The sequence below is a fragment of the Flavobacterium panacis genome, from assembly GCF_024649945.1.
GTDB lineage: Bacteria > Bacteroidota > Bacteroidia > Flavobacteriales > Flavobacteriaceae > Flavobacterium > Flavobacterium panacis.
Map to the genome: position 1 here is coordinate 461,040 of NZ_JANKMS010000002.1, position 115,343 is coordinate 576,382.

Annotated in this window: 83 protein-coding genes and 1 tRNA gene (2 of these 84 cut by a window edge); 35 read left to right on the top strand and 49 right to left on the bottom strand. The window is 33.5% G+C overall.

Going from position 1 to position 115,343, the window contains the following annotated elements; translation table 11 throughout:
* Nucleotides 1-977, bottom strand: the 5' portion of a protein-coding gene (tilS, locus tag NQQ59_RS07035; RefSeq protein WP_144214946.1) for a tRNA lysidine(34) synthetase TilS. 334 nt of this gene lie to the left of the window's left edge; 977 of the gene's 1,311 nt are visible here — the first part of the coding sequence; the start codon lies at nucleotides 975-977; the stop codon falls past the left edge of the window.
* A gap of 286 nt (nucleotides 978-1,263) precedes the next feature.
* A complete protein-coding gene (locus tag NQQ59_RS07040) occupies nucleotides 1,264-2,550 on the bottom strand; it encodes an anthranilate synthase component I family protein (RefSeq protein ID WP_144214947.1) in 1,287 nt (428 codons plus the stop codon).
* Between the two features lie 299 nt (nucleotides 2,551-2,849).
* On the opposite strand from NQQ59_RS07040, the gene NQQ59_RS07045 reads away from it, so the two are divergent.
* On the top strand, nucleotides 2,850-3,224 hold the full coding sequence (locus NQQ59_RS07045; RefSeq protein WP_144214948.1) for a DoxX family membrane protein: 375 nt from the start codon (nucleotides 2,850-2,852) through the stop codon (nucleotides 3,222-3,224).
* 54 nt (nucleotides 3,225-3,278) lie between these two features.
* Here the strand turns inward: NQQ59_RS07045 and NQQ59_RS07050 are convergent, their stop codons facing one another.
* The 6 genes from NQQ59_RS07050 to NQQ59_RS07070 form a co-directional block, all read right to left on the bottom strand.
* On the bottom strand, nucleotides 3,279-3,821 hold the full coding sequence (locus NQQ59_RS07050; RefSeq protein ID WP_144214949.1) for a lipocalin family protein: 543 nt from the start codon (nucleotides 3,819-3,821) through the stop codon (nucleotides 3,279-3,281).
* Between the two features lie 153 nt (nucleotides 3,822-3,974).
* On the bottom strand, nucleotides 3,975-5,378 hold the full coding sequence (gene lpdA, locus NQQ59_RS07055) for a dihydrolipoyl dehydrogenase (RefSeq protein ID WP_144214950.1): 1,404 nt from the start codon (nucleotides 5,376-5,378) through the stop codon (nucleotides 3,975-3,977).
* Nucleotides 5,379-5,685: 307 nt separating this feature from the next.
* Nucleotides 5,686-6,018, bottom strand: a complete 333-nt coding sequence (locus NQQ59_RS07060; RefSeq protein WP_222104878.1) for a hypothetical protein — start codon at nucleotides 6,016-6,018, stop codon at nucleotides 5,686-5,688.
* A gap of 109 nt (nucleotides 6,019-6,127) precedes the next feature.
* Nucleotides 6,128-6,322: a hypothetical protein gene (locus tag NQQ59_RS25325; RefSeq protein ID WP_353955879.1), complete on the bottom strand. Its 195-nt coding sequence runs from the start codon at nucleotides 6,320-6,322 to the stop codon at nucleotides 6,128-6,130.
* Between the two features lie 84 nt (nucleotides 6,323-6,406).
* Nucleotides 6,407-6,652, bottom strand: a complete 246-nt coding sequence (locus NQQ59_RS07065) for a hypothetical protein (RefSeq protein ID WP_144214951.1) — start codon at nucleotides 6,650-6,652, stop codon at nucleotides 6,407-6,409.
* Nucleotides 6,653-6,910: 258 nt separating this feature from the next.
* A complete protein-coding gene (locus NQQ59_RS07070) occupies nucleotides 6,911-7,369 on the bottom strand; it encodes an Lrp/AsnC family transcriptional regulator (RefSeq protein WP_144214952.1) in 459 nt (152 codons plus the stop codon).
* Between the two features lie 363 nt (nucleotides 7,370-7,732).
* Here NQQ59_RS07070 and NQQ59_RS07075 point away from each other — a divergent pair, with 363 nt between their 5' ends.
* On the top strand, nucleotides 7,733-8,935 hold the full coding sequence (locus NQQ59_RS07075; protein ID WP_144214953.1) for an aminotransferase class I/II-fold pyridoxal phosphate-dependent enzyme: 1,203 nt from the start codon (nucleotides 7,733-7,735) through the stop codon (nucleotides 8,933-8,935).
* 127 nt (nucleotides 8,936-9,062) lie between these two features.
* Here NQQ59_RS07075 and NQQ59_RS07080 read toward each other — a convergent pair whose 3' ends face one another.
* Together NQQ59_RS07080 and NQQ59_RS07085 are read right to left on the bottom strand one after the other, a co-directional pair.
* Nucleotides 9,063-10,157: a DUF695 domain-containing protein gene (locus tag NQQ59_RS07080; RefSeq protein WP_144214954.1), complete on the bottom strand. Its 1,095-nt coding sequence runs from the start codon at nucleotides 10,155-10,157 to the stop codon at nucleotides 9,063-9,065.
* Between the two features lie 249 nt (nucleotides 10,158-10,406).
* On the bottom strand, nucleotides 10,407-12,341 hold the full coding sequence (locus NQQ59_RS07085) for an amino acid permease (RefSeq protein ID WP_144214955.1): 1,935 nt from the start codon (nucleotides 12,339-12,341) through the stop codon (nucleotides 10,407-10,409).
* Between the two features lie 387 nt (nucleotides 12,342-12,728).
* Here NQQ59_RS07085 and NQQ59_RS07090 point away from each other — a divergent pair, with 387 nt between their 5' ends.
* A complete protein-coding gene (locus tag NQQ59_RS07090; protein ID WP_144214956.1) occupies nucleotides 12,729-14,888 on the top strand; it encodes a S9 family peptidase in 2,160 nt (719 codons plus the stop codon).
* Nucleotides 14,889-14,974: 86 nt separating this feature from the next.
* On the opposite strand, the gene NQQ59_RS07095 is transcribed toward NQQ59_RS07090, so the two are convergent.
* The 7 genes from NQQ59_RS07095 to NQQ59_RS07125 form a co-directional block, all read right to left on the bottom strand.
* On the bottom strand, nucleotides 14,975-15,928 hold the full coding sequence (locus tag NQQ59_RS07095; RefSeq protein WP_144214957.1) for a M949_RS01915 family surface polysaccharide biosynthesis protein: 954 nt from the start codon (nucleotides 15,926-15,928) through the stop codon (nucleotides 14,975-14,977).
* 42 nt (nucleotides 15,929-15,970) lie between these two features.
* The gene (locus NQQ59_RS07100) at nucleotides 15,971-18,874 is read right to left on the bottom strand and encodes an FAD-binding and (Fe-S)-binding domain-containing protein (protein ID WP_307777129.1); all 2,904 of its coding nucleotides are present in this window, start codon (nucleotides 18,872-18,874) and stop codon (nucleotides 15,971-15,973) included.
* A 364-nt stretch (nucleotides 18,875-19,238) separates the two neighbouring features.
* Entirely contained in the window at nucleotides 19,239-20,543 is a 1,305-nt protein-coding gene (locus tag NQQ59_RS07105; protein WP_144214959.1) for a serine hydrolase domain-containing protein, read from the bottom strand.
* A gap of 36 nt (nucleotides 20,544-20,579) precedes the next feature.
* Complete coding sequence (locus NQQ59_RS07110; protein ID WP_144214960.1) at nucleotides 20,580-22,061, bottom strand: glycoside hydrolase family 10 protein; 1,482 nt, start codon at nucleotides 22,059-22,061, stop codon at nucleotides 20,580-20,582.
* Between the two features lie 354 nt (nucleotides 22,062-22,415).
* Complete coding sequence (locus tag NQQ59_RS07115) at nucleotides 22,416-24,251, bottom strand: outer membrane protein assembly factor BamB family protein (protein ID WP_144214961.1); 1,836 nt, start codon at nucleotides 24,249-24,251, stop codon at nucleotides 22,416-22,418.
* A 152-nt stretch (nucleotides 24,252-24,403) separates the two neighbouring features.
* The gene (locus tag NQQ59_RS07120; RefSeq protein WP_144214962.1) at nucleotides 24,404-25,315 is read right to left on the bottom strand and encodes an alpha/beta hydrolase; all 912 of its coding nucleotides are present in this window, start codon (nucleotides 25,313-25,315) and stop codon (nucleotides 24,404-24,406) included.
* Nucleotides 25,316-25,441: 126 nt separating this feature from the next.
* A complete protein-coding gene (locus NQQ59_RS07125; RefSeq protein WP_144214963.1) occupies nucleotides 25,442-26,191 on the bottom strand; it encodes a DeoR/GlpR family DNA-binding transcription regulator in 750 nt (249 codons plus the stop codon).
* A 249-nt stretch (nucleotides 26,192-26,440) separates the two neighbouring features.
* Between NQQ59_RS07125 and NQQ59_RS07130 the strand changes: the two genes are divergently transcribed.
* From NQQ59_RS07130 to NQQ59_RS07240, 23 genes are all read left to right on the top strand, one after another.
* On the top strand, nucleotides 26,441-29,725 hold the full coding sequence (locus NQQ59_RS07130) for a SusC/RagA family TonB-linked outer membrane protein (RefSeq protein WP_144214964.1): 3,285 nt from the start codon (nucleotides 26,441-26,443) through the stop codon (nucleotides 29,723-29,725).
* A gap of 31 nt (nucleotides 29,726-29,756) precedes the next feature.
* The gene (locus NQQ59_RS07135; RefSeq protein ID WP_144214965.1) at nucleotides 29,757-31,493 is read left to right on the top strand and encodes a RagB/SusD family nutrient uptake outer membrane protein; all 1,737 of its coding nucleotides are present in this window, start codon (nucleotides 29,757-29,759) and stop codon (nucleotides 31,491-31,493) included.
* 249 nt (nucleotides 31,494-31,742) lie between these two features.
* Nucleotides 31,743-32,942 carry an exo-beta-N-acetylmuramidase NamZ family protein gene (locus NQQ59_RS07140; RefSeq protein ID WP_144214966.1) on the top strand — a complete coding sequence of 400 codons (1,200 nt, stop codon included), beginning with the start codon at nucleotides 31,743-31,745 and terminating at the stop codon, nucleotides 32,940-32,942.
* Nucleotides 32,943-33,074: 132 nt separating this feature from the next.
* On the top strand, nucleotides 33,075-33,896 hold the full coding sequence (murQ, locus tag NQQ59_RS07145) for an N-acetylmuramic acid 6-phosphate etherase (RefSeq protein WP_144214967.1): 822 nt from the start codon (nucleotides 33,075-33,077) through the stop codon (nucleotides 33,894-33,896).
* A 24-nt stretch (nucleotides 33,897-33,920) separates the two neighbouring features.
* The gene (locus tag NQQ59_RS07150; protein WP_144214968.1) at nucleotides 33,921-35,426 is read left to right on the top strand and encodes a sodium:solute symporter; all 1,506 of its coding nucleotides are present in this window, start codon (nucleotides 33,921-33,923) and stop codon (nucleotides 35,424-35,426) included.
* Between the two features lie 17 nt (nucleotides 35,427-35,443).
* The gene (locus tag NQQ59_RS07155) at nucleotides 35,444-38,443 is read left to right on the top strand and encodes a glycoside hydrolase family 3 N-terminal domain-containing protein (RefSeq protein WP_144214969.1); all 3,000 of its coding nucleotides are present in this window, start codon (nucleotides 35,444-35,446) and stop codon (nucleotides 38,441-38,443) included.
* Nucleotides 38,444-38,756: 313 nt separating this feature from the next.
* Nucleotides 38,757-39,962, top strand: a complete 1,206-nt coding sequence (locus NQQ59_RS07160) for an anhydro-N-acetylmuramic acid kinase (protein ID WP_144214970.1) — start codon at nucleotides 38,757-38,759, stop codon at nucleotides 39,960-39,962.
* Nucleotides 39,963-39,996: 34 nt separating this feature from the next.
* Nucleotides 39,997-41,268, top strand: a complete 1,272-nt coding sequence (locus NQQ59_RS07165) for an acyltransferase family protein (RefSeq protein ID WP_144214971.1) — start codon at nucleotides 39,997-39,999, stop codon at nucleotides 41,266-41,268.
* A gap of 94 nt (nucleotides 41,269-41,362) precedes the next feature.
* Nucleotides 41,363-42,931 carry a glycoside hydrolase family 10 protein gene (locus NQQ59_RS07170; RefSeq protein WP_144214972.1) on the top strand — a complete coding sequence of 523 codons (1,569 nt, stop codon included), beginning with the start codon at nucleotides 41,363-41,365 and terminating at the stop codon, nucleotides 42,929-42,931.
* The gene (locus NQQ59_RS07175) at nucleotides 42,918-44,180 is read left to right on the top strand and encodes an MFS transporter (RefSeq protein ID WP_144214973.1); all 1,263 of its coding nucleotides are present in this window, start codon (nucleotides 42,918-42,920) and stop codon (nucleotides 44,178-44,180) included. The genes NQQ59_RS07170 and NQQ59_RS07175 overlap by 14 nt, the downstream gene beginning before the upstream one ends.
* Nucleotides 44,181-44,211: 31 nt before the next feature.
* Nucleotides 44,212-44,553, top strand: a complete 342-nt coding sequence (locus NQQ59_RS07180) for a tetratricopeptide repeat protein (RefSeq protein WP_144214974.1) — start codon at nucleotides 44,212-44,214, stop codon at nucleotides 44,551-44,553.
* A gap of 133 nt (nucleotides 44,554-44,686) precedes the next feature.
* Nucleotides 44,687-46,300: a glycoside hydrolase family 3 protein gene (locus NQQ59_RS07185; protein ID WP_144214975.1), complete on the top strand. Its 1,614-nt coding sequence runs from the start codon at nucleotides 44,687-44,689 to the stop codon at nucleotides 46,298-46,300.
* Nucleotides 46,301-46,425: 125 nt separating this feature from the next.
* Nucleotides 46,426-47,064, top strand: a complete 639-nt coding sequence (locus tag NQQ59_RS07190) for a peroxiredoxin (RefSeq protein ID WP_012024184.1) — start codon at nucleotides 46,426-46,428, stop codon at nucleotides 47,062-47,064.
* 223 nt (nucleotides 47,065-47,287) lie between these two features.
* Nucleotides 47,288-47,596, top strand: a complete 309-nt coding sequence (locus NQQ59_RS07195) for a thioredoxin family protein (RefSeq protein ID WP_007805605.1) — start codon at nucleotides 47,288-47,290, stop codon at nucleotides 47,594-47,596.
* 17 nt (nucleotides 47,597-47,613) lie between these two features.
* On the top strand, nucleotides 47,614-47,871 hold the full coding sequence (locus NQQ59_RS07200) for a DUF6952 family protein (protein WP_008462029.1): 258 nt from the start codon (nucleotides 47,614-47,616) through the stop codon (nucleotides 47,869-47,871).
* Between the two features lie 763 nt (nucleotides 47,872-48,634).
* Nucleotides 48,635-49,132: a thiol peroxidase gene (gene tpx, locus NQQ59_RS07205; protein ID WP_144214976.1), complete on the top strand. Its 498-nt coding sequence runs from the start codon at nucleotides 48,635-48,637 to the stop codon at nucleotides 49,130-49,132.
* 13 nt (nucleotides 49,133-49,145) lie between these two features.
* Entirely contained in the window at nucleotides 49,146-49,520 is a 375-nt protein-coding gene (locus NQQ59_RS07210) for a diacylglycerol kinase (RefSeq protein ID WP_144214977.1), read from the top strand.
* Between the two features lie 18 nt (nucleotides 49,521-49,538).
* Nucleotides 49,539-51,989 (top strand): DNA translocase FtsK, encoded by a 2,451-nt coding sequence (locus tag NQQ59_RS07215; RefSeq protein WP_144214978.1) that lies wholly within the window; start codon nucleotides 49,539-49,541, stop codon nucleotides 51,987-51,989.
* Nucleotides 51,990-51,996: 7 nt separating this feature from the next.
* Complete coding sequence (locus NQQ59_RS07220; protein WP_144214979.1) at nucleotides 51,997-52,689, top strand: LolA family protein; 693 nt, start codon at nucleotides 51,997-51,999, stop codon at nucleotides 52,687-52,689.
* Nucleotides 52,690-52,697: 8 nt separating this feature from the next.
* Nucleotides 52,698-54,152 carry an LptF/LptG family permease gene (locus NQQ59_RS07225; RefSeq protein ID WP_144214980.1) on the top strand — a complete coding sequence of 485 codons (1,455 nt, stop codon included), beginning with the start codon at nucleotides 52,698-52,700 and terminating at the stop codon, nucleotides 54,150-54,152.
* A 2-nt stretch (nucleotides 54,153-54,154) separates the two neighbouring features.
* Nucleotides 54,155-55,288: a 3,4-dihydroxy-2-butanone-4-phosphate synthase gene (gene ribB, locus NQQ59_RS07230; protein WP_186296577.1), complete on the top strand. Its 1,134-nt coding sequence runs from the start codon at nucleotides 54,155-54,157 to the stop codon at nucleotides 55,286-55,288.
* A 1-nt stretch (nucleotide 55,289) separates the two neighbouring features.
* Nucleotides 55,290-55,688, top strand: a complete 399-nt coding sequence (locus NQQ59_RS07235; RefSeq protein WP_125721663.1) for an acyl-CoA thioesterase — start codon at nucleotides 55,290-55,292, stop codon at nucleotides 55,686-55,688.
* Nucleotides 55,689-55,839: 151 nt separating this feature from the next.
* Nucleotides 55,840-55,924: transfer RNA gene (locus NQQ59_RS07240), tRNA-Ser, on the top strand.
* Nucleotides 55,925-56,114: 190 nt separating this feature from the next.
* Here NQQ59_RS07240 and NQQ59_RS07245 read toward each other — a convergent pair.
* Both NQQ59_RS07245 and NQQ59_RS07250 read right to left on the bottom strand, forming a co-directional pair.
* Nucleotides 56,115-56,279, bottom strand: coding sequence for a PTS sugar transporter subunit IIBC (locus NQQ59_RS07245; RefSeq protein ID WP_144214982.1), 165 nt, complete (start codon nucleotides 56,277-56,279; stop codon nucleotides 56,115-56,117).
* On the bottom strand, nucleotides 56,276-57,754 hold the full coding sequence (locus NQQ59_RS07250; RefSeq protein ID WP_144214983.1) for a recombinase family protein: 1,479 nt from the start codon (nucleotides 57,752-57,754) through the stop codon (nucleotides 56,276-56,278). Before NQQ59_RS07250 ends, NQQ59_RS07245 begins: the two co-directional genes overlap by 4 nt.
* A gap of 745 nt (nucleotides 57,755-58,499) precedes the next feature.
* On the opposite strand from NQQ59_RS07250, the gene NQQ59_RS07255 reads away from it, so the two are divergent.
* The gene (locus NQQ59_RS07255; RefSeq protein WP_144214984.1) at nucleotides 58,500-60,095 is read left to right on the top strand and encodes a coiled-coil domain-containing protein; all 1,596 of its coding nucleotides are present in this window, start codon (nucleotides 58,500-58,502) and stop codon (nucleotides 60,093-60,095) included.
* A gap of 286 nt (nucleotides 60,096-60,381) precedes the next feature.
* Here the strand turns inward: NQQ59_RS07255 and NQQ59_RS07260 are convergent, their stop codons facing one another.
* The 4 genes from NQQ59_RS07260 to NQQ59_RS07275 are packed head-to-tail and all read right to left on the bottom strand — an operon-like array spanning nucleotide 60,382 to nucleotide 62,977.
* Nucleotides 60,382-61,125 (bottom strand): restriction endonuclease, encoded by a 744-nt coding sequence (locus NQQ59_RS07260; protein ID WP_144214985.1) that lies wholly within the window; start codon nucleotides 61,123-61,125, stop codon nucleotides 60,382-60,384.
* 59 nt (nucleotides 61,126-61,184) lie between these two features.
* Nucleotides 61,185-61,994: an ImmA/IrrE family metallo-endopeptidase gene (locus tag NQQ59_RS07265; RefSeq protein WP_144214986.1), complete on the bottom strand. Its 810-nt coding sequence runs from the start codon at nucleotides 61,992-61,994 to the stop codon at nucleotides 61,185-61,187.
* Nucleotides 61,981-62,385: a hypothetical protein gene (locus NQQ59_RS07270; protein WP_144214987.1), complete on the bottom strand. Its 405-nt coding sequence runs from the start codon at nucleotides 62,383-62,385 to the stop codon at nucleotides 61,981-61,983. The genes NQQ59_RS07265 and NQQ59_RS07270 overlap by 14 nt, the downstream gene beginning before the upstream one ends.
* Entirely contained in the window at nucleotides 62,375-62,977 is a 603-nt protein-coding gene (locus NQQ59_RS07275) for a hypothetical protein (protein WP_144214988.1), read from the bottom strand. Before NQQ59_RS07275 ends, NQQ59_RS07270 begins: the two co-directional genes overlap by 11 nt.
* A 107-nt stretch (nucleotides 62,978-63,084) precedes the next feature.
* Between NQQ59_RS07275 and NQQ59_RS07280 the strand changes: the two genes are divergently transcribed.
* The 7 genes from NQQ59_RS07280 (at nucleotide 63,085) to NQQ59_RS07310 (ending at nucleotide 69,513) form a co-directional block, all read left to right on the top strand.
* Nucleotides 63,085-63,399, top strand: a complete 315-nt coding sequence (locus tag NQQ59_RS07280; RefSeq protein WP_186296578.1) for a DUF3892 domain-containing protein — start codon at nucleotides 63,085-63,087, stop codon at nucleotides 63,397-63,399.
* Between the two features lie 7 nt (nucleotides 63,400-63,406).
* Complete coding sequence (locus NQQ59_RS07285) at nucleotides 63,407-64,387, top strand: nucleotidyltransferase family protein (RefSeq protein ID WP_144214990.1); 981 nt, start codon at nucleotides 63,407-63,409, stop codon at nucleotides 64,385-64,387.
* A 2-nt stretch (nucleotides 64,388-64,389) separates the two neighbouring features.
* Nucleotides 64,390-66,051 carry a ThiF family adenylyltransferase gene (locus NQQ59_RS07290; RefSeq protein ID WP_186296579.1) on the top strand — a complete coding sequence of 554 codons (1,662 nt, stop codon included), beginning with the start codon at nucleotides 64,390-64,392 and terminating at the stop codon, nucleotides 66,049-66,051.
* A complete protein-coding gene (locus NQQ59_RS07295; RefSeq protein ID WP_144214992.1) occupies nucleotides 66,051-66,512 on the top strand; it encodes a Mov34/MPN/PAD-1 family protein in 462 nt (153 codons plus the stop codon). The genes NQQ59_RS07290 and NQQ59_RS07295 overlap by 1 nt, the downstream gene beginning before the upstream one ends.
* The gene (locus NQQ59_RS07300) at nucleotides 66,505-67,335 is read left to right on the top strand and encodes a DUF6602 domain-containing protein (protein WP_144214993.1); all 831 of its coding nucleotides are present in this window, start codon (nucleotides 66,505-66,507) and stop codon (nucleotides 67,333-67,335) included. The genes NQQ59_RS07295 and NQQ59_RS07300 overlap by 8 nt, the downstream gene beginning before the upstream one ends.
* Before the next feature lie 406 nt (nucleotides 67,336-67,741).
* Entirely contained in the window at nucleotides 67,742-68,902 is a 1,161-nt protein-coding gene (locus NQQ59_RS07305) for an IS3 family transposase (protein WP_144214994.1), read from the top strand.
* 20 nt (nucleotides 68,903-68,922) lie between these two features.
* Nucleotides 68,923-69,513 (top strand): IS3 family transposase, encoded by a 591-nt coding sequence (locus NQQ59_RS07310; protein WP_144214995.1) that lies wholly within the window; start codon nucleotides 68,923-68,925, stop codon nucleotides 69,511-69,513.
* Nucleotides 69,514-70,034: 521 nt separating this feature from the next.
* On the opposite strand, the gene NQQ59_RS07315 is transcribed toward NQQ59_RS07310, so the two are convergent.
* The 17 genes from NQQ59_RS07315 to NQQ59_RS07395 form a co-directional block, all read right to left on the bottom strand.
* Nucleotides 70,035-72,317: a heparinase II/III domain-containing protein gene (locus tag NQQ59_RS07315; protein WP_144214996.1), complete on the bottom strand. Its 2,283-nt coding sequence runs from the start codon at nucleotides 72,315-72,317 to the stop codon at nucleotides 70,035-70,037.
* Nucleotides 72,318-72,397: 80 nt separating this feature from the next.
* Nucleotides 72,398-73,180 (bottom strand): gluconate 5-dehydrogenase, encoded by a 783-nt coding sequence (locus NQQ59_RS07320; protein WP_186296667.1) that lies wholly within the window; start codon nucleotides 73,178-73,180, stop codon nucleotides 72,398-72,400.
* Nucleotides 73,181-73,203: 23 nt separating this feature from the next.
* Nucleotides 73,204-74,541 (bottom strand): sugar porter family MFS transporter, encoded by a 1,338-nt coding sequence (locus NQQ59_RS07325; RefSeq protein ID WP_144214998.1) that lies wholly within the window; start codon nucleotides 74,539-74,541, stop codon nucleotides 73,204-73,206.
* Nucleotides 74,542-74,575: 34 nt separating this feature from the next.
* Entirely contained in the window at nucleotides 74,576-75,817 is a 1,242-nt protein-coding gene (locus NQQ59_RS07330) for a glycoside hydrolase family 88 protein (protein WP_144214999.1), read from the bottom strand.
* Between the two features lie 20 nt (nucleotides 75,818-75,837).
* On the bottom strand, nucleotides 75,838-77,775 hold the full coding sequence (locus NQQ59_RS07335; protein ID WP_144215000.1) for a glycoside hydrolase family 127 protein: 1,938 nt from the start codon (nucleotides 77,773-77,775) through the stop codon (nucleotides 75,838-75,840).
* A gap of 526 nt (nucleotides 77,776-78,301) precedes the next feature.
* Nucleotides 78,302-80,227 carry a glycoside hydrolase family 97 protein gene (locus NQQ59_RS07340; RefSeq protein WP_257698158.1) on the bottom strand — a complete coding sequence of 642 codons (1,926 nt, stop codon included), beginning with the start codon at nucleotides 80,225-80,227 and terminating at the stop codon, nucleotides 78,302-78,304.
* Nucleotides 80,228-80,276: 49 nt separating this feature from the next.
* The gene (locus NQQ59_RS07345) at nucleotides 80,277-81,866 is read right to left on the bottom strand and encodes a hypothetical protein (RefSeq protein WP_144215002.1); all 1,590 of its coding nucleotides are present in this window, start codon (nucleotides 81,864-81,866) and stop codon (nucleotides 80,277-80,279) included.
* 43 nt (nucleotides 81,867-81,909) lie between these two features.
* Complete coding sequence (locus tag NQQ59_RS07350) at nucleotides 81,910-83,328, bottom strand: hypothetical protein (RefSeq protein ID WP_144215003.1); 1,419 nt, start codon at nucleotides 83,326-83,328, stop codon at nucleotides 81,910-81,912.
* Between the two features lie 57 nt (nucleotides 83,329-83,385).
* Nucleotides 83,386-84,981: a glycoside hydrolase family 43 protein gene (locus tag NQQ59_RS07355; RefSeq protein ID WP_257698159.1), complete on the bottom strand. Its 1,596-nt coding sequence runs from the start codon at nucleotides 84,979-84,981 to the stop codon at nucleotides 83,386-83,388.
* Between the two features lie 78 nt (nucleotides 84,982-85,059).
* Nucleotides 85,060-86,256: a DUF4861 family protein gene (locus NQQ59_RS07360; RefSeq protein ID WP_144215005.1), complete on the bottom strand. Its 1,197-nt coding sequence runs from the start codon at nucleotides 86,254-86,256 to the stop codon at nucleotides 85,060-85,062.
* A gap of 24 nt (nucleotides 86,257-86,280) precedes the next feature.
* Nucleotides 86,281-87,720, bottom strand: coding sequence for a glycosyl hydrolase family 28 protein (locus NQQ59_RS07365; protein ID WP_257698160.1), 1,440 nt, complete (start codon nucleotides 87,718-87,720; stop codon nucleotides 86,281-86,283).
* Nucleotides 87,721-87,901: 181 nt separating this feature from the next.
* The gene (locus NQQ59_RS07370; RefSeq protein WP_144215006.1) at nucleotides 87,902-89,029 is read right to left on the bottom strand and encodes a serine hydrolase domain-containing protein; all 1,128 of its coding nucleotides are present in this window, start codon (nucleotides 89,027-89,029) and stop codon (nucleotides 87,902-87,904) included.
* A gap of 108 nt (nucleotides 89,030-89,137) precedes the next feature.
* The gene (locus NQQ59_RS07375; RefSeq protein WP_144215007.1) at nucleotides 89,138-90,424 is read right to left on the bottom strand and encodes an alginate lyase family protein; all 1,287 of its coding nucleotides are present in this window, start codon (nucleotides 90,422-90,424) and stop codon (nucleotides 89,138-89,140) included.
* Between the two features lie 149 nt (nucleotides 90,425-90,573).
* Complete coding sequence (locus NQQ59_RS07380; RefSeq protein ID WP_144215008.1) at nucleotides 90,574-91,743, bottom strand: IPT/TIG domain-containing protein; 1,170 nt, start codon at nucleotides 91,741-91,743, stop codon at nucleotides 90,574-90,576.
* Between the two features lie 25 nt (nucleotides 91,744-91,768).
* On the bottom strand, nucleotides 91,769-93,547 hold the full coding sequence (locus NQQ59_RS07385) for a RagB/SusD family nutrient uptake outer membrane protein (protein WP_144215009.1): 1,779 nt from the start codon (nucleotides 93,545-93,547) through the stop codon (nucleotides 91,769-91,771).
* 17 nt (nucleotides 93,548-93,564) lie between these two features.
* On the bottom strand, nucleotides 93,565-96,756 hold the full coding sequence (locus NQQ59_RS07390; protein WP_257698161.1) for a SusC/RagA family TonB-linked outer membrane protein: 3,192 nt from the start codon (nucleotides 96,754-96,756) through the stop codon (nucleotides 93,565-93,567).
* A gap of 447 nt (nucleotides 96,757-97,203) precedes the next feature.
* Nucleotides 97,204-101,382 carry a hybrid sensor histidine kinase/response regulator transcription factor gene (locus tag NQQ59_RS07395; RefSeq protein WP_257698162.1) on the bottom strand — a complete coding sequence of 1,393 codons (4,179 nt, stop codon included), beginning with the start codon at nucleotides 101,380-101,382 and terminating at the stop codon, nucleotides 97,204-97,206.
* Between the two features lie 504 nt (nucleotides 101,383-101,886).
* On the opposite strand from NQQ59_RS07395, the gene NQQ59_RS07400 reads away from it, so the two are divergent.
* Nucleotides 101,887-102,405 carry a hypothetical protein gene (locus NQQ59_RS07400; protein WP_144215012.1) on the top strand — a complete coding sequence of 173 codons (519 nt, stop codon included), beginning with the start codon at nucleotides 101,887-101,889 and terminating at the stop codon, nucleotides 102,403-102,405.
* An 84-nt stretch (nucleotides 102,406-102,489) separates the two neighbouring features.
* On the opposite strand, the gene NQQ59_RS07405 is transcribed toward NQQ59_RS07400, so the two are convergent.
* From NQQ59_RS07405 to NQQ59_RS07445, 9 genes are all read right to left on the bottom strand, one after another.
* Complete coding sequence (locus NQQ59_RS07405; RefSeq protein WP_144215013.1) at nucleotides 102,490-103,620, bottom strand: serine hydrolase; 1,131 nt, start codon at nucleotides 103,618-103,620, stop codon at nucleotides 102,490-102,492.
* A gap of 225 nt (nucleotides 103,621-103,845) precedes the next feature.
* On the bottom strand, nucleotides 103,846-105,108 hold the full coding sequence (locus NQQ59_RS07410) for an MFS transporter (protein WP_144215014.1): 1,263 nt from the start codon (nucleotides 105,106-105,108) through the stop codon (nucleotides 103,846-103,848).
* A gap of 41 nt (nucleotides 105,109-105,149) precedes the next feature.
* On the bottom strand, nucleotides 105,150-106,535 hold the full coding sequence (locus tag NQQ59_RS07415; RefSeq protein WP_144215015.1) for a sugar porter family MFS transporter: 1,386 nt from the start codon (nucleotides 106,533-106,535) through the stop codon (nucleotides 105,150-105,152).
* A gap of 30 nt (nucleotides 106,536-106,565) precedes the next feature.
* Nucleotides 106,566-107,666, bottom strand: coding sequence for a DUF4434 domain-containing protein (locus tag NQQ59_RS07420; protein WP_144215016.1), 1,101 nt, complete (start codon nucleotides 107,664-107,666; stop codon nucleotides 106,566-106,568).
* 45 nt (nucleotides 107,667-107,711) lie between these two features.
* Entirely contained in the window at nucleotides 107,712-108,587 is an 876-nt protein-coding gene (locus NQQ59_RS07425) for a hypothetical protein (RefSeq protein WP_144215017.1), read from the bottom strand.
* Nucleotides 108,588-108,602: 15 nt separating this feature from the next.
* Nucleotides 108,603-110,924, bottom strand: coding sequence for a glycoside hydrolase family 20 protein (locus tag NQQ59_RS07430; protein ID WP_144215018.1), 2,322 nt, complete (start codon nucleotides 110,922-110,924; stop codon nucleotides 108,603-108,605).
* 331 nt (nucleotides 110,925-111,255) lie between these two features.
* Nucleotides 111,256-113,496 carry a GH92 family glycosyl hydrolase gene (locus NQQ59_RS07435; RefSeq protein WP_144215019.1) on the bottom strand — a complete coding sequence of 747 codons (2,241 nt, stop codon included), beginning with the start codon at nucleotides 113,494-113,496 and terminating at the stop codon, nucleotides 111,256-111,258.
* A 92-nt stretch (nucleotides 113,497-113,588) separates the two neighbouring features.
* Nucleotides 113,589-114,491 carry a hypothetical protein gene (locus NQQ59_RS07440; RefSeq protein ID WP_144215020.1) on the bottom strand — a complete coding sequence of 301 codons (903 nt, stop codon included), beginning with the start codon at nucleotides 114,489-114,491 and terminating at the stop codon, nucleotides 113,589-113,591.
* Nucleotides 114,492-114,497: 6 nt separating this feature from the next.
* Nucleotides 114,498-115,343 carry the 3' portion of a glycoside hydrolase family 10 protein gene (locus NQQ59_RS07445; RefSeq protein WP_144215021.1) on the bottom strand. It continues 285 nt past the right edge of the window, so the window shows 846 of its 1,131 coding nt (coding positions 286-1,131); its start codon lies beyond the right edge, outside the window; its stop codon occupies nucleotides 114,498-114,500.

Here is a 115,343-nt window from a genome sequence, read left to right on the forward strand (position 1 = left end):
TCTGTATCGCTTTCATTAATTTCGTATTCCTCTTCTTCTGATGTTTCAGAAAACGGGCTTAAAATCAGGGTTTCTCTATTTTTAAGTAATCTGAATTCTTCTGAAAAAACTTGTTTTCCTGACTGTCCTTCTACTAAATCATAAATATCATTCCATGCAGAAAAACCAAATTCATTGAGCCATTGGTACAAATAAGATTTATAATTTGGCAGCTTTTTCAATTGATTCAAATCAAAATGAATATCTTCTTCAACTTCTTTAGCAACCTGCTGATAAATCATAATCGAAGCATCTTCCACCATTTCTTTTGATTCCTGAAGAAAAGATTGTGTTTTTTGAAAAGCATCTAAAAAATTTGGATTGATTTCCTTTAAAATCGGAACCAAATTATGACGAATTTTATTTCTAAGATATTTTGTTGAAGCATTGCTGCTGTCTTCACGCCACTCTATTTTATTTTCTTCAGCATATTTCAAAATTTCTTCTCTTGAAAAAGGCAAAAGCGGACGTATAATTCTATCATTTTGCTCTGGAATCCCTGTCAAACCTTCTAAACCTGTTCCGCGTGTTAAGTTGATTATGAAAGTTTCCAGATTATCATCGGCATGATGAGCAGTCAAAATATAATCGAAGTTTTTTTCTTCTAATAATTCATAAAACCAACTGTAACGAAGTTCTCTCGCCGCAACTTGTGTTGATAATTTATAATCTTTAGCGAAAGCTTCTGTATCAAAATGTGTAGAAAAAATTGGGATGTTATTTTGATCACAATAGTTTTGAATAAATTCCTGATCGCCAAAACTTTCTAACCCACGAAGTTGAAAATTGCAATGCAAAACTGCAATCTCATACGGAAGTTTATGCAACAAGTGCAATAAAACCATACTATCTAATCCGCCACTAACAGCCAGAAAAAGTTTTTTTTCTGCTAAAAAGGGAAATTTCGAAACGATATGATTTTGGAATTTTGAAAACATTTGATAAAATTAAAAAATTAAATTCGATCTATTTTTAAATGAAATGTTAAGCGTTGGATTTATTTTTTTTGCCACGAATTACTTCGTCTATTCGCTATCGCTCGGGTCACGAATTATTTTTTATGCTGCAGGTGTATAATTTTGCCACAAATTACACAAATTTTCACGAATTATTTTTTTGCCACAGATTAAAAAGATTCTCACAGATTTTAATCCTTTTAATCTGCGGCTATTTAGTTAGAGAAAATAATTTGTGAAAATTTGTGTAATTTGTGGCTAAAAAAAACTACTGCAAAACTTCATGCATTGCTTTGGCTTTCAATAAGCATTCTTCGTATTCTTTTTCTGGAATGGACAAGGACGTAATAGCGCTTCCAACTGAAAATGAAACATACTTATTTTCCTGATTGTATAAAATACTTCTGATTACGACATTAAAATCAAAATCTCCTTCAGGCGTAAAATAACCAATTGCTCCACTGTACAATCCTCTTTTGGTTTCTTCTAGATTCTCTACAATTTCCATTACAGAAATTTTTGGCGCACCTGTCATACTTCCCATTGGAAAAGTTGTTTTCAAAACATCTACAGCTGAATACTGCGAATCTAGCTTGGAAGTTACCGTAGAAATCATCTGATGCACTTGAAGAAAAGAATAAATTCCGCAAAGTTCCTCGACCACAACAGAACCCTTTTGAGCAGTATGTGATAAATCATTCCGAACCAAATCGGTTATCATGATATTTTCTGCGCGTTCTTTTGCATCTGAAACTAAAGTATCTTTTGATTTTTCATCTTCAACTGGATCCGAAAAACGTTTGGAAGTTCCCTTTATTGGTTGCGAAATAATCTTATCTCCAACTTTGGTCAAATAACGTTCTGGTGATGCTGAGAGTAAATATTGTTTGTGATTTTTAAAGAAAACAGCAAATGGTGCCTGCGAGATCTCATTCAGTTTCTCAAACTTTTCTAATGGATTTATAATTGCATTTTCAGCATAAAATTCCATGCAAAAATTCGCCTCGTACATATCACCAATATGAATATGTTCCAGCATTTTATTCACCTTTTCAACATACAAATCCTTCGAAATACGTTGCTTGATTTCAAGTTTATTTTCGCTCTCAAAAATACTCTTTTCTTCCTTACTGATCTCATTAAAATCCTCTTCTACCTCATCATCACAAAGCATTAAATACTGAATTTCAAGTTCTTTCCCTTTTAAAATAAAAATCTTTTTGGGTTGAAAGAAAAACAAATCGGGAAAATTTAAACCATCAAAATTATTGGATTGAAGATTTTCAGTATCATTCTTTAAATCATAAGAAAGATAGCCAAAAAGCCAGTCTTTTGTATTTTGCTGATATTGTTTTAAATCTTCAAAAGCATTGTAGTAATCTGTTTTTAAAGAAGTAAAAGCATCAACTGCCAATATACAATCGAAATTAGAATATTGCTGTGGATAAGAATTGCTGTCTAAAAAAATGACTTCGCGAAATTGCTGCGCCCAACTTAAAAGCTGTTCTTTAAACAGTTTCGGATTGGCAATATTTTTATGAATGGAAACTCTCAAAAAAGGTAATTTTAAAGTTCAAAATTACGACAAAATTCTGTGATTACTGAAAACCAAAAAAAATAACCACAGGATTCGAATTATATTATAAAACTGTTAAAAAGACCTCTATTTAATAAGAAAAAAATCGTTATATTTGATATACAATTAGATTAATCCCAAAAGAGCTTTATTTTAATTGTAAAATCCTTAGAAAAGAACCCCAAAATAAATAATTTGTGATTCTAATTTGAGCTTTAGATTGCATCTTTTCCAATAACTTAATTATATTTTTTAACCCTTAAAAAATCCTAAGTATTATGAAAATTGCCACAATTATTGTCCGTGTTTTAATTGGTCTTTTGCTACTTTTTGCCTCTATCAGTTACTTTTTCCATTTAATGCCTGAACCTGAAACCACAGGAAATTTCAAAGCTTTTAATGTAGGTTTAATGGCTTCAACGTATTTAATACCGTTGGCTAAATCAATTGAGTTGCTTTCCGGAATTGCATTTGTAACTGGGCGTTATGTCACTTTAGCCAATATCTTGATCTTACCTATTACGGTAAATATTTTGTTTATCAATTACTTTCTTACTCCAGAAGGTCTGCCCCTTGCGGCACTTCTATTCCTAGGAAATTTATTTCTGATTTACAGATATTGGGATAATTACAAAAGTGTTTTTACCGCATAATTCATTTTCAATTTAAAAATAAAACCCGACAGCAAAAAACTGTCGGGTTTCTTATTAATTTACTTTATCATGCTTTACCCATACCAAATCGGTTACTTTATAACCAATTTCTTGAGCTTTGATGAGAAAATCTGCTTTTACACTTTCTGGAATTGTTTGTTCTCTGGAAAGTATCCACATGTATTTTAAACTTTCTCCAGCCACTAGTGCGTATTTATAATCTGAATCGATTGCTACGACATTGTAACCAGAATAAAAAGGACCAAAAAATGAGACTTTCAGCATACCAATATTGTCTTTTTTGACAAATCTAGCTTTCCCGACACTTTGTTCCCATTTGTCTTTTTTGACATTATAGCCCTTATTATCGACTTTTATAGTATTATCTTCGTTTAAAGAATATTCGGCCGTTACATTGTTCAAATCTCTTTCCCATTTGTAATCTAATCTGGCAATTTCGTACCATTTTCCGAGATATTTTTTGCTGTCAAAGTTGGTAACAGCTTGCGCGTTTTTAGGAATTCCTCCACCGCAAGAGTACAATGCGATTCCAATTCCTGCTCCAATTAAAACCGGAACAATATATTTAGTTCTCATAATGCTATCTTTTTAATTATCATAAAGATACCACCAGAACTACACATCTAATTTACAAAATTATTTTTGATTATTATATTATATAAAGCTTAAAAATAACGCATAAAAAAACCGTCAGAATATCTGACGGTTTGAAATATCTTAAAACGTAAATTATACGTGTAAAGCTCTATTTTCTGTAGCTGCCAATGCTGCTTCTTTTACCGCTTCCGCGAATGTTGGGTGCGCGTGGCTCATTCTTGAAATATCTTCAGCAGACGCTTTGAATTCCATTGCAGTAACCGCTTCAGCAATTAAATCTGCAGTTCGAGCACCAATCATGTGAACTCCTAAAACCTCATCTGTTTTCTCATCAGCAAGGATTTTTACAAATCCGTCTAAGTCAGCACTTGCTCTTGCACGTCCTAAAGCTTTGAATGGGAAACTTCCAGATTTGTATTTTACTCCAGCCGCTTTTAATTGCTCTTCCGTTTGCCCAACTGCAGCAACTTCTGGCCAAGTGTACACTACACCAGGAATTAAGTTGTAATCGATATGCGGCTTTTGACCTGCTAAGATTTCAGCAACCATTACTCCTTCTTCTTCCGCTTTGTGCGCTAACATTGCTCCACGAACAACATCACCAATTGCGTAGATATTTGGAGTACTAGTTTGTAAATGATCGTTTACTTCAACTTGACCTCTGTCTGAAATTTTAACTCCAGCTTTGTCAGCGTTTAATCCGTCTGTGTAAGGACGACGACCAACAGAAACTAATGAATAATCTCCTTCAAGAGTGATCGTTTCTCCTTTTGCGTTTTCAGCTTGAACTGTAACAGCATCACCGTTTCTTTCAACTGATTTTACTTTGTGAGAAACGTAGAATTTCATTCCTTGTTTTTTCAACACTTTAGTCAATTCTTTAGAAAGTGCTCCGTCCATTCCTGGAATAATTCTATCCATGAATTCAACTACAGAAACCTGAGCTCCTAAACGAAGGTAAACTTGTCCAAGCTCGATTCCGATAACACCTCCACCGATAATAACCAAGTGTTTTGGAACTTCTTTTAAAGCCAAAGCTTCAGTAGAAGTGATGATTCTTTCTTTATCAATTTTGATGAATGGTAAAGAAGATGGTTTTGATCCTGTAGCAATTACAGTATATTTTGCTTCGATAGTTTCTGAAGTTCCGTCAGCTTTTGCAACAGCGATGTGAGTTGCGTCTACGAATGAACCTAAACCATTGAAAACAGTAATTTTATTTTTATCCATTAAGTAGTTGATTCCACCTACGGTTTGATCTACAACGGCTTGTTTGCGCGCAATCATTTTCTCTAAATTGATTTTTACATCACCCGAAACTTCGATTCCGTGATCAGCAAAATGTGCAATTTCAGCATAATGATGAGAAGATGATAATAATGCTTTTGAAGGAATACAACCTACGTTAAGGCAAGTTCCGCCTAATGAATTATATTTTTCTACAATAGCAGTTTTGAAACCTAATTGTGCGCAACGAATTGCTGATACATATCCGCCAGGACCTGAACCTATAATGACTACGTCAAATGAACTCATAGTTTTGTCTTTTTTATTTTAAGCGTCACAAATTTAAGGAATAAAGTTTTGTTTGGAGTTTAATTTTCAATGTTTTTTGTGTGAAATTTTGGGCTTGGTGTTGCCACGAAGACGCTAGGGCACAAAGTTTTTTTTTGCGTTATGAGTTTAACCGCAAAGGGTGGTATGTTTTTACGCAAAGTTCGCTAAGGTTCATCTTTTAGCTGAGATTTGCTCGCAAAGTCGCTAAGACGCAAAGTATTTTTGAATTGCCTTAAGCTTTAGCTTGACGAAATTCATTTTAGAACTTTAAACCACTCAAACAATTTTAGTCTTTAACTTTTTTAATTAATTCAAACAATCTTTTAATAGGCCATATAAGTTCATCCTGATCACAACTGTATTCTTCAATTTCACCAAAAACTGTGTAATCACAAATATTAAAACCTTCTTCTATATCATTGTACCAAATTATCTTACTACCACAAATAGCAACAACCCAAAAACCACCACCCATTTCACCGTATTCCTTTTCCTGCCATTTAATCGGGATTATTTTAATCAAGTTCCAAAAATCCTTCTCCTTTTCTGTTAAATCATTTTCACTCTTTCTAATTTCTCCATAAAGCTCATTCAGCGTTATTGGTTGCCAATTTTCCATAGTTAATTCTACTTCGTTTTTTTAAACTTAAATTTAATTTTTTCTTTGCGAATTAACGCCTTTGCGAGATTAAAAATTAGAATATCAAAATCTTAGCATCTTAAAAAAATCAAGGCTTATTTTCAGGATTTCTTGAAGTGTGAAATACAGAATAAATAATTATTTCGGTTCCGATGATCTCGTAAATAATAACAAAGGGAAATTTAACCAAAGTATTTCTCGATAACCTGGTTTCTTTTTTATTTCGAATAATTCGGGATTTGTTTTTAGAACTTTGAGATAAGATCTCAAATAACTTAGAAATTGCTTTCCTAAACCTTTACTTCTACTTTCATAGAATTCGATAGATTCATCAATTTCTTTTTCTGCTAATGGCAGAATTTTGATTTTAAAAACCATATTTCGCATTCAATCGTTGCTCTGCTTCTTCCCAAGAACTTGCCTGTATTTCTCCAGACAAATATTTTTCTCTTTCTTCAGCAACTAAATTGTAATGCGAATTAGGAACAATTGACTCTTTTTCATCATGATTAATAGCATCAAAAAAACTTTCCAAAATCTCTAATTTCGAATCGTCATTTATGAATTTTCCAAAATCATTTATAAGCTTGCGTCTTAATTCCTTCGTTTCCATTTTGATTTTATTTAAACTCAAATTTAAGTTTTTTACTAATTGAAATGTGTTAAGGGTTTCTAATTTTTAACCGCAAAAACACTAAGGTTTATGCAATGCTCGCTAAGGTTGTTTTTTAATCTCGCAAAGACGCTAAGTCGCAAAGTATTTTTTCAAAGTATGTCATTTCGACGAAGGAGAAATGACAAAAACTGCGTTTAGTAATTCAGACAAAGAAAAGAAAACTTAGAATCTTAGTATCTCAGAACCTTAGCAACTTTAAAAAGAAATCACCGTCGAATTCTTCACTTCACTAATCATAAACATACTTTGTGTACTTCCAATATGTTGGAGCGAAGTCAGTTTAGTTACTAAGAATTCCCTATACGCTTCCATATCTTTTACTAGAACTTTAAGAATATAATCGTAATCACCGCTTACGTGATGGCATTCCAAAACCTCGTTTAATTTAATGACTTCGCTTTCGAATTTGGTTAAAAATTCTTTGGTATGTTGAATGAGTTTTAAATGGCAGAAAACCACAAATCCTTTTTCGATTTTGGATTTATCGACTAAAGCTACGTAGTTTTTTACGATACCTTCTCGCTCAAGTTTTTTGATTCGTTCATAAACTGCTGTTACGGATAGATTGAGTTTTAAAGACAATTCTTTATTGGTCTTTTTGCTGTCTGTTTGGAGTAGAACAAGGAGTTTTTTATCTATTTCGTCAAGAATCATGTTGCTTGTGGTTTGTTGTTGATAGTTTATTGGTTTGGTGAAATGAAAGAAAATCTACCAAATCATAATTTCTTAGTCAAATTTAGAATAAAAATCACAATTAAATCATATTTATAGTTTTAAAATCTAAACAAGCGACACATCATTGATTAATTATCTAATTCATCCTTTCTTTGATTGGATTTTCTTCTGAAAGCGAGTGCCCTAGCCCTGATGGGAACGGCATCCTTTTATGGTGGGGTTCACCATAAAAGATATAGTGGACAGCAGGAAACAGCTCCTAATAATTTTGTTTCAGGTTTCAATTTTCAGGTTGTTGGAACTTGAAACCTGAAACTTGAAACAAAACAAAAAACTAACTATATGAAAGATTTTAAACCAGCAGACAAAATTCAGGATTTGCAATACTTTGGGGAATTTGGCGGGGTAAATCCGTCTATTTCTGATTCTTCGACTTATACTTTTTTATCGGCAAAAACGATGTTCGATACTTTTGAAGGTAATATGGAAGGTTGTTACTTGTATTCGCGCCATTCTTCGCCGAGTAATTTGTATCTGGATCAAGCTTTGGCGGCAATGGAAGGAACAGAAACGGCTAATGTTTCGGCTTCGGGAATGGGCGCTATTACGCCTACTCTTTTGCAATTGTGTGGCGCAGGCGACCATATCGTTTCAAGCCGAACGATTTATGGTGGCACTTATGCTTTTTTAAAGAATTTTACACCTCGTTTTGGAATCGAAACCACTTTTGTAGACATTACTAAACTAGACGTTGTAGAAGCGGCAATAACTTCTAAAACGAAAGTTTTATACTGCGAAACAGTAAGTAATCCGTTATTGGAAGTGGCTGACATCGCTGGATTGGCAAAAATCGCTAAAAAACACAATTTGAAATTGGTTGTAGACAATACATTTTCACCATTATCAGTTTCTCCTGCAAAATTGGGTGCTGATATTGTCATTCATAGTTTGACGAAATATATCAACGGAAGTAGTGATACAGTTGGCGGTGTGACTTGTGCTTCGAAGGAATTTATTAATTCGCTGAAGAATGTAAACACGGGAGCAAGCATGCTTTTGGGACCAACAATGGATAGTTTGCGTTCGGCAAGCGTAATGAAAAACCTTAGAACACTTCATATCCGAATTAAACAACACAGTCATAATGCGCTTTTTCTGGCTGCTCAATTTGAAAAAGACGGTTTGAAAACAGTTTATCCAGGATTGAAAAGCCATCCGAGTCATGAATTATACAAAACGATGATTAATCCAGAATATGGTTTTGGAGGAATGTTGACGATTGATGTTGGTTCTTTGGCAAAAGCCAATGAATTAATGGAATTAATGCAGGATCGAAATTTAGGTTATCTGGCGGTAAGTCTAGGTTTTTATAAGACATTATTTAGTGCGCCTGGAACTTCAACTTCGAGTGAGATTCCGCTAGAAGAACAAAAAGAAATGGGATTGACAGATGGTTTGATTCGTTTTTCTATTGGTTTGGATAATGATATTCAGCGTACTTATGAAATGATGAAGGCTTGTATGGTTGAGCTTGGTGTGTTGTAGTTTTTTTATTGCTGCAAAGGCACTAAGTTTTTGTTTCACGCAGATTTGGCAGATAGATTAGATTTTAATTTAAACAAAATCTGCTTTATCTGCTTAAATCTTTAAAAATCTGCGTGAAACAAAAAAATTATCTTGGCTCGTAAGCGCTAAACGTACGCCAATATTTGTCTTTGTAGATTTCGTAACTTATATCAAAAGTTCCGTTGTATCTTTTTATGATTTCATCTGCCACTTTGGTTGGCTTTCTGAAGTCTTTACAGGTAAAAAAGATTTCTCTTTTATTCGTTGATGTTTCTCTTCCGATGTTTAAATAACCTTCCAGATCTTTAAGATGTGGTGTTATTTCATCTTCGATCTCGTTTAATAATTGATAAGTTTCTTTATCGGGCATTCCATTATTGTTACTTCCATCAAAAGGAATTGTAACAATGAATACCCACGGATGAGATGCTTTTTTGTCCCATTTTAAAATATCGCTATTTATTAATGCAATAACGAATCCGCCATTTTTTGTAGTTGCTTCAAAACTTGAATAATTATCATTCTCTGTATTGTGTCGCGTACCTTCATATTTCTCCACAAATTCCTTTTCTCTCCAAATTAAATAATCTTTTAATTTTTCAATCGGAATTAATTCTTCAGAAACAGCATTCGGACCTTCAATTCTCATATTATCAATCAAAGTAACTGAATGTAATTCACCTAAATAATTATCCAAAAAGATATAAACTCCATTGGTTATCATTGCTCTTTTTTCTTCTACAAAATCATCGTAAATAACTGTTAGATCAATTTCATCAGGATATTCTTTATGAATGTTTGGATAAAATTTCAGGTTCTCTTTATTGAATTTAAATCCCTCGTAATCAACTCCAATATTTTGAATATCTGAGGAAGGTTTTAAAGCTGTAATTTTCCATCCGTTCATTTGAGGAGTAGCATTTACTAATTCTTCAATGGCATAAATATTTCTGATTGCTCCGTCTGGTGTTAAAATCAATTCGACTGTATTATCATCAAACATTCCAGTTACAAAATATATTCCGCTATGGATTTCGTCAAGTTTTGGCCCTAGTTTATCAAAAAAACCGTGATGAATGTTTTGTTTGCTTTTAACGATTTCGAAAAACTCTTTTTCGTGTTTTAAAAACCAGTTCCAGAAATCATTGTTAGATTGTATTGGAGCCTCTTTTTTGCCCAATAATTTATCAAGAAAACCCATGTATTAAAAATTAAATTTGAAATTTGACGCAAGCAAACTTAAGGAAAAACTATTTTTTAAAACATAAGAATATTTCTATAAAAACAGAAATATTTTAAAGTATATTGATAGTAAAGAAGTTAAGTCGAAAAGTTTTATTTCACACAGATTTAAAAAGATTGAAGCAGATATCCGCAGATAATTCATAATTGAAAAAGCCGTTCTGAGTAAAATCTCAAAACGGCTTTTATATATCTTATAATTCTAAGCTTACAACTTCTCTACAAAGTTAAGTTTACTATTTTTTCTACTGTAGGTAAAATAAATCACTAATCCGATTATTAACCAGATTGTAAAATAAATCCAGTTCCAAACGCTTAATTCGGCCATCATATAAAGGCAGCAAATTAATCCTAAAAGTGGAATTAAAGACAGATTTTTTCTGAAAGCCCAAACTGCTAGCCCAACTAAAACGAATAAGAATATCCACATCGGAATTTTGTGTTTAAACAAACTTAAACCTGATTCGTATTTTGCTGAATCGGCAATTGGCAATCCTTTTACAACTTCGGCATATTTTGTTTCATTATCCTGATATTGTCCTAACAAATGCTCTAAATCTGAAGTTTCAGCTGTTTTGTTGTTTGCTTCGATACTTTCCAAATATTTAAAAACCTTTTCCGATTCTGATTTATCTAAAGAAGTTACGATCGAAGTTGCATCATAAATCTGTGGTTCATTATTGATAAATGCCATTGTTGCTTTATTATTAAAAGCGAAAGCATAGTACAATCCAACAATAATTAAGACTGGTAAAATATATTTTGAATTGATATAAGGTGTTTTGAATTTCCCTCTTGGAATTTCAGGTTTGTTCTGCAACACTAAAACTCCTGCACAAACTAACACAAAGGCGAATAAAGTTCCGATACTACACAAATCGGTTACCATTGTCAAATTCAAAAACAAAGCTGGAATTGCCACTACAAATCCTGTTACAATTGTAGCAAAAGATGGTGTTTTGAACTTTGGATGAACTGTAGAAAATTTCTTTGGTAACAATCCGTCACGGCTCATGCTCATCCAGATACGAGGTTGTCCCATTTGAAAAACCAATAAAACACTTGCCATAGCTACAACCGCACTTACAGCAATAATTCCTGACATCCATTTTAAGTCTAATTTATCGAAAACAAATGCTAGAGGATCTCCAACATTTAATTCGTGATATTGCACCATTCCAGTTAAAACCAAAGCAATCGCAATATATAAAAGTGTACAGATAATGATTGCCCACATCATTCCACGTGGTAAATCACGCTGTGGATTTTTACATTCTTCTGCCGTTGTCGAAATCGCATCAAAACCAATGTAAGCAAAGAAAACGGCTGACACTCCTTTTAAAACGCCTCCTACTCCATTTGGAGCAAACGGATCCCAGTTTGCTGTATCTACATAAAATACTCCAACAGCAATTACTAAAAGAACTACGCAGAGTTTCACCACAACCATTAAGTTACTCGCATTACGAGATTCTTTCATTCCTCTATAAACTAAAGCTGTAATCAGAATAATGATGAATAATGCTGGTAAATCGGTTACGAAATGAAAAGAACCAATTGTTGGTGCTGTCATCCATGCAGTATGTGCATCTTGTAAAGCAGTACTTAAATTTCCGAATGATTTTCCGCCTCGCATCAAAGCCTCTGCATCTTTAAATCCGTTTGAAGCAGTTAAATAATCCATCTGAATCCATTGAGGTAAATGAATTCCGCCACTCTTGAGCAATCCTGTAAAGTAATCACTCCACGATATGGCAACGGTTATATTTCCGACGGCATATTCCATGATCAATGCCCAACCAATTATCCAAGCTATTAATTCTCCAAAAGCAACATACGAATAGGTATAAGCACTTCCTGAAACCGGAACCATTGAAGCAAATTCAGCGTAAGCAAAAGCAGCAAAACTACAAGCTAAAGCAGTAAACAAGAACAAAAATATTACCGCTGGACCTCCATCTGCACTGGCTTTTCCAATTGTACTAAAAATTCCTGCTCCAACAATAGCCGCTATTCCGAAAGCCGTTAAATCTCTTGTAGTCAAATGTTTTCCTAGAGCATTATGACCGTCGGTTTCGTTCTGAGCAACTTGCTTCAGAATATCCTGTACTGTTTTTTTTCGGAATAAACTTGAAAATGCCATATATGTTTTGCTGTTATAAATTAATTTAATTCAGTCGTATTTGTTTTATTTTGCAAATAATGCAAATTTTATCGTTAAATCAAATTTATAAAACGATTTTGTTTCTTTCATACATTTTGAATAATAAAACAGAAATTAAGTGAGTCAGAATCTACAGCGTAATTCTCCTTTAAATTCTTCAAAAATTAAGGAACAAAAAATCTATTGACACTAAAAAAAGATAATATAGTTTTACTTCGTGCTAATATAATACAACTGTCTATCTGAAACTCAGCACTATTTTTATAATTAAAATCTTTAGCTCTCAAACAGAATCAAAAAACACAGATAATTCTTAATTTTACATTCTAACCACAATGTTTTTATTACCGTTATAACCTTTACATTATGAAGAAACTCTTTTTACTCTTTTTATTAATCTCGTCTTGTGTTTTTGCACAGGAAAGCATTGACATTACACAATTAAATTGGTTACCCGATTCGCATTTATTCTGGGTTAACGAGCAAAATAATATCGTAGTTTATAATGCTGACAAACTCACTCAGAAAAACACTATTCTAACAGCAGATCAATTAAAAAATTCAGGTTTTACTGGAGAAATAGAACAATTGGTTTGGAATGTAGATCAAACAAAAGTTTTGATTTACACTAATTCTAAACGAGTTTGGAGAGCTAATACCAAAGGAGATTATTGGTTTTTTGATTTAAAAACAGGAAAAGGAAAACAACTTGGAAAAAGCCTGGAAGTATCTTCTTTAATGTTTGCTAAATTTTCGAATGACAATCAAAATGTGGCTTATGTTTCTAAACATAATATTTATTTGGAAAATCTAAATTCTGGAAAAATAACACCTCTAACAACAGACGGAACCGACAAAATCATAAACGGAACTTTTGACTGGGTTTACGAAGAAGAACTTGCCGCACGTGACGGATTTAGATGGAGTCCTGATGGAAAAAGCATTTCATTCTGGCGTGTAGATGCATCTAATACAAAATTTCATTTAATGATCAATAATACCGATGCACTTTATCCTTTTACTATTCCTGTTGAATATCCTAAAGCGGGAGAAAAACCTTCATCTGTAAAAATCGGAATAATTGATATCGCTTCTTTGCAAACCAATTGGCTAAATATTCCAGGAGAACCAGACAATAATTATTTGGTTAGAATGAAATGGATCGACAATCAAAATGTTGCAGTTATTCAATTGAACCGAAATCAAAATCAGGTTTCTTTTTATAAATGTGATGCTAAATCTGGAAAAGCTGACTTATTGTATCAGGAAAAATCAGATGCCTGGATTGATGTATTCGATATCTCTGCTTGGGATTATGATGCTTTTCCTTGCCAGTTTGTAGATAACGGAAAAGCATTCTTATGGAGTTCTGATGCCGATGGCTGGATGCATATTTACAAAATTAGCAGTGACGGAAAAAAGAAAGAATTAATTACCACTGAAAATTTTGATGCTTATTATAAGTCTTACAATCCGGAAACAAAATCTATTTATTTCATAGCAAGTCCAAAAGATGCTACACAACGTTATTTGTATGAAACCAATCTCAACACAAAGAAAACGAAACGTGTCACTCCAAATGAGTTTGAAGGAACAAATGAATACAGTTTTTCTCCAGACGGAAAATATGCCAGACATACCAATTCTAACATCAATCGTGATTATAATGATCGTTTAGTAGCTCTTTCTGGTCACAAAAAAATATTCCCTGCTGGCCCAGATTCTTTTACAACTCCTCAACGTAACTATTCGTTGGAGAAATTTAAAGTTAAAACGGTTGATGGAATAGAAATTGACGGAATCATGGCGAAACCCCTAAATTTTGACGCTTCAAAAAAATATCCTGTCTTTTTTTATGTTTATGGAGAACCTGTTTCATCTGTTGCAAATGATGTACCGAATTTCCATCCTTTGATTACTTCTTTGGTTCCAGAGGGATATATCGGAATCGCAATGGATAATCGCGGAGCTCCTGTAATGAAAGGCACAAAATGGAGAAAATCAATTTATAAAAATATCGGAATTATCAATACACGCGATCAGGCTATGGCCGCTAAAGAAGTTTTAAAATGGAACTTTATAGATCCTGAGAGAGTGGCCGTTCATGGCTGGAGCGGCGGAGGTGCAGTAACCTTAAATTTAATGTTTCAGTTTCCTGAAATTTACAAAATAGGTATAGCCGTTGCTGCTGTTACAGACCAGCATTTTTACGACAATATCTACACCGAAAGATATATGGGATTACCAAGCGAAAATGAAGCAACTTATGCTAAAGCTTCTCCTGTAACCCATGCTAAAAACCTAAAAGGAAATTTATTATACATTCACGGAACGGGAGACGACAATGTACATTATAAAAATGCCGAAGTTTTAATTAATGAATTAGTTAAATATGATAAAATGTTTGATCTGATGATTTATCCAAATCGTTCTCACAGTATTTCTGAAGGAGAAGGAACAAGAAAACATCTTTTGGACACCTTTATTAAATACATAAAAGAAAAATCTCCTCCTGGAGCCAAATAAAACATAAAATAATAAAGCCTAATTATTCTGAAAATAATTAGGCTTTTTTTATTTCTATCACCTTAAAAGGTTTTATTTCTAAGTGACTATTCAGCGATGAAAGTCATTTTTTTTGCCATCTTTTTTTGCCATCCGTAAGGCAAAATCGAATGATTGTTTTCGACCATCAAAGTCATTTGTTCTACAATTTTATCTTGTATTTTCTTTGGTAAGGCATAAAAATTAGCATCTACGGTAAAATTCCTTTCATCGTCCAAAATTCCGTTCTGAATTCGGATTCCTATTTTTTTCCCTTTATAATATAGTAGAATTTTAATTCTTCCATCATCATATAAATTAGGTCCGCTGGTGCCATAAATTATAATTGGATCTATAATCCCGTCCTGATCAAAATCTTCAACATAAATATATTTAGACCAAAACCATATACTGTCTTCATGGCTTTCTTTAAAATCATTGGTTTCAAAAGTTTTAATCCAGCGGTTATTTTCAATTTTAAAATTAAATGCCTTCAATGCATTGTTAAAATTGTTGCCATTAACTGTTTCCTTATATTTATCTTCTGTCAAAACTAAATAATAGCTTCCTGTTTTGTCTTTGTAATCATAAACCTTCCAAATAACAAAATCAATTCCAAGCTCTTTTCTTTTCTCTTTTGTGAAAATCTGATTCACTTTTTCCTCCGATAAAGTTTTATACTTGCTATTCTTTTCATTGATTAAGTATTCTGACAACTCACTAATTCTTTGACCAATGATGGCAATATTTCTAAGTTCTGTATCAGAAAAAACAATACTTTTATTATCCTTTACAGGTTTATACCAATTGTATTTTTTAAAAATATTTGCGTATTCTGCATTTGAAAACACATATCCTTTTCTGGCATAAATCTCATTTTTCAATAATTTTAAAGAAGATACATCTTCATTTCTCAATTTAGCTTCATCAATAAGTTCAGAAGAACATTTGGAACAATCTAATTTATTTTGTGCAGTAATAGAAAAAGCGGCAAAAAAGATTACATAAAAATAAAACTTCATTTTTAATTTGATTAAGTGATTTGAAATATACCCTAAAGAAAATTATAATAAACAACTTCTCAAAATACTAACCGGGTGCTGCGCTTCACGTTTTGTTCCATCATAAATTTGATGACGACAGCTTGTTCCTGCTGCTGCAATTTTTACGTTTTCGGCAGTGTTTCTTACTTTTGGAAATAAAGTATCCTCTCCCATTTGCATACTTACCTGATAATGTTCTTTTTCATAACCAAAAGAACCTGCCATTCCGCAACAACCTGAACTGTAAATAGTAACGGTATTGTTTTTAGGAAGATTTAGCATAGCAAAAGTCGCTTCAACAGAACTTAATGATTTTTGATGGCAATGTCCGTGAATTTTAATCTCTTTGGTTTCTTCAGAAAATGAATCTTGTTTTATTTTCCCGTCAATAATTTCTTTTTTGAAGAATTCTTCGATTGTAAATGCATTTTGAGCTAATTTTTCAGCAGCTTCTTTATCATCAGCCAAACGAAGATATTCATCTCTAAAAGTCAAAATCGCCGAAGGTTCAATTCCAACCAAAGGAGCATTTGATAAAACCAGATCTTTAAAAACATTCACGTTGTGATTGGCGATTTTCTTCGCTTCTTCCAAAAATCCCTTTGAGAGATACGTTCTACCACTTTCTTCATGATCCACAACCAAAACCTGATAGCCTAATTTTGTCAACAATTCGACAGCATCAATTCCGATATTAACATCATAATAATTCGTGAATTCATCTACAAACAAATACAATCTTCCATTTGGAAAATCTGTTGTTGCTGGTTTAAAGTTTTGATACCATTTTCTAAACGTCTTTTTTGCCAAAAGGGGAACTTGTCTTTCAGGAGCAATTCCCATTGATTTTTTCACCAATGACTGATTCGAAATAAAATTCGTAATGGAAGGAAATAAACTTCCCATTTTATTCAATTTTGCGTTGTTGGCGAAGATTTTACTTCTAGTCGAGAATCCGTTTGCTTTTTGGTATTGGTATAAAAATTCCGCTTTTAGAGTTGCAACGTCTACATTACTTGGACATTCGCTCGCACAAGCTTTACAGCTTACACATAACTCAAAAACTTCGTACAATTCTTTCTGATCAAATTTGTTTTCTTTTTCAGAATACGTTAAATATTCTCTCAATGCGTTAGCTCTCGCACGAGTCGTTTCTTTTTCGTTTCTGGTTGCACGGTAACTCGGACACATTGCTCCTCCTGCTGATGGCAGTTTTCTACAATCGCCAGAACCGTTACATTTTTCTGCTGCACGTAAAATCCCTAAACTGTCTGAGAAATCCTGAAATGTTTTAATATCCGGTTCTACTCTTCCTGAAATTACACGATGGTTTTCGTCCATTTTCAAGGCATTTACAATCTTCCCGATATTCAAAACCGAATTGGGATCGAATGCCAGTTTGATTCTTTTCAGCAATTCGTAATTTTTGTCTCCGATCATAAACGGGATAAATTCTCCGCGGACAATTCCGTCACCATGTTCACCACTTAACGAACCTCGATATTTTTTAACCAAATGCGCCACATCGGTCGCGATGGTTCTAAACAATTTTAAATCTGATGTTTTCTTTAAATTTAAAACTGGACGAAGGTGTAGTTCTCCTGCACCAGCATGTGCGTAATAAATCGCCTCTTGTCCGTGACTTAACATCATTGCCGAAAACTCAGCAATATAAGCTGGTAAATCACTTAATTCAACTGCTGTATCTTCAATAGAATCGGCTGCTTTATCGTCGCCTACAATACTTCCCAAAAGTCCCAGACCTGCTTTTCTCAGTTCATTGGCTTTGTCAATATCTGGACCGTAGATTTTTACACTGGCATAACCAAAATTGTGTTTTTCCAAATCAGCAATTAAAGCATCGGCTTGTTTTTCGGCATCTTCTAATGAATTCGAAGCCACTTCAAACAACATAATTGCTTTTGGTTCTCCAACTAAAAAGAAACGGTTTTTAATGTGTTCACGATTGGTTTTGGTACAATCTAAAATCGTATCGTCGATCATTTCGCAAGTATACAAATGATGTTTCATTGCGATTACAACAGATTCTAATGACTCTTGAATCGTATGATAATGTGCTACCACCATAATATTGTGTACAGGTGGTAAATCGTCAACTTTTAATGTAATTTCGGTTGTAAAAGCTAAAGTTCCTTCACTTCCACAAAGTAGTTTTCCTATGTTGATTGTAGGTTCTGTTCCGCCAAACAATTCTGATTTTAATAAAATATCAACGGCGTAACCTGTATTTCTTCTATGAATTTCTGGTTTCGGAAACTCTTTTATAATTTCATCTTGATGCTCTTTTACCGAAAGTTCGTCGTAAACGCTTTTATAAATTTTATTTTCTAAAGAATCTCCTTTTGTTTTTTCAATAAATTCTGCAGAAGTCAATTCACCAAAAGCAACTTCAGTTCCATCGCTTAAAATCGTTTTTAGCTCAACAATTTTGTCACGTGTTACACCATAACGAATTGATGTTGTTCCTGATGAATTGTTTCCCACCATTCCGCCAATCATAGCTCGATTGGAAGTCGAAGTAACAGGAGAAAAGAAAACGCCATGAGGTTTCAAGAATAAATTTAACTCATCGCGAATTACACCTGGTTGAACGGTTACTGTCCTTTTTTCAGCATCATAACCCAATATTTTTGTAAAATGTTTGGACACATCAATTACTAATCCATCTCCTACTGCCTGTCCTGCCAATGAAGTTCCAGCAGTTCTTGGCGTAACTGAAATATTATGCTTCGCTGCAAAGCGAATTAATTTACTGATATCTGCTGTAGTTTTAGGCAGAGCCACAGCATTCGGTCGAATCCTGTATACCGAAGCATCGGTCGAATAAAGTGTTTTATGAAGATCATCATATAGAAGTGTTCCTTCTAATGATTCTGATAATTGCTGTAACTCTTGGTTTGACATTATATTCTAATTTATTGTCTAAAACTGTTTTTTATTTCTTTTTGATGAGATTACAAAATTACTGTAATTTCAATAGTTATATTCTAATATGTTTAACTCTTTTCAAAGTTTCTTTGCCACGAATTTCACAAATTAGCACGAATTAATTGCTAAATCTGAGAGAGAAAAAATGACCACAGATTAAAGGATTAAAATGATTTTTTCGCCACGAATTTCATTAATTACACTAATTTTTAAATGTTACTGAAAATATTTTTTAGCCATTAACTCTATTAATCAATTCGTGTAAATTTGTGTAAATTTGTGTAATTAGTGACAAACCAAAAAAGAAATCTGTGGAAATCTTTTAATCTGTGGCTAAAAACTATTTATTAATCTGTCTCCAGATTTTTGTACTAAAATCATCTTTGTACATTAATCGATTTGTTCTTGTTGGATTTACTCTATTGGTTAGAATAATTAAAAATCTATTCGTATTAGGATTTATAAAGAAGAAGGTTCCTGTAAAACCAGTGTGTCCAAAATCATCTTTTGTAAAAAACTCGTCTGGTTTTCTTTTATCGAAACCTAAACCGCGATAAATACCTTGTTTTGCAAGAGGCGATTCTGTAAACTGTTTTACGATTTTGGCTTTTAGAATTTGTTTCCCTTTATAATTTCCATTATTTATTAGCATTTTGCAGATTTCAGCGATTGATTCGGCATTCGCAAATAATCCTGCATTTCCTGAAACTCCTCCAAAAATGGCAGCTGCTTCGTCGTGAACATAACCTCTAATCGTATCTTTTCTGAAAAAATTATCCAATTCTGTCGGCATAACATTGTCTATTGAAGTCCATTTTAGCGGATTATAGCCAATTTTTGAAATTCCTAATTCCGTATAAATTTCGTTTGCTAATTCATCTAATTTCTTTCCTGTTTTGGTTTCAATCATTTGCTTGACCAAAAGCAAGTTTAAATCGCTGTAGACATATTTACCACGAATATTTGTATTGGCAGCAGCAATTTGTTCGTAAACAATTTTATAAAACTCTGGATTCAACCACATATTTTTATAGATCTGAATCCAATTTTCCTTTGGAATAAAAGAAAGATAATAGGCATCATAAACAATATTTTTGTTTATATACATTGTATCAAACAATTCCGTATAAACATCTGATTTTTTATCACTTAACAAAGGCGAACCATCTGGAGTAGAAAGCATACTTTGATAAAAAGTGATACTTGCCTTTAATCCAGAAGTATGCGTCAGCAATTCAAAAAGAGTTAAATCTGCAATTGGGGTATTTTTGTACAGAGATACAACGTCTCCTAATTTGTCTGTTACTTTTATTTTATCGTCTCCAGCCAAACGCATCGTTACCAATGTTGCACCCAAAACCTTAGACATTGAAGCCAAATCGAAAACATCTTCTGTTTTTACAACCTGTTTTTTATAGTAATCTTGAAAGCCATAATTTTTGGATATAAAAACAGCATCTTTGCTTCCTACTAAAATTTGAGCTCCTGGAAAAAATCCTTTTTCAAGCGCGTTGGTCATCATCGAATCGATGTAAACTTCATTTCGTTTTACATCAAAAGACTTAGAAGAATTTTTCTGAGAATATCCATTTATTCCTAAAAAAATCAAGAAGACAACAACAAACTTGTTTACTATATTTTTCATATCGTTATGGATTAATTTTTAATCTTGAACTGTATTTTATTTGGCTATAAATTCTATCGGACTGCTTTCTGTCTGGGTCTGACTCAAAGCGGTGACTGCATAAACGTAGTTTTCCAAATCAGCATTTGGTACTTCTAGTTTTAGCGCTGTTGTCACATAATAAATGTTTTCAGAATTGGAAAAATCGGTTATTTTTCCTTTTGGAAATCTGTAAATCACATATTTTTTATCGTTAAATGCTGCTTTCCAAGTTAAAACTGCGTTATCACCTTTTTTAGCAATCACAGCGTTTGTAGGTGGTTCAGGTTTTAATCTTGTAATTCTGTTAGCTTCTGGAGTCAAAGCGATGTATTTATATACTTTTTGAGTTAAAGGTTTTCTCAAAGTGTCGCCTTTTTTAAGAAAATTAGAAGCTGTAAAATGCATTGATCCATCAATTTGAGGCAATTTTCGAATCATTTCAATCTGTTTTACGATTTGATCTGGACTTCTCCATTCTGGTTCTTTTGCTGTGGTTGAAATCTTGTACTCGCCATGTCCTACGTAAACATTTGCTCCGTATTTATGTTCTGCCCACCATTTTGCTAAGACTTCAAAATTTGCTTTATCAAAACCAATATGCCAATAAATTTGAGGCGTTACATAATCGATCCAGTTTTCTTTTTGCCATTTTAAAATATTCGCATACAAATCATCATAGTTTGTTGCTCCAGCGTTAGTTTTAGAACCTTGAGAATCTTTGGCAATATTCCTCCAAACACCAAAAGGCGAAATTCCGAATTCAACTTCTGGTTTATTGGCTATAATGGTATCTCTAATTTGTTTGATGATTAAATCGACATTGTCTCTTCGCCAATCGTCTTTGTCTTTAAACTGACGTGGTTCTTTAGCGAAAGCTTTTTCATCTGGAAATTCTTGTCCGGCAATTTTATACGGATAAAAATAATCGTCCATATGAACCGCTTGAATATCATACTTACGAACAATTTCACCTACTACAGAAGAAACGAAATTTCTTGTTTCTTGCAATCCCGGATTAAAATATCTCGTTTTTCCATACGTCAGAAAAAGGTCTGGTCTTTTAAAATATAAATGATTTTTTGAAAGCACGTCTCTTACCGTATCTTTTTGCACGCGATATGGATTCAGCCAAACGTGTACGTTCATACCACGTTTTCCTGCTTCATCAATCATCATCTGTAACGGATCAAAACCAGGGGCAACACCTTGCTTTCCAGTTATCCAATGTGAAGCGGGTTCTTTTGTCGATTTGTAAAAAGCATCGGCAGTTGGACGAATTTGAAAAATTACCGTGTTCAGATTATAAGAACGTAGATTATCCAATAGAGTAATCATTTCCGCTTTCATTTCTTTGTCCGACAAACCCGGTTTAGACGGCCAGTCGATATTTTCTACTGTCGAAATCCAAGCGGCACGCATTTCTCTTTTTGGAGATTGCTGACTGAATATTTTGGTATGAATCAGCAAAACTAAAATTATAATTTTTAAGCTTTTCATAATAATGTTGTTTGTTTCGTGAATGCTTAACCGCGAAGAGCGCAAGGATTTACGCTATGTTCGCAAAGTTTTTCTTTTTATTTTTTAATCTCGCAAAGTCGCGGAGACGCAAAGTTTTTTTTTATCTCTAGCTATATTATTATCTCTCGCAGATTACCCAGATTACCCAGATTTAATTTGTGAAAATTTGTGAAATTTGTGGCAAAAAAAATCTTTTTAATCCTTTAATCTGTGGCTATTTTTTCTCTCCCAGATTTGACAGATCTAGCAGATTTAATTCGTGGAAATTTGTGAAATTTGTGGCAAAAAAAATCTTTTTAATCCTTTAATCTGTGGCTAAGAAATAATTATAGATTACTTAAGCAAAAAAATTCCGCCTTCTATTAAAGAAGTCCAAACTCTACCTTGTGCATCAACTGTGAAACCATTTACACTTGAACTACCTAAAGTGATTTGTTTTATAATTTCAAATTTTTCTGCATCTACAATCACCACTTCACCTTTTCTACTTCCAATGTAAATCTTGTTGTCTTTTTCTAAAATTCCTGCTGGATTGTGTTCGTATCCTAATTTCAAATCCAAGACTTTACTTTGATTCTCTACATTTTCTTCCGTCAATTCCAAATCATCAGAAAGTGGTACTCTTAAAAGCAATCCGTCCATTGTTTTGCCATAAAACCATTTTCCGTCCTGACTTTTACCCATTGATTCTCTAATTTTCCATTTCGAAGTTCTTAGCAATGTTTTTCCTGTTTCAATATCTAAAATAGTCAAAAAACGTTGTGGCGTAACAAAATAAAGTCGACTTTTGGTTGCAACCATATTTACATTTCCAGCCGAATATAAAATTTGTTTGTCATTACCATTATTCCATTTCCAGATTAACTCTCCAGTATTTTTATTCAAACAATAAACATAAGAATCCCAAACTCCAAAAATGATTTTATCTCCTTGTATCAAAGGCGTTCCTTGAGAATACGACTGAGGAAGTTCTTTTTTCCAGATTATCTTACCGCTCACAGCATCTGCACAAACAAATGCTGTAGAACTTGCTGTATATATCTTATTATTTTCAGCAATTGGAGAACCAACTAAAACACCGCCAATTGAAGTATTCCATTTTTGTTTTCCCGATTGTGAATCAAAACCTAAAAGCTTACCCTCTATTGTTCCAATTACGAGATTATTTTTTACAACTATCGGCGAAAAATAAATGGCGTTTCCAGTTTCATTTTTCCAATTTATTTTCTTGTCTTTCAAACTTACAGATTGTATTTCGCCAAGTGAATTGGTAAAATAAAAATTCTTTTTATCAAACGAAGGAAGACTGTAAATCGAAGCAGCATCTTTTATAAAAGGTGAAACTTCTTCAAAATCATTCTTTGGGATTTCAATTTTTGATGGTTTTGTTGGAACAGAAAATTTAAAAACTCCCGGTTTATCTAATTCTTTTTGATAAATACTGATGCTGTCTTTACTAATTATTACTTCATTGTAACTTTGCGTTTTACCGTCTAAAGAAGTTATAGAAGTTCCCATTATCCCGCTTAAACCTGAAAAATCATATTTTTTCAACGTATGTCCGTGACCGCAAAAACTGGCAACAGTTGGATATTTTTGTAAAACAGAAAGCACTTCTTTATAATTGCTTACACTATTGTCCATTGGATAATGAGCAAAATTGAGTACTTTTTTATTTGTCCCTTTAAGACTGTCTTTTAAGGTTTTATCTAACCATAATACATCTTCATGCTTTACAAAACCATCTCCCATTTTCATATAAGGCCCGCAAGGATATCCTATGAAAAGATAATCTCCCTTTGAAAATACAAATCGATCTTCGCCAAATATTTTTTTATAAGTCAAACCTGCGCTTTCACTCCAATTCGTTTCATGATTACCAGAAATAACATAATATGGTTTTTGCAATTTTGAAAGGATCGAATGAACTTGTTTTAATTCGTCATCGGCTCCGCGATTGGTTAAATCTCCTGTTACAACTACAAATTCAAAATCAGATTTATTGATTTCTTTTACAATATTCTGCAGTAAAAAATCATTGTCATTTCCAACTGAAACGTGCAGATCAGTGAGCTGTATAAACTTAATATTTCCTGATTTATCCGAATTTTGAGAAAAACCAGAAACTATTATAAAAAGCAAAAATATTCTTAAAAATAGAGATTTCATTGGTAATTTTTTATGTATTAAACGTCTGTGACTAAAAGCAATCTTGACAATTATCTTGAGTAGTAAAAAAATACCTAACAGATTTTAAAAACCTGTTAGGCTAGGTAACCAACCTATTTTTATGTGCTACTTATGTAAATAGCAACACACAATTATTTATTTATTTTTTCAGTAAAAAAATTATGAAAGAATAGTAATTGAAATTTTAAAGAGTTTTCCCAATATTTGAGATCGTGCTTTCCTGGGCGTTCGATATAATCATGATTGATTTTTAAGTCTAACATTTTAGCATGAAGCTGTCGGTTTACTTCCATAAAAAAATCATCCACACCGCAATCTATCATTAATTTTAAATTGTTGTCTTTTACCAAATCAAGCATATTGGTAACGGTATTTTTATTCCAGTTTTCTGGAAATTCAGCAAATGTTCCAAGACGTTTTTTTATATCCCAATTTTCAGGAAAAGGTCTAAAATCTACTCCACCGCTCATACTTCCAGCAGCACCAAATACATCTTGATGTTTAAAAGATAAATACAAAGCTCCATGTCCGCCCATACTTAAACCTGAAATGGCTCTGTTTTCTCGGTTTGGAATGGTCTTGTATTTTTGGTCTATGTACGGAACTAATTCATTGATTACATAAGTTTCATATCTAAAGTTTGGATCTATCGGACTATCAAAATACCAACTTGAATAATTTCCGTCTACGCCAACCACAATAAAATTATATTGATCAACCTGATTTTTAAGTTCTTTAAAATCTTTTGCCCATGAAGCGTAATTACCACTGTATCCGTGAAGCAGATACACTACCGGAAATTTTTTATCTTTCTTTTTATAACTCTCTGGAAATATAATACAGCTTTTGATATTCTTATTCATTGAAGGACTAAAAACCTGAATGGTATCAACGGTTGCAGCTTTGGCAGTAAAAAATAAGAAAACTAAATAAAATGTGTAGAGTATCTTTTTTTCAACTCTTCTGTTTTGCGGACTATTATTTTCGAAGATTTTGAAAAATTGCAGTAGAACGCTATAATGAGAAGAAATAGTGCTTTTCATATAGTTTGGTTTAGTTTGAAAATAGTTTCAACAAATATATACAAAAAACAAACAGATTACATTATTATGCGTTATTTAACAAAATAAAATACAAATAACGCAAAAACATGCAAAAAATAATATAAACTAGAGTATAAAAACACCTGATTTTCTGTATTCCTCAAGACTTTCATCATATGGATCGAGATTGGTCACAATAGTATCCAGTTGTTTTAGATCGCAAACAACGTGAGGCATTTTGGTATCTAATTTATCAGAAGAAAACATAGAAACAACTCGATCTGAAGCCTCTATCATGGCTTTTTTAACAATTGAGATCTCATAACCAATCTCTGTCAATCCTTGTTTTACATTTATGCTACTGGCTCCAATAAAACAAATATCTGCTTTAATTTTTGAAACGACCTGAATTACATCCATACCAATTGTTACCATTGCATTTTTCTGCATTTTACCTCCAATAAAAATCAAATCAATATTAGGGTGTTGCGACAACTGCATTGCAATTGGAAGACTGTACGTATATATAGTAGCTTTTAAATCGGCTGGAATTAATTTAGCAAAAACAAGATTGGTACTTCCTCCACTCATTATAATTACCTGATCATCATGCAATAATGATAATGCTTTCGTAACAATCTTTTTCTTTACTTCTTCGCCAGATATATTAATATTAAAAACATCTGCAGCCTTTTCATTTACCTGAACTGCACCACCATACACTTTTTCTAGCAGTCTTTTACTATCCAATTCATTTAAATCTCTTCTAATAGTATCCTCCGATAAATCCAGAGCCAAAGCCAAATCAGTTGTGACAACCTTTTGTTCTTCAACAAGTTTAGTCATGATATATTTATGTCTTTCGGCTTTCAGCATCTTTTATAAAAGTTAAAATTCAAGACAAATATATCAAATAATTTTATTGAAACTTGCAACGTTAACTTAGAATTGCAATTCTCTGCATGTTTTAACTCTAAAATTAAAAACAAAAAAAAGAGTGCCTTTAATTTCTGCGTTATTTTGCGTTATTCAATCAATTTTTTAAAATTTTTAACAAAAAAAATGCATTTGTATGCAATAAATAAATATATTTGCTTAACAACCATTATAAAAAACCAAGTAATCATGAAAAAACTATTTCTTATTTCATTGTTGGTTTTGTTCATTCAAGCATCTTTTGGGCAAACAAAAACAATTACAGGAAACGTAAAAAACAAGGCAGATGGAATTCCAATTCCTGGAGTTAGTGTCTTAATTCAAGGAACTTCCAATGGTACAACTACCGATTTTGATGGAAACTACAGCATCAGCATCGCGCCAGGACGAAGTTTGAGCTTTAGCTACATGGGATTTGAAACCCAAGTAGTGAAAATTGAAGGTCAACAAAATCTTAATGTTACTCTTTCAGAAAGTACTTCAAAATTAGACGAAGTAGTTGTTGTGGGATTCTCTTCTCAGAAAAAAGTAAATCTTACTGGAGCAGTTGCAAAAGTAGATGTAAAAAAAGCTCTAGGAAGTATTCCAATTACTGATATTACAAAAGGTTTACAAGGAACTACTCCTGGACTTAATGTTAGTTTTAATTCCGGTAATATAAGCAAACAATCAAAAGTTAATATTCGTGGTGCTGGAACTATTGTTAATGGAGAAGTTTCAGGATCACCACTTATTTTAGTTGATGGTGTTCCCGGAGATTTATCATTACTAAATGCAGAAGATGTAGAATCGATGTCTGTACTTAAAGACGCTGCTTCTGCTTCTATTTATGGCGCGCGTGCTGCATTTGGAGTTATATTAATTACTACTAAAAGTGGAAAAAATGCACAAGGAAAAGTAAGATTTGCTTACAGCAGCAATACAGGCTGGAGCAACCCAATTTCTTTGGTTAGATTTAATGACCCTACTGTAGAACTTCCAGCAATGATCGAAGCACAAGCCAGAGCTGGTAATGCCAATCCAGAATCTTTTGGTATGAACTACAAAACATTGTTGCCTGGTATCATTAACTGGAAAGAAAAATATGCTGGAACAAGAGATCCTAATGATAAGAATATGATTTTAGGACAAGATTTTGATGTGATTGGTGGAAAAGAATATTTTTACAGAATTTGGGATCCGCACAAAGAGATGTTGAAAAAGAATTCTCTACAAACGCTTCATAATTTATCTGCTCAAGGTTCTTTGGGTGAAAAAAGTTCATTTATTGTTTCGTTAGGTCTTGCTACTCAAGAAGGTGTAATGAAAATTAATACTGAAACCAACCAAAGATTCAATCTTAACCTTGGTTTGACTACACAATTAGCAAGCTGGCTTACCGGAGATTTTAAAGTTTTAGGAACTTTCCAAGAATATGATTCTCCTTTTAACTACTACAATAGTGGTCTTGACACTGCTGGTAACGGATACTTTGGTTATTACATGCGTTGGGGATCTTATTTCCCATATGGTACTTATAATGGTACTTACTTTAGACATGCACCTGGTTATATGGCAAACGCATCTCAAAACGAAAGTAAGTCAAATGACATGAGGATAAGCGGAAAACTTACTGCTCAAATTACAAAAGACTTTAATATTATTGGAGAATATAGCATCAATAATAATTTCTCAAGTCTAAAAATGAATGGTGGTCAAGTACCTCTTTGGGATTGGTGGACAAGTGCAGCTGACTTAGTTGCTGGAAAACCAACTTCAATGGAAACTGCAAATGATTTTGTAGCTCAGGCTAAATCGTCTTATACAAGAAATGTTGCTAACATCTATGCCAATTACAGCAAAACATTAGCAGAAAACCATAACTTTAAAGTACTAGGTGGTTTGAACACAGAATGGTATGATTTTGAAAGAACTTATGCTCGTAGAAATACACTTTTAGACAAAAATAAACCAGAGTTTAATTTAGCTATTGGTGATCAATTTACTTCACCTCTTAATGCCAATGATATTTTAAATCCAGGTTTGTCCAGATATGCAATCGCAGGATTTTTTGCACGTGTGAATTATGACTATAAAGGGAAATATTTACTGGAACTAAACGGACGTTATGACGGTTCTTCAAAATTTCCTTCTAATGAGCAATGGGGATTCTTTCCTTCTGCTTCTGTTGGATATAGAATTTCTGAAGAAAGCTTTATGGAAGGTACAAAAAGCTGGTTAAACGATTTGAAAATTCGTGGATCTATCGGTTCAATTGGAAATCAAAACATTGCAGCCAATGCCTTTTTACCAACTATGACTAACGTTACGACTAACCCTAGCCCTTATTGGATAGGAAGTGGTTCAACTATTCCTCCTACTGTCAATCAACCAACAAATGTTGATCCGAGTTTAACTTGGGAAAAAGTAACAACTCAAGATATTGGTATCGATATTCGAATGTTTAATATGCTAGGCTTAACTTTCGATTACTACCAACGTGACACCAAAGGAATGTTAGCTCCAGGAAAAACGCTTCCAGGTTCATTTGGACAAGCAGCTGCCAATACAAACTCAGGAAACTTAAGAACAACTGGTTGGGAGTTAGGCATTAACTTCAACAAACAAGTTAACGAAAACATTAGTTTTTATGCAGATTTAACTCTTTCTGATAATACTACAGAAGTTACAGAATGGAACAACTCTGCTAAATTAATAAGCACTAGCTCTTTCTATGCTGGTCAAAAATTAGGTGAAATCTGGGGATTAGAAACAGATCGATTAATTCAATCAACAGATCAAATTGATGCTACAGGATTAATTGTAAATGGTGTTGATTATAAAAACATTAGAACTGGTGCTTTTAAATTCGGTGCTGGAGATGTTATGTACAAGGATAGAGACGGAGACGGAGTGATCTCAAGAGGAGATGGAACAGCCACTAATCCTGGAGATTTAAAAGTTATTGGTAATACAACACCACGTTACCAATACGGAGTTCGTTTAGGAGGTGCTTTGTATGGATTTGATATTGATGCTTTCTTTCAAGGAGTTGGGAAGCGTGAATACTGGACAACTTCTGACTTGGTATTACCATTCTACAACAGAACTGATGCTATGTATGAAAACATGAATGACTACTGGACACCAGAAAATACAGATGCTTATTTCCCTAATCCATATCCTGGACATGCAGGTAATGCTTTTGGAACTTATGCACCAGGATCAAATAACTTTGTGGCACAAACACGTTATTTATTAGACATGTCTTATTTACGTTTAAAATCTTTGACAATTGGATATACTTTACCTAAAAGCATTGCCCAAAAAGCTGGATTGGATAAAGTTAGACCTTATGTTTCAGGTTTCAACTTAGCTACTTGGAAAAGCAGTAAATTACCAGTAGATCCTGAAATTAATGAAAGTGAATCAGTATGGGGAAGAACTTTCCCTTACTCTAAAACGTGGTCAGTTGGTATACAAGTTGCATTTTAAAAAATGTATTTAAAAATTTAAATTAATCAAAATGAGAAAATTAATCATAAACTCTAAGATAAAACTATCAGTTGCCTTGCTTACTTTTGCAAGCTTAACTGTTAGCTGTTCAGATTTTTTGGATACACCTCCTGAAGATGTATTTACAGACAATAATTTTTGGACTTCAGAAAACAACGTAAAAACATTCTCTTGGCTAAACTATAATACGTTTAATGGGTATGGAAATAATGCTGGTACTACAGCAGATTTTTACTTTCATGCTTCAAGTACAGGATTAATGGATGATAACCTGGCGATGAACGTTTTTACAAACTTTCTGACTGCTCCAAATGCAACTAACGCAAACTGGAACGAATATTACACACTGATTCGTCGTTGTAATCTTATGTTAGAAAGAGTTCCAAATGTACCTATGGATCAGACGAAAAAAAATCATTACATAGGTGTTGCAAAGTTTTTTAGAGCTCATACTTATTTTCGTTTAGCACAGCAATTTGGTGATGTACCTTACACAGACAAGTACTTAGCTCAAAGTGACGCTAATGTGTACAAACCATCTTTAAGCAGAGCCGAAGTTGTAGACAATGTAATTAAAGATTTAGAAGAAGCAATTCCAATGTTGTTAAACGTTGATGATAATAATGTTACTGTAAATAAATATACTGCTTATGCCCTATTAAGCCGAGTATGCTTAAGTGAAGGAACTTATAGAAAATACAACGGTGGACAAAATGGAAGTGCTTACCTGCAGAAAGCAAAAGAAGCTTCTTTAGCTGTAATGAACAATAATTCTTTTAAGCTAAACGCAGATTGGAAAGCACTTTATAATTCTGTTGAATTATTAGGAAATAGCGAAGTAATATTAACCAAAAGATATATTAAAGGTGTTTTAGGAAATTCAGTACAAGCCTATACTAACACTTCTACTGTTCAAAACGGATTGACAAAATTTGCTGCAGAAAGCTATGTAACAACAAATGGATTACCTATCAAACAAGCTGGAAACGCGCAATATTTAGGTGATAATACTATTGCGAATACTTTTGCCAATAGAGACCCAAGATTTGCTAAAGCTTTTAGTACGGCAGATTATGCGTATTCTGATAAGCCTTATAATGGTTTGACTTCTATAACAGGTTATGTATTTCAATTATACAATAATCCTGCTACATCAGGTACAGAGGTTACAACAATTGGACAAAATCAAATTGATGCTCCGGTTTTTACACTAAGTGAAGTTTATTTGAATTATGCTGAAGCCTGTGCAGAATTAGGTACAATTACTAATACTGATCTTGATTTATCAATAAACAAAGTTCGTACACGTGCAGGAATCGCTGTTTTAGCTACAGACGGTACAAATGCTAGCGCTGGCGGCGTGCAAATAAATGACCCACAAAGAACAACTGCATTAGAGCAACTTTCTGGAATTGTTAATCCAATTATATGGGAAATTCGTCGTGAACGTAGAATTGAGTTCATGAGCTGGACTACTATGAGAAAAGAAGATCTTATGCGTTGGAAAAAAGGAGATTATTTAGATTCAAATGCTAATCCGGATGTGGTTTTAGGAGCTAAAATAGTTGCTTTAATAGGAACTAACTCTAAAACAAAAGTAAATTCTGAAGGTTATGTAATTCCTTATGCGGCAGGTGTAGCAAGAACATTTGTATCTCCAAAAAATTACCTAAGTGCCATTCCAACCAATGATATTAGTTTATACGCTGCTGAAGGTGTAGAATTAAAACAAAACCCTGGCTGGTAATTCAAAACACAAATAAACATTTGCCCTAAATAATAAACTGCCTCTGGAACTTAATCAAAAACAGAGGCAGTTATTTAAAAATCTTTTTTCTCTCTGTATAACACAGACAGAAAATTGACAAAATAAAATCAATCTGAAAGTTTCATTATTTTCACATCATCACATCAATCAAAAAAAGTTCAATCCGCAATCAAATAATAACTTAATTTTAATAGTCAATTTTTATCTTAACTATTAACTGTAATTAAAATGATAAAATTCATCTCTAAAAGTGTTTATATTGTAATTTCTCTGTTTTTTACGACTTTGTATTCCAATTCGTTTTCAACAGTTGCAAAATCTGGCATATCAGAAATTAATCCTCCAGCAATAAAAACTGGGGCCGATAATTACGAGAAATATTTACCACTTTTAAAAGACAAAAAAATAGGAATTGTAACCAATCAAACTGGAATTTTGTCTAACAAAACGCATCTAGTTGATTTTTTACTGGAGAAAAAAATTGCTGTACAAACCATTTTCGCACCAGAACACGGTTTTAGAGGAACAGCCGATGCCGGAGAACATGTCGTTGACGGAAAAGATCCTAAAACAGGTTTATCCATAATTTCTCTTTATGGAGATAATAAAAAACCAAAACCTGAACAATTAAAAGGAATCGATATCATGATTTTCGATTTGCAAGATGTTGGAGCACGTTTTTACACTTATATTTCTTCGCTACATTATGTAATGGAAGCTTGCGCAGAAAATAATGTGCCACTTATAATTTTAGACAGACCAAACCCAAACGGAAGCATTGTTGATGGTCCGCTTCTAGAAAAAGAATTTACTAGTTTTGTGGGCATGCACCCAATTCCGCTGATGCACGGAATGACAATTGGCGAATATGGACAAATGATCAATGGCGAAAAATGGCTTAAAAATGGCGTTCAATGCAAACTAACCGTAATTCCTTGTTTGAATTATGATCGAAAAATGACTTACAGTTTACTTGTAAAACCTTCTCCAAATTTACCAAACGATCAGTCTATAAATCTGTACGCCAGTTTATGTCTTTTTGAAGGAACAAATGTGAGCATGGGTCGAGGTACTGAAAAACAATTTCAAATTTATGGTTCTCCTTATTTAACCAAAACCAATTTCAGTTTTACGCCAAAACCAAATTTTGGAGCCAAAGATCCTTTATACAATGGAAAAGAATGTTTCGGCGAAGATTTAACAGCCTATCCGAAACTAAAACAATTAGAATTAAAATGGCTTATAAAAGCCTATCAAAATACAGCAGATAAATCTAAATTTTTTAATGCCTTTTTTACCAAACTGGCAGGAACCAAAAAATTACAACAGCAAATAGAATCTGGAGTTTCTGAAAAAGCGATTAGAAACAGCTGGAAAAAAGATATCGAAGCCTTTTATAAAACGAGAAAGCCTTATCTACTTTATTAAGAAACACTTTTAAACCCCAACCAAAAACCCAAAAACTGACTATTTTTCTATAAAATAGAGATTTCCTATACACAATATCGAAATGAAAGATTAACTGAAAATCTTCATTTATAAACCAAAAAAAGAAAAAAGATGAAAAATAAAAATCCTGAAACCGAGCAAGAATCTTTATACAAAGATTTGGACCAAATGACCGTGACTGAATTATTGACTAACATCAATAAAGAAGACCAAAAAGTACCCCAGATTATCGAACAGCAGATTCCTAAAATTGAAAAATTAGTAAAAGCAATTGTAAAGAAAATGCAGTTAGGAGGTAGATTATTTTACATTGGAGCTGGTACTTCTGGGCGTATCGGAATTTTAGATGCATCTGAATGTCCTCCAACTTTTGGAGTTCCACATGACATGATTATCGGAATTATTGCTGGCGGAGATACTGCCATTAGAAAAGCAGTTGAAAATGCAGAAGATGATACCGAACAAGCATGGAAAGATTTAGCTAAATTTGAAATTTCAAGTTTAGATTTTATTATCGGAATTGCGGCTTCTGGAAATACGCCTTATGTTTTAGGAGCTTTAAAAAAGGCCAAAGAACACAATATCAAAACAGGAAGTATTTCGTGCATCAGCAACGGACTTATCGCGCAGGAAGCAGATTATCCGATTGAATTAATTGTTGGACCTGAATTCTTAACAGGAAGCACAAGAATGAAAGCAGGAACAGCTCAAAAACTGACTTTGAATATGATTTCAACTTCAGTAATGATTAAACTTGGAAAAGTAAAAGGCAACAAAATGGTTGACATGCAGTTGTCTAATGAAAAATTGGTAAAACGAGGCATCAAAATGATTATGGAAGAACTTGGAATTGAATATGATTTGGCCGAAGAATTACTGCAGAAACATAAAAGTGTACGCGCTGTATTGTTAGATCACAACAGCAAAAAATAACCTAATTCCTAAAACTAAACCAAAATGTCTTCTACCACCATTCTCATTTTTATTTTTGTCTATTTTGGACTTTTACTCTTTATTTCGAACGTAATTAGTAAAAAAGGTCAGGACAACGATTCTTTTTTCAAAGCCAATAAAAATTCCAAATGGTATTTAGTTGCTTTTGGTATGATCGGAACAGCACTTTCTGGCGTTACATTTATTTCTGTTCCAGGAGAAGTTGGTTCGCCAAATGGAGAACAATTCAAATATTTTCAATTTGTTTTAGGAAATGCCATCGGATTTATCATTATTGCAAAAGTCCTGCTTCCACTCTATTACAGAATGAATCTAACTTCGATTTACAGTTATATAGAACACAGAATGGGAATTAGAAGTTACAAAACCGCAGCTTCTATATTTTTAGTCAGCAGGACTATTAGCTCGGCTTTTAGATTGTATTTGGTTGTGATTGTTTTACAACGTTATGTTTTCAATGATTTCCATATACCTTTTCCAGTAACAGTACTTTTGGCTTTAGCGCTTATCTTTCTATACACTTTTAGAAGCGGTCTAAAAACCATTATTATTACCGATACTTTACAGACGTTTTTTTTAGTTAGTTCCGTGTTTATAACCATTTATTTTGTTTGTGACAGTCTAAATCTGACTGTTCTTGAGTCGGTTTCAACCATTCAAAAAAGTAATTATTCTAAAGTATTCTTCTTTGATGATTTCTTTACGAGCAAGTACCACTTTGTAAAGCAAATTTTAGGCGGAATGTTTGTTACCATTGCAATGGTTGGACTCGATCAAGATTTAATGCAGAAAAATCTAAGCTGCAAAAACATTGGCGAAGCACAAAAAAACATGTTCACCTTTACTGGAATTTTTGTTTTAATCAATATTATTTTCTTGAGTTTAGGCGCTTTATTGTACATCTACGCTTCACAAAATAATGTTCAAATTCCGTTAGATTTAGCAACAGGAAAACCAAGAACCGATTTACTTTTTCCTGAAATTGCTTTAAATCATTTGTCAATTGTTCCCGCATTTGTTTTCCTTTTAGGAATTATCGCTGCCACTTTTGCTACGACCGATTCGGCTTTAACAGCGCTAACAACTTCATTTTGTGTGGATTTCTTAGGAATGGATAAATCGGAGAATCTAGACAACAGCAAAAATGTCAAAATAAGACATTGGGTACACTTTGCATTTTCAATCTTGTTGTTTTTGGTAATTATCGTTCTAAATTCATTTAATGATGCTTCTGTAGTAGCTTTAATTTTCAGAGCGGCCTCTTACACTTATGGACCGTTGTTAGGATTATATGCTTTTGGATTGTTACAAAAATCAAGATTAGTAAATGATAAACTGATTCCATTAATCTGTCTAATTTCACCCATATTCACCTATTTCTTAAGTGAACATTCAGCACAATTATTCGGATATACTTTTGATAATGAATTAATCATCATTAACGGATTATTTACTTACATCGGAATTTATTTAACCAGCAAACGCACAGAAGAAAAAATCTCTTTTTAATTGCCCAACACTATTTCATGAAAAATGCCATTATAAAAATAGGTTTATTTACAGCTGTTCTTTTTTTAAGCGTCAATTGTGGTGTTTCAAAAAAGAGTAAAACTGTTGTCGAAACAAATCAGCCTATTTCTACAGAAAACAAAGAAGTTTACGTACCTAAAAGTAAATCAGAAAAAAAGCCTTTTGTTCCAGATTGTGATGCCGAAAATCGTTGGACAGACAGCATTTATAGCAAAATGACTCTAGACGAAAAATTGGGGCAATTATTTTTTGCAAATGCTTATTCGAACAAAGATTCTGTGCACGTCAATAAAGTAAAAGAACTGGTTTCAAAATACCATATTGGCGGTTTAATTTTCTTTCAAGGCGGACCAGTTCGTCAAGCAAAATTAACGAACATTTATCAGGCTAAAGCCAAAGTTCCATTGTTCATTGGTCTTGATGCAGAATGGGGATTAAGCATGCGTTTAGATTCGACTTACGCTTACCCTTGGAACATGACTTTGGGCGCCATTCAAGATTTAGATTGGATTGAAAAAGTCGGCAGACAAATGGGAAGCGAATGCAAAAGAATGGGAATTCATTTCAACTTTGCTCCAGTTTTAGATATTAATACCAATCCGTTAAATCCAATTATTGGAAATCGTTCTTTTGGCGAAAGCAAAACAAATGTTGCCAACCGCGCTTCTGCAATAATGAAAGGTATTCAAAGCCAAGGTGTTTTGTGTACTGGAAAACATTTTCCAGGACATGGCGACACTGCGGTAGATTCTCATAAAGCACTTCCAACGGTTTCTTTTACGAAAGAACATTTGGATGAAGTTGAAATCTATCCGTACAAACAGCTTTTTGACGAAGGATTGGCTTCTGTAATGGTGGCGCATTTAAATATTCCGAGTTTAGAACCAAGCGGAAATGTTCCTTCTTCTGCTTCTTATAATGTGGTAACTGAGTTATTGCAGAAACAATTAGGCTTTGAAGGTTTAATTTTTACGGATGGTTTAGGTATGAAAGGCGCTAGTAATTTTAAACCTGTGGGAGATCTTGAATTGGCTGTTTTACAAGCTGGAAATGACATTTTTTTATGTCCAGATGATGTGCCTGTTGCTATTGAAAAACTAAAAACATTTTATGCAAACGGCGATATTACGGAAGAACGTTTGGCTCATTCAGTTAAAAAAATTCTTCATTACAAATTCAAAGCGGGTTTAAACAAATACAAACCAATTGATTTAAAAAATTTACAAAAAGACTTAACCAGTCCTGATAAAGATGCACTTCAATATAATTTATTTGAAAATGCTGCAACAGCTTTAAAAAATAAAAAAGACATTCTTCCGATCAAAAATCTAGATCAAAAAATCGCTTATGTAAAACTGGGAGAAGATATAAACAGTGCTTTTGTTTCGACTTTAAAAAAATATACCGACGTAACAGAAGTTTCAAATACCAACATCGATTCTTTAAACAAAACATTAAAAAAATTCGATTTGGTTATTGTGGGCTATCACAAAGTAAATAAAGCTTGGGAGAAACACGATTTAAATTCAAACGAATTGTTTTTCTTGAATAAAATTGCAGCAAACAACAAAGTAATTTTAGATGTTTTTGCAAAACCTTATTCACTGCTTTCGATCAAAAATTTTGATGATTTGGAAGGATTAATTGTTTCTTACCAAAATTCGACGATTTCTCAGATTGTTTCTGCCGAAATTCTATTTGGAGCCAAACAGGCAATAGGAAAACTACCTGTTTCTATCAATGACAATTTCAAAGTTAATGATGGAATTGATACCGAAAAAATCGATCGTTTAGGTTTTGAAACACCAGAAAATGTCGGAATGAGTTCAGCAATTCTTTCTAAAATCGATGCTATTGCCCAAAAAGCAATTGACGAAAAAATGGCGCCAGGAATGCAGGTTCTAGTAGCAAGAAAAGGGAATGTAGTTTTTCAGAAATCATACGGATATCAAACTTCTGACAAGAAAGTAAAAGTCTCAAATACTGATTTATATGATGTAGCTTCGATTTCAAAAATGATTTCTACGCTTCCAAACGTAATGCAGTTATACGATAAAAACAAAGTGGAACTAGACACCAAATTAGGAACGATGCTTCCGATGTTTGCTAAATCGAACAAAAAAGATATTTCATTTAAAGATCTTTTAAATCATTATGCAGGATTAATTGCTTGGAGTCCGTTTTACAAATCCACATTAGATGCGAAAGGTTTTCCGATGGATAAATATTACCGAAAAATTCCAGAGAAAAATTTCACAACCAAAGTAGCCGACAGTCTTTTTATTCGAAATGATTATCATGACACGATCATGAAATTTATTGCCGACTCTCCTATTTCACTAAAAAAAGAATACAAATACAGTGATTTCACTTTTATACTTTTAAAAGAATATCTAGAAAGAGTAACTCATGAAAAATTGGAAGATTTAAGTCAGAAAAACTTCTTCAATTCTTTAGGAATGAATTATACCACCTACAATCCATTATTGAAATTTGACAAAAATAAAATTGCTCCAACTGAAATTGATACTTATTTCAGACACCAATTGATCCAAGGTTATGTTCACGACATGGCTGCCGCAATGGAAGGCGGCGTTGCAGGACACGCAGGAATTTTTTCGAACGCTATGGATGTGGCTAAAATGATGCAGCTTTTTCTTCAAAAAGGAAGTTATGGCGGTGAACGTTATTTTTCTGAAGCTACATTTGATACTTTTAACACTTGCTTTTATTGCGCTCAAGGCGTTGAAAGAGGTTTAGGTTTTGACAAAAGATTAGGAAAAGATGGCCCGACTTGCCAATGTGCCTCAGCGTTAAGTTTTGGTCATACTGGTTTTACTGGAAATATGGCTTGGGTTGATCCAGCAAACGAAACCGTTTATGTCTTTTTATCGAATAGAACGTATCCAGAAGTAGGCGCAGAAGGAAATAAATTGGCAAAAGAAAAGATTCGTGAAGATATTCAGAAAATAATTTATGAATCTATACTAAAGTAAAACCAATTATTCATTTAACGAAACTATACGAAAGTATTACACAAAAAAAAGCAGCTTCGGAGAAGCTAAATATTTATAGGAATTATATTTATTCTCTATCAAAAGAGCTCCAGCGGAGCGAAATATACAAACCTAATAAAAAACATGCCACTCCGCTGGAGCTCTTTACATCTATTCGATTGAATTTCTATAAATATTTTGCCCCGCGGGGGCTGAATAAATAAACATCATTAAAAACCAAATTATCAAAATTCTTTTGTCCAGAATATAAATATAATTGCTATAACTTTAGCTGCATTTTAAACCAAATTTCATGAACAAGAATATTGAAGCACTTTATCGAATTGCTCAAAAAGAAACCAAACGTATTATTGGACTAATGTCGGGAACTTCACTTGACGGACTTGATATTGCCTTATGCGAAATTTCGGGATCTGGGACAAATACTGATGTAAAATTAGCCCAATTTGAAACCATCAGTTACTCCGAAGAAATTAAAACTGAAATTCGGAAAATTTTTGCGCAAAAAAATATTGATTTCCAACATTTGGTTTTGCTTAACGAATGGATTGGCTTACTTCATGCCGGAATGATAAATGATGCTTTAAAAAAATGGAATATCCCTTCCTCAGAAATTGATTTAATCGCTTCGCACGGACAAACTATTTTACATGCGCCAAAGTTTTTACATCAACAAGAAAAATTTCCAAATGCAACATTACAAATTGGAGACGGTGATCATATTGCGGTAAAAACAGGAATCATCACTTTATCTGATTTTAGACAAAAACATGTTGCCGCTGGTGGCGAAGGTGCTCCATTGGCTGTTTACGGCGATTATTTTTTGTTTGGAAAAGAAGGCGAAAACAGAATTATGCTCAACATTGGCGGTATTGCTAATTTTACTTATCTGCCTGCAGCTATAAAAACCGAAGAAACTTTTGTAACCGATACTGGAACAGGAAACACTTTGATTGATCTTTTTGTAAAAAAATATTTCCCTGAAAAAAGTTATGATAAAGATGCAGAAATAGCCAAACAAGGAACAGTAAATCAAATTTTATTGAATAATCTTAAAGACAATGCTTTTTTCAAAAAAGGATTTCCAAAAACAATCGGACAAGAATTATTTAATTCTGAATATGTTGAATTAGCACTTTCTAAAAGCAATCTTACCACTATTGCAGCACCCGATTTGTTGGCTACTCTGACTCGTTTTACTGCTGAAACTATTGCAGAAGCAATTCAATTTACAATTCAAAATACGGATTATAAAATAGAAGATTTCAAAATTTATATGTCTGGTGGAGGTGCTAATAATCAATTATTGGTACAATGGTTAAAAGAACTGCTTCCATGTTCTTTTTTCAAAAGCAATGAATTAGGAATTAACAGCGACGCAAAAGAAGCTATTCTGTTCGCCATTTTAGCCAACGAAACTGTTGCTGGAGGAGATTTTAAATTCAATTCTGTAAAAATACCATCGGTAACAATGGGCAAAATTTCATTTCCTGATTAAAAATAACTAACCCAATCTAACCATAAAACCACTTATGAAAGATCGTATTATATCTGTTGATGTTTTAAGAGGATTAACCGTCCTTTTGATGACTTTAGTAAACAATCCCGGAAGCTGGAGTTACATTTATCCTATTTTAGAACACGCTAAATGGAACGGATGTACGCTTGCCGATTTAGTATTTCCGTTTTTCATTTTTATTGTTGGAATCGCAGTTCCTTTGGCTATGCCAATTAAAAAAGACGATTCAGAAAATCTGCTTAAAATTATCACAAGATCATTACGAATCTTTTGTTTGGGACTCTTTTTAAGTTACTTCTACTCCATTCATTTCATGGGATGGCAGCCTGGAATTCCATTGCTACTTATTCGATTATTTTTCTGTTTTTTAGTTGGATATGCTTTAATTGGCGATTTCAAACCAAAAACCAAAACCATTTTAGCGGTTACTATTTTCATCATTTTAATTGGTCTCGCCTACAGCGGACATGAAAATTTTGCTAAAATCAGAATACTTGGTGTTTTACAGCGAATTGGAATTGTATACTTTTTTGTTTCTTTAATTTATTTAAAAACCAACATTAAAACACAAGCCATTTTAAGTATTTCTATTTTATTAGGTTATTGGGCCTTAATGACACTTGTTCCTGTTCCAGGTGTTGGTTATCCAAATTTAGAAGTTGGAACCAATTTAGCTTCTTGGTTAGACAGTGTCTTACTAGAAAACCACATGTATATTGAAACCAAAACATGGGATCCAGAAGGTTTATTAAGTACTTTACCTGTTATTGGAAACGGTTTAATAGGTTTATTAATCGGGCAGCTTTTAATTCAGCCGATGCCGAAAATAAAAATTAATAAAATGATGGCTGGTATTAGTGTACTTTTAATTGCCGTTGCGTTGTTGTGGTCATTCGTTTTCCCAATCAACAAACAAATCTGGACAAGCTCCTATGTTTTGTTTACTGCAGGTTTGGCTTTATTATTGCTTGCCATAATTTATTATATAATAGATGTTCGAGGTTATAAAAAGTGGACGCCATTTTTATTGTCTTGGGGAGTAAACCCGATGATTGTATTTTTTGTTTCTGGAATTTTACCACGTGTTTTAACGATGATCAAAATTCAAGATCCCGAAAATATTTCAGATACAATCAACGTTAGAGATTATGCATACAAATTTTGGATTAGTCCGTTGTACGAAAATCAGATGCTTTCTTCCCTAACTTATTCTATCCTTTACATCTTATTATGGAGTTGTGTATTGTGGTATTTTTATAAAAAGAAGATCATTTTTAAAGTCTAATTTTCTAACGAAAACCATAAATATTATTGCGAAATATAAATTTCTTATAATCATCTAAAAAAACTATTTTTGGTTTTTGTTAAAAAACATTAAAATGCGTAAAAATCAGTATTTAATATTCTCTATTCTATCTTTATTTTTCTTTTCGACTATCGCTGCGCAAGAAAAAACAATGCATCCTAAAAATGAATTTAGAGGTGTTTGGATTGCTACTGTAGTTAATATCGACTGGCCGAAAACAAGTTTGGATAATGTTGAGAAAGAGAAAGCTGATTATCTGGAAATCTTGGAAGCTTATAAAAAACTAAATTACAATGCCGTAATCGTTCAGGTTAGAAGTGTTGGTGATGCTATTTATCCTTCTGAATTTGCACCTTGGTCTCGTTTTTTAACTGGAAAAGAAGGTTTAGCTCCAAATCCGTATTACGATACATTGGAATGGATGATTGAACAAGCACACAATCGAGGCTTTGAATTTCATGCTTGGTTAAATCCATATCGTGCGACTTTCGATTTAAATAAAAATCTTTTAAGTCCAGGACATGATTTTTTTAAACACCCGGAATGGATGATTGAATACGGTGGAAAATATTATTATGATCCTGCACTGCCAGAAGTTCAAGCACATTTAACAAAAGTGGTAAAAGAAGTAGTTGACAAATATGATATCGATGCGATTCATTTTGATGATTATTTTTATCCGTATGCTGTTCCTGGAAAAGTGTTTAACGACAACGCATCCTATCAAAAATATGGTGCAGGTTTAAGCCGTGCCGATTGGCGTCGTGCGAATGTGAGCAACTTTGTACACACCATTTCTACCACTATAAAAGACAGTAAACCTTGGGTACAGTTCGGAATTAGTCCGTTTGGGGTTTGGCGAAATAAATCACAGGATCCAAGAGGTTCTGAAACACAATCAACCTCAAATTACGACGATTTGTACGCTGATCCAATGTTGTGGATGGATCAAAAATGGATTGATTATATCTTGCCTCAATTGTATTGGAGTATGAATAATACAAGAGCTTCATATTCTAAATTGGTAAAATGGTGGTCTGAAAATGCAAATAATACAGCAATCTATATTGGTCACGCCTCTTATAAAATTAGAGGTGATAGCGATAAAAGCTGGAATTATATGACGGAAATTCCAACTCAAGTTGATTTTTTAAGAACTTTTAAAAATGTTTCTGGAAGTGCTTATTTCAGTTCAAAATGGTTCATGGGTAAAAACTTCGATGTGGTTCGTCATTTAGAAGAAAACCAATATAAATATCCTGCGCTTCCGGCTGCTGTACCGAATTTAAGACACGTTATTATTGATATACCAAAAGTAATTGAATACAACAAAGACAGCATTCGTTATAATTTTACTTTCAAAAGTCCGCTGAATACCAAAGTTCGTTACATGGTAGTTTATGGAGGTGATCATGTTTCAAAAATTGACATTAATGATGCTTCTAAAATTGTTGAAAAAGTAACCGTAAAAGAAGTAGATGGAAAAATCACCTTCGCAATAGCGGCAGGAAAATTAAACCTATACAAAGCCTGTGCTGTAACTTTTATTGATTATTACGCAAACGAAAGTACACCAACCGCAATAGATCTAAAAAAATCATTTAAAAACTATATACCTGCACAACCAAATGAAAATAGATAATAAACCTTGGTTCTGGATTCCACTTCTAAACTTTGCATCTGGATTACCGTATGCCATTATTATTTCGGTTTCGGTAATTATGTACAAAAATTTAGGAATTACAAATGAAGACATTGGAGTCTATACCAGTTTATTATATCTTCCTTGGGTGGTTAAACCACTTTGGAGTCCGCTTATTGAATTAATAGGAACCAAAAGAAAATGGTTTTTATTGATGCAGTTGATAATCTCGATTGCCTTTTTACTGGTCGGATTGACAATTCCAACAAACGGATTTTTCATGATGTCGTTAGCTATATTTTGGGTTGCCGCTTTTGCTTCGGCTTCCAATGACATTGCAACAGATGGCTTTTATTTATTGGTTTTACCAGAAGACAAGCAATCTTTCTTTATCGGAATCAGAAGTACTTTCTATAGACTTTCTATGTTGGCAGGAAACGGATTAGTAGTACTTTTTGCGGGATATTTAGAACATAAATATGGTGACAATACCAAAGCTTGGTCGTATACGATGATTTGTGTTGGTTTATTAATGATGTTTATTACAGTTTATAATTTCATTTTTACACCAAAAAATGAAATCAATGTCGTAGAAAACAACAAAGAATCTTCTCACCAAAACTTTGGAACTATATTTATCAGTTTCTTCAAGAAAAAAGGAATCGGATTAATTCTGGCTTTTGTTCTACTTTTCAGATTAGGAGAATCACAATTGCTTAAAATGCTAAGTCCGTTTTTATTGGATGGAAAAGAATTAGGCGGAATGGGATTAGACACCGAAGCTGTCGGAATTATATACGGAACATTTGGCGTTGCCGCCTTAACTTTAGGAGGAATTCTGGGCGGAATCGCGATTTCCAGACACGGTCTTACCAAATGGATGTTTCCAATGTTTTTGGCTATGCATTTACCTATAATCGGATTTATTTTATTAGCCTTTTTTCACCCAACATCAATTTATTATATTTATGCCGTTGTGATTTTGGAACAATTTGGTTACGGCTTTGGCTTTACAGCATTTATGATGTATCTAATTCACGTTGCCGAAGGGGAATCAAAAACAGCACACTATGCACTTGCAACTGGATTTATGGCATTAGGAATGATGCTTCCGGGAATGTTAAGCGGTTATATTCAGAATTTTTTAGGCTATCAAAACTTCTTCATTTGGGTTTTATTAGCTACAATTCCAGGTCTTATTTTATCACGTTTTTTAGTTTTCCCGAAAGATTTCGGGAAAAAATCATAAGAAGTTTAACCCCCAAATCAAACTCTTACATATGGAAATCAATGAAAATTTGCAGGCCGAACGAAATCTAAAAGGAACTGAGTTCGAGAAAAATGGAAATCTTGAAAAAGCAATTGAATTGTATGAAGAAAATGTTGCAGAAGGCTTTAAAGGAAATCACCCTTACGATCGATTAGCAACGATCTACAAAAACGAAAATGATCTGGATAACGAAATTCGGGTTTTAGAAAAAGCGATTGTGGTTTACGAAGAAATCACTATTGAAGACCGACTAGAAGGATTGCCGAAACTTTTCCGCTTCAAAAACCGATTGGAAAAAGCAATTGAAACCAAAAAGCAATTAGCCAAACAAAAGAAAGCAAAGTTGAAATAACTAAATTAAGCTTAATTTTCTTTTTACCATTAAGTCATTAAGTTCATAAAGCTTGGCTTAAATTACTTAATACCTTAATGGTAAAAAAACAAAAAGCAGATACTATTATTTGCATGAAAAAGACTTTATAACAATGAAAATCACAGCCGAAGCATTACGACAAAAAATAGGACAATTTTTCTTTCCTGCAGTATTCATCAATGATACTGAAGAAAACATTCAGGAAACGGAACGTTTAATTAAGGAACACAACATTGGAGGATTGACCTTTTTCCATAGTCGCGCGAGTGCTGCAACGAATTATGAAAGCAAGAAAAAAGTTATTTTCAACGATGACAGCTATGAAAAAATCAAAGCGCTGATTGCTCGTTATCAAAAAGCTGCTTCTACTCCACTTTTAATCAGTATTGATGCGGAATGGGGGTTGGCAATGCGAATTGAAAAAACACCTCAATATCCATATGCGATTACGCTTGGTGCTTTGCCAGAAAACAAATCCAATTTAGTTTACGAAGTTGGAAAACAAATTGGTTTAGATTTAAAAGCTGCTGGAATTCAGTACAATTTATCGCCTTTGGCAGACATTAATAACAATCCGAATAATCCTGTAATTGGCTATCGTTCTTTTGGTGAAAACAAAGAAAAAGTAGCCGATTTTGCTGTTGAATATTTAAAAGGAATGTCGGAAGTTGGTGTTTTAGGTTGTTTGAAACACTTTCCTGGACACGGAAATACCAATGTAGATTCGCATTTAGGTTTGCCTGTTTTAAAAGAAACTCTTGAAGAATTATTAGAAAACGAATTATATCCTTTCATCAAAGGAATCGAAAACAATGTCGATTCTATTATGATTGGACATTTGGCAGTTCCAAGTTTAAATGACGGAAAAGATACTTCAGCAACTTTATCAAAAGCTGTTATTCAGGATCTTTTGCGTGACAAATTAGGTTACGACGGTTTAGTAATTTCAGATGCTTTGAACATGCACAGCGTTTCTAAATTGTATGAAACAAAAGGCCAATTAGAATGGGAAGCTTTCAACGCTGGAAATGATGTTTTATGTTTTGCCGAAAATGTTCCAGAAGGAATTGAAGCAATTTACAAAAATGCTTCGCCAGACCGAATTTTCGAAAGCTACAACAGAATTATGAAAGCGAAAGAAAAAGCTGGAATTCTTTCTGGAAACACAGCTGTTTCAGGCGAATTAAATTTCGAAAAAACATCCCATCTAAATCTAGAAATTGCTCAAAATGCTATTACAGAAATCATCAATAGCGGCATTTCAGATCTAGCGCTTGAGGCTCAGAAAAACAACAAATTAGCCAAACTGAGTTTATATAAAAATACTGAAAATACATTTTTCAAAACTTTAAAAGCAAAATTACCTTCGCCAGAATTTGCTTTTGAAAGTTTAGAAACTTCAGATATTGCCGCAATTAAAAATGAATTAGAAAATTTCGAAACCATCATCATTTCATTATTTGTTCCAAAAGCAAAACCGTTGAATAATTTTGAAGTAAATGATGAAGTTTTCGAACTGCTTTCAGATTTACTACAAACAAAAAATTGCATTGTTTATGTTTTCGGAAATCCTTACGTTTTGCCACTTATTCCGAATCTAAAAAAGGCTTTCGGATTAATTCAGGCCTATCAGGATTTTGAAGAATTTCAAAAAACAGCGGGAAATGAATTTTTAGAAAAAAATAGTTTTAGTAGCGTTTTACCCGTAAATATTGATATTCAATAAATTACAATTTAAAATAGTCAAAATTTATCAACTTATAAATTTTTATAATCACATCTTATTGTAACTAACTGTACTTATGCCCTACTTTTGCACCAGAAATAAATATTTAACGTAAAACGAAAATTATGTCTTTAGTAGGAAAAAAATTCCCAAGTATTGCAGTAGATGCTATCTCAGAAATGGGTGACAATTTAAAAATCAACATTTTTGAAGAAGCAGTAAACAACAATAAAAAAGTACTTTTATTCTGGTATCCAAAAGATTTTACTTTTGTATGTCCAACTGAATTACACGCCTTTCAAGCTGCATTACCAGAATTCGAAAAAAGAAATACTATCGTAATTGGTGCTTCTTGCGATACTAACGAAGTTCACTTTGCTTGGTTAAATACTCCAAAAAACAATGGTGGAATCGAAGGTGTTACTTACCCAATCTTAGCAGATACAAACCGTAACTTAGCTAACATTTTAGGTATTTTGGATATCGAATCTACAAGCTACAGCGAAGATACAGATTCAGTTATCATCGAAGGTTCAAACGTAACTTACAGAGCTACTTACCTAATCGACGAAACTGGAAAAATTTTCCACGAAAGTGTAAACGATATGCCATTAGGACGTAACGTAAACGAATACTTAAGAATGGTGGACGCTTACACGCACATCCAAACTAAAGGTGAAGTTTGTCCTGCAAACTGGGAAGCTGGGAAAGAAGCAATGTCTGCTGACAGAATCAGTACTGCTGAATACTTAAGCGCTAACTAAGCTGCTAAGATACTAAGGTTCTAAGTTGCTAAGTTTTTTAACTTAACTTTTGAATCTTAAATACAATTCTACAATAAAAGTCAAGAGATTCTAAGATTAGACTTAGATCTTAGAATCTCAACGACTTAAAAATCTATCAAAAAAATCCACACAAAGTTATTCGGTTCGAGAGCAAACTTAGCATCTTAGAACCTTAGCAACTTAGTGTCTTAAAAATAAAATTATGTTAATCGACCTAAACGAAGATACGTTAGCAGATTTAGTTGCTAAAAACGAAAAAGTAGTAGTACAATATTCAGCTTCATGGTGTGGAAATTGCCGTATTATGAAACCAAAATTCAAAAAATTAGCAACAGAAAATGAAGCTATCACTTTTGTTTTGGTTGATGCAGAAAATTCTCCAGAATCAAGAAAATTAGCAAACGTAAGCAACTTGCCTACTTTCGCTACTTTCGTAAACGGACAATTAGTTGGCGAAACGCAGACTAACAAACAAGAAGTTTTAATCGATCTTGTAAACGCAATTGCTTAATTCATAAACTCTACAACATGAAATTACCAGTAATTAAGCATTTAACGCAATTCATCGAAGAAAACGATCAGGATTATATCATCGAAACGATCGAAGTTCTAGAAGCGATGACCGAAATTCCTTCTCTTAAAGATGAAGAATTAGACGTAATCGGCGAATTGATTTCCAATATGTACGGTGCCCTTGAAGTACAGAAACTTGTTGCTCAAGGAACAGACAAAAAAGAAGCTTTAAATACGTTCATGAAACGTGTTTTAGGTTCTATCGACAAATAATCGAGCCTCTTTTTCAAAGAAAAAACAAAAAAACATGACGGAGAAAGCGTTTCTATTTTGGAGACGCTTTTTTTTTAGTGCCAGTCGCGGTTTTCAGTATTCAGTCTTTGCGCAATCTTTGTCAGGTTGAGCGGAGTCGAAGCCCACGTCAGTAAGTCCGCAATCAAAATCTACATTCTAAAATCTACATTCTAAAATCTAAAATCATCTGGGCGAGCCAGCATTAGAAAAAGGGGCTGAACATACTTTGTCTACATCAGCCCCTTTTCCTAATACTGTCGGGCTATCCGCGCTACTTCGGTAGCTTGCTCCTATCCCTCTCGCGGATAAAACGGTTTCAATAGAGATTTTCGGGTTTTAGTCACAATCGCGGTTTTCCAAGCAATCTTGTCATCCTGACGAAGGAAGGATCACATAAGTGGCTCCGCAATCTATATTGCCAATCTTTGTAGAGTTTCTAGTGCGATTCCTCGTTCCTCGGAATGACAAACTGATTGCTAAAATAAATTTCTTCAAGTTTTGTCAAGAATGACAAACGTTGCGCATTTCTAAAAGTTGAATGTAAAAAACGTAAAACCAATAGAACAATATTCCCTCAAAATTTTAGTTATCACTAAGAATAATTTGCTAAAATGAAATGCAAATTCGTGAATTTGTGGCCACTCCAAAACCATCCTTAATCTATCCTTAAACCGATAACAAATACTTTTAGATTCAAATATTAATCCTTACTTTTGAACCTCATTAATTTTAAACAAAAATCATGGCATCTATCACATTAGGAGGAAATCCAGTTCATACATCAGGCGAATTACCAGCAGTTGGATCACAATTAGCTGACTTCAAATTAGTTCAAAACGATTTATCAGTTGCTTCATTAAGCACTTTCGCTGGTAAAAAATTAGTTTTAAACATCTTCCCAAGTGTTGATACAGGAACTTGTGCAACATCTGTTAGAACTTTCAACGCAAGTGCAAGCGGATTAGAAAACACAACTGTTTTATGTATTTCTAGAGATTTACCTTTCGCTCAAAAACGTTTTTGTGGTGCTGAAGGTTTAGAAAATGTAGTAAACTTATCAGATTTCCAAACTGGTGCTTTCGGAAAAGCAAACGGATTAGAAATCGTTGACGGACCTTTAGCTGGATTACATTCAAGAGCAATCATTGTTGTTGATGCAGATGGAAAAGTGCTACACACAGAACAAGTTGCAGAAATTGCAAACGAACCAAATTACGAAGCAGCTTTAGCAGCGCTATAATATACTCACTCTAATGGAGTTTCAAAAAGACAATACTTTTGTTTCAGGTCGTTTAAAAAGCGTAACTTATGCTTTTAAAGGAGCTGTAAAATTGATCAAAACAGAACACAGCGTTATGGTTCAATTCTCTCTAGGAATTATCATGACCATTATGGGGTTCTATTTTCATATTTCACAAACCGAATGGCTATGTCAAACATTTGCCATCGGTTTGGTTTTAAGCATTGAAGGATTGAATACGGCAGTTGAAAAAATTGCCGATTTTATCCATCCTGATTACAGCAAACGAATCGGTTTTATCAAAGATATTGCTGCCGGAGCGGTATTTTTTGCCGCAATGACTGCAATAGCAATAGGCTTGATTATTTATATTCCAAAATTTATTTAGGCAAAGGAAAACGCAAGAATGGCAAAAAATAAAAAAGAAACTGTAGATAAAAAAAACGAAAAACAGGAAGGAAATAAAAGATCTTTTAAGATATCTAAACAACAAAAATTTGTTTTAGGTTGTCTTTTAGTTCTTTTTTCTGTTGCATTATTAGTGGCATTTATTTCTTTTTATGTTAATGGACAATGGCAAAACGATCAAAGCGTTCTAAGTCAACTTGGCGATCGTACCGAAGTAGCCGAAAATTGGCTAGGAAAATTCGGAGCCTATCTTGCTGACTTGATTATCTACAAAGGTTTCGGACTTGCCTCTTTTATTTTTGTCCGTTTATTTTTCCTTACCGGAATGTTTTTAGCTTTAGAACTTTCTACTCAAAAACTAAAAAATACCTGGTTTTGGGATATTTTTGCTATTATTATAGTTTCTGTTTTATTTGGTTTCTTCGCTACTTCTGCACCTGAATTGGGTGGGACAATTGGTTACGAATTAAATTTATTCCTGCAAGATTATATCGGAAAAACAGGAACTTTATTGACACTCCTTTTCGGTCTAATTGTCTATCTAATTTTCAAAATCAAATTATCACCAGAAAAAATTCAGTCGTATTTTGATTCTACCAAAAAAGAATTTAAATCAGAACTAGAAACCTTAAAGCCTGCGGTGAATCAGCCTGAAAGCGCTTATAATCTAGAGGAATTTGCTATAGAAGAACCAGAAAATGATCCTGAATTAGACGACATCCATATTAAAACTGTCAACACTCAGTTCGAACTCAACAAAGAAGCATTAAAACCAACTATTAATCACGCTTCTGAAATCGAATTAAATCCTGTTTTAAAACCAATTACTCCAAAACAAGAACTACCATTAGTTTCTCCAGACGAAGCTTTTGTGATTGAAAAAGCTGAAGAAGAAGATATTATCGAAGAAAATTTAGCTTCTCGCCTAGTTGCCGATTTCGGATTATTCGATCCAACTTTGGATTTATCTAATTATAAATTCCCAACCATCGATTTATTAAAAGAATATTCGACTGGCGGAATTACAATTAATCAGGAAGAATTAGAAGAAAATAAAAATAGAATTGTAGACACGCTTCGTAACTACAAAATTGAAATCGCACAGATTAAAGCAACCGTTGGTCCATCGGTTACATTATATGAAATTGTGCCAGAAGCGGGAATCAGAATTTCTAAAATTAAGAGCTTAGAAGACGATATCGCTTTATCATTATCAGCACTAGGAATTCGTATTATTGCGCCAATTCCAGGAAAAGGTACTATCGGTATTGAGGTTCCGAACAAAAACCCAACTATGGTTTCTATGAAAAGCGTTATTGGAGCAGCGAAGTTCCAAGAAGCTGAAATGGAATTACCAATTGCACTAGGAAAAACTATTTCTAACGAAACTTTTGTTGTCGATCTTGCTAAAATGCCTCACTTATTGATGGCTGGTGCAACAGGACAAGGAAAATCTGTTGGATTAAATGCGGTTTTAACTTCGCTTTTATACAAAAAACATCCAGCAGAAGTAAAATTTGTTTTGGTTGATCCGAAAAAGGTTGAGCTTACACTTTTCAATAAAATCGAAAGACATTATTTAGCGAAACTTCCTGACACGGAAGATGCTATTATTACAGATAACGCAAAAGTTGTCAATACTTTAAACTCACTTTGTGTAGAAATGGATAATCGCTATTCTTTACTAAAAGATGCGATGGTTCGTAACATTAAAGAGTACAACGAAAAATTCAAATCCAGAAAATTAAATCCGGAAGCTGGTCACCGATTTTTACCATACATCGTTTTGGTTGTCGATGAGTTCGCCGATTTGATTATGACTGCTGGAAAAGAAGTTGAAGTTCCAATTGCCCGTCTGGCTCAATTAGCGCGTGCCATTGGTATTCACTTGATTATTGCAACGCAAAGACCTTCTGTAAACGTTATTACAGGTTTAATTAAAGCCAATTTCCCTGCCAGAATTGCATTTAGAGTAACTTCTAAAATCGATTCCAGAACTATTTTGGACACACAAGGTGCTGATCAACTTATTGGACGAGGAGATTTACTGTACACCAATGGAAACGATGTAATTCGTGTACAATGTGCCTTTATTGATACTCCAGAAGTTGAAAAAATTACAGATTTTATTGGAGCACAAAAAGCGTATGCAACAGCTTATTTGCTTCCAGAGTTCGTTGGAGAAGAAACTGGCATTAATCTTGATATAGATATTTCCGAAAGAGATACTTTATTTAGAGAAGCTGCGGAGATAATTGTCAATGCTCAACAGGGTTCTGCTTCTTTATTACAGCGAAAATTAAAATTAGGATACAACAGAGCCGGTCGCTTGATTGATCAGCTGGAAGCAGCAGGTATTGTTGGACCTTTCGAAGGTAGTAAAGCCAGAAGCGTCAATATTTTAGACTTAAGTGCTCTTGATCAATTTTTTAATAATGAACAAAATTAACTCAATCATGAAAGCAAAAATTCAAGAAATCAACAACAATTCTATCACAAACATGACTAAAAAGTGTTTTCAAATGGCAGTTATATTGCTTTTGAGCTTCACTTCTATTCAGGCTCAGGATAAAAAAGCGAAGGATTTATTGAACGAAGTAACTTCTAAAATAAAAAGCTACGACAATATTGTTATCGATTTTAAATATTCTTTAAATAACGCTAAAGAAAACATCAATCAGGACAGTAAAGGAAATGTAACAATGAAAGGCAATCAATATGTTTTGAATTTCATGGGAGTTACCAAAATTTTTGACGGTCAAAAAACATACACTATCGTTCCTGAAGATGAAGAAGTTACTATTTCTAAAGTAAACGAGAAAGATGATAACGCAATCACTCCTTCTAAAATGCTTACTTTCTTCAATTCTGGATACAAATACAATATGGATATTGTGCAAAATGTAAAAGGAAGAAAGATTCAATATATCAAATTAGTTCCAACAAGTGGAAAAGACCAAAGAAAAGAAATTCTTTTAGGGGTTGACGTTCAAACAAAACACATCTACAATTTGATTGAAACTGGAAAAAACGGAACAAAAACAACTTTAACCGTTAATTCTTTTAAAACCAATCAACCTTTATCAAAAAATCAATTTACATTTGTAGCGAGTAAATACCCGAAATACTACATTAATAAATTAGATTAATCAGAAGGTTGAAAATTCTAGACAAATACTTATTAAAAACATTCTTACTTACATTTACTACTGTATTTGTAATCTTATTTTTCATATTCATACTGCAAACAGTATGGCTATTTATATCAGAACTAGCAGGAAAAGATCTCGACTTAATATTAGTCGTGAAGTTCCTGCTTTTTTCTATGCCTCGTATTATTCCGCTTGTACTTCCTCTATCGGTTTTACTGGCTTCTATCATGACTTTTGGTAATTTAGCCGAGAATTATGAGTTTGCTGCTATGAAATCTTCTGGGATCTCACTTCAGAGAGCCATGCGAGTTTTAATTGTGTTTATTTTCGTTTTAAGTATTGTTGCTTTTTGGTTTGCGAATAATGTGATTCCGTACGCAGAATACAAGTTCGTCAATTTTAGAAAAAACATTGCTCAGGCTAAACCTGCAATGGCAATTGTAGAAGGACAATTTAACGATGTTGGTTTTTACAATATTAAAGTTGTAAAAAAATCTGGCGAGAATGGAAACAAACTTACAGAAGTTACCATTCATGAAAAGCCTAACAATATGGGCGAAAACAAAACGGTTATTAAATCTAAAACAGGAGAATTAGTAAGCAGCGAAAAATCAAGTATTTTAAAACTTGTTTTGAATGATGGTTATTACTATCAAGATGTTACACCAAAAAAATATGAAGATCGTGCTAAACTACCTTTTATAAAAGGAAAGTTCAAAAAGCAGATCATCAATATCGATTTATCCGAATTAAACAAAGTGGATGAAAACAAAGAGAGTATTGCAGGAACAAATGCAATGCTTAATGTTAACGAATTACGCTATACTTTAGATTCACTAAACAAAAACCTGGATAATGAGATTGTTTCTTTCTCCGAAAACATCAATCAACGTGTCGGAATTAGAAAGTACCCTGCTCCTGTACAAACAAAAGCAAAGAAAAAGCAGCTGCCAAACAATCTAATGTCAATGTATTCAAACAAAGACAAAGTAGATATTTTAAAAATGGCAGGAAGCAATGTTACCAGCAACATTTACTCAATCGAAACAACACAAAAAGACTTAAAAGACAAACAACGTGAAATCAACAAACATTTAAGTGCATTGTATGAAAAGTTTGTTATTGCATTTGCCTGTTTTTTAATGTTCTTTATTGGAGCTCCACTTGGTGCTATTATTAGAAAAGGCGGACTTGGACTTCCAATTGTTTTTGCTGTTTTAATCTTTATTACTTTTCACTTTATCAATACTTTCGGAAAAAGATTATCGCAAGAAGGTGGAATGACTCCATTTATGGGATCATGGATGTCATCGATTATTTTACTGCCATTAGCAATTCTTCTGACCTATCGTGCAACAAACGATAACGGATTAATTAACTTTGATGCGATTACAACTCCGATTTCACAACTATTTCAAAAAATTTCCGAGCGGTTCTCACCTGCTCAAAAGCAACAATAATTATGTCAACAACAAAAATACAACTAAATACCATTGAAGAAGCTATTGAAGCTATTCGTCAAGGTAAAGTAATCATTGTAGTCGATGATGAAGATCGTGAAAATGAAGGTGATTTTTTGGCAGCAGCCGAAAAAGTAACACCAGAAATGATCAACTTTATGGCCACACACGGACGTGGTTTAATCTGTACACCGCTAACTGAAAGCCGCTGTAAAGAACTTGATCTTCGTTCTATGGTAACGAATAATACAGATCATATGGAGACTGCTTTTACCGTTTCTGTTGATTTAAAAGGAAACGGAGTTACAACTGGAATTTCAGCAGCAGATCGCTCCAAAACAGTTGAATCTTTGATTGATCCAAACACAAAACCTCAAGATTTAGCTCGTCCTGGTCATATTTTTCCTTTAATCGCTAAACAAGGAGGCGTTTTAAGAAGAACTGGACATACTGAAGCAGCGATTGATTTTGCACGTTTGGCAGGATTCAAACCTGCAGGGGTAATCTGTGAAATCTTAAACGAAGACGGAACAATGTCACGTTTGCCAGAATTAGTGCAAGTAGCCAAAAAATTCGATTTAAAATTAGTTTCTATCGAAGACTTGGTTGCGTACAGAATGCAGCATGACAGTCTAATTGTTAAAAAAGAAGATTTTGATATTGAAACTCGCTTTGGGACTTTTAGATTGAGAGCTTACGAACAGACAACCAATAAACAAATTCATATTGCTTTAACAAAAGGAACTTGGAATTTAGGTGAACCAATCTTAACCAGAATTCATTCTTCTCAGGTTAATAACGATTTACTAGGAACTTTAACCAACAATGCAGAACAGCAGTTGGACGATATGTTTAAAGTAATAAATGAAAACGGAAAAGGCGCTGTTATTTTCATTAATCAGGACATGACGGCCGTTAATCTTTTAAATCGAATTTCAGAGCTTAAAACACTTCAATCGCAAGGAACTTTAAAAGCCCCAAAAGTGATTATTGACAGTAAGGATTACGGAATTGGAGCTCAAATTCTTCATGATATTGATATTTCTAAGATCAGACTAGTTTCGAACACGGAGCAAACAAAACGTGTTGGTATGATTGGTTACGGACTTGAAATTACGGAATACGTTAATTATTAATATGGGAACAGTAGAAGAAAGAATTCAAAAATCGGAAACAAGAATTTTTAAAGCGGTTTTCCCAAGCACAACAAATCATTACGACACTTTATTTGGAGGAACAGCATTACATCTAATGGATGAAGTTGCTTTTATCTGTGCGACACGTTTCAGTCGCAAAAAAGTAGTTACGATCTCAACGGGTCAAATCGATTTTAAAAAAGCAATTCCGGCAGGAACTTTAATTGAATTGGTTGCAAAAGTAGATAGCGTTGGACGAACAAGTTGTAAAATTCATGTCGATATTTTTATGGAACAGATGTATTCGGAGCTTCGCGAAACGGTAGTATCAGGAACTTTTTCATTTGTTGCAGTTGACGAAAACAAAAAACCAACACCAATTTTAGACGATTTGGATTAGTTTTTGAAAAAATCTCATTTTCGGAAACATTGACACTTAGATACTTGGAAAATAATTTAAAAAAGTTTAAAAATAATTCCAAAAAAAGTTTTGTTAACCGAAAAACCGTCTTATATTTGCACCCGCAATCAGGCAATGAGAGCAACATACTGGAGAAATGGCAGAGCGGTCGAATGCGGCAGTCTTGAAAACTGTTGACTGTAACAGGTCCGGGGGTTCGAATCCCTCTTTCTCCGCTGAAGGAGACAACTAGTTAATAGTTGTCTCTTTTTTTATACCCATAAACACCCATTTTTCAAGCTTTTATAGCCTGTTCTTTTGTGGTTCGATTTTTCACAAGGAATCCTTAAGACTGTTTGAAGTATACAGCCTAAAAGCAGTTTTATCAGAGATATAATCGGGACTGAATAATGGTTCGAAGTCCCTTTAAGGATATAGTATTTTCTTCTCTCTGGGTTTGTCGTAATTTTTTGATACTAAATATAACAATTCCAATATAATTTTGGCTTCATTTTCGTTTACCTGAATACCGTTCTTAGAAAGAATGGCAATTGCTTTTTCTACTGAAACATTCTTCTCAATAAAGTTCATCTTTTTTCAGTTTTTCGGTTACCTTTTTTTGATAATATTTTTAAAAATGCCTGATTCAAATCTAAAGATAGATCTCCAGTTTTATAATTAACATTAGTGGGGGGAATAAGATTTACAATATGTCGTTTATCTGGGACCTCAAATTCAGAAAATCTTTGAAAGATTTCGACTAACGCTTTCTCTTCTAATTGACTTTTTTTATCAAGATCTTTTAATTTAATTAAAATATCACGTACTTCCTTTTTAAGATTTTTGGTGTTGACTTGATTCTCTTTTTTTAATTCGTTATAGTCGTCAAGTTTTAATATTCCAGCAATAAATAATCTTCTGCCTTGAGAAAGTGTTAATCCCTCGTCTTTTATTTTTCTCTCTAACACTTTGTATGCATATAAATAACTTGCTTTCTGAGTCTTTATATTCTGGTCTTCCAAAATATTTTTAAATAATTCAATCGTATTATTTGAGAGTATCAGCTGTTGAAGCTTCTTTTGATAGCAATCATTAAGAAAAATTGCATTTATCCTTGTTCTGCAGCCATTACGACAATGGTAGTATGGATATTTTTTTAATCTCCCTGCTGAAAAACTTCCAAGAAGTTTTCGATCACAAACTGGACAGATTATAAATCCCTTAAGAAAAAACATTGATTGCAAATCATAATTTCTAGAAGTGGTTTTCCTTTTGGTATTAATAACAGACTGGACCTGATTAAATAAAGCCTCAGATATCAATGGTTCATGTAATCCTTTTACCACTTGCTCTTCACCAGAGTCAAGTTTGACCGGTATAAGTCCACAATAAACTGGATTATGCAAAATCCTGAAAAAGTGTGATTTTGAACATAAGAATCCCTTATCTCTAGCTATTTTCATGATTTCAGATATTTTATGATCGTTTTTCGCAACCTGATAAAAAATCCATTTTATAATTTCAGCCTCAGGCTCTTTAGGAGCTATTCCTTTTTTGCCGTCCATTGATGTCAAATTGATAAATCCTAAAGGTGCCTTACTGGGATATCTTCCCATCAGCTTTGCTCGACGAATACCGTTCGAAGTATTTTGCGCTCTCCTCGCATTTTCTGCTTCCGGAACAGCTAAATATACAGCCAGCATAACTGTGCTTTCCGGCACAGAGAAATCAATTGGCTGGTCAATAGCTTTTGCTGTCGTTTTATATTTCCGAAGCTTTCCAATCATTTCGTAAGCGTATTCAATATTACGGCTGAATCTATCCCATTTGATAAATAGAATATTTTTATCATCCCCTGATGATTTCTTTTTAATTTCTGAAAATAATCGGTTCCATTCCGGTCTATTGAAATTCTTTGCAGAGTAATCTTCGCGATAAATCCCTTTGATTTCAATATCATAATACTTACAATACTTCAACAATCTATCCTCTTGTTCCGGCAGGGAGTAACCTTTTCTTTTTTGTTCGTCCGTACTTACACGAACGTATAAATAGGCTGACATCATATAACTAATATTTTTATTTCATTTGCTATTGAACATTTTTAAACACATTAAATGATTGATTACAAGAAATCATTTGTACTATTAAGTAAAACGTCCTAAACAACAAAAACATATTTAATCAACTAAAAATCAATGTATGAGCCAAAAATTGAAATGTACACAAATATAAAATGAAATGTGCATTTTTATTTTTCGTAATTTACTAAATACTAATTTGTTGTTATTTTTTTGAGGCAATGCATGAAGCAACCCATAAGGCAACCCATTGATGATGATTTGTTTAAAAAATCACTCTACAGAGCGTATATCAGGAAATTTCTACCTGTTATTTTTCTAAAATGCACATTTCATTTTTAAAGGCCAATACTGAAAACAATTTGTGAGAACTTGGTTTTGCTGGCTTCTTGAGTAAAATCATAATTTTCCGAAATGTACATTTCATTTTTTCAGTTATAATTCCTTGTTCAATCTATTTTATTTATGACAATGTCGATCGTAAAAAAAATAATTTTGATTTATAAAATTATAGAAATCTTTTTTACATCGAATAATTTGAAATTATTTCACAAATGTTAGTTTCTATTCTAATCAAAATCAGGTGTAATTACTTGTCTTGTTGTTTAAAATAAAGACGACTTTTGTATTATTTGGGAAATACAAAAAAATAAGTTTTATTAGGTTTCAATCATAAATCAACAAACACAAATTGTAAATCAAATAGATAACCAGTAATTAAGTTTTTGAAATGTCTAAAGTTAATCCAAAAGAAGAGAATGAGTATGCCAAAAACATCAAAGATGAAGTTGTTTATATTGGCGATGCAATAAGCGGAAGAAAAGGTTATTGGTGCTTAGGATGTAACGAAGAAATGGATGCCGTAAAGAAAAAAAACATCTATCATAAATCTTATTTTAGACACTCAGCCAAAGGAGTTGACAATGAAAGAAAATGTACTTTTAGCAACCAAGAATACAGACATAAACTTGCAATAGAAATACTTCAATTTACAAAACGTATAAAAGTTCCTAATCTTTACTCTTATTCCCCTGACGGAAAGAAAGCTGTTCTTTTGGAAGAAGCACAATTTATTGAAGCTCATCACGTAAGAGCTGAATTGGCCTTTTATGAAGATGATGAAGGCAACGTAATTCATGGGAAAAATCCAGATATAGAATATAAAAATCTTTTAATACGACCTGACTTAACTTTCTTTAATTCTAAAGATGAGCCTATCCTACTAATTGAAATTGTAGTTTCTCATAAATTAGATGATGAAAAAAAGGTTAAACTGAAAAGACTAGGAATAGATACAATTCAAATTATTATTCCTAAAGATTCAGAAGAAAATATTGCTAAAAGCTTACTAACATCAAATAATACTAAATGGGTTTATAATTATGTCCAAGAACGCACTGACTACATTCAAGTTTCCAAAGGAGATAGAGAGGAATTATCATCAATTGATGAACTCCAAAGAAAGTTTTTTGGAGAATCTGTCGTCTGCCGAACAAACCAAATTAGCAATCTTATACGATCAATTAAAAACAGTTTGGGAACTCAACTATACAGAAGAATTGAACAACAATTTGAATCTGAATTATCAAGAGTTAAGGCAAACACAAAAAGAAATAGAGAAAGACTGGAGGAGCTGGAAAGAGAATTTGAGGACGAAGTATATTCAAGTATTAGACACGAAGCAGAAGAAGTTGAACAAAGATCAAGAGACCTTGAACAACAACAAATTGCATTTGAGGAAAACCACTCAGATTTGGAAAGAAGATATATTAAACGCAGAGAAGATATTACAAAAGAAGAAGCAAACACTGAGCGGGAAATTAAGTTCAGATACCGAGTTGGAGAATCTGAAGAGGACATTAGAAGAGAATTTGGACTCGAAGAAACTAGAATTGACAACGAGCAAAGTAAAATTAGAAGAGAAGAAAGATACATTGAAGTCAATTTTCGAGAAGAATCAAGATTTGCACTCTCTTTTGAAAGAGAAAACAGAAAGATTGAACGAGAATTTGAGGAACTTGAAAAAAGAGAACGAGAAGACTTTGAAAAACTTAGAAAAGGAATTCAAGCTAAAGATGGAGAGTATACAAAACTCAAAGCTGAAGTTGAGAATGAACTTGGAAGCGAATTTGAAAGGAAATACGAACAAATTGTTGACAGAGTTAACCAAAGAGATATACAGTCAAACGACGAATTGTCCGAAAGAATTAAAAGCATACTTGAAATACGGGGATTACTTGACAATTACGAAAATGAAATATCAACCATCGGACAATATCAAAAATACCTTGAATTTGTTAGAACAGGAGCTTGGAAAGAATGGTAAATCCTTTGAATGGTTTTTAGAAAACTACAATTTAAACATCAAAAAATAGTTGTTGCGCTCTAAAAAGTGTTATTCTTTACGCTGTACAATTATCTCTGACTTTGTGTTATTTTAAACTAGTATAATTGAAAACCAGAGGCTTCATAAAGTCTCTGACTTTAAAACTAGTCCTCTTAAATATTGTAATGAATCTAAAGAAAGTGAGACAATAATACCCTATTGCTACCAAAAATGTGCGTTTTTTTTTAAGACTTACAACTACGCTGATTTTAAGGGGTCTTAATAATTATCGACGTAATTGTTCTTTAAATAAGATGTCAAATTCAATCAATCCTTCGGCACAAATTTCTTCTAAATTAAGAAAATAGCTTTCATATGAAGTACAATTAATATTTAATTCTCTAATATAATGAGGTAGAAAATTATCAAACATTTCAATGTCAAATTCTTTTGTTTCTTCATTTTTGTAATCAATATTTGCTGAGGCAAAAACGGGGTTAAAATATTTTTCCGTTAAGTAATGATATTTTTCCAATTCATTTTGAGAAAGTTTAGAAAGCTGTTCTTTAAAAAACACCATAAATCCAACACTTATATAATCGTATAACGGTTTTGTTGTCTTAGAAATAGCAATTAATTTTTTTCTGATCCATTCCGCTCTAAAGGTATTTTCAAATTCAGGCCAATTGACTAATTGCACATTGGTATTTTTAATTGCATCAAACGCTCCGCTCTGAAAGCCCATCTTTGAAATTATAAAACCGTAATTTGATCCATAATCATTTATGACTGAACGAAATGCATGTACGACATTTTTTGGAACTTTTTTTTTCCAGAATTTACATTCACAAATGATTACGCTTCTAGACATTTCTCGGTTTATTTCTGCATATACATCTACATTAACTTTTTCCCTTATTGTACTGATTTCTTTTTCTGTTTCAGAAAGATACCCACATACCGTTAAAAGCTCAGAAGCTTTGCTTTGCAGCTCTTTCCATGTCTTAGGCTCATTTTCGTAGATAGTCATTTTTAGGTTTTAAAATAGTAGTTTTTACAATGTAACAAATCTGAAATAATCAATACAAATTATTCTTCCCAAACGACACTTATTATAGTTTTTGCCTGTTTGTAAGGAATGCAGTATTCATAGAAATCGCTATCCTCTTCATCATCCTTCAGTTCAAACCATGTTGATTTATATATTAACTGGGCTTTTTCTTTTCCTGAGTACAGGAACCCGTAATTATCATCAATGTATTCCTGAGCAACGGAATCTTCAGGCGGAGGCAACTTAGTTATTTCTTTGATCTTTAGCCAATAGCCATCTGATTTACTCCAATATCTAACCTGTCCATTATTAATAAAAACAACAAAGAGAGGATAGATATTTAATGATAATAATCTGTAAATAATGGAGGTTAAACTGGTTTTAAATCTTTCGGATAGTTCCTTCACTAAATCAGGTGAAAATTTTTTTCTAAATACGACTTTTCTTATTACAGCTTCAGGCATTAAGAGTTCTGATGCAAAATCATTGGCTTCCCATTCTTGAATTCCTTTTTTCGCCTGGTTCTCAGCATCATTAAACCAATTCAGAGTGTTGGATGTTTCATTATGAACTTCCAAGTCCAGTTTGTCATGAAGCAGATAATGTCCAATTTCATGAGCAGCTGTAAAACGCTTTCTTTCTTCAAATTCGATATCTGAGTTGACTTTAATCAATGTTTTAGAATTGCCTCTAATGATTTTACCGTCTGAGTTTGGTAATTTTTCTTCTATTAAAGTTGCTCCAAGACCGGCAGCAAAAATATCCATGGGAATATCAGTAATCTCATCGAAGCCAATTTCTTCCAGAAGAGCTTTAGCTCTATTGGAACCGCGTCTATTTCTGATCATTTTCCAATTGCTCCAGAAGTTCTAATAAATTCTGGTCTTTAATCATTTCTTTAATCTCATCAATTCCCAAACTGTCTAAATTTCTATATTGAACCTGAAACTGATTATTTGCAATTAAAGATTTTAAATAGCTAATAGGCTTATCAATATTTTTTGCAATTGCATTTTGCAGTAATGCAGAAGCTTTTTCCAATAAATCAGTATCTCTCTGTTTATTTATATGTGCTTTTAACAGAAATGAGTGCTTGCGAAAATTCTTCAGAGCATAAGTTTCGATCTCCTTTATGTCAAAACCTTCCTCTTTAAGGATTTCATCATAAGTACTAGAATCACCTTCAGTAATTTGGGAGATAATTGCCTTGTCTATCTTTTTGATGAAGTTATTTTTCATAATTCAACACTTTCAGTTTTTCTTTTATATACGGTAATTTGCGATCAAGCCGCTTTTTAATATTTGTCAGCTCTTCGTTACTTATCCCTAACAGTTCAGACAAATCATTTCTTTTCATGCCATTGATTATGTATGGTTCGAACAGTAGTAATTCATTATCTGTTGCTCCCATAGCGGATAATTCTTCATGGCATATCGATAATAATGATTGATAATCGGAATCGTCAAAAGACATCTCAATATCATTCTCTAAAATTTCAAATGTTTCGTTTGCTTTATCAAGCTCTGCATTTAATGTATTTGAAATAACACTATCTAAGGCACTTATTATCTGCATTCGGAAATCAGGAAATTTCTCTGGATACCAATTTCTGCCGCCTTCTTTAAAGAAAGCTTCAATAGTATCATTGATCATATCTTCAACCATAATGCCTCTAAATCCCTTGTCATGGTTGTACTTGATTCCAAAAACAGTTTTAAGTCTTACTATAGCGTGCTTGAAAAGAGCAGCATAAAATTCAGGAGTGTAAACCTCTTGAATTGCTTTGCATTTCTCATCAAATGATGCAACAATTCTATTATCTGACTTCATTTATATTGTAATGCTTAAAATTTTTTAAAAATTTCCATATCAATGGCAATTTATGAAATTTATGTAGCATTACAATGTATAAGAACGTTTTAATTAAAATATATATTATGAGTAAATCAGCAGATTATTTTATATCCGGTGTTTGGAAAGATTCGAATGATAATATCACACATGTAATGTTACATCCAGTAAATGATGGTGATAGATGGGATATGGGAGAAAAAACTTCGGAAACCCGTACAATAGAATTATTAAAAAAAGGAAACATTATTAAAACTGTAGTTTGGAATTATCCCGGTTGGACTATTGGATCAAAAGTCATATGCGTAAAAGGCATAGGAAAAGAATATTTAAGAAGTGAAGCAAATGCCACCCAAAAAGATAATTTAGATAATTTAATATCAATGAAAGCAATAAAATAAAAATATTATGGATAAGAGTTTACATTTAGATTCGGTAATTAAAACTCATCAAATTACCAAAGAAGAGCAGCTTTTAAAAAAGCATAAGGACAAAAATAAAGAAGTTAAGGAAGCCTTGGAGAAGAAATATGAAGAGAATATTTATTCCCCTTTTAATTCGGGTTCCTACGCAAAAAACACGGCAGTTAATATCAAGTTTGATTTTGATATGGTTTGTCCTTTCAAGAGAAATGCATTTGGTTCAAATGGCACATTAAAGCAGATGTACGAAGACGTCTTTGATTTTTTATATGATAAATATAAGGATGAAGCAAGTGTCAGAAAACAAAAAGTTTCCATTGGTATTGAGTTTTTTGCAGATGAAGACGGTGATGTTGTAAAGATTGATGTTGTTCCTGGACGTGAATTAAGCCAGGATAAATACAAAGAAGATGAAAATCTTAATCTGTATGTTTATTACAAATATGGAAATTTTGATCAGGGAAGTGAAAGGATTAAAACAAATGTGGAGGCTCAAATCAAAAATATTAAAGATAGAGCAACTAAAGAAAAAGATTCCATTAGGAAAATTATTCGTCTGTTAAAAGTTTGGAAAAATACCAAATATAATTATCCTACGAAATCTTTCTTTTTAGAATTGATTACTATTAAAGCTTTTGATAATAAGGATATATCTGGGAATTTGTGGAGTAAATTAGAAACGGTATTAGAATATATCCGTGACGAAGTTACTGGCGAAAGTTTTTCATTGAAGGATCCTGGAAACAGCTCTAATGATTTAATTGATACTCTGACTGTTTCTGAGAGACAGACTCTCTCTGATGACATGAAGAATATGCTTGAAAGAATTGAAGATAACGATGAAAATATCAAAACTTACTTTCCAGAAAATTCAAAATTTATTGAGGAAGAAGAAAGTGATAACAAATATGAAAACAAAGGAAACGGGTTTTATTCTACTCCTCCTAAAACTGAACGTTTTGGATGATTATGGAAAATAAGTTAAAGATAGTTCAGAGCATTATTAGCGGTCTCGACAAGGTTCTTATTGAAGAGCCTTTTGTTGTTGACCAGGATTTAAATGCTGTTGGAAAGGTCAAAGTTATTTACAATGAAATTGGAGATGCTTTGAGCTTTGCTGTAAAAGTTCTTCCTGAATATCCTCTAAAAAGATTAGACGCAGAAGCGATTACTTTTTATAATAGAGAATTAGTAGAATATGGTCATGTTATGGGGGATGGTTCAATCTGCATCCACACCGCACATAGTTTTGATGTAAAAAAGAAACTCGAAATAGACTTTTCCTCACTGAAGAGATGGATTCAGCGGTATTTTGTGAATAAAGAGCATGATGACCATTATGAGCATGTAATTATGCAGCCCGTAAAATATAAAGATGAACATCACTCATTTATCTTTACTGATACAGAACATACATTCCAACATGGTGATTTTGGTTTTTTTGATTTTGCCCAAATTCATCCAGGATTATTTTACAATACAAAAATTAATAACCGTATAATCCTGAATTTTAAGGACAAGTACAGCAAAATAATAGCGCCTACAAAGTGGAGTTCGGCTTATACTAATTTACCTGGAGCTAATATTCAATTTGGGTTATATGTATTTATGGAAAAGCCTCCAGTAGTTCAAACGCGTTTCCTCATAAATAACTGGAAGGATCTGGAAGGTAAAGTTCCTGCAGATTTTTTTACATTTCTTTACGGATTGGAGCGAAATAACCAAAAGGCAGCTGGTGAGCCAATTCCATTAATTATAGGATATAAAATTTCTGAAACTGAAATACACTGGCAGGCAGCAATGCTGGAGTTTGGCAGATTCCCAATAGGGCATGAAAAAGTAAATCAGATGTGGGGAGGTTTTTTTATAGATCAGAAAATTGACTGGATGATGACCAGAAACAGCTCCTATGAATATTTTTTTGGAAGAGGGAAATTCACAGATGAAATAACAAATGCCAAAACATTGATAATTGGCACCGGAGCAATCGGCAGTATGGTCGCAACAACGCTGGTAAGGGGAGGATGCAAAAACATTCACCTAATTGATCATGACGTTAAAGAGCCTGAAAATGTATGCCGTTCGGAGTATGCTTTCTCCAATGGGATAACTAATAAAGTGAACGAACTGAACGAAATTCTCACTTCAATTTCTCCATTTGTAGAAGTACAGATTATGGATAATCAATTTTTTCATGTGCATACTAAGGTTTTTAACCGCCCACATCACTTAAAAGGTCTGGAGAAAGCCCTGGATAAATATGATTTAATTTTCGATTGTTCTACTGATAATGACCTAATGCATATATTAAGCCAGCTGAACCTTCGCCAATTGATAACGTTGTCAATTACAAATAATGCACAGGCATTAGTATGCGGTATTGAACCCAGCCACTATTCATGGGTAATGAATCAATATGAAAATGTTCTGTATAATGACATTGAGGATGTTTATAATCCAACGGGATGCTGGAGTCCAACATTTAAAGCTTCTTATAACGATATTGCGGTTTTAGTGCAGTATGCCTTAAAAAATATTAATATAAAGAAGGGACAGGGAAAGGAGCTGAGGAATTTTGTTTTGCAAACTAAGGAAAACGACACGTTTTCAATAAAATTGGAAGAGTTTTGATGTATAGAATTAAAGAATTAGGTTTAACGCTGGATATTGATGACGATTTAATAAGCAATTTAATAGATATTGGAAAAAAACATTGTCCAAATGAATTTGGAGGTTTTTTAATTGGTTATTATTCAGAAAGTCAAAATCATCTTAGAATAACAGATACAATTTTGCCAAATAAATATAAAGGCACTCCCTATATGTTTGAGAGAGAGGTAATAGGCGTTGAGAGTAAATTGAAGCAGTTCTACACAGAAGATCCCAAAAAATATTATATTGGAGAGTGGCATACTCATCCAAATAATTTAGCAATTCCCAGTACTGTAGATATACAAGCTGTTAAGTCAATTGCAGATAATCCTGAAGTATCAATCAAAAACCCTGCATTGCTGATTATAGGTTGCGCTAATAATAAAATAGAACTTGGTTTCTATGTTTACTTTAAAAATAAAATTTATAGATATGAATAATAAAATTAATATAGGAGATTTATTCAATGGGTTGCAAAAACAAATGGTTGCCCAGTTAAATACAAACAGAGAATTTATTTTACATCCAGGATCAAAAGGAGATTCATTAGAAAATGTTTGGATAGAATGGCTTAGAAAATACCTCCCTAATAGATATTGTGTTGATAAAGCAATAGTAATTGACAGTACGGGAAGTTTAAGTCATCAATTAGATTTAGTTATTTATGATCAGCAGTACACGCCTTTTGTTTTTACTCAGAATGGGATTCATTATATTCCCGCAGAAGGAGTATATGCCGTTTTTGAAGTAAAACCCGACTTACAGGGAAAAGTAGGGGATGATAATTTTTTTGAATATGCAGGTAAAAAAATTGAGAGTGTAAGAAGTTTAAAAAGGACTTCTGTCAAAATAATTAATGCCGGAGTTGAAGTACCCGCTCGTCCATTAACAAAAATTGTTGGTGGAATATTGGCAAGCACAAATTCGTTTACTCATGCGAATAACAATACGATTGAAAATCATCTGAAAAATTTAGAAAAATTGCAAACAATTGAAATGGGTTGCGCAGTTGATTATGGCAGTTTTTATGTTAATTATACTGGCTCAGAAGATACAAGCAGTAAAGATTTTGATAAAAGAATAAATGATTACTATTTGACCAGAAAGTTTGAAAATATTACATTTAGTGACAAAGAAAATTCATTAGTTACATTTTTCCTTCAGCTTACAAGGTACTTACAGCAATCAATTGGAACGGTTGCTGCAATCGACTTAAATGCATATGCAAAAACTATCGGCTTCGAAATAGACCAAAAAATTTAACAAAGTTAAACTGAGGTTTCTTTCAGATTTACACAAAAATCAAGAAAATACTACAACATTATGTTTTAAAATTATGGACACATCTGTTTGGAGTTCCCTTCAAAAGTACCACAAATAGTTAAGGCGATTTTGTTGATCCTTCATCTATATAAGCTTTGTGGCATTCTCTTGACACATAACTTTTCAAATGCTTCTAAATCATTAAAATCAAACTCTTCTCTACTGAGCTTCGAATTATTGGGCGAGCCTCAGTCTTCAAAATTAGAAATAATTAAATTATTCAAAAAAAATAGGTAAGATCGCTATCCTTCTCAGAACAATAATTGATTTATTGTGCTAAATGATTCGAAAAATTGATTTATTTCTATTTTAGCTGACATGTACTAACCCAAAATAATATTAAAAAATGCATGAAATAAAAAGGTCTCACACACCTGAATTTAAAAAGAATGCAGTTCTGCTTAGTTATGAAAGAAAAAATGTTTTCAATACCGCTGAAGAACTTAACATCTCTCCTAAACTGCTTTCTAAATGGAGAACAATCTATCAGAAATATAAAGAGGGAAGTTTTCCCGGAGGAGGAAAAAAAAGAGTCTACTTTGAAAACTATAAGATTTATGAACTGGAAAAGAAACTGACAGAATCTCAGTTAAGATTAGCAATATTAAAAGAAGGTATAAGATTAAAACCTCTTGGCAAACAGGCACTATACAATTTCATCTATCAAAATAAAAAGAAATACCCTATTGAAATAATGTGTCAAGTACTAGGTGTATCCACATCAATGTACTATTTAAGAATAAAGGAGCCTCTATCAAAAAGAGAGAGTCAGGTCTTGCTGTTCAAAGATGCAATTACTTCTGTATTTTACGAATTTAAACAACGTAATGGATGCGTATTAATTGCCAGAGAACTTTGTAAAAGAGGATTACAGATCTCTGAAGATCAAGTTACCTTTTTTATGAAGCAGCTTGGCCTAAAGCGCAAAGTCAAAAGAAAATACAAGGTTACTACGGATTCCAAACACAACCTCTACATTTCAGGAAATATACTTGACAGGAAATTTACATCTGACAAACCTTCAAAAGTTTGGGTTTCGGACATCACCTATATCCAGATCGAAAAACGATTTTTATATCTTACAGTTATCATAGATTTATACGACCGAAAAATAGTTGGCTGGAATCTTAGTTCTGGGCTTTCAACTGCCACAACTATTCTTCCTGCATGGAATATGGCTTTAAGCAACAGAAAATTACAGGAGGGCTTAATATTCCATTCCGATCGCGGAACCCAGTACGCTAACAAACTCTTTAGCAGCATCCTGAGCCAATATAGATGTGTACAAAGCATGAGCCATAAGGGCGGAAGCATCGATAATGCTGTTGCTGAAAGCTTTTTTAATACTTTAAAGAGAGAATTGATTCGTAATCATGAAAAACTATTAGCTCCGCATGAGATGAGAGCCAAGATATTTGAATATATTGAAAACTGGTATAACAAAAAAAGGAGGCATTCAGCACTTAAATACAAAACAATTGAAGAATTCAATGAAGGAATACAATAAAAAAAAACGCACTGATATTCATGAAAGTTAATAAAAAAGAGTACCATCCTGATTTTAAACTCAAAGTTGTTAAGCTAAGTTTTGAAAAAAGAAAACTCGAAGATCTCGTTCAGCAATTTGGCATAACAAACGTCTCATTACTGCACTGGCGAAAAAACTATATTATAAACGGCGAGAAAAATTTCTCTTTAGGAAAAACAAAATTAACAGCCCAGGAAAAAAAGATATATGATCTTGAAATAAAAATCAAAAAATCAGATGCTGAGTTTGAAATTATAAAAGATGGAGCCGCTTTTCTTCAGAAGGGATTTCCTTTCATATATAAATACATAGCTGAAAAGGAGGAGAATTATTCAAGTTATATGCTCTGTAAAATTCTCGGCGTACATTTAGGAAACTACAACAAATGGAAAAGTGGATATGTTTCTGAAAGACAGAAATGGAAAATCATGATAAAGAAAGAAATAGCATCGATTTTTATATCTTCCCAAAAACGTTATGGATACAAACGTATAACAGTGGAACTTCAAAGATCAGGACACCAAATATCTTCTACAACAGTGCGCTTATATATGCGCGAATTAAACCTGTTTGTTTCAGTAAAGAAATAAAATGAGTAATTAAAAATAACAATTTGGAATTGAAACCTTAAGAAACATTCTTACTCAGTTTATTAGCTAAAGTGTTCGATGCAAACATCTTCCAGTTTTTTTCAAATTTAAATTTTGCATTTGAATTGAAATGAATATTTTTTAGAATAACAGTTTAAAATCTACTCTTTTTTAAAATACATTATCAGGAAATAATTATCATAGAGAAAAGCCTTAAAAACATTGTATTATTATAAGGTCTTCAGATTTTCAAACTTTCTATAAAGGTCAATAATGGAATCAAATGTTCGATTAAAGCCCCCTTTTCCCCGCCAGATGAAATTAAAAGCCTTTAAACAAAAATGTTTAAAGGCTTTTTTATTTTTTCTACTTTTTCAGCAAGCATATGTTATTACAAAAAATTGCTTATCTCTACCGATGTCCTTAAATTTTCAATTTTCTTTGAATTAGGTATCCTTTAAATTCTCTTGAATCATTAATCTTTATAGTAAATTTCACTTGTATTAAACGCAATTAAAAACTTACTCTTTAAGACGGTTATCCAATTTGAAAGTCAAATATTGATTATCTAAATCAAACTTTGAGGTTTTCCCATTTACTAGTAAAGTTGAAAGCTGCTTTGGTGCATAAAATGACGCATTTATAAGGGGCTGACCATCTATGGTAACAGACATTGTAGTTCCATCTAACTTTTGAATAACATTTAATTTTGATAGTGAACCAAAATAAGCTTTGTTGTCACGACGTAATGCGCTACCGTATATAATACAAATTTCTGAAGCATTCTCAGGCTTGCTGTTTTCATCATAAGATACCGCAAACATATAGGCATCGGTTTCCCAACCTTCAGCCCATATCCAAGAGTTGGAATGCATTAAAGTGCCATCAGCTAATTGATTAATAATCAAATCAGTAATTTTACCATTGTTATGTACACGAACGCCTATCCAGTCTTTGCCTTCAATTTTCTCGATCTTAGGCATTTTATCTACTTCGTTTTCTTTTAAAACTATTGCAGTTAACCCCTTAACCTTTTTAAACGCTACAGGAGACTTCACTGAATAATAGGCTGTTTCCCCTTTTAAATCTTCAGATGGTGCTTTACGCTCTTCAAAACGTGAAAAAGTCGGGTAGTCATGTACAAAATTAGAAGGAGTAATATATTCAGGATATAGCGGTCGAATGGTCAACGCAGCTTTGTTGTGTTTAACATTAATATCTACTCCATTCTTTTTTACTTCGCCTTCTAAATGCCACAGCCATTCGAAATTTCCTTCTTTATAGGTTTTTAAATCATCAACAAGATAAATGATATTATCCATCCATAAAAAATGTCTGAAATTACGAATAAAGTTATTAGATGTAGGACCAGTTGCATTGGCTAAAAGATATTTTATTGTGCCAGCATCTAACAGATTAGTAAGTTTTCCATCTAACATGGAACCTTCATATTGCTGATTAGTAGGTTGTCCTTCTCCATTAAACAAGACTAAATTATGTGCCTGACTTTGAAAAAAGTATTCACGGTAAGCAGGATTTGGATACCAACAATGGCCACCATCTGCAATTAGATTCTCACCTTTATGATATACTAAAAATGAATTGGCGTCAGCATGTGAATGGTTCCAAGTATGGCCACTTTTTACTGCCAACATAGTCGCATCTGGTTTCCATGAATTTCGTAGGGTAGCCCAGCCAAAATCAGCAAATAACTGCGATTCTTTTAAGTTTGGTTCTTTAGGAGCATCATTTGTATCAGGATAATACAAAAATCCTAAAGGTGTATTTCTATAAAGCCCTTCTCGATTGTTACCTGTTTCCGTTTGCTTTAAATACCATAACATATTATCTTCTTTTTGACCTAAAGCATAGAGAAGCAACATCACATTTTCTGCCGTAATCTCTGCTCTACTATCACCAAAATTCAAACTTTGTATTTTTTTATCTCCTTGATAGGCGCAATACATAAAAAAATCGGGAGTATTTTTCAATTCAGGTATATCTAAACTTTTAGCATTAGGATTTGCATTTTTCCAAGCCAACATATACACCAAAGCTTCTGATATACCAAAATTGGCATAATTAATACTTTCGTACATTCCTCCATTTTTATCAAAACTTTTAGGCTTATTTTGAAGTTCATCGCCAGCAAAAGCAAACCACTCAGGTAATTTTTCATAAAATAGATCCGCAGCAGTAGCTGCTTGAGGTACCTCGTTTGCGATACTTAATGCCAACAATGCAGACATGCTTGCACAAGATGTCCACCAATTATGCCCCATAGAATTGAGAGAATGAATTCGGGTTGGCTCTAAAAACCAATCACCTAAACCTGGAACAACACCATAATTATACAATCCTATAGCGATTTCTTTCTTTTCTGTTTCTGAAAGCGTATTGTAAATTCCATCATAAGCAATAGCACTAATACGGCATTTATGCGAAAGCCCTAAATCAGCACGCCATGCAGGTTTACGCAACATCATCTCATCTGTACTACTCCATTGTTTTCCTCTCACCGAATTCAATAATATCTCTTTAGCTTTTTCTGCATATTTCTTTTCGTTAGACATCAAATAAGCCAAAGCCAGATAATCGGTCTTTAACAAATCATTTTTAGAAAGAGCTTCATCTGCTTGTTTTTTAATGATTTTCCATGCGTCATTCAATTTTGGATTACTTCCTATCATTTTTTTTGCAGAACCAACCCTCTCTTGGGTTAACAATAATGACGGATGTTCTATTTTTTGCGACCATAATACATTAGCGATTATTATAAAAGTCGTTACAAGTATTTTTTTCATATTCCAATTTTTAAAATTGCTTGCCTGTCAAAGAACAAGGGGAATTATTAAATGCAGTATAAATAGAGAGTAACAAAAATCTACTCGTTTGATGGTTTACCAATCGTTGCCAGTATCCCTCCATCTACATAGATTACCTGACCATTAATAAAGTTACTTGCTTCTGATGCTAGAAATACAGCAGTACCAGCGAGATCTTCAGGTTCACCCCAACGTCCGGCAGGAGTACGGCTTATGATAAAATCATTAAATGGATGACCATCTACACGAATTGGAGCCGTTTGTGACGTAGCAAAATATCCTGGACCAATAGCATTAACTTGTACATTATATTTAGCCCATTCGGTAGCCAAACTGCGGGTTAACATTTTAAGTCCTCCTTTGGCTGAAGCATAGGCGCTCACATTGTCACGTCCAAGTTCACTCATCATAGAACAGATATTAATAATTTTACCCGAACGACGTGCGACCATATTTTTAGCCACTAACTTGGACATAATAAAAGGACCAATAAGGTCTACATCAACTACTTTACGAAAATCAGCAACAGGCATATCTAAAGCTAATATTCTTAAAATAATTCCTGCGTTGTTTACCAGAATATCAATTTTACCATGATTTTTTTCGATAAGCGCCACTTGTTTCTCTGCTTCTACCTCATCGGTTACATCAAATACATAACCTGACGCTTTAAATCCTAAACCTTTATACTGTTCAATAGCCTCATCTAGGGGTTCTTTTACGTTATTTGTGATAATTAATTCGGCACCTGCCTGAGCTAATCCGATAGCCATAGCCATTCCTAAACCATGCGTCGCACCTGTAATTAAGGCTGTTTTGCCTTCTAAACTAAATGAATTCATTCTCAACTTTTTTATTAGATTTTTTACTTAATAGATGATTTTGTTGTTAAACTTTCCGAAAGCTCTTCAAGGGTTCTACCTTTGGTTTCAGGCATTTTAAAGAATACCCATACTAATTGCCAAACCATCATTAGACAGAAAATAAAGAATACTGTCGTAGCACCAATTTCTTTGAAAAGGAAAGGGATAAAAGATGGGATTAATGCTGCCAACACCCAATGCACTGAAGTACCAAAAGCGGTACCTGCTGCTCGCAACTTATTTGGAAACAATTCTGAAATAAAGACCCAAATTACTGAGCCTTGCCCTACTGCGTGAGCTGCTATGAATAAAAAGAAAAACAAAGGAACTGCCATACCTTTCCATTCAAAATAGAATGCCGTTGTCACTAAAGCCAAGGAAACAATGTATCCAACAGAACCTAAATACATCAAGGTTTTACGGCCATATTTGTCAATTAGTGAAATTCCTATCAATGTAAAAACTAAGTTTACGATACCAATTCCAATACTACTAAAGAAAGATGCTGATTTTTCAAGACCCGCCAATTCAAAAATACGTGGGGCATAATATAAAAATGCATTAATACCTGAAAATTGATTAAACAAAGCAATAAAGAAAGCCAACATCAATGGTTTTCTGTATTTTTTCATAAAGATAGATTCATCTACTTTTTCTTTTACTTTTTCAGCAGCCATAGCTTCCAACTCTAACTCTGCATCTTCGGGAGTATTTACCAGCAAAAGGATTTCTTTTGCTTTAACTACATCTTTTTTATAATCAAAAATGTAACGAGGACTTTCGGGAATTCCCAATACTAAAAGTGTATAAATTAATGCAGGAGCTGCTTGTACGCCTAACATCCAGCGCCATGAATTTTCTCCTATATCCTGCAATAAGTAATTGGAAAGAAAAGCAATTAGAATACCAAAAACGATATTAAACTGGTAAAGCGCTACTAACTTACCACGGTCTTTAGCCGGTGCAATTTCTGACACATAAGTTGGAGCTGCAATAGTAGAAGCGCCAATACCCAATCCGCCTAAAAAGCGAAACACTGAGAAGAGAACAGGATCATTGGCCAGAGCTGTTCCCGCTGCTGAGAGAAAAAACAGTACTCCAATTAAAATCAAGGTCTTTTTACGGCCTAATTGATTAGTAGGAAATGCTCCAAAAATAGCTCCTAACACAGTTCCCCAAAGTGCGGAAGACATTACCACCAAACCATGAAACAAATCGGAAGAATTCCACAATGTTTGTAATTGTTTATCGGCACCCGAAATAACAACAGTATCAAAACCAAAAAGGAAACCAGCCAAGGCTACAACAATCGACCAGTACAGAATTTTTTTATTTTTCATTTTAAAAAAGCAATTAAAATATTAGCGTTACGATTTAGTTCAGTTTGTAAGTAATTAAAGGTTTCTGCCCTTTTGCGATCTTTTTGTAGCGTAATAAAGCTTCTACATAATAATAATCAGCATAGATAATAGAGTAATCAATTTCAGAACCCGCTGGTCTGTGACCTGTAGAATGTAATAAAAGTGCTGAATTCTGATCTTTACTCTGGTAGTTATCCGACAGTTCTTTTAACATTCCTAATGCTTTTTCATTATACTCATTGGCTAAATTATAATCAGTTGTATAGGTAGCCAATTCTAAAAGTGCCGATGCTACAACTGCCGCTGCAGAGGCATCACGGGTTGTATTTGGAATTGTAGGATCATCAAAATCCCAATACGGAATTAAATCTTTTGGCAAACGATCTAGATACACGCGCGTTACCTTATGAGCAAAATCAAGAAATTTGGGATCCTTCGTTTCACGATACACCATTGTATAACCGTATATCGCCCAGGCTTGACCACGTGCCCACATACTATGATCATCATAGCCCTGATGCGTAACTGCTTTTATTTTTTTACCTGTATCCTTATTGTATACTACTGCATGATAAGAGGTATAATCAGGTCTAAAATGATTATTCATAGTTACTACTGCATGACTTACTGCCATATCATATAACTTTTTTGAACCACCATTTTTAGAAGCCCAGAACAACAATTCCAAATTGATCATATTATCCATAATCGTATTATGTTGAGGCCATTCCATGTTCGGCACATCTCGAGGCCATGATAAAATAGTACCCACTTTTCGATTAAACAAGGTTGCCAATGTATCCGCCGTTTTAAGTAAAACCGCTTTGTATTCTGGGTCTTTGGTTAAACGGTAACCATTGCCATAACTATTAAAAACCTGAAATCCTAAGTCGTGGTCTGTTGCAGAAGAAACAGAAAGTGGTTTTAAGTATTGCGTATATTTATCGGCTGCTTTTTTCCATTTACTATCGGCAGTTGCCTCAAAAAGATACCACAGTTCTCCTGGCCAGAAACCGCTGGTCCAATCCGTATAATCCACCATTCGCCATTCAGGATTATTTGGTGCAATGTTTCTTGGAATTAATCCATTGTCTGGTATTTCATTCAATGTCTTTGAAGTTTGTTGTACACAATAATTCAACTGAGCATCGACATTGAATTCGTTTTCTACTGTAGTTTGAGCTAGTTGCTTACCACAACTAGTAAGCAGCATAAAAGCTCCTAGTGCAGCTATTATTTGTTTATTTAAAGTCATAATCTTATTGCTGTAATTCATTATTTATTTAGTTCCCAATAAATAGTATATCGTTGTCTGTGAATACTCGAAATTGGTATTAATGTTTTATTATCGTCCTTAATTTTAAACAACAGATTATCATCTTTTACTTTTAAAATACTTTTTTGTAATTCCTTCGATGAATAGTTTAGTTTGTTTGAAATAGAAGTTGGAATATGATAATCATAAGTATAATAATCATTGTATAATTTAGGATTACTGAAAGGAGCTGGCGCTACCATATCGGCAGCTCCTAATTCGGCTGCTAAAACGATTGGACCATAAGTTACAGCTACAACTTTTGGATTATCTGGAGTAGAAGTAACTTTTAATGGTAAATCAAATGTAACTTCTATAATATCTCCATCTTTCCACTTACGATTTAGTACTATGTAATTACCTGGTTTTACGGTAATTCTTTGTTTTACTCCATTAATTAAAAGCATAGCACCTTCGGTTGCCCACTGTGGGTATCTAATGTTTACAGGAATAACTTCTGAACTCGTCGTATTGATGGTTAATTTGATGTTGTTTTTACTTGGAAAAGCTGTTTCTTGCTTTACTGTCATGTTTTTTTCTTTCCATTTTAATACAGAAGGAATAAATAAATTGACAAACAAACTATTTTTATTATGGCAATAAATGAACTCTCCGTATTTGGCTTGATTTTCAAAACCACTGCCTACGCAACACCAAAATGAATCTTCAGGTGTACTATATACTTTGTGAGCACCTGGTTTCATGGGTAAAAAATAGGCTACCATTCCTGATTCTGGATCCTGTTGTCCTAAAATGTGGTTGTATAATGCCTTTTCATAAAAATCGACATATTTTACTTTAGGTTCACAGGCAAATAAGTGACGTGTTAGTTTAAGCATGTTATATACATTACACGATTCACCTGTATAACCACTTAAATGTTGCGATTGATGATCGGGCTCAAAAAACTTTTCTTTATCACTATTACTGCCTGTAATAAATGAATGATGATCTACTACAGTATTCCAAAAGAAGTCTGATATTTCATGGTATTTACTTTTGCCTTCTAGTTCGTAAGCGCGTGAAAGGCCAATCAATTTAGGAATATAAGTATTGGCATGCTTTTTATTCAGGTTATCTTGGTTGTCCATTAATGGATTTAAAGCATCATCGTGATAAAAGAACTCCGCAAGGAATTTATAATTGGGATTTGCTGTAATCTCATATAAAGCATAAAACGAATCATTCATCCCACCAAATTCATTACGCAACATCGTTTTGCGCTCTTCCTGAGAAAGAGGTTTTAATTTTTGGTAAGCCCAATCTGCCATGCCTTTAACTACTTCAAAAGCTTGCTTATTATCGCAATACAAATACTGATCGATAAGACCTGAGAATAATTTATGTTGTGTGTACCAAGGTGCCCAAACTTTTTGTCCCTTTATGGCACGATCAATTAAATTTTGAGGATAGGCACTTAAAAAACCTCCTTGATTAAGTACTTTTTGTATTTCTGCCAAACCAGAAACAATACTATCAGCCTTCTGTTTGTATTTGCTATCAGCAGTAGAAGCATACAATAAAGCTAATCCCGAAAGAATATGTCCTGTACTATGACCTCGCAGCTCACAATCCAGAGATTCCCAACCGCCTAATTTTTTCATGTCAAAATAACCTCCTTCATTACCACTATAGACTCCAGCATTATTACGGAAACTATGCAACAAACTATTAGCACTGATATCCATAATCCATTTGCTTTCACGAACCATATTATCCTTAAAAGGACTGTCCAGCAATTTTACATCTTCAAGATCAAAAGCTTTTAATTGGACATTTTTAGTTTCTTCTACTTTTAGTTTTGACTGATGCTGTCCGGGATAATGCGATTGGGCAGATGTCGTAATCGCTGTTACAAAAGAAAATACGATATACTTTGATTTTTTTAAATACTTCATTTTACTTTTAAATATTACTTTCCTGTTTCTCTCAAAAAATTGGATGTTTTTTAAATTAATTTGTGAATAAATAAACCTGATTAATCCTTAAAAATTCACCTGTGTAATCACCTATAAAATTTGACACACAAACACAATCCAATATTAAGTCGTTTTACTTTTTAGGAGGATAAATTATAGTTCAAAGAGTATAAATTATAGTTTTATTGACCTATTTATGGCCCATTTAAGCCAGAAACAAAGGCTTTGCTAAAAAAGTTGTTTTTTTATTTAAGATACTGAAACACTATTCTTTAATATGAAGACAAACTATAAACTATAGAATTAAATGATAACACTTCTTGTTGCTTTTAAATTCAACATCGAATGCTAGCTTAACTTTTAATTTAAGGAAAATCATCAGAGTTTTTTTAAAGAATTTACTTTGAAATATTCTCTTTTAAGAGTTTTTAAAAAGCAAAAAGTCGCTCCAAAAATGGTAGCGACTTTTTTTCCTTTCTATAAAAATAAAATTAAATCAGGTACTTTATTTTTTAGGTAATTCACTAATTATAATTGCAACTCCTCCACTGCCTTTTACATTAAAAGAAAGTGTCTCTCCTCCTTTTATAATTTGCTCTTTAACCGCTACTTTGGTACGTGTTTGCACTGTATCATCATCCTGAAAAGTTTTGATATTGTATTTTTTCCCTTTTGTTAGAAAAGCTGTAGGAATTGTAATTTGACGTGATTCTTTGTTTGTTATTGCACCAATAAACCATTCATTTCCTTTTTTACGAGCTACTGTTATAAACTCACCAACTTCACCATTGACCACCTTTGTTTCATCCCATACAGTATGAACTTTATCAAAGAATTCGATTTCTGGTTCTCCTTGATAAAATGAAGGCTGATCATACCAATACAAGAATTGAATTGGACTATAATAGATCACTGATAAAGCTAGTTGATGTGCATGTGTATTTTTAATACGACTGTTGTAATAAGCAATAGTATAGTCTGCTGGACCTGCCAAGAAACGTGTAAATGGTAAAATAGTGTTATGATTCGCATCTGGCATTTCTTCATTACCACCAATACCCTCTTGTGTCATTAAATTAGGATAAGTACGGCTGAATCCTGTAGGACGGTATTCATCATGTATATCTACCATCATTTCATATTCGGCGCATTTTTTAACTGCTTCATGTAACCAAGTTGACCAACGTTGATTTCCTACCTGAACAAATCCAAATTTAATTCCTTTAATTCCCCATTTTTTGTACAATGGTAAAATACTGTCCAGTTGTTGAATTAAAGCTCTTTGATTTACGTATACCCAAACTCCTATTCCTTTGGATGCTGCGTAAGAGGTCAACTCGGGCATATTGAAATCTTTCGTTTCTGAAACCTTAGTGGCATCGGAACTCATTTTCATTTCTGGACCATACCAACTCGCATCTAAATGGATGTATTGCAAACCTCTGTCTACTGCAAAATCAACACACTTTTTAGCATCAGCCTGAGTAAGTTTTGCAACACGAATTACTTTACCCGGCTTAATAAAAGCTGTATTTTTTATTTGATTTTCCGGATTTAAATTCAGTATAATATCATTATTTTCAATTAAATCTGTTGCTTTGTCGGCCACCATAATAACACGCCAAGGAGTAGCATAAGCTGGAATTACATCAACGCTTCCATATAAAGCTGCTTGAATTGTATTCGCTTTTGTTGGATTTAAACTCAGCTTCATACGCGAATAATCAACCATCTGCGCCTCAGCAATCGCAACGGTAAGTTTATTGGGTAGTTTCATCGTTAATGGTCGTTCACTTTGACCTTTCCAGTTTTTAAGAGGAAGTAAATCATATGGTCCTTGCGCCCAAGGTTCGTAATAGGCTAATGTACCTTCAGGCATTGTGAACTGCGTTTGTTCTCCAACAATATGCAGAAAAAGACCATTAGTAGGTTCAGGAAAATAATAACGAAAAGCCACACCTTGATTGTACGCTCGAACCACAACATTCATGAAATAACTTTTATTCTTATCATAACCGTCTGTCAAATTCTTTGGAGTTTCCTGTCCTTTACGAAATGTCAATGTCAATTCATTATAATGGTCTGTAATCGTAGTTTTTTCCCCATAAAGTGGTTTCCAATTTTGATTTACGGTATTTTTAAGAACTCCCGTAAAATTGAGATTTTCTCCCCATACTTTACAAGTGTCGTTAGGTATTCCTAAAGCCGATTCAAAAGTTTGATTTTCAATCAACACTCCTAATTCAGACTCTAAGACTACTGGTTTTCCTTTAAAAGTCAGAGCATAATATAATTGTTTACTAGTAGCTCCCTTTTCTTTTTGATAAAAGGTAAATTCATAGTTACCATCTGGTGACTTTAACTTTTGGAGTGTTTCTTCTATAATTGTTTGTGCAAAAGCTCCTATTTGTACAAAGAAAACTAAGAGCATGAGAGTATATTTTGTACTAATTATTTTCATGTTTATCATGTATTGTTTGTTATTTCATAATAAAAAAATGATGTTCTATCGGTGTTGCTGATTGTAAATCTGTTTGATTTCCATATTGCCAGGCTACCACTGTAACTTTTATTGGGAATTTTGCTTTAGAAGGTATTTTTGAAAAATACAAAGTATTCTCCTTGATGAAAGCGGGACCTTCTTTGACATAGAATTGCACCTTTGCATTTTGATCAGAAACGGCTTTTAATGGCACTGATTTGGATTTTGTAGTAACATCTTTTAAAGCTTCAAATTGAATATTTTGTTCTTTACCTAATTTGTTAAATAAAGGAATTTTGATGTTTACCTGCTGCACTGCACTCTTGTACTGCTTGTCGCCTTTATTATGTGCTATTAACCAAATATCATTACTTCGTTTTGCATTATTAAAGCCTAACTTATCAAAACTAATCTGAAAGGTTGAATCGTTTATCTTCTTCACTGGTCCGCAAATTCTATCCAATTGTAGTTTTGTAATAGCATGTGACGAAACAGACTTAACACGGGATGAATCTGCAAAAAAAGCACTTAAATTAAAAGTGATTCCATCTGCATTGGGTAAAAATTTGGGTTGGAAATTAGCATGATTTTTTAGCGGTTCTACAATTTTTCCGTTTTGTTTAAAACCTATAAATTGTTCTTTTTTGGCTCTTACTTTCGCATAAAATGACTCAGTAGGCCTTGCGAAATTTTCATCAAAAACCCAAGAAGCTGTTGCACGATTCCCTTTGAATTTTTCAAAAGGAGCTGCTGCAGCTTGAGGAATCGAATCTTTTCGCCATTTATCCATTAGCCAGCCCGAACTTGGTTCTACTTGTTTTAGCTTCATTTCGTGTTTTGAAGGAAGTCTATGAATTGCTGCCTCTTCTATATAATCAGCCATGTATTTTACCAACTCGTCTGAATAGTCGAAATGACCGTGACCTGCATCAGCAAACAATGTTATAACACTTTTGGGATGTTGAGCGATGTACTTGTATGCGGGTTGAATTCTAGCTTCCCACCATTCATATTCTCCCATAATAAATAAGGCAGGAATACCCTCTATATTTCGGTTGCCCCAATCTGGATTAGGTTTGCCACTTCCTGTCAAATTACTTTGAGGCGCATCACCATGAATTGAAACTAGAGCCAAAGTACGTTCTGGATTAAATGCAGCATAATTCCATGGAAAACTCGCCATAGCCGAATGTCCAATGGGTACAATTGGCACATGAGCCAACTCCTTATAACCCGAAACCTCAGCTAATGACTGAAAAATACTTTCAACTATTTTATCTTCATTTTTAGAAGTATCATAAGTCCAACTTACTACTGGAGTAACCCAAACTTCGGCAAAACCCAACTCTGCCAAGACTTTTCTAAAATAGGTATGTTCCAAAATTCCTTCTTCCACCATATTGTGTTGACCAAAAACAATTCCTTTCACTTCTTCACAATTTTCAGGAACCCATAAAAAGGCTTGTGGATGGTCGTTTGTTTCTGCTGAAATAGTGGCGTTCACATCTACGCGCCACTGCCATATCTGGCTGTAGCCACTTAAACTTACAAGACTTAAAAAAAATAGTATTTTAAATTTAGTACTCATTCTTTTTTAATTTTCAATTTTACTTGCGTCATCATTTAGATTTCTACCACTTTCCTTTTCCATTCATTTTTTGAGTTTCAGTATTAGTCAACTGTAGTCTGGTCGATGTAATTTCAAGATTTGTGGCCTCATCATTTTTGATTATCAGACTGTGTTCTAAATCATTAATTAAAACAATATTCTCTGTTGCCATTGGTAAAATGGGCGAACTCATTTCTGCATGAGCAGGCATTCCAAATCCCAGCATTATAGGTAATGTTGGCATTTCTGCTTGAGAATTGTTAGTATAAAGTTTTACACGATGGCCTTTCCCGGCAATGGTAGCGATAGTATGTACCAATGACTTCGGCATACCAGGAACTAATTCTAATTCTACATCAGCGCCTACTGTATTTTCTCTAAGATATAGTAATGGTCCAAACTGTATATCTGCTCTGCAATCACGCACCAGTACATTAGAACCTATTAAAAAACCTCTTTCTGTTCCAAAAGCCTGACAACCTTGTAGAATAGTTTGATTTTTAGCGTCATCTGTTCCACCAATTTCAAAACCAGAACGGGTATTTTTGGAGGTACAATTACGAAGTGTTACTTTACCAACTCCGCCATACGTGCGGAAACCATCTTCACATAGGGCTTTTGTATATCCTGGACTAATCATGTAACGACCATCACGGTTTTGATAAACGCTTTGATATTTTAACTTCTCGGCTAAACCACCTGACTCAGCCAACATATCATTAGTCGTACGCATTTCACCTTCTGCATAGCAATCTTCCAAAACCACATTATCAGTAACATGTCCTTGTGTTTGAATGTAAAAACAGTGTCCAAATGCATGACTGTATACTTTACATCGCTTAATGGTATTATTTTTACCTGCGATCATAATTCCACTTTGTTTTTGAAGATTGGTTAGATTTGGTCCGCCTTTTCCAAACAAATCCCCATAACCATAAGTCGAACCACTTACATATAATTTGACATCTTCCAATAGTGTGTTATCTCCAAAAATGGAAAGAATATTACCGTTGCTGCCTATGTTTGTAGGTCCTGTATTTTTAATGGTCAAACCTTTTATCGTATTACCATTTCCGTCAATAAAAATACAACGTGTATAACCGTATGGCAAGATTTTGTACAATTCGGTATTAATTTCAAAAGTAACTCCAGTAAAATCAAAGATGTTATTATTGCCTTTAAAACGCAAGAACCAACGTGGAGGGCGCTTTTGCTGTTCTGTTGTTGCTGGAAGCTCAGATAGCAACTTTGTAATCCTATCTTTAGTTAAATAATCAGCGAGCGAATATACTCCTGGTTTCATTTGAATATTTTGACCATTCTTATTCGCAAGCTGTTCTAAGGCTTCAAGTGTTTCAACTTGTTTTACCTTATTTTGGGCTTGTACCGTAAACACAGTAAGTACTAATAATGCTGCAAAAAGTGATTTTAAATTCCTCATTTTATCCCTATTTTATTATCGTTTAGCAAGTATGTTACTACTTGTATGGTTTGTTGTTTATTTTGTAATTCTGAACCAATCAAAATCGGCGTAACCACCCATGCGTACATCGTTTAGACTTGTGGCAAAGATTCCAATTTTAGCAGCTATCCATAAGTCTTTTTGTGCTTTTACAGGTCTGCCTATTTCAATAAAATCTGTACCATTATCACTATAACTAAACTGGCAATTTGCATCAGGTGCTGTTACTGTCATTCGTAATTGTATTTCATTTGATACTAGAGGTTTTTCGGCTACTACTTTTTCTGCTTCACCACTTATTGCATTTTCCGCAATAACTTGTTGCACCCAATATTGATCATCATGAAAAGCAATAGCCACATAGGCATATGATTGTCCCATAAGCAATAATCCTGCTTTTTTACCCGACGTATTCCATTCGGTAGTCAACTTTACTTTTGTGGTTGCCGTAAAATTTGGAGCTGGTAATTTTTGTAAAAGCAAGTTCGGCACATTCCATAAATTAGGCTCGTTCTTTAGGCTAATAGCAAACAGACGCAGGTAATTTGTTCCTGGAATTTGTGCACTCCATTTTACAGAACCATTTGCATACCATTGCCATTGCAAACCTGGTTTTCCATTGTTGAATTCATCACTTTCAACTGGATTAACTATAACTGATTTTAGTTTAGAGAAAGGTTTACTATAACTTGCAACAGGTTCACCAATCCCATTATTATCAAAGTCTTTACCTATTACAGGCCAATTGTCTTTCCAATTCATTGGCTGTAAATGTAAAACTCTGCCATAAACCCCTTGATCCTGAAAATGCAAAAACCAAGAATTATTATCTGGACTAGTAACCCAAGCTCCCTGATGAGGCCCATTTACTTTTGTACTCCCTTGTTCCAAAACTACTTTATCTTCATAAGGTCCATAAATATTTTTAGAACGCATCGCTACCTGCCACCCATTTTCAACACCTCCTGCCGGTGCTAGAATATAATAATATCCTTCTTTTTTGTACAATTTGGGACCTTCCATAGTATGATGTTTATCGTGACCATCGAACACATTTTGTCCTTCATCCACAACTTTGGTTCCTTCCGAATTCATTTTGTTGATGATCAATATACTATTTACACCGGCACGACTGCCTGCCCAAGCATGTATTAAATACGCATTGTCATTTTCCCAAAATGGACAAGGGTCAATAATTCCTTTGCCTTCCATAACTAAAATAGGATTGTCCCATTTTCCGTAAATATCTTTGGTTTTGACCATATATACGCCATAATCTGGATCTCCCCAATAAATATAAAATTCATTTTTATGAAAACGAATTGCTGGAGCCCAAACACCTTTACTGTGTTGTGGTATATTAAATACTTCTTCAGGTACTTGTTTTTGCAATGCATAATTGATGATTTCCCAATTAACTAAATCGGTAGAATGCAAAATAGGCAGACCAGGAGTACAATTGAAACTACTGGCTGTCATATAATAATGATTTCCTACCCGAATCACATCAGGATCGGAATAATCGGCATATAAAATAGGATTATTATAAGTGCCATCCCCCTTGTCTGATTGCCAAACCTGAGAAACATACGGTTTTTCATTCTGTATTGCATCTTTCTTCTGAGCATTCATTTTTACAACGAAAAGAAATAGCAATAAAAGAGAACTGTATTTTAAATGTTGCATTGTAATAATCTATGGTATTTGTAATTAATTAACCTTTACTTGCAAAGGGCTTTGAATTATTTGGGCTTGTTTGTTAAGCATTTCATCCCATTGTGTTACTTCATTTACCTGTTTACTACCTGTCCAGACAAAACCAGCATAAAAAGTGATTTTTTGCGACGGATTGGCTACAATCAACAAATTACTTTGATCGGGTGTTGTTGAGTTGTTAGCAAATGCCTTGGTAACTAATTCCGGATTTATCACAATTCCTTCTCCTAAAAAAGTTTTATCAATAGGCTCCCAATGACGGAACCAACCTTTGGTTTTGTTTATATTGACTTCACCTTTTTTGTCATGTAGTGTGATTCCAATTGTATAATTTGGAAAATGTTCTTTTGCTTTTAAAGTGATATCGAACTTTGAAAAATTAGAATCTAAATCTAATGAAATACGTTTCGTTTCCTTAATTTGATATTGACTCCATGGTGCATAATTTAATTCAAAAATAGTGCGTAATGGTCCGTTAGCTATAATTTTATAATTGATATAATTTTTACCTACTTGTAAACTATCATTTACCCAAACTCCTGATCCGCCTGTACCGCGACTAGCTCCTACATGATAAGGGTCATATCCTTCGCCATGATCGATATGATAATAACCTGCTTCTTTCACATTTTTAGCATACCAATCATCAATAATAGAATAGTCAACTTTTTTAAGCCAAAGATCTATTCCACTTGAAAGCGTGCCTCCTTCATTGCCTTCTTCTACTAATTGCTGTGCTACAGGTCCATACGCTCTAAAAGCTACTTTGTTATTTTCCCATGCATAATCGTCGATACGTTCTGGCACAAAGCGAGAATAAGCCACTGCTTTTGATTGTGGTATTTTGACTGTATCAATCAGTACTACAAAATCGGCTACACTTTTTGCTTGTACCTCAGCTTGAAAAAGTAATTCATCACCTTTACCATCTTTATCATAATCAATCCATTGTGTTGTAAGTAATTGGTCGGTAGCTTTTACTTTTACACGAATGTTTTTTTCAGAATTATTTTTTAATAATTTTTCTAATTGATTGCGTTTTATGGTAACAATTTCTTTTCTATTAAAGTCTAAATTATTTTTAACCGCTATTTCAATTTCTTTTGATTTACTTGTGTTACAACTTATAAAAGAAGAAGCCACAATAACGCAACTGATAAGGCCCAGAGTAACTTGAGAACGTATTTTCATATTTCGTTTTATTGATTTAATTTTTTAATTTTTGAAGACTACTTCTTCTACATGTTCTCCTATGAAAAAGTTGGCCATATCGGATGTTTTATACCATTTGGGCTTACCTTGCATAGTATCATGAATTAAAACCCCATTAATTTTAAGGTTTTCGAATACTACATTTTTTATTTTTCTTTGTTCGTTATAACCTGCAATGATCGAAGTACTGGCATTTTTACCTGAATACTCAATATTTCTGAATATCACATTTTCGATACCATTACCAGGAGCTGTACAATATTTTGCATTATAAAAAACTCGAAGATTTACCAATTGACCTTCTCTAAAATCTTCTATTCTAATATTTTCAAAAAGAACATTTTTAGCAGTATTATTATCTCCTACATTGATACTTAGGCAACCCTGATAATCTTGTTGTTTTTCTTTGTGATCTAAAATGTCAATATTGCTATAACTTAAATTTTCAAGTAGTTCAGGATTTTCACTATTTCCATGTGTACCGATTAAGATCGGATGACCTACATCGGCCCACAAGGTGCTGTTTTTCATAGTAATATTTTGGCAACCTCCTTTGAAACCTTTTCGAGTACCATATACGGTAGTACAATCATCTGATGAACGGATGAAAACCTTGTTAAACCGGACATTATTACTAGCCATAACATTCATTCCATCACCCCAGCCAAAAAAACTGATTGTTTTTACATTTTCAATATCCACCTGATCAGATCCTCCAGTTAAACATTGCGAAGCAAAAACACCCTCTACTTTAATATTCTTAGAGTTTGCAATATGAATTCCCAGTTTAATTTCCTGATCTACCATACCACGACCACAAATCGTGACATTGGATACGCTGTCTAAAGCTATTCTTCCTTTTAAGATCGCTCCTCCAGCCAAATACACTATTTTATTGGACTGAACATTTAACTGTTGATTAGGAATTTCATGTATACCAGGACCAAAATAAATTACATTCTGATCGGTTGGTTTTGGTGGATTAACTTCTAATGGATTTGCGAAAAGATGCAAATTGTGAAAAATATCATTATTGAATTCGATAGATAGATTGACTGCACGATTCAGGATAAAGTTCATTGTATTTCCTTTCACTTTTGAAGAAATATTGCATGCCAAAGGTCTAATGCGTGATTGATTGATTTTGGCCTTTGTAGCTTTTACTTCCACCTCAACAGTACCAGAAAAGTCAAAAGAAACTAATGCAGCTGTTTGTACCGAATGCCCCGTACCCACTACCTGATCTACTTTCAAATTATAAACAAAAACATCCAGCCACTTACCTCCCGGTTTTCTAACTTTTACAGTGAAATCTGAATTTTTATCTACTTTATCTGGTGACGGATATACCACTATACTATCTTTAGTTACAGCAAACAACTGCATTGTAATCAAAAAGAAGAAAATAGTGAGTTGGGTGTTATGTTTCAAAATTTTATTCATGTAATTCATTTTTAAATTTCTTTCTATTGAAAGTTAATTCTAGTTCGTAACTTGTTTCAATGTTAATGAGAAATAGAAACTTTGCCCATTACTTATTGTGCAAAGAGTATAAATTATGATGCTTTTTGTTCTTTAGCTCAGAAAATACCTTCTTAACTACTTATACCCCATATTTACCTCTCTATTTTTTAGATAAAGCTGCCTTTTTATAAACATCACGAATCATAATTGCTAAAACAGGACTACTATAAAAAGATGAAAAACCTGCCTTATTGGCTTTCGTTACGTTAACATGGGTAATAAAAAAACCATACGTACTAGTCGTTTTATCAATCCAAGGATAAGCTCCTGCCCAACTTGGACTACTGATTAGAATAGCATTCCCTTTTTCATCAAGCTCTTCTCTCCATTCCCCTAGTCCATAAATACCTTTATGTTTTTCTGCTCTTACTCGTTGCACATATTCGTCATTACCCACAAAAGCATTTTTAACTTGATCTGCCTGCATTTCTGCGATAGATGCTTTACTTAAAATTTGCTTGCCTTGGTAATTACCTTCATGAGCAATCATATCTAAAAAGTGCATATAATCTACAACCGTACTTCGAGCACCACCACCCAACATAGGACTATGACCTCCTTCATCGTTTACTGGCACAAAGTGTGTATTTTTCATTCCCAACGGAAAGGCAATATTTTCTAAAAACAGATTTTCGAAATCTTTACCTGTAGCTAACTCCGCCATTCTACCCGCTACTTGCATGGCCAATCCACCGTAACTAAATTGTGTTCCTGGTTGGCTAGTTGCTGGCAAATTGACAATATGCTCGACAGATTCTTTCAAAGTTTGGTAATTATCGGTTACGGAATCTTTAGGTTGATAATCAGGAAAACCAGAAGTATGAGATAAAAGTTGTGTTAAAGTAGCTTCTCCTTTAGAATCCTTAAATTCTGGCAGCCATTTATTGACTTTATCGTCCCATGAAAGGTTTGTTTTTTCGACAACTGCTGCAATGGTAGCCGCGGCAAGCCATTTACCCGCCGAAGCAATAAAAACCTGAGTTTCTTTGGTATAATTGCCATAACATTTTTTAAATACAACACTGTCATTTTTGGCAACCATAATGGCGGCGCCTGAATAATAACTACTATCAATCCAGGTTTGAATCTTGTTTTCAATATTCGAAAAATCATATTTTTTATGTGATTTTTCGATTCTTGATTTATTAAAAATGGACTGACAACCAAGCATTATTACAAGCATACTAACTGCAAGATGTCTATTTTTAAAAGCAGTGCTTATTGCCATTTTATTTCACTTTAATACTTCCTAAAAATTCTAAAACACGTTCTAAATTATAAATACCCGTAAAACAAACCATGCTGTCTACGGGTATCTATTCATTTCCCTATAGTATTATCTTGAATACAATAATGTACCAAAACCTAAATCATCGTAACCTCCACTATTAGGATCATACTCGCCGCTACCTCCTTCCGGATAAGCTAAATCTTTCGCCATTTTTATGTATCTGGCTTTAATCCCTTTTTTTACTGTATAATAGTTGTAGATTCTTTCCCAAGCAGGTCTAATTTGACCACGAGCTGCATCATCTGCGGCTGCTGTATGGGTGATGTTATCACAGTTTGTGTATTTATTAAATGGGACTGCTAACCTGGCATAATTAAACTTAGCCTCATATTCTGCTCCTTTAAGAATCAGATTATCTTTGTATCCGTAAACATCCAGTCCTTGGGTTTCTGCCATTTGAGCAATTGTTCCCAATAAACCAACTACCATAAGAGCATGTCCCTGATCACGACCAGCTTCCTGAATTTGCCCTAAATCGATGTCATCATTAGCACTTTTTGGATGTACATAGTTAATAGCTTTAATCAATTGACCATTACCGGCACCTCTCATTAAATAATTAATTACATAAGTGTATTTTTCAACATCATCATTTAATACAGCAATTGACATAATAGAAGCCAGGTTACATAAATCCCAGTTAGCCCAATAATGTGAAGAACAGGTATTATAATGTGTTTGCAAGAAATCATAATTTACTGGATAGAAAACATCTAACATCCATTTTTTAAATTTTGTTAAATCGGCAGCATTCCAACCCGAATAATCACGCATAATTTCGGCAGCATTAGCAAATTGGTATCCATAAATACCAGCTCCTAGAGCTTTGTTTGAATCACCACTGATTCTTGTACAAGTAGCTGCCCAAGCATTTAATATTTGAATAGATTTATTTGCATAAGCCACATCTCCAGTTATTTTCCAACGTATCGCTGTAAGATAAGCCGCATGTGCATCATTCATGGCTGTAGAATAATTGTCTGATGCTGGTTCTTCCTTAGAACCTCCTCCTCTGATTAAAGTAGCTACCGGACCTTTCATTACATAAGTAGAAGAGGCATGGCTATTACCAATCATTTTATTATAACCAGACAGCCAAGGATCTACATTGTTAGCTACATTGGTTTTCATACGATCAAAATCTTCTTTTGAATGCAATAATCCAGGGTGCACAAACTTCATATTAGCAGGAACAGTAATATCTTCTGAAGCATTTGCCTGATCATCTTTATCATCTTTAGGCAAGCCATAATCGTAAGAACAGGCTACAAAGGCAATAGAACCAAGTAACGCCCAAACAAATTTGTTTTTTGTTGATTTTATTTTTTTCATATACTTATTTTTTAATAGGTATTGCTATTTAATTTCTTTAGTAACCTAGGTTCACTTGTTAGAAATGGCAACAGCAACACAAAATAATTTACTTAAATGGTATACCAACCAAATAGTAAAAGCTACTATCTGGTTAGTTAACTCCAATTTTATAAGCCAAGAAAAGCTTTTAGTTCGGCTTGATTTTTAAATGTACGAATCCAATCTACTTCATAGCCTGTTTCTGCACCTACGATATCGGCTATTTTGAACTGTCTGGTTGTGAGTTCTGTTAAGGTTGTATAATCTGCAGACAAATCGTAATAAATCACATTCTGAGCCATCAGGTCAGTTTTGTATTTATTATTTCCAAGATTGGCGCTACCTGTTGGAAGAGGATCAATAATGATATTCCCTGTTCCTGGTTTAGCAGCTCCTGTACCCGTAAAAGCAATTTTCATAGCAAGTATTGGATATTCTGGAGCTTGTACATATTTAGCTTTAGTGGTTCCTCCTGGAGAAGGAAATACTCCATTCATAATAGTATACAAATCGGCACGGCGCTTACTGGCAGTTGTACCTAATTGAGTTGGATCAAAAGTTACCTTTAATTTACCATCTTCTATTTTATAAGATGCATTTTGAGCTGGCAACCATTGTGGATCTGTTGGATCATCAAACTCAAAAATATACTTCCCTTTAGGAGGTGCTATTACAGTTAATGAAGGTCCTGTAATAATTTGGTCTCCTAACCAAACCCTTACTTTACCAGTAGCAGCACCTTTCGGAACTATAACATTAATTTGAGTATCTGAAACAGAAACGGGCTTAACAGAGAAAGCATCTATAGTCAAATCATTTGAAAATTTAACCGTTACTTTTGAAAGATCAGTACCAAAACCTTTACCAGTAATTACCACTAAATCTCCCACATTCACAGAATTTGGAGCAATTCCAGTTATGGTTCCGCCCGTTTGATATTGAAAATCAGCCGTAATAGCAGAATTCGTCCATACTTTTACTGTAATTGGCCCAGTTCCTGCATTTTGAGGAACACGTACCTGAACAGAAGTATCTGTATAACTGATAATTTCTGTAGCTTCTACACCATTAAAATAAATTTTTGCTGCTTTAACGTATTGACCAAAGTTGGCACCTGTTAAAGTAACAATGTTTCCAGAAGTCCCTGAAGTGGGAGAAACCGAACTTACTGTTACCGCAGGATATGTAACCAATGGATCTCCTACGAATTCTCTTTCCTGGTCACTACAAGAAGTAATAAATAGTATACTTACGAATGCTGCGACTGCTTTTATATTGTTTTTTATAATTTGCTTCATTTTGAATACATTTAGAAGTTCCTAATTAATAACCTGGATTCTGTACCAATTTCCCATTCAATTGTATTTGTGTTAAAGGAACAGGAAACAAATAATGTTTACGTTGAAAATTTCTATTGGATATCGGATCTAACAGCAACGCTCTAAGGTTTCCTTTTCCAGTAGCCACACTAATTTCGCCGTAGGGATATGAAGTTGGTTTGTATAAATTGGTATTTCCCTCATAATCGGTTCCCTGAATAACAGACCCCACAATTGGTTGGTTTAATTCTTGCTCAGCAATACCCCAACGTTTTAAGTCGTCATAACGTGAATTTTCACCAAACAACTCGATGGCTCTTTCCCTTCTTAATTCATCCTGCATATTTAAACCATTGGCTGCAACAAAAGCATTGGTCAATGCAGGTAATCCAGCTCTTTGACGAAGTAAATTGATTGACTCATTTAATTCTGAATCGCTAATAGCTCCGTTTAATTCGAATAAAGCTTCTGCATAAATAAGATATACCTCAGCCAATCGAATCTGCGCAAAATCAGGTGATTCTGTATTTGCGGCTCTGTAGGTACCATATTTATAAGAACGAAATTTTCTGTTGGCGTAACCTGATCCACTGTCTCCACCTGGTCCAAATAATTTAATTGATCCCTGAGCTGGAGCTGCATCAGTATTTGCATCTACAAAATAGGACGTCAGTCTGTAATCTCTGTTCTTATATTCATCTTGCACATGCTGATAGCCTTGAAACAAAGGTGATTTGTTTACAGGAAGACCATCACTGCATAAAAACATATCCATAAATTTACGTGAAGGCGCCAATCTTGAAGAAACTGTATGACTCAAATTAATCCCTCCCTGTAACAAACCAAAATCATATTTACTATACAAGATAAATTCTTTGTTTGTTGTTTTATCTAAACCTGCAGGGTTAGAACCAGCATCTTCTAAATTGAATAAATAACACATACTGAAGTTATTGAGCTGTGTATTGTAATTCCAAAGCTGGTAACCTCCGCTAGTCATTACTTCTTTTGCTAATGCAATTGCTTCTTGCAAATAAGTATTTGTGTTAGAAGACGCTTCTGCCGAACCTGCACCAGATGAATTACCATCACCATCTGTAGTATTACCTACATATTTTTCCCAAGTAGCTTCGTATAATAAAACACGTGCCTTAAAAGCTTTAGCTGCCCAATTACTTAGATGTCCTTTATCGGCACCTGAAATGTTTTGTTCAGTAGGCAAATTCGGAATTGCCTCATCTAAATCTTTAAGAATTTGTTTCATCACTTCGTAACGACTGTTACGTTTTCCATACAATACGTCATTGTTTATATCTACTACCGTAGTTACGATAGGTACGCCTCCAAATCGTTTTAGTAAAAAAAAGTGATGCCAGGCTCTAAAAAATTTTGCTGCTGCTACATATTGTGCAATCGCCGTTTTATCGCCCGAATATTGATCAGCTGCTTTTAATAAAATATTGTTGGCTCTAATATATTTATATGGATTTGTCCAGTAAATATCTGAATTGGCTGCTATTGTATTACCACGACCTTCTTCCTGTGCTAATGAAGTAAGATCGGTCCCGAAGTCCATAAAAGAAAATACACTGCTGCTATTAATCGGTTTCCAACTGATCATTTTATTATAAAAATCATTAGAAGCCGCTTTAAAATCTGCTGTTGATCTAAAATAAGAAGCTTCAGTTTGTGCATCTAAAGGATCTAATTCTAGGTAATCATCTTGACAACTCGAAAACAATAATACTGAAGACAGCATTAAGGTTAATATATTATTTTTCATATTCGTCATTTTAATAATTAAAAGGAAACATTAAGACCAATTGCCAATGTTCTGGTAAAAGGATAAATCGTATTTGAACTATCTCCATATTCTGGATCGTAGCCATCTTTCACTTTAGAAAATTCAAACAAATCATTTCCTGAAAAATAGATTCTGAATTTATCAATTGGGAAATTTCCAATTTTCAAGTCGTCTAGAGTATAACCAACGATTAAAGATTTTAATCTCACATATTGGTTGTTTTGTAAAGCGAAGTCATTACTTGCCCAGTTCCAAGCAGCTCTAGTTGTATTGGCCGTCATTCTAGGATATTCAGCATCCGTATTCGTTTCTGTCCAAGTCTTTCCTATAAAAGCCGTAGTCTGGCTACCATATAATGTGTTAAATGGGTAGGAAAGGAAACCTGTTCTTAGAACGTTTTGTTGCAACATTCCTTGGAAGAAAATAGACGTATCAAACTTGCCATAGGTTCCACTTAAATTAAGTCCATAAACATAATGTGCTTGTGTATCTCCCATAAACTTTACATCTTTCACATCAATTTGTCCATCTTTATTTAAGTCTACTCTTTGAGTATCTCCAGGACGCAATGCATTAACCCCAGCCGGTAGTGCTCCATTATTATTATTTGCTGCATAATAAGCATCTACTTCTGCTTGATCTTTAAATAAATTTGTGGTTTCATATAAGAAAATTGGATTCAATGGATAGCCTAAAACGCCATTGGTATTCACTCCATTCGTAATAGCTGTTGCATTTTCTTTCTTCAATAAAATGTTTCGACTATCTCCCATATTAGCGGCAATACTATATTTGAATTTTCCTATTTGACCTCTGTAGCCTAGAGTCGCTTCCCATCCTTTTGTTTCCAATTCACCTGCATTCGTTTTTGGAGCTGTTCCTCCCAAAACATCTGGATAAATAACATTGGTCAACATTCCGTTGTTTCTTTTCTTATATCCATCAAATGAACCGAAGAGTTTTTTGTTAAAGAAACTAAAGTCAACTCCAAATGTATTCATCGCTACTCGTTCCCATGAAATATCATTAGAAGTAATACCTGCTATTGAACTAGCGGTTTGTAAAGCTGCTGTAGAACCAAAAAGTGCACTTCCATTATTAATATTAGATACATAACTATAATTACTAATTCCTGATTGTGATCCCATTTCACCATAAGAATATCTTAATTTCAGATAACTTAAAGGTTTTAGTTTTTTCATAAAGCCTTCTTCTGTCACTACCCATCCTGCCTGAACACCACCGAAATTGCTCCATTTGTTTCCTTCGCCAAACTTAGAAGAACCATCACGTCTCCAGCTTCCTTCAATTAAGTATTTATTTTTATATCCATAATTAACTCTGGCTAAATAAGAATATAAACCATTATGTCCACGGCCGCCTGTAGCTTCGACTTTTTCTTCAATAGATCCCATATTCAGATCGTACACTCCGTTGTCAATAAAGCCTTTTCTGTAACCATACAATCTGGTATCTTCAGTCTTCTCAGCTGTTATTCCTAATAATCCTCCAATACTATGGTCTCCAAATTGTTTTTCATAATTTAAAAAACCTCCATAATTTTGATACGTTATTTGTTTATCTTCTTGTCTGATTGAAGAAGCAGAATTTACTGATTCTGGCGCTAAATCTCCATACCAGCTATATTGCGGTACAGTTATATCATATCTTAGGTTAGTATAAAAATCTTTACTATACGCAACCTTGGTCTGAAATGATAAACCTTTATATAATTTAAAAGTAGCCGACAAATTCATCATAATCTGATCTCTTGTCGTTTGATCTCTTCCTCCGTCAACTGTTGCAGCCACACTATTACGGTTTCCTGCAATATTAAAGTTGGCATACCACTGTCCGTATGGATTTCTAGATGGAAAAAAAGGCGGATCTTGTGCTAATGAACTGTCCAAACCAGTAGAAGGAGAAGACAAATCATATTTTAAATACGACATATTGGTTTCTAAGTTCAACCAATTATTAACTTTATAATCGTAGTTTAAACGAATATTATATTGTTTTTTTCCGTCGTAAGCCGTTTGCAAAGCTCCCATATCTTCTGAATATCCATAGGAAACTCGGTAATTGGTGTTTTCAGTTCCTCCTGAAATACTTCCGTTACTGAATGTAGAAACAGAACTACCGAACATTTCATCGTAACGAGGTGCATTTGCAATGTAAACATCTCCCCAATACAATGTCGAATATATTCCTGCGTGACCTGACTGCATCAATTGTAAATTTTCTTTAGATTGCCAGCCCCAGTAATTGGCTTGCGCCCCATCTTCCTTTGCTGCATCCAACCAAATTGTGGCATACTGTTGCATTGTTGGCGATTGTGGTCGAATCCCTAAAGTGTTTATTCTGGTTGTAGTAGACAAATCAATTTTCATTTTACCAGACTTCCCTTTTTTAGTAGTAACCATAATTACTCCATTAGAAGATCGGGAACCGTATAAAGCTGCAGAAGCATCTTTTAATACTGTTACAGACTGAATGTCATCTGGGTTCATATTATAAAAAGCCTCGTTATTTATTGCTGGAGTTCCGTCGATTACAATTAATGGAGAACCACCGTTGATGGATGTCGCTCCACGAATTTGCATATTAATAGCTTCTCTTCCTGGTCTTGAAGAACTTCTAGTTACTACTAATCCTGGAGTTTCTCCCTGCAAAGACAAAACAGGGTTGGTTATCGCTCTATCCTGGAATGTTTTTGCTGTAACAGTTTCTATCGAACCCGTAGAAGTTACTTTCTTTTGAGTACCATAGGCTACGACAATTACCTCATCTAATTTCTTTTGATCTGCAACTAATGATACATTAATTACCGATTTACCAGCAACTGAAATTTCCTGATTTTGATATCCAATAAAGCTAAAAACTAAAATGGAATCTGAAGAAGGGACACTAATAGTAAAATTTCCATCGAAGTCTGTAGTGGTACCTTGGCTGGTGCCTTTAATCATAACGTTAGCTCCAGGGCAGCCTAAATTATCTTCAGCAGTTACTACCTTCCCCTTAATTATTATCTGCTGCGTTGCAATATCCAACTCAGCTGTTTCTATCATTCCAATCTTTCCCTTTTCTAAAGCGAATGATTGGGAAGAAATGCAAACTAACATCGAACAAAGCAGAGCAGGCTTTAGTCGATTGATTAAGTTTGTTTTATTTAAAACAAGTTTATTCATTTTGATTTGTTTTGGTCGTTGATAATTAGTTTAAGTTTTTTAATGCTATAATTTTTAAGCAAGTTTAAATTTCATAAATACATTTTTAATGGTTAATAATTTTAATACTCGTAATTCTAAATCGAAATAATTATTAAATCGAAATAATTATTAAATCGACAAAATCGAACAATGCAATATTAAAAAATGGTTAACCTCAAGTGTATAAACCATGATTCAAAGAGTATAAATTATGATTCAATATCGTGCAATCCCTTACAAACAAAAGGATTACATCTCCATTTTCTCTATAATGATTATACTATTTTTATACTGTTTAAAAAATTACAATCAGACTTTCATGGCCAATGTTTTACCAATAAACCATACTTCTCCTATCTCTCAAGAAGACAAAAAAAATCCGATTTGACTAAAAAATCGGATTTATAAATTGAGTTGAAAAGTACTCTAATCTTCAAGAGTACCTCCTTTTTCTTTTTCTTTATGTTCTTCTATATATTGCGAAGGAGTCACATTAAAAACCTCTTTAAAAGTTTTAGTAAAATAGGCTGTCGAATTAAAACCACAATTGTGAGCCACTTCTTTAATCGAGTAAGAGTCACTAATTAAAAGTTCTGCTGCATACTTTAATTTTATGGTTCGAATAAAATTACTTGGATTTTGCCCCGTTAATGAACTGATCTTTCGATAAAATTGCGAACGTCCCATATTTAAAGCCTTTAGTAAATCATCCAAAGAAAAATCAACATTTGTTACATTATCGACTACTGTTTTAGTAGCCTTATCCAAAAATTTCTCATCAAGAGAATTTATTGTTATATCCGATGCAGGAATAATTCCACCTACTGCTGCAAACCTTTCACGAGAGCGTTTACGTGCTTCAAGTAGATTGTTTACACGAGCTTTTAGTACATTAATATTAAATGGTTTTGACAAATAAGCATCAGCACCTGTTTCATAACCTTTTGCTACATCTTCATCTAAGTTACGTGCGGTAAGAAGCAATATGGGTATATGACTGATTTCAAAATCATTTTTAAGTTGATGACACAATTCAAAACCATCCATTTTGGGCATCATAACATCACTTATGATGATGTCTGGAAAGTACTTTTTAATTTTTTCTAAACCAACTACGCCATTGACAGCCTCTTTAATTCTAAATTGCTCGCCAAGTTCTTCTTTAAGATGATTACGTAACACTTTATTATCTTCGATGATGAGTACTAAAGGTTTATTTTTATCAGATTCTGAATTTAGTTGATCGGGATTTACACTAAGATCGGTAATGGCAATTTCATAATTAGCAGATGAAAGCGCATTCATATTTTTGCCGTGTCCTTGAATAGTATCGGTTTCCTTAATATTTTTACCATCAGCTTTAAGATCAACAGGCAGCTGTATGCTAAAAGTAGTTCCTTCTTTGTACTTGCTTTCAACATTTATAGTACCTTTATGCAATTCTACTAGACTCTTAGTATAATTTAAACCAATACCTGTGCCTGTTTTTGATGAATCTGCATGGAAAAATCTCTGAAATACTTCTTTTAACTGTTTCTTTTTGAATCCAATTCCTGTATCTGAAACATTAATCTGAACCATTTTCTTATGAATCTTAGGATTGAAATATCCTTTATGATCTACAAAAGCTTCTGATATCGATAAGGTAATTACGCCATCATTATCGGTAAATTTAATTGCATTAGACAATAGGTTCGCTAGTATTTTTTCTATTTTGTCGGCATCAAAATTCCCATAATAATGCTCTTCTGCAGACTTAAAAATAAAACGAATATTTTTTGTCTTTGCTAAATCTTCAAATAAAAAGAATGTTTCTTTACTAAATTTTACAATATCAAGATTGGCAATCTCTAAATGAGATTTTCCAAGATCCATTTTTCGCAGATCAAGAAGTTGATCCACCAAATATAGCAAACGCTTACTGCTTTTTTGAATTATAGTCGCTGATCTTTTTACTTCATCTGCATCATTAAAATGGGTTAATATTTTTTCAACCGGATTTAAAATTAAAGTCAGTGGTGTCCTAAACTCATGAGAAACATTAATAAAGAATTTTAGTTTCAGTTGATCTAATTCACGTTCTTTTTCCTCATTTACCTGTTTCGTATAATATTGTAAACCAAAGTATGTTAGTGTACCTAATAAAATTACATAAAACACATAAGCCCACCATGATCTCCAAAATGGAGGAGAAACGTCAATCTGCATTTTCGTTGTACCAGCGTTATCCCACTGACCATCAATCGCTGCCCTTACTTCAAAAGTATAGGAACCTGGTGGTAAATTTGCATAATTTGCAATACGATTATTATCTGCATTGATAAAATCATTATCCAGACCAGTCATTTTATAAGCATACTTTACGCGCTCCGGATTCTGATAGTTTAATGCGACAAAACTTATTGACAAATGACCTTCATTATAAGCCAGTTTTAATTTATCTAAACTGTTAAGGTCATTTTTAAACAAAACTCTATTGTTGATTGTATCGCCTGCATTGACCTTTTGATTGAACAATTTTATACCAGAAAGAATAGGTTTTACTCTGTTTGAATTCAATACAATCTCATTAGGATTAAAAAAATTAAATCCGTTTAATCCTCCAGCTATGATACGTCCGTCAAAAGTTTTGGCAATTGATTTACTTTGAAACTCTAAACCTTGTAAACCGTCGTGAACATTAAAATTAATAATCTTACCTGATTTCGGATTCAGCAACGATAAACCACTCTTGGTACTAATCCATATGTCTTTGTTATTATCTTCCTGTAATCCAACCACTAAATTATTTGGAAGACCACTTGATGAGGAATAAGATTTTCTTAATTTCAAATCTTTATCTAATTGAAACAATCCCATATCGGCACCTATCCAAATATTGCCTTTATAATCTTCAATTACCTGATTGACACGATTGCCCTGAATGTTCTTAATTTTAATTTCTTCAAACTGAATTTTCTTTGGTATTCTGGCTTCTAATTTATCTAGATTTACATAACAAAGTCCCATCGATGTTCCTACCCATAATCGGTTTTTAGAATCAACAAAAAGTGAAAAAACAAAATTACTAATGATACTTTTTGGAGAATCTGGACTATTTTTAAATTGATAGAAGTTTTCTGTCTGCGTATCAAACAAATTTAGTCCCGCCATAGATGTACCCAACCAAAGTCTTTGTTGCTTATCTTTTATTGCACACCAAACTGTATTTTGTCCTATAGAAAAAGGGTTTTTAGGATCATTTAAAAATCTCTTTACCTGACCTGTATTCGGATTAAATTTATTAAGACCTCTATCCCAAGTACACACCCATAACTCTTCATTGTCGCCTTCTGCTACATATAGAATTTTGTTTGAACTCAATGAACTTGAATTACCAGGAATGTTTTTATAATGCTTGTAAGTTTCTTTTGTATCATCATACAAATCAAGACCTCCTCCATCAGTTCCTATCCAAATACGTTGATGACTATCCTGAAATACTGATTGTGCAATTTTAGTACTTAAACTATTCGAACTTTGTAATTTATAGAAGTGATGCCCAAATGATGATTTAAATAAAGCTAATTTACTAACTCCTTTATTATAAGTTGCGATCCAATAAGTTCCTTCTTTGTCTTGCAATACTTTTGAAGGTTGATTATTGGGCAATGAAAAAGGATCGTCTTGATTTTGAACGAGATGTTTTACCAATCCTTTTTGTTGGTCTAATAAATAAAGACCTTCTCCATCTGTAGAAACCCAAACTAAGGCCTTATTGTCCTGATATAAATGGAAAATTGGTACTGAATTACTACCTGAACCAACCTTTTTATGTTCTTTAGTTTTTGGATTATAAATATATAAATGTCCTAAATCATTACCTATCCAAAATTCCCCATTCTTATCCAGTAAAATTTGCTTCGGCAAATGATCTAAAAATTGATTGGCCTCAAAATTTATATTGAGTCGTTCGAATGAATTTGTCTTTGAATTGTATTGATGTAAATTGTTTCCTGCCGTACCAATCCAGAGTTGTCCTTTTTTATCTAAAAGTAAATTAGAAATATTATTGTTATCTAATGCATTCTTATTTTTAAAACTGGCTGTATAGCGAACTGATTTCAAATTTTGAAACTTGTTTGAAAAAGTTGATAAATCAATTTTAAGCAAACCGTTTTTAGAACCTACCCATAATATTTTTTTAACAGGATCAAATTTTAAACAATTGATTTCCTCTCGCAGATTGGTCTTGTCAACAATGTTCTTATCAAGGCTAATTTTATAAAACTTTTGGGCTTTTTTATCAAGAACATTCAAGCCATTACTTGTTCCTATCCATAAATATCCCAAATGATCTTCGGTGATTGCATTAATACGATTGTTGCTTATAGAATATTTATCATTAACGATGGGTCTGAAGATTTCAAATTCATAACCATTATACTTGTTTAAACCATCAATAGTTCCAAACCATAAAAATCCCTCTTTATCCTGAAATATTTCAACACAAGTACTACTCGACAAGCCTTTATTTGTATCAAAGTTTTCAAATTTTAAATTTGAAAATTGTGGATATATTTTGCAACAAACAATTAAAAAGAACAGTTGTATAATTTTTTTCATCTTCATTTTAGCAGTACCTAAAAATCACAAAAAACATGATTTTAAAATTTCATTAAAGTTATTTTTTTAAGAGTATAAAAACAAAGTCATCAATTTATTAATCCTTTTAATTTACTTATACTATTAAAAACCACAAAAAACATAAAATAAATCCAAGTAAACAAGTATTTACAAGAAAATAGTACTCCATTTAAAAATGAAATTACAATGCTTTTAGAGTGTTATACCCCGAAAAATCAGAGCTTCGTCTAATAGACATAAAAGTTAAGCTGTGCCTATTTATATTAGTAAAATAATTACAAATTTTAAATTGCTTTCCACGCAATTTTCCCTCATTATTTACAATTCTAATGATAGATTTTTTCATAAGATATTCATAATATAGAACTTAGTGTTTAAAAATTTTCTTAAATTCAAATTAGTCATATAACAAAACGTAGATTTTCGTTTTTTAAATAATAATTTTTACCATTAAGATTAACATCAATAAAAACCCTAATAATAATGAAGTTCGGTATTTTTCTAACAGCATTTCTATTTATAACAATGAGTTCCTGCAAATCATCAAAGGCCACTGATTTTAAGGAGTCACTCGATCGATCAGAACGTAGCGCTTTTAACATTATTCTCGGAAAAGAAGGTTGGGGAGAAAAAAAGCTGAAATATCTGGAAAAAGAGGATTATAAAAATGCTATTATGGCAGTAGATAAACAAAGTAAAGAGTTTGACAGGCTTATTGCTGATATTGAAAAACTTTCTATTGACGGCATCTCAAAAGGAGAAGCTCTAAAAATTGCCTCAATTGAATATTATCAAGCTCTTAAAGAACTTCATGGATTCGACAGAAAAGAAATCGAACAGCAAGCACTTCTCCAGACACTGAAAAACAATGAATTGAAGATTGCTCAAGATAAACTATTAGCTCTAGCAAAACAAAAAAAGATGCTTTACAATGCGGTTTATGAGAAGGAAGCTCTTCTCCATACTGCTAATGAAGCTTTTGAAGCCGCTAATGGTTTTTGATAAAGGGATGTTCTTTGAATTTAATCCAATTTTTACTTCTGGCTTATAGATGAAATTGATCTCTTTTATTCTCAAAAGTCAGTACTAATTATTTTTCAAATTTAAATTGTAGAAAGCAAGTCCGAGTTGTGCTAGAAATGGTAAGCCAATTTCTTCATATTCATAGTGATCATCATTAAAAATTTGATCATCGTTGACTAATAGTGTAGCACTGATCATAAATTCAACACCATTAACTTCATCAACTATGTACGCACAATCTGTTAATGTACCGTAAGCATCTCCTACTTTATTGTATATTTTTATGTTATTAGGGATCGTATCCTTCGTATCGCCAAACATAAAAAACTTACAATATCCATCATAATAGATCTTTGGATCATAACCAGCGTTTTTAGGTAGATTTTGCATATTATATAAAAGAAGTTCCCTATTCTTCTCCAATAAATCAAAACGCTCTTTACTTGAAAAATGATCTGGAAAAACAATTCTTTTCAAAACTCCATGTAAAGTTTCTAATGATAGGTAATTTTTTGTGCTAAAATCCATTGGAGATTCAATTAATTTACCACTAGTATTATATCCTTTTCCTTTCAATACCTTATTTAATTTCAATGGAACTATCGGACTATCTTTGATACTTGGGATAATAATTTCTTGGTCGGTATTTTTGTAGAATACCACTTTTTTTGTTTCGGATGCTCCTGAATTTGGAGTTGAAAGCCGATGTACGATATTAACCGACTTTAATCCTTTATCTTTCAGTTTTTTATTAATATAATCGCGTCCCATAAATTCATAAAAATCATTACTTGCCTCGTTTGAGCTAACTGCAAAAATTTTACGCAAATCATCTGAAAATGTGGATTTTTCATCCGAATCATTGACCATAAAAGCAGTATTTACATCAACATCTGTCATCTTGTTAAGTTTTTCCAAAGCCAAAACTGCTATGGGTAGTTTTACAGTGCTGGCGGGGTAAAAGTAATTCGAAGCATTGACATTATACTTGTAGTCTTTTAAAATAGCTTTTCCATTATTTTTTCTTTTAATTGAAGTATAAATAATCTGTAATTCATAATGTTCTGGCTGTTCAGCAACTTTTCTAATAGCGATATTATCACTTTTTAGAACTTGTGTGATTGGATTATTTTTTACTGATTTGCAACCTGAAAAAAAATATAGGAGACTAAATAAAAAAAAGGTTTTATACATAAATTTTTATTTTAGTAGTTCATTTTACTAATATTCAAAAAGGAAGATACTTCTATCTTCCTTTTTTATTAAATTATCTCAAAACAATCTACATCAATAATCTACAAGTCAAAATACTTTTACTAAAAAATTAACCGGTTTATTGAATTCAATCTGAGTAATTAGATAACCAAACCCTTAAACGACTCAATTAGGATAATGAAATAATTTAATGTCAAATTCTTTTTATTTTTTTTCTGAGTAATCCAGATCTTTATGAAATGTTTCTTTTAATTGGGATAATGATAGTAATGAAATTATAGACACTAATGATCCTACTACCATTCCTGCTTTGATTATATCGCCAGCAAAAATTGAATCTCTAAAATAAGAGTAAATCAAGATAATCAACGGAAGAGAGCCTCGTACAAAGTTTGGTGCTGTTGTGGTAACAGTTGCTCTAATATTAGTTCCAAACTGTTCTGCTGCTATTGTTACAAACAAAACCCAATAGCCAACAGAAACTCCCATTAAAAGACAAAGTAAATAAAATAGATTTGCCGAAATTCCCGAAATATTAAGATAGATAAAGACCATAACCAAATTGAAAATTAAAAACCAGTACATTACTTTCTTTCTACTTTTTAGCCATTGACTCAATAATCCGCTTGTGATATCTCCAAAAACCAATCCAGCATAACAAAATGCAATGGCTTTTCCTGCTTCAATAGTTTCTGCTTGCTGAATATTCAATGCTTTAGCAAATTCTGGTGAAAATGTAATCAATACACCAACCAAAAACCATAGAGGCATTCCGATTAAAATACAGTTTATGTATTTAAAAAATCGCTTTCTATTGGTAAACAATGACAAAAAATCACCAGTCTTTTCATTTTCTTCCTGAACTCTTTTAAAAATTCCTGATTCGGTAATACTAATTCTCAAAAACAACAGCAAGATTCCTAAAATTCCACCAGCATAATAACACAAGCGCCAGTCTTGAAAAACTTCATAAATAATATAAGCCGCAACAGCTCCCGAAACTCCAACCGAAGCTACAATCATAGTTCCGTAACCTCGTTTTTCCTTTGGAAGAGATTCTGCCACAAGCGTAATTCCAGCACCAAGTTCACCTGCAAGTCCAATTCCGGCAATGAGTCTCCAAAAGGCATAACCGTCAATTGTGGTTACCATTCCATTTGCAATATTGGCTACAGAATAAATTAAAATAGAACCAAACAAAACTGAAATTCTTCCCTTTTTATCTCCTAGAATTCCCCATAGAATTCCCCCAAACAGCATTCCGAACATCTGCATGCTAATAAGATATTCACCTTGATTTCGGATGGCATCTCCAGTAATGCCAAGATCTTTTAAACTGTCTGTTCGGACAATTCCGAATAGTAAAAGATCATATATATCAACAAAATAACCTAAAGCAGCTACAATAACAGCAGCATTCAAAATTGACTTTGGTTCTTTAGTTTGAAGCTTTGAAAAGAATTTCATAATTGGTTTTGGTTTGATAGGTTTAATAGTAAGTTTTTAAATTAATGGGCAATCCAGATATCTTCAATTTCTTCAAGGGATTTTCCTGTGGTTTCAGGAACAAAGAAATATGTGATAAAAAAATATGGAATACACATAACGGCAAAAATCCAAAAAGAAATCGCAGGACTTAATGATTCCAATAGCACTGGCGTAAGCTGTCCAATTAAATACGATCCAATCCAAAGAGAAAAACCAGCCATCGACATAGCTAATCCTCGAACTTTTACTGGATACATCTCTGAAATCAAAACCCAGATCACCACACAGATTGAAATGGCACAAAAGAAAATATATCCAATTATTAGATACAATAGAACTGAAGGGTTATTAATACTCATATAAAAGTACATGCCAATCGCAAGCAACATTAAAAACATACCCGAAACACCAACATATACCAATTTTTTTCTTCCAATTTTATCTACTAAATACATTCCTAAAATTGTTGAAAGTACATTCACTACTCCAATTACAATTTGAAAATCCAATGAACCTTGAGAGGCCATTCCTGCTTCTTTGAAAATAATTGGTCCGTAATAGAAAATTACATTTACTCCCATAAACTGTCCCAAAATCGCTAAACTCATCCCAATGAACAAAGCCGTTCTATAACCTGGCTGAAAAAGTATTCTCCAATCTGTTTTTTCTTTATTCAAAAGTGATTTTTGGTTGTTTTCTATTTGTTCTTTAGCTTCTTCTGCTCCGAACAATTGCGTTAATGTTTTTTCGGCTGCAGCCAAATTATTCTTCGAAATCTGCCATCTTGGACTTTCTGGAATGAAAAAAATGATTATAAAAAATAAAAGAGACGGAACACCACATAATCCCAACATTCCTCTCCAATATTCTGTCTGGAAAATAACGGTTGTCCATTGCTCTTCAAAATGACCTGAAGTTGCCCAAGACAAAACTTTAGCATTTGCAAAATAGGATGCCACAATTCCAATTGTAATTGCCAATTGATACAACGTTACCAAAGTTCCTCTAAAACGCGCTGGCGAAACTTCTGAAATATATAATGGAGAAACCACTGAAGCCACTCCAATTCCCATTCCGCCAAGGATTCTAGCCCAAATCAGCATTTCAAAATTAGAAACAAACATGCATCCAACTGCCGAAGCAGTAAAAAGTGTTGCTGCCAAAAGCATCGTCCATTTACGTCCTAAAATATCGGCGATTTTACCAGCAAAAGCTACTCCAATAATTGAACCTATCAAAGCACAGCCCACATACCAGCCAGTTGAAACATTATCGAGGTGAAATTGTTTACTTACTTGTTCTATAGTTCCAGAAATTACAGCTACATCATATCCGAAAAGAAATCCTCCTATAGCGCCAATAACCGACAGGAAAATTATATACTTAATATTCTCTTTTTTATTCATTATTTACTGATGATTAAAATTTTAAATTCATTACTTGATACCAAAATATTCTTTGTATCTGTCATACAAATGACCTGCTTGCAAGTAAGCAGACTGCGGACTCATAAAGTGTGAAAACTCAAAAGTGATTCCTTTTTGGTATCCTGCTCTTTGTGCAGCTTCTAATTTTAATCTTAGTTTTTCAAATTTGATTGGGAAAAATTTGATTGGCATATCTCGATCAAAAGTTTCAGCATTTGTCCAACATTCTAAACCATATTTATCTCCTAATTTTTTATTTACAGAGAAGAAAGCGTCCAATTCATCATAATCAATATGACCGTCTTGAAATGCGCAGGCATCAACTGCACCTTTGATTCCGTCAAAAATTTCACCCCACTCTTTTTCGTGTTCTTGTACCGAAACAGCATCTTCTTTAGACAATTTACCTGAAGCTGCCATTACTGCTTTTTTACCATCAATCCAAGGAGACATAAAGGTTGGTAATCCTCCTGAAACATCTTTACACAATTGTCCAAGCGTTCTAAATGATTCGATTGCCCCTTTGGTTTTTCGGCTTATTTCTCCACTTAAGTACCAACCTGAGAAACTTTTATAATGTCCATACTTTTTCCAAACTTCTTCAATAACAAATTTATTTGCTTCGATTTCAGTAGTCATATCTCCTGTATCCCAATAAACGCCAGAATCGTATAATCCGAAATAAAACTTCATTTTATGTTTATCAGCCAAACGCAGATACATCTCCAAAAGATCCGTCCCGGGTTTGTAACAGCCTCTTTTATTAACCAAATAATCTGAATCGTAGGTAATAAATTTTCTATATCCTGAACGAATCATTATTACAGTGTCAATTCCAATCGCTTTCATATGAGCAAAATCTTTGTCCCATTCTTTTTCTCCCCAGTTTTGATGCGGAATATCGTGTGAAATCTCGTCTAAGAAAGTTCCTGTAATTCGTAATGCATTTCCTTTTGGAACAAGCAATTCTGGACGATCTTGTGTAATTAATTCTGGTCTTTCTTCAGTTTTTATTGCCGAAGCACTTTCAAAAGAACTTAATAAAGGAATGCTCATTGCCGATGCTGCACCTAATCCTAATTGGTTTAAAAAATCTCTTCTGGTTTTCATTTTTTATGTTTTTATAGCTTAGTAGTTTGTTTGTTTTTTTAGCTTTTATCTAGAACCAAAAATATCAATTGATTCTCCACTTTTACCAAATGGTGTTAAATTAAAGTGGCTTTTTGCTGGACACTGCATATCTGTAAATCGTTTCTTATGCATTGGCGCTTTTACTACATTTCCGTTTACAGAACGAAACAAAAAAGTTTCAGTCCATTTTGCCCCTGTAACTTTTGCTTTAGTCGACTGCTCTGGTTTTCCTTCGTTTGCAACTTGATCAATTGCATTTACACGTTTGTATTGTGCCATAACTTTTGGATCGTAGCCATCAACATCAAATATTTGTTCGTATTTTTTTCCAGCTCCTTCAACAATGAATTTTAATTTTTTCGCTTCTATTAATTGAATGCTGATTGCAACCGTTTCTCCTGGATACCAGTAATAAGCAGGTTCTGCTGGTGCATTCATATAAAATGCTTTCTGCCCCGATTTATAACCTGTACGACGCAAAAACGGACGAAATGCTTTGTGTTCTTTACTAACTGTACCGTCTGCTTCGCGAATTACTTCCCAAGTCAATCCAATATCTGTTTCTTGTTCATCTGAATTTCCGCCTAAATATACTGAGGCATTGTCCAAATAAGCTCCAGGTTTCTTAGGATTTGTTCTGGAAGGATCGTACGTCAAAACTGGTAACACAACCGTTCCTCCAATTCCCAGCCAATAATCTTTGCTTGAATAAGCTTTTCTATAATATGCTCCTGCGAAACAAGGACTTGAAGGAGCAGGCAGAATTTCTTTTTCAAATTTGGTTTTAATTTGTTCTTCTATGTTTGTTTTTTGTTTTGACTGCGAATTGCTTTGAAGACAACCCGTAAGAAAAAACAAGGCTGAAAGTGTGTATAATGGAATTAAACTGTTCTTTTTCATTGTTATTTATGGTATTTAGTTAATTGAAATTTCGTCAACAAATAAAAATGTAGGTTGTCCAGCAGAATAATGCCATTCTGGAATTTTCTCAAAAATTGGAGCTTTGATTTTGACAAATCTTGCTTCTTGTTTTGCAAATACAGCTTTTAAGTTTGTAATCTTTGGTCCGTCGTCTTTTTGAGCGATTTTTAAATCTTCATTATGAACTTCCTTGAAATTTATTCCGTCTGTTGAGATTAAAACCTGAAATTGTTTTGGTCCAAAAATCCAATCGTTTGGAGACGTAAAACTATTCATACTAATCTCTCCTATTTGTTGAATTGATTTCAAATCTATAGTTGCTTCAAAATCGTCTTTGTAAAGTGCTATCCAATCTCCTGTACTAAAAGCTGTTGTTCCTGTTCTTCCATCAACCAAAGTTTTTCCGCCATTAAAACGATAACGGTCAATAGGTTCATTTTTTAGAACAATTGGTTTTGCAGTCGCTTTATTAAATTCAAACTTTTTGATAAAAACTTTGCTTTTATAATTTTCTGAAATTACGGCCGCTTTTACAGTTAAAGAATTAGTGATAATTATACTTTCTGAATATTTTTTGCTTTTCAAAGTTGGTTCAGAACCATCTAACGTGTAATAAATAGGGAATTTACTTGACGTTCTTAAGTTTAAGATTAATTTTCCATTTTCGGTATCAACTGAATATTCTGGAGAAACTTCTAAAATATGCTTTGCATAATTATAATGAAGCTTATCATAAATAGTCAAAAAACTAGATAAACGATTCACAAAATCACCGTAATTCTTTTTATCAGCATTTGTCCAAATTACTTCGCTTAAAGCTGCAAGTCTTGGCAAAACCATATATTCTGTCTGCTTATCAGAATCAATATATTCTCTCCAAAGATTTGCTTGTGCGCCAATAACCAATTTTTTTTCATTTTCGGTCAATCCATCTGGAATTGGTTCAAAGGAATACACGCGCTCTAAATTTATAAAACCGCCAATTGCCAAAGGTTCAGAAACAGCATCTGTGCTTTGATAATAATCAAAATAAACATGCGAGCTTGGTGTCATAATCGCTTTATGGCCTTGCTTAACAGCGTCAACGCCTGCTTGAGAACTTCTCCAAGACATTATTGTAGCATTTGGTGCAATGCCACCTTCCAATATTTCATCCCATCCTATGACTTGTTTTCCTTTATCATTCAAGAATTTTTCAATTCGAGACATGCAATAACTTTGTAATTTTTCTTCAGCCGAATGTTTGCTGTCTTTTTTCAAACCTAATTCGGCAATTTTTGCTTGACATTTTGGACATTTTTCCCATCTCTTTTTCGGACATTCATCTCCTCCAATATGGAAATATTTTGAAGGAAAAAGCGGGATTAATTCTGAAAAAACACCTTCTAAAAAAGTAAAAGTTTTTTCGTTTCCAAGACAAAGAACGTCATCTGAAACGCCCCATTTTTTATACACTTCATAACCTTCGCCAACGCAACCCAATTCTGGATATGATGCCAAAGCCGCAACCATGTGACCCGGCAAATCAATTTCGGGAATGATTGTTATAAAACGTTTTTGAGCATACGCCACAATTTCTTTAATCTGTTCTTGTGTGTAAAATCCTCCATGCGGTTTTCCGTCATAAACTCCTACTTGTTTTCCTACTTGCGTTTCGGTTCTTACAGATCCTATTTGAGTTAATTTTGGATATTTTTTGATTTCGACACGCCAACCTTGATCATCAGTTAAATGCCAATGAAAAGTATTCATATTGTGCAAAGCCAATAAATCAATATATTTTTTCACAAATTCTGCAGATGCAAAATGACGCGCGACATCTAAGTGCATGCCACGATAAGCAAATCTTGGATAATCTGTAATCTGTACATTTGGAAGTTCTACAATTGCTTTAATTTCGTTTTCCAACAATACTTTTCGCAAAAATTGCACACCATAAAAAGTTCCTGCACTACTTGCTCCATTGATCAAAATTTGGTCTTGATTTACCGTAAAAGTGTATGCTTCTTTATTTTCATTTTTAAAATTATCTTGCAAAACAATTCCGTTATTCTTTGGATTTTCTGCCGAAATTTCAATTTTAAATCCGTTTGAAATCTGAATGTATTCGGATAAAAAAACAGCAATCTGTTTTAGATTTTCATTCTTTTTGGGATAAAATATTTTTGAAACAGAATTAAGCACGAAAGGTTTTCCTTCGACTTCTTTTATAGATTGTGCCAAAGGAATTGTCCTATAAACATCATACTTGTTTTCCTGCGCGGAAAGCGAGAAAATTCCAAAAAGAAGAACAATACAAATGATATACTTTTTCATGTTTAACTATTATGAATTAAAACATACTGTTTATTTTTTTGCCACAGATTAAAAAGATTGAAAAGGATTTTCTTTCTCTCGCAGATTTTGCAGATTGAGCAGATTTTTTTTAAAATATTTTTAATCCTTTCAATCTGTGGCTATATTTTTTATCCGCTGATCTGCTAAATCTGCGAGAAAAATTTTTAGCTCACAGATTCGGCAGATTGAGCAGATTTTTTTCTAATCTTTTTAATCCTGTTAATCTGTAACTATATTTTATCTGCTGATCTGCTAAATCTGCGAGAAAATTTTTTCGTCCGCAGATTCGACAGATTGAGCGGATTTTTATCTAGTCTTTCGCAATCTTATTTGTCATTTTAAAAACCAATTCTCCACCAGATGCAATTTGATCGTGTTTAAAAAACAGTGAATTCAAAGTCTTTCCATTCAAAGTCACGGATTCTACATATTTGTTTTCTGGTGAATTATTTACAGCTTTTACAGTCAGTTTTTTTCCTTTTTCAAGTGCAATTGTAACTTTATCAAACAATGGTCTAGAAATCGTGTAAGTTGGATCTCCCGGCGCAACCTGATAAAAACCTATGGCGTTCAAAATATACCATGACGACATTTGTCCGCAATCTTCATTGCCACTCAATCCGTCAGGAGCATTTCTATACTGCTCTTTCATGATTTTATCGGCTAATTCCTGTGTTTTAAAAGGCTTGTTGATATAATTATAAAAATAAATAATATGATGACTTGGCTCGTTTCCGTGTGCATATTGCCCGATTAATCCCGAAATATCAGCAGATGCGTCTGCTCCTTCCAATTTTGCAGTTGTATTAAATAACGCATCTAATTTTTCTTCGAAAGAAATTTTCCCTCCCATCAAATCAATTAATCCGATTACATCTTGCGGTACAAACCAAGTCCACTGCCAAGCGTTTCCTTCACAATATGGACTGTTCATGTGATCAGAATATGAAGGATTAAATGGTCCAATAAATTTTCCGTTGCTGTCTAAAGCGCGCATAAAACCTGTTTCTTTATCGTAGTATTTTTTGTAACGCATACCACGCTCGGAAAGCCATTTATAATCTTCGGTTTTTCCCATGCCTTTGGCAACCTGAGCCAATGCCCAATCATTGTAAGCATATTCCAAACCTCTTGAAGTAGCAAAAATCACGTCTTTATCAGCAGGAATAAAACCCATTTCCTGATTGTATTTTTTCCCTTTTGTCATCAACCATTCCCAGATTGCAGGATGATTTACCTTCACTCCCGTTGTGTCGTAAGGAATTGAGCGCATCATCGCTTTATACGCCAATTCTGTATCGTAACCACGTATGTTTTTGCTGTAAGCATCGGCAATTACAGATGTTGAATGTGCGCCAATCATGGTTCCGGTGTAATTGGCTGCCAAATCCCACATTGGCAACAAACCTCCTTGTTTATATTTAATCAAAAGCGAATTAATAAACTCATTTGTTTTTGAAGGCGTAATTAAATCGATCAAAGGCATTTGCGCTCTGTACGTATCCCAAAGCGAGAATACCGTATAATACGTTCCAGAATCAAGCGTATGAATTTTTAAATCTTGTCCGCGGTATCTTTTATCTGTATCTGAATACGTTGACGGATGAATAAAAGCGTGATACAATCCTGTGTAAAATATGGTTTTCTGATCTTCTGTACCACCTTCAATTTTAAATTTATCAAGCTGTTTTTTCCATAATTCCTCTGCCTGTTTTTTTGTTTTATTAAAATCCCAAGCAGGAATTTCAGCATCTAAATTCTGCAAAGCGCCTTTTTCATCAACTGGAGAAATTCCAACTTTTACTTTTACTTCTTTCGGATTTTCAAAATAAAGGACAGCTTTGATGTGATCGCCTTTTAACTGATTTCCAGAAACCGCTTTATTATCCTTATACAATTCAACTTTAAAAGGTTTATTGAATTTTGCGTAAAAATAAACGTAATCTCTTTTTGACCAACCTTCTGTTAATCGCATTCCTCTAATTTCGGTATCGCTGATAATTTCTATAGAGGATTCCAGTACTTTTTGATTGTGCAGGTTATGATGCAAATCAATAATAATTCCAGCTTTTTCAGAAGGGAATTGATATTCGTGAAATCCAGCTCTTGTCGATGCGGTCATCGAAGCTTTTATTCCGTTATCAAAATTTACTACATAAAAACCTGCTGATGCTTTTTCGTTTTTATGCGAAAAATTCAATGGATAATATTCTTTTAAACTTCCGTTTTCCAATTGAAGTTTACCTGAAAAAGGCGTAAAAAGTACATCGGCAAAATCAGTCATTCCTGTACCGCTCAAGTGTCTGTGCGAAAATCCTAAAATACTGGTATCTTCGGTATAATAACCGCTACAGGCATCCCATCCTTGCGTTCTCGTATCTGGACTTAATTGTACCATCCCAAAAGGAACTACTGCTCCAGGGAAAGTATGGCCGTGTCCGCCCGTACCTATAAACGGATTTACATACTGCAGCAATTTTTGATTGGCATTTTGCGAGGTAATTCCAAATGAAAATGCAATAAAAAAAATCAATAAAAATATCCTTCTCATCAACTGTAATTAAAATAATTATTCTTGGGGCAAAATCAGAATTAGTACAAAAAAGTTCTAATTCCTTACGAAATTATTATGCATAAAAATTATTATGGAGTTCCCATAATATCTATTGACTCTGAATCATCTGCTCCATTTTTTGTAATGGAAAAATTAGCAGAAGCTGGACATCTCATGTCTGTATAACGTTTTGTAGTCATAGGAGCTTCATAAATTACTCCGTCCACTTTTCTAAACAAAACTACTTTATTCCATTTTCCGCCTGTTACTTTTGCTTTTGTGGCTTGAACCGGTTTTCCTTCATTTGAAACCTGATCAATGGCATTCACTCGTTTAAAAACTGCTTTGAAACCAGGCTGATATCCTGCAGCATCAAATTCTTCTTCATAGTGTTTACCAGCACCATCAACTATAAAAAGAATTTTTTTAGGGTTTTTAACTTGAACACTCATTGTTACGGTTTCGCCAGGATACCAATAATATCTTTTTTCAGCAGGTGCATTTTTATATAATGCGGCTTCTTCTGACTTATAAGCAGTTCTTCTTAAAAACGGTCTAAAAGCTTTTCTGTCTGCACTAACAACACCGTTATCGTCTTTAATCACTTCCCATGTCAATCCAATATCAGTTTCCTGTCCGTCTGAAGTACCTCCAAGATAAACAGATGCATTATCTAAATATTGAGTCGGTTTTGCTGGATTGACTCTATTAGGATCATCTATAAGAGTAGGGACAACAAATTCACCTTTAATTCCAAGCCAATAATCTTGACTTGACATTGCTTTTCGATAAAAAGCTCCTTGAAAACAAGGACTTGTTGCGACAGGTAGCACTTCATCAATAAAGCCTGTTTGAATCTGCTCTTCTAAGCTTTTTTTTATCACAGGCTGAACAGGTTCATAGTTATTATCACTGGAACATGATATATAAACAATACTCGATACCGTAATAGCTACAATGAAAAATTGTTTTAAGATATATTTCCTTTTCATATCATTCTATTTTTTTGGATATGTTTTAGTGAAATAGTCTGAATTGAACTTTAATCCTTCAAAAAAGAAGAATATTTCGCCAGTAACAGCATTACTTCTGTTTTCATTTACCATTTGTTCTACGAATTGATTTGTGGCATTATAAGTTCCAGACTGAATTAAAACTCCTGCATACAATTTTGAAAGGTCTGCACTGTTTTTAACATATCCGACCTGAGCTTTTAATGTCTGAGAATAAGACGATAAATCGTAGCGGTAAACTTGTGGAATTACATAATCGCAATATTTTTTATCCAGCCATGTCGGCCAGTCTTGTAGATAATTGTCCTTGGCCCACGGGTGTACACTTGGCGCCATAGAAACAATAACCTTTGGCTTAGCTACTTTTACAGCTTTGTACAAATCGCCTAAAAATTCAGTCAGTTTATTTGCTCTCCAATCTTTCCATATAGCATCATTTTCACTCGTCGGCGGATTTACACCTTTTTCTTTTTTATAAAGCTGTACTGTATAATCATCATAACCTCCTGCAATTGGCATTGCTGGCAATCTGTCATCTCCCTGAATACCATCTACATCGTATTTTTGTACAACCTCCAAAATCAGAGATTTCATGAAATTCTGAACATCAGGATTGATTCCATTCATCCATTCAAATCCACTGCTTGAAGTTAAAAGTGCACCTGTTTTATCTTTGGCAGCCCATGAAGGATATTTTGCGATGATGTCTCCTCCTTGTTTACCATTTGAAGCCGCAAATCCGTATTCAAACCATGCATGTACTTTAAGCCCTTCTTTATGTGCTTCTGTAATCATTTCTAACAAAGGATCACGGCCTTCATAACCTTCCAT

Bases quoted from the DNA above. Each gene is read 5' to 3' on its own strand.
- NQQ59_RS07300 (WP_144214993.1), top strand. From the start codon at position 66,505: ATGAATAATAAAATTAATATAGGAGATTTATTCAATGGGTTGCAAAAA.
- NQQ59_RS07265 (WP_144214986.1), bottom strand. From the start codon at position 61,994: ATGATCAGAAATAGACGCGGTTCCAATAGAGCTAAAGCTCTTCTGGAA.
- NQQ59_RS07210 (WP_144214977.1), top strand. From the start codon at position 49,146: ATGGAGTTTCAAAAAGACAATACTTTTGTTTCAGGTCGTTTAAAAAGC.
- NQQ59_RS07170 (WP_144214972.1), top strand. From the start codon at position 41,363: ATGCGTAAAAATCAGTATTTAATATTCTCTATTCTATCTTTATTTTTC.
- NQQ59_RS07415 (WP_144215015.1), bottom strand. From the start codon at position 106,535: ATGAATAAAAAAGAGAATATTAAGTATATAATTTTCCTGTCGGTTATT.
- NQQ59_RS07110 (WP_144214960.1), bottom strand. From the start codon at position 22,061: ATGAAAAGCTTAAAAATTATAATTTTAGTTTTGCTGATTCATACCAAA.
- NQQ59_RS07065 (WP_144214951.1), bottom strand. From the start codon at position 6,652: ATGGAAACGAAGGAATTAAGACGCAAGCTTATAAATGATTTTGGAAAA.
- NQQ59_RS07045 (WP_144214948.1), top strand. From the start codon at position 2,850: ATGAAAATTGCCACAATTATTGTCCGTGTTTTAATTGGTCTTTTGCTA.
- NQQ59_RS07305 (WP_144214994.1), top strand. From the start codon at position 67,742: ATGCATGAAATAAAAAGGTCTCACACACCTGAATTTAAAAAGAATGCA.
- NQQ59_RS07160 (WP_144214970.1), top strand. From the start codon at position 38,757: ATGAACAAGAATATTGAAGCACTTTATCGAATTGCTCAAAAAGAAACC.
- NQQ59_RS07420 (WP_144215016.1), bottom strand. From the start codon at position 107,666: ATGAAAACCAGAAGAGATTTTTTAAACCAATTAGGATTAGGTGCAGCA.
- murQ (WP_144214967.1), top strand. From the start codon at position 33,075: ATGAAAAATAAAAATCCTGAAACCGAGCAAGAATCTTTATACAAAGAT.
- NQQ59_RS07370 (WP_144215006.1), bottom strand. From the start codon at position 89,029: ATGGCAATAAGCACTGCTTTTAAAAATAGACATCTTGCAGTTAGTATG.
- NQQ59_RS07070 (WP_144214952.1), bottom strand. From the start codon at position 7,369: ATGATTCTTGACGAAATAGATAAAAAACTCCTTGTTCTACTCCAAACA.
- NQQ59_RS07155 (WP_144214969.1), top strand. From the start codon at position 35,444: ATGAAAAATGCCATTATAAAAATAGGTTTATTTACAGCTGTTCTTTTT.
- NQQ59_RS07085 (WP_144214955.1), bottom strand. From the start codon at position 12,341: ATGGCATTTTCAAGTTTATTCCGAAAAAAAACAGTACAGGATATTCTG.
- NQQ59_RS07295 (WP_144214992.1), top strand. From the start codon at position 66,051: ATGTATAGAATTAAAGAATTAGGTTTAACGCTGGATATTGATGACGAT.
- NQQ59_RS07140 (WP_144214966.1), top strand. From the start codon at position 31,743: ATGATAAAATTCATCTCTAAAAGTGTTTATATTGTAATTTCTCTGTTT.
- NQQ59_RS07270 (WP_144214987.1), bottom strand. From the start codon at position 62,385: ATGAAAAATAACTTCATCAAAAAGATAGACAAGGCAATTATCTCCCAA.
- NQQ59_RS07175 (WP_144214973.1), top strand. From the start codon at position 42,918: ATGAAAATAGATAATAAACCTTGGTTCTGGATTCCACTTCTAAACTTT.
- NQQ59_RS07125 (WP_144214963.1), bottom strand. From the start codon at position 26,191: ATGCTGAAAGCCGAAAGACATAAATATATCATGACTAAACTTGTTGAA.
- NQQ59_RS07335 (WP_144215000.1), bottom strand. From the start codon at position 77,775: ATGAAGTATTTAAAAAAATCAAAGTATATCGTATTTTCTTTTGTAACA.
- NQQ59_RS07235 (WP_125721663.1), top strand. From the start codon at position 55,290: ATGGGAACAGTAGAAGAAAGAATTCAAAAATCGGAAACAAGAATTTTT.
- NQQ59_RS07245 (WP_144214982.1), bottom strand. From the start codon at position 56,279: ATGAACTTTATTGAGAAGAATGTTTCAGTAGAAAAAGCAATTGCCATT.
- lpdA (WP_144214950.1), bottom strand. From the start codon at position 5,378: ATGAGTTCATTTGACGTAGTCATTATAGGTTCAGGTCCTGGCGGATAT.
- NQQ59_RS07060 (WP_222104878.1), bottom strand. From the start codon at position 6,018: ATGGAAAATTGGCAACCAATAACGCTGAATGAGCTTTATGGAGAAATT.
- NQQ59_RS07325 (WP_144214998.1), bottom strand. From the start codon at position 74,541: ATGAAAAATAAAAAAATTCTGTACTGGTCGATTGTTGTAGCCTTGGCT.
- NQQ59_RS07075 (WP_144214953.1), top strand. From the start codon at position 7,733: ATGAAAGATTTTAAACCAGCAGACAAAATTCAGGATTTGCAATACTTT.
- NQQ59_RS07135 (WP_144214965.1), top strand. From the start codon at position 29,757: ATGAGAAAATTAATCATAAACTCTAAGATAAAACTATCAGTTGCCTTG.
- NQQ59_RS07165 (WP_144214971.1), top strand. From the start codon at position 39,997: ATGAAAGATCGTATTATATCTGTTGATGTTTTAAGAGGATTAACCGTC.
- ribB (WP_186296577.1), top strand. From the start codon at position 54,155: ATGTCAACAACAAAAATACAACTAAATACCATTGAAGAAGCTATTGAA.
- NQQ59_RS07095 (WP_144214957.1), bottom strand. From the start codon at position 15,928: ATGAAGTTTTATTTTTATGTAATCTTTTTTGCCGCTTTTTCTATTACT.
- NQQ59_RS07320 (WP_186296667.1), bottom strand. From the start codon at position 73,180: ATGAATTCATTTAGTTTAGAAGGCAAAACAGCCTTAATTACAGGTGCG.
- NQQ59_RS07080 (WP_144214954.1), bottom strand. From the start codon at position 10,157: ATGGGTTTTCTTGATAAATTATTGGGCAAAAAAGAGGCTCCAATACAA.
- NQQ59_RS07100 (WP_307777129.1), bottom strand. From the start codon at position 18,874: ATGTCAAACCAAGAGTTACAGCAATTATCAGAATCATTAGAAGGAACA.
- NQQ59_RS07200 (WP_008462029.1), top strand. From the start codon at position 47,614: ATGAAATTACCAGTAATTAAGCATTTAACGCAATTCATCGAAGAAAAC.
- NQQ59_RS07185 (WP_144214975.1), top strand. From the start codon at position 44,687: ATGAAAATCACAGCCGAAGCATTACGACAAAAAATAGGACAATTTTTC.
- NQQ59_RS07385 (WP_144215009.1), bottom strand. From the start codon at position 93,547: ATGAAAAATAATATATTAACCTTAATGCTGTCTTCAGTATTATTGTTT.
- NQQ59_RS07400 (WP_144215012.1), top strand. From the start codon at position 101,887: ATGAAGTTCGGTATTTTTCTAACAGCATTTCTATTTATAACAATGAGT.
- tpx (WP_144214976.1), top strand. From the start codon at position 48,635: ATGGCATCTATCACATTAGGAGGAAATCCAGTTCATACATCAGGCGAA.
- NQQ59_RS07345 (WP_144215002.1), bottom strand. From the start codon at position 81,866: ATGAGTACTAAATTTAAAATACTATTTTTTTTAAGTCTTGTAAGTTTA.
- NQQ59_RS07255 (WP_144214984.1), top strand. From the start codon at position 58,500: ATGTCTAAAGTTAATCCAAAAGAAGAGAATGAGTATGCCAAAAACATC.
- NQQ59_RS07105 (WP_144214959.1), bottom strand. From the start codon at position 20,543: ATGAAAAATATAGTAAACAAGTTTGTTGTTGTCTTCTTGATTTTTTTA.
- NQQ59_RS07260 (WP_144214985.1), bottom strand. From the start codon at position 61,125: ATGACTATCTACGAAAATGAGCCTAAGACATGGAAAGAGCTGCAAAGC.
- NQQ59_RS07350 (WP_144215003.1), bottom strand. From the start codon at position 83,328: ATGAGGAATTTAAAATCACTTTTTGCAGCATTATTAGTACTTACTGTG.
- NQQ59_RS07360 (WP_144215005.1), bottom strand. From the start codon at position 86,256: ATGAAAATACGTTCTCAAGTTACTCTGGGCCTTATCAGTTGCGTTATT.
- NQQ59_RS07130 (WP_144214964.1), top strand. From the start codon at position 26,441: ATGAAAAAACTATTTCTTATTTCATTGTTGGTTTTGTTCATTCAAGCA.
- NQQ59_RS07090 (WP_144214956.1), top strand. From the start codon at position 12,729: ATGAAGAAACTCTTTTTACTCTTTTTATTAATCTCGTCTTGTGTTTTT.
- NQQ59_RS07355 (WP_257698159.1), bottom strand. From the start codon at position 84,981: ATGAATGCTCAGAAGAAAGATGCAATACAGAATGAAAAACCGTATGTT.
- NQQ59_RS07250 (WP_144214983.1), bottom strand. From the start codon at position 57,754: ATGATGTCAGCCTATTTATACGTTCGTGTAAGTACGGACGAACAAAAA.
- NQQ59_RS07435 (WP_144215019.1), bottom strand. From the start codon at position 113,496: ATGAGAAGGATATTTTTATTGATTTTTTTTATTGCATTTTCATTTGGA.
- NQQ59_RS07330 (WP_144214999.1), bottom strand. From the start codon at position 75,817: ATGACTTTAAATAAACAAATAATAGCTGCACTAGGAGCTTTTATGCTG.
- NQQ59_RS07315 (WP_144214996.1), bottom strand. From the start codon at position 72,317: ATGAAAAAAATACTTGTAACGACTTTTATAATAATCGCTAATGTATTA.
- NQQ59_RS07375 (WP_144215007.1), bottom strand. From the start codon at position 90,424: ATGAAAAAAATAAAATCAACAAAAAACAAATTTGTTTGGGCGTTACTT.
- NQQ59_RS07275 (WP_144214988.1), bottom strand. From the start codon at position 62,977: ATGAAGTCAGATAATAGAATTGTTGCATCATTTGATGAGAAATGCAAA.
- NQQ59_RS07440 (WP_144215020.1), bottom strand. From the start codon at position 114,491: ATGAAAAGGAAATATATCTTAAAACAATTTTTCATTGTAGCTATTACG.
- NQQ59_RS07410 (WP_144215014.1), bottom strand. From the start codon at position 105,108: ATGAAATTCTTTTCAAAGCTTCAAACTAAAGAACCAAAGTCAATTTTG.
- NQQ59_RS07380 (WP_144215008.1), bottom strand. From the start codon at position 91,743: ATGAAGCAAATTATAAAAAACAATATAAAAGCAGTCGCAGCATTCGTA.
- NQQ59_RS07430 (WP_144215018.1), bottom strand. From the start codon at position 110,924: ATGAAAAAGTATATCATTTGTATTGTTCTTCTTTTTGGAATTTTCTCG.
- NQQ59_RS07050 (WP_144214949.1), bottom strand. From the start codon at position 3,821: ATGAGAACTAAATATATTGTTCCGGTTTTAATTGGAGCAGGAATTGGA.
- NQQ59_RS07405 (WP_144215013.1), bottom strand. From the start codon at position 103,620: ATGTATAAAACCTTTTTTTTATTTAGTCTCCTATATTTTTTTTCAGGT.
- NQQ59_RS07285 (WP_144214990.1), top strand. From the start codon at position 63,407: ATGGATAAGAGTTTACATTTAGATTCGGTAATTAAAACTCATCAAATT.
- NQQ59_RS07190 (WP_012024184.1), top strand. From the start codon at position 46,426: ATGTCTTTAGTAGGAAAAAAATTCCCAAGTATTGCAGTAGATGCTATC.
- NQQ59_RS07195 (WP_007805605.1), top strand. From the start codon at position 47,288: ATGTTAATCGACCTAAACGAAGATACGTTAGCAGATTTAGTTGCTAAA.
- NQQ59_RS07340 (WP_257698158.1), bottom strand. From the start codon at position 80,227: ATGCTCTTAGTTTTCTTTGTACAAATAGGAGCTTTTGCACAAACAATT.
- NQQ59_RS07215 (WP_144214978.1), top strand. From the start codon at position 49,539: ATGGCAAAAAATAAAAAAGAAACTGTAGATAAAAAAAACGAAAAACAG.
- NQQ59_RS07220 (WP_144214979.1), top strand. From the start codon at position 51,997: ATGAAAGCAAAAATTCAAGAAATCAACAACAATTCTATCACAAACATG.
- NQQ59_RS07180 (WP_144214974.1), top strand. From the start codon at position 44,212: ATGGAAATCAATGAAAATTTGCAGGCCGAACGAAATCTAAAAGGAACT.
- NQQ59_RS07120 (WP_144214962.1), bottom strand. From the start codon at position 25,315: ATGAAAAGCACTATTTCTTCTCATTATAGCGTTCTACTGCAATTTTTC.
- NQQ59_RS07310 (WP_144214995.1), top strand. From the start codon at position 68,923: ATGAAAGTTAATAAAAAAGAGTACCATCCTGATTTTAAACTCAAAGTT.
- NQQ59_RS07290 (WP_186296579.1), top strand. From the start codon at position 64,390: ATGGAAAATAAGTTAAAGATAGTTCAGAGCATTATTAGCGGTCTCGAC.
- NQQ59_RS07395 (WP_257698162.1), bottom strand. From the start codon at position 101,382: ATGAAAAAAATTATACAACTGTTCTTTTTAATTGTTTGTTGCAAAATA.
- NQQ59_RS07280 (WP_186296578.1), top strand. From the start codon at position 63,085: ATGAGTAAATCAGCAGATTATTTTATATCCGGTGTTTGGAAAGATTCG.
- NQQ59_RS07150 (WP_144214968.1), top strand. From the start codon at position 33,921: ATGTCTTCTACCACCATTCTCATTTTTATTTTTGTCTATTTTGGACTT.
- NQQ59_RS07390 (WP_257698161.1), bottom strand. From the start codon at position 96,756: ATGAATAAACTTGTTTTAAATAAAACAAACTTAATCAATCGACTAAAG.
- NQQ59_RS07365 (WP_257698160.1), bottom strand. From the start codon at position 87,720: ATGAATAAAATTTTGAAACATAACACCCAACTCACTATTTTCTTCTTT.
- NQQ59_RS07115 (WP_144214961.1), bottom strand. From the start codon at position 24,251: ATGAAATCTCTATTTTTAAGAATATTTTTGCTTTTTATAATAGTTTCT.
- NQQ59_RS07425 (WP_144215017.1), bottom strand. From the start codon at position 108,587: ATGAAAAAGAACAGTTTAATTCCATTATACACACTTTCAGCCTTGTTT.